105 protein-coding genes and 9 pseudogenes (1 of these 114 only partly in view) are annotated in these 115,343 nt (G+C 64.7%); 69 read left to right on the forward strand and 45 right to left on the reverse strand.

Going from position 1 to position 115,343, the window contains the following annotated elements:
• Positions 1-49: the final stretch of an AMP-binding protein gene (locus CJ177_RS33230; RefSeq protein WP_095869589.1), read on the forward strand. It extends 1,574 nt beyond the left edge of the window; 49 of the gene's 1,623 nt are visible here — the last part of the coding sequence; its start codon lies beyond the left edge, outside the window; its stop codon occupies positions 47-49.
• Between the two features lie 50 nt (positions 50-99).
• On the opposite strand, the pseudogene CJ177_RS33235 reads toward CJ177_RS33230, so the two are convergent.
• Positions 100-791 (reverse strand): annotated as a pseudogene (locus tag CJ177_RS33235) (thiamine pyrophosphate-binding protein); the annotation flags it as partial.
• A gap of 410 nt (positions 792-1,201) precedes the next feature.
• On the opposite strand from CJ177_RS33235, the gene CJ177_RS33240 reads away from it, so the two are divergent.
• The 4 genes from CJ177_RS33240 (at position 1,202) to CJ177_RS46955 (ending at position 6,082) form a co-directional block, all read left to right on the forward strand.
• Positions 1,202-1,489, forward strand: a complete 288-nt coding sequence (locus CJ177_RS33240) for a hypothetical protein (protein ID WP_133987642.1) — start codon at positions 1,202-1,204, stop codon at positions 1,487-1,489.
• A 303-nt stretch (positions 1,490-1,792) separates the two neighbouring features.
• Entirely contained in the window at positions 1,793-4,129 is a 2,337-nt protein-coding gene (locus CJ177_RS33245; RefSeq protein WP_095869972.1) for a transketolase C-terminal domain-containing protein, read from the forward strand.
• Positions 4,130-4,145: 16 nt separating this feature from the next.
• Positions 4,146-5,252, forward strand: coding sequence for a 2-oxo acid dehydrogenase subunit E2 (locus CJ177_RS33250; RefSeq protein ID WP_095869591.1), 1,107 nt, complete (start codon positions 4,146-4,148; stop codon positions 5,250-5,252).
• Between the two features lie 455 nt (positions 5,253-5,707).
• Complete coding sequence (locus tag CJ177_RS46955) at positions 5,708-6,082, forward strand: hypothetical protein (RefSeq protein WP_143548738.1); 375 nt, start codon at positions 5,708-5,710, stop codon at positions 6,080-6,082.
• Positions 6,083-6,270: 188 nt separating this feature from the next.
• Here CJ177_RS46955 and CJ177_RS48615 read toward each other — a convergent pair.
• Positions 6,271-6,459: pseudogene (locus CJ177_RS48615) on the reverse strand (transposase); the annotation flags it as partial.
• A gap of 12 nt (positions 6,460-6,471) precedes the next feature.
• Between CJ177_RS48615 and CJ177_RS49505 the strand changes: the two are divergent.
• On the forward strand, positions 6,472-7,029 hold the full coding sequence (locus CJ177_RS49505; protein ID WP_143548739.1) for an FAD-dependent oxidoreductase: 558 nt from the start codon (positions 6,472-6,474) through the stop codon (positions 7,027-7,029).
• Positions 6,978-7,088, forward strand: a pseudogene (locus tag CJ177_RS49510) (hypothetical protein); the annotation flags it as partial. The gene CJ177_RS49505 and the pseudogene CJ177_RS49510, both read left to right, overlap by 52 nt.
• Positions 7,089-7,136: 48 nt before the next feature.
• Here CJ177_RS49510 and CJ177_RS47590 read toward each other — a convergent pair.
• From CJ177_RS47590 to CJ177_RS33280, 5 genes are all read right to left on the reverse strand, one after another.
• Positions 7,137-7,286 carry a hypothetical protein gene (locus CJ177_RS47590; protein WP_179443336.1) on the reverse strand — a complete coding sequence of 50 codons (150 nt, stop codon included), beginning with the start codon at positions 7,284-7,286 and terminating at the stop codon, positions 7,137-7,139.
• A gap of 95 nt (positions 7,287-7,381) precedes the next feature.
• Complete coding sequence (locus tag CJ177_RS33265; RefSeq protein ID WP_179443342.1) at positions 7,382-8,008, reverse strand: GIY-YIG nuclease family protein; 627 nt, start codon at positions 8,006-8,008, stop codon at positions 7,382-7,384.
• 240 nt (positions 8,009-8,248) lie between these two features.
• Positions 8,249-8,491 carry a hypothetical protein gene (locus tag CJ177_RS33270; protein WP_095869594.1) on the reverse strand — a complete coding sequence of 81 codons (243 nt, stop codon included), beginning with the start codon at positions 8,489-8,491 and terminating at the stop codon, positions 8,249-8,251.
• Between the two features lie 102 nt (positions 8,492-8,593).
• Positions 8,594-9,946 (reverse strand): MFS transporter, encoded by a 1,353-nt coding sequence (locus CJ177_RS33275; RefSeq protein WP_095869595.1) that lies wholly within the window; start codon positions 9,944-9,946, stop codon positions 8,594-8,596.
• Positions 9,947-10,093: 147 nt separating this feature from the next.
• Complete coding sequence (locus tag CJ177_RS33280) at positions 10,094-10,885, reverse strand: FadR/GntR family transcriptional regulator (protein WP_095869596.1); 792 nt, start codon at positions 10,883-10,885, stop codon at positions 10,094-10,096.
• 221 nt (positions 10,886-11,106) lie between these two features.
• On the opposite strand from CJ177_RS33280, the gene CJ177_RS33285 reads away from it, so the two are divergent.
• From CJ177_RS33285 to CJ177_RS33310, 6 genes are all read left to right on the forward strand, one after another.
• Entirely contained in the window at positions 11,107-12,705 is a 1,599-nt protein-coding gene (locus tag CJ177_RS33285; RefSeq protein WP_095869597.1) for an AMP-binding protein, read from the forward strand.
• Between the two features lie 7 nt (positions 12,706-12,712).
• On the forward strand, positions 12,713-13,477 hold the full coding sequence (locus CJ177_RS33290; RefSeq protein ID WP_095869598.1) for an enoyl-CoA hydratase-related protein: 765 nt from the start codon (positions 12,713-12,715) through the stop codon (positions 13,475-13,477).
• Positions 13,474-14,712 (forward strand): acyl-CoA dehydrogenase family protein, encoded by a 1,239-nt coding sequence (locus tag CJ177_RS33295; protein WP_095869599.1) that lies wholly within the window; start codon positions 13,474-13,476, stop codon positions 14,710-14,712. The genes CJ177_RS33290 and CJ177_RS33295 overlap by 4 nt, the downstream gene beginning before the upstream one ends.
• 8 nt (positions 14,713-14,720) lie before the next feature.
• On the forward strand, positions 14,721-15,776 hold the full coding sequence (locus CJ177_RS33300) for an acyl-CoA dehydrogenase family protein (RefSeq protein WP_095869600.1): 1,056 nt from the start codon (positions 14,721-14,723) through the stop codon (positions 15,774-15,776).
• 337 nt (positions 15,777-16,113) lie between these two features.
• On the forward strand, positions 16,114-17,175 hold the full coding sequence (locus tag CJ177_RS33305) for a tyrosine-type recombinase/integrase (protein ID WP_095868553.1): 1,062 nt from the start codon (positions 16,114-16,116) through the stop codon (positions 17,173-17,175).
• On the forward strand, positions 17,172-19,115 hold the full coding sequence (locus tag CJ177_RS33310; protein ID WP_095868554.1) for a tyrosine-type recombinase/integrase: 1,944 nt from the start codon (positions 17,172-17,174) through the stop codon (positions 19,113-19,115). Before CJ177_RS33305 ends, CJ177_RS33310 begins: the two co-directional genes overlap by 4 nt.
• Before the next feature lie 356 nt (positions 19,116-19,471).
• On the opposite strand, the gene CJ177_RS47595 is transcribed toward CJ177_RS33310, so the two are convergent.
• Positions 19,472-19,621 (reverse strand): hypothetical protein, encoded by a 150-nt coding sequence (locus tag CJ177_RS47595; RefSeq protein WP_166680718.1) that lies wholly within the window; start codon positions 19,619-19,621, stop codon positions 19,472-19,474.
• A gap of 394 nt (positions 19,622-20,015) precedes the next feature.
• On the opposite strand from CJ177_RS47595, the gene CJ177_RS49515 reads away from it, so the two are divergent.
• From CJ177_RS49515 to CJ177_RS48620, 3 genes are all read left to right on the forward strand, one after another.
• On the forward strand, positions 20,016-20,312 hold the full coding sequence (locus CJ177_RS49515) for a hypothetical protein (RefSeq protein ID WP_240961165.1): 297 nt from the start codon (positions 20,016-20,018) through the stop codon (positions 20,310-20,312).
• 390 nt (positions 20,313-20,702) lie between these two features.
• A complete protein-coding gene (locus CJ177_RS33325; RefSeq protein ID WP_095869602.1) occupies positions 20,703-20,927 on the forward strand; it encodes a hypothetical protein in 225 nt (74 codons plus the stop codon).
• A 136-nt stretch (positions 20,928-21,063) separates the two neighbouring features.
• Positions 21,064-21,195 carry a hypothetical protein gene (locus tag CJ177_RS48620; protein ID WP_257014849.1) on the forward strand — a complete coding sequence of 44 codons (132 nt, stop codon included), beginning with the start codon at positions 21,064-21,066 and terminating at the stop codon, positions 21,193-21,195.
• Positions 21,196-21,212: 17 nt separating this feature from the next.
• Here CJ177_RS48620 and CJ177_RS48625 read toward each other — a convergent pair.
• Positions 21,213-21,407 (reverse strand): annotated as a pseudogene (locus tag CJ177_RS48625) (glutamate dehydrogenase); the annotation flags it as partial.
• A 194-nt stretch (positions 21,408-21,601) separates the two neighbouring features.
• Positions 21,602-22,999, reverse strand: coding sequence for an NAD-dependent malic enzyme (locus tag CJ177_RS33335; RefSeq protein WP_095869603.1), 1,398 nt, complete (start codon positions 22,997-22,999; stop codon positions 21,602-21,604).
• 509 nt (positions 23,000-23,508) lie between these two features.
• Here CJ177_RS33335 and CJ177_RS33340 point away from each other — a divergent pair.
• The 3 genes from CJ177_RS33340 (at position 23,509) to CJ177_RS33355 (ending at position 26,666) form a co-directional block, all read left to right on the forward strand.
• On the forward strand, positions 23,509-24,702 hold the full coding sequence (locus CJ177_RS33340; protein WP_095869604.1) for a hypothetical protein: 1,194 nt from the start codon (positions 23,509-23,511) through the stop codon (positions 24,700-24,702).
• Positions 24,703-25,233: 531 nt separating this feature from the next.
• Positions 25,234-25,596: a cupin domain-containing protein gene (locus CJ177_RS33345; RefSeq protein ID WP_095869605.1), complete on the forward strand. Its 363-nt coding sequence runs from the start codon at positions 25,234-25,236 to the stop codon at positions 25,594-25,596.
• A 701-nt stretch (positions 25,597-26,297) separates the two neighbouring features.
• Positions 26,298-26,666, forward strand: coding sequence for an Lsr2 family protein (locus tag CJ177_RS33355; protein WP_095869606.1), 369 nt, complete (start codon positions 26,298-26,300; stop codon positions 26,664-26,666).
• Between the two features lie 685 nt (positions 26,667-27,351).
• Here CJ177_RS33355 and CJ177_RS33360 read toward each other — a convergent pair.
• Together CJ177_RS33360 and CJ177_RS33365 are read right to left on the reverse strand one after the other, a co-directional pair.
• Positions 27,352-27,986: pseudogene (locus CJ177_RS33360) on the reverse strand (alkaline phosphatase); the annotation flags it as partial.
• 387 nt (positions 27,987-28,373) lie between these two features.
• Positions 28,374-29,045, reverse strand: coding sequence for a M23 family metallopeptidase (locus CJ177_RS33365; RefSeq protein ID WP_095869607.1), 672 nt, complete (start codon positions 29,043-29,045; stop codon positions 28,374-28,376).
• A 98-nt stretch (positions 29,046-29,143) separates the two neighbouring features.
• Between CJ177_RS33365 and CJ177_RS33370 the strand changes: the two genes are divergently transcribed.
• The 5 genes from CJ177_RS33370 to CJ177_RS33395 all read left to right on the forward strand — a co-directional run bounded on the left by CJ177_RS33370 (position 29,144) and on the right by CJ177_RS33395 (position 35,808).
• Positions 29,144-30,571, forward strand: coding sequence for an IS4 family transposase (locus tag CJ177_RS33370; protein ID WP_218835123.1), 1,428 nt, complete (start codon positions 29,144-29,146; stop codon positions 30,569-30,571).
• Between the two features lie 1,155 nt (positions 30,572-31,726).
• Complete coding sequence (locus CJ177_RS33380; RefSeq protein ID WP_095869974.1) at positions 31,727-32,785, forward strand: hypothetical protein; 1,059 nt, start codon at positions 31,727-31,729, stop codon at positions 32,783-32,785.
• A gap of 6 nt (positions 32,786-32,791) precedes the next feature.
• Positions 32,792-33,778 (forward strand): hypothetical protein, encoded by a 987-nt coding sequence (locus CJ177_RS33385; RefSeq protein WP_095869608.1) that lies wholly within the window; start codon positions 32,792-32,794, stop codon positions 33,776-33,778.
• Positions 33,779-33,860: 82 nt separating this feature from the next.
• The gene (locus tag CJ177_RS33390; RefSeq protein WP_095869609.1) at positions 33,861-35,153 is read left to right on the forward strand and encodes an adenylosuccinate synthetase; all 1,293 of its coding nucleotides are present in this window, start codon (positions 33,861-33,863) and stop codon (positions 35,151-35,153) included.
• Between the two features lie 7 nt (positions 35,154-35,160).
• A complete protein-coding gene (locus CJ177_RS33395; RefSeq protein WP_095869610.1) occupies positions 35,161-35,808 on the forward strand; it encodes an NUDIX domain-containing protein in 648 nt (215 codons plus the stop codon).
• A gap of 506 nt (positions 35,809-36,314) precedes the next feature.
• Here the strand turns inward: CJ177_RS33395 and CJ177_RS33400 are convergent.
• On the reverse strand, positions 36,315-36,569 hold the full coding sequence (locus CJ177_RS33400) for a hypothetical protein (RefSeq protein ID WP_095869611.1): 255 nt from the start codon (positions 36,567-36,569) through the stop codon (positions 36,315-36,317).
• A 410-nt stretch (positions 36,570-36,979) separates the two neighbouring features.
• Entirely contained in the window at positions 36,980-38,827 is a 1,848-nt protein-coding gene (locus CJ177_RS33405; RefSeq protein WP_179443372.1) for an RNB domain-containing ribonuclease, read from the reverse strand.
• 1,045 nt (positions 38,828-39,872) lie between these two features.
• Between CJ177_RS33405 and CJ177_RS33415 the strand changes: the two genes are divergently transcribed.
• Together CJ177_RS33415 and mihF (CJ177_RS33420) are read left to right on the forward strand one after the other, a co-directional pair.
• The gene (locus CJ177_RS33415; RefSeq protein ID WP_306453415.1) at positions 39,873-40,541 is read left to right on the forward strand and encodes a ScbR family autoregulator-binding transcription factor; all 669 of its coding nucleotides are present in this window, start codon (positions 39,873-39,875) and stop codon (positions 40,539-40,541) included.
• 1,150 nt (positions 40,542-41,691) lie between these two features.
• On the forward strand, positions 41,692-42,009 hold the full coding sequence (gene mihF / locus CJ177_RS33420; RefSeq protein ID WP_005564740.1) for an integration host factor, actinobacterial type: 318 nt from the start codon (positions 41,692-41,694) through the stop codon (positions 42,007-42,009).
• 81 nt (positions 42,010-42,090) lie between these two features.
• Here mihF (CJ177_RS33420) and CJ177_RS33425 read toward each other — a convergent pair whose 3' ends face one another.
• Positions 42,091-42,432, reverse strand: coding sequence for an Lsr2 family protein (locus tag CJ177_RS33425; RefSeq protein ID WP_005564738.1), 342 nt, complete (start codon positions 42,430-42,432; stop codon positions 42,091-42,093).
• A 650-nt stretch (positions 42,433-43,082) separates the two neighbouring features.
• On the opposite strand from CJ177_RS33425, the gene CJ177_RS33430 reads away from it, so the two are divergent.
• Entirely contained in the window at positions 43,083-43,589 is a 507-nt protein-coding gene (locus CJ177_RS33430; protein ID WP_005564736.1) for a helicase associated domain-containing protein, read from the forward strand.
• 293 nt (positions 43,590-43,882) lie between these two features.
• On the opposite strand, the gene CJ177_RS33435 is transcribed toward CJ177_RS33430, so the two are convergent.
• On the reverse strand, positions 43,883-44,992 hold the full coding sequence (locus CJ177_RS33435) for a hypothetical protein (protein ID WP_095869613.1): 1,110 nt from the start codon (positions 44,990-44,992) through the stop codon (positions 43,883-43,885).
• Positions 44,993-45,246: 254 nt separating this feature from the next.
• Positions 45,247-46,341 carry an integrase gene (locus CJ177_RS33440; protein WP_257014795.1) on the reverse strand — a complete coding sequence of 365 codons (1,095 nt, stop codon included), beginning with the start codon at positions 46,339-46,341 and terminating at the stop codon, positions 45,247-45,249.
• A gap of 1,687 nt (positions 46,342-48,028) precedes the next feature.
• Here CJ177_RS33440 and CJ177_RS33445 point away from each other — a divergent pair.
• The 3 genes from CJ177_RS33445 (at position 48,029) to CJ177_RS33455 (ending at position 50,111) form a co-directional block, all read left to right on the forward strand.
• A complete protein-coding gene (locus CJ177_RS33445) occupies positions 48,029-48,949 on the forward strand; it encodes a ParA family protein (protein ID WP_043792356.1) in 921 nt (306 codons plus the stop codon).
• Positions 48,946-49,671, forward strand: a complete 726-nt coding sequence (locus CJ177_RS33450; protein ID WP_095869615.1) for a hypothetical protein — start codon at positions 48,946-48,948, stop codon at positions 49,669-49,671. The genes CJ177_RS33445 and CJ177_RS33450 overlap by 4 nt, the downstream gene beginning before the upstream one ends.
• A gap of 203 nt (positions 49,672-49,874) precedes the next feature.
• Positions 49,875-50,111 carry a hypothetical protein gene (locus CJ177_RS33455; protein WP_095869616.1) on the forward strand — a complete coding sequence of 79 codons (237 nt, stop codon included), beginning with the start codon at positions 49,875-49,877 and terminating at the stop codon, positions 50,109-50,111.
• A gap of 233 nt (positions 50,112-50,344) precedes the next feature.
• Here CJ177_RS33455 and CJ177_RS33460 read toward each other — a convergent pair whose 3' ends face one another.
• The 5 genes from CJ177_RS33460 to CJ177_RS33480 all read right to left on the reverse strand — a co-directional run bounded on the left by CJ177_RS33460 (position 50,345) and on the right by CJ177_RS33480 (position 57,452).
• Positions 50,345-50,539: a hypothetical protein gene (locus tag CJ177_RS33460; protein WP_005571223.1), complete on the reverse strand. Its 195-nt coding sequence runs from the start codon at positions 50,537-50,539 to the stop codon at positions 50,345-50,347.
• A 73-nt stretch (positions 50,540-50,612) separates the two neighbouring features.
• A complete protein-coding gene (locus CJ177_RS33465) occupies positions 50,613-51,470 on the reverse strand; it encodes a ParA family protein (RefSeq protein WP_005571224.1) in 858 nt (285 codons plus the stop codon).
• A 115-nt stretch (positions 51,471-51,585) separates the two neighbouring features.
• Positions 51,586-53,199, reverse strand: coding sequence for a ParB/RepB/Spo0J family partition protein (locus CJ177_RS33470; protein ID WP_257014796.1), 1,614 nt, complete (start codon positions 53,197-53,199; stop codon positions 51,586-51,588).
• A 2,313-nt stretch (positions 53,200-55,512) separates the two neighbouring features.
• Positions 55,513-56,760 carry a replication protein gene (locus CJ177_RS33475; RefSeq protein ID WP_257014797.1) on the reverse strand — a complete coding sequence of 416 codons (1,248 nt, stop codon included), beginning with the start codon at positions 56,758-56,760 and terminating at the stop codon, positions 55,513-55,515.
• 464 nt (positions 56,761-57,224) lie between these two features.
• The gene (locus tag CJ177_RS33480) at positions 57,225-57,452 is read right to left on the reverse strand and encodes a hypothetical protein (protein WP_005262432.1); all 228 of its coding nucleotides are present in this window, start codon (positions 57,450-57,452) and stop codon (positions 57,225-57,227) included.
• Between the two features lie 3,926 nt (positions 57,453-61,378).
• On the opposite strand from CJ177_RS33480, the gene CJ177_RS33490 reads away from it, so the two are divergent.
• Positions 61,379-61,939, forward strand: a complete 561-nt coding sequence (locus tag CJ177_RS33490; RefSeq protein WP_095869618.1) for an adenylate kinase — start codon at positions 61,379-61,381, stop codon at positions 61,937-61,939.
• Positions 61,940-62,107: 168 nt separating this feature from the next.
• Positions 62,108-62,782 (forward strand): TetR/AcrR family transcriptional regulator, encoded by a 675-nt coding sequence (locus CJ177_RS33495; protein ID WP_095869619.1) that lies wholly within the window; start codon positions 62,108-62,110, stop codon positions 62,780-62,782.
• A 183-nt stretch (positions 62,783-62,965) separates the two neighbouring features.
• Here the strand turns inward: CJ177_RS33495 and CJ177_RS33500 are convergent, their stop codons facing one another.
• The gene (locus CJ177_RS33500; RefSeq protein WP_095869620.1) at positions 62,966-64,087 is read right to left on the reverse strand and encodes an XdhC family protein; all 1,122 of its coding nucleotides are present in this window, start codon (positions 64,085-64,087) and stop codon (positions 62,966-62,968) included.
• Between the two features lie 114 nt (positions 64,088-64,201).
• On the opposite strand from CJ177_RS33500, the gene CJ177_RS33505 reads away from it, so the two are divergent.
• Positions 64,202-64,858, forward strand: coding sequence for a TetR/AcrR family transcriptional regulator (locus CJ177_RS33505; protein ID WP_095869977.1), 657 nt, complete (start codon positions 64,202-64,204; stop codon positions 64,856-64,858).
• 40 nt (positions 64,859-64,898) lie between these two features.
• On the opposite strand, the gene CJ177_RS33510 is transcribed toward CJ177_RS33505, so the two are convergent.
• The 3 genes from CJ177_RS33510 to CJ177_RS33520 form a co-directional block, all read right to left on the reverse strand.
• Positions 64,899-66,377, reverse strand: a complete 1,479-nt coding sequence (locus CJ177_RS33510) for an NAD-dependent succinate-semialdehyde dehydrogenase (RefSeq protein WP_095869978.1) — start codon at positions 66,375-66,377, stop codon at positions 64,899-64,901.
• 8 nt (positions 66,378-66,385) lie between these two features.
• On the reverse strand, positions 66,386-67,501 hold the full coding sequence (locus CJ177_RS33515) for an alcohol dehydrogenase catalytic domain-containing protein (protein WP_095869621.1): 1,116 nt from the start codon (positions 67,499-67,501) through the stop codon (positions 66,386-66,388).
• 81 nt (positions 67,502-67,582) lie between these two features.
• Positions 67,583-69,163, reverse strand: a complete 1,581-nt coding sequence (locus tag CJ177_RS33520) for a class I adenylate-forming enzyme family protein (protein ID WP_095869622.1) — start codon at positions 69,161-69,163, stop codon at positions 67,583-67,585.
• Between the two features lie 303 nt (positions 69,164-69,466).
• On the opposite strand from CJ177_RS33520, the gene CJ177_RS33525 reads away from it, so the two are divergent.
• Both CJ177_RS33525 and CJ177_RS33530 read left to right on the forward strand, forming a co-directional pair.
• Positions 69,467-69,838: a DUF485 domain-containing protein gene (locus tag CJ177_RS33525; protein WP_061700421.1), complete on the forward strand. Its 372-nt coding sequence runs from the start codon at positions 69,467-69,469 to the stop codon at positions 69,836-69,838.
• Entirely contained in the window at positions 69,835-71,382 is a 1,548-nt protein-coding gene (locus CJ177_RS33530) for a cation acetate symporter (protein WP_095869623.1), read from the forward strand. The genes CJ177_RS33525 and CJ177_RS33530 overlap by 4 nt, the downstream gene beginning before the upstream one ends.
• Positions 71,383-71,448: 66 nt before the next feature.
• Here CJ177_RS33530 and CJ177_RS33535 read toward each other — a convergent pair whose 3' ends face one another.
• Complete coding sequence (locus tag CJ177_RS33535; protein ID WP_179443344.1) at positions 71,449-71,907, reverse strand: thioesterase family protein; 459 nt, start codon at positions 71,905-71,907, stop codon at positions 71,449-71,451.
• Between the two features lie 209 nt (positions 71,908-72,116).
• On the opposite strand from CJ177_RS33535, the gene CJ177_RS33540 reads away from it, so the two are divergent.
• From CJ177_RS33540 to CJ177_RS33585, 10 genes are read left to right on the forward strand one after another with little or no spacing between them, the layout of a single operon-like run.
• Positions 72,117-72,911 carry an SRPBCC family protein gene (locus tag CJ177_RS33540; RefSeq protein ID WP_095869624.1) on the forward strand — a complete coding sequence of 265 codons (795 nt, stop codon included), beginning with the start codon at positions 72,117-72,119 and terminating at the stop codon, positions 72,909-72,911.
• Positions 72,908-73,714: an MBL fold metallo-hydrolase gene (locus CJ177_RS33545; protein ID WP_095869625.1), complete on the forward strand. Its 807-nt coding sequence runs from the start codon at positions 72,908-72,910 to the stop codon at positions 73,712-73,714. Before CJ177_RS33540 ends, CJ177_RS33545 begins: the two co-directional genes overlap by 4 nt.
• Positions 73,715-73,717: 3 nt before the next feature.
• Positions 73,718-74,485: an SDR family NAD(P)-dependent oxidoreductase gene (locus CJ177_RS33550; RefSeq protein WP_061045244.1), complete on the forward strand. Its 768-nt coding sequence runs from the start codon at positions 73,718-73,720 to the stop codon at positions 74,483-74,485.
• Positions 74,482-76,827, forward strand: a complete 2,346-nt coding sequence (locus tag CJ177_RS33555) for a xanthine dehydrogenase family protein molybdopterin-binding subunit (protein WP_095869626.1) — start codon at positions 74,482-74,484, stop codon at positions 76,825-76,827. Before CJ177_RS33550 ends, CJ177_RS33555 begins: the two co-directional genes overlap by 4 nt.
• Positions 76,824-77,552: an enoyl-CoA hydratase gene (locus tag CJ177_RS33560; RefSeq protein ID WP_095869980.1), complete on the forward strand. Its 729-nt coding sequence runs from the start codon at positions 76,824-76,826 to the stop codon at positions 77,550-77,552. Before CJ177_RS33555 ends, CJ177_RS33560 begins: the two co-directional genes overlap by 4 nt.
• Before the next feature lie 10 nt (positions 77,553-77,562).
• A complete protein-coding gene (locus CJ177_RS33565) occupies positions 77,563-78,402 on the forward strand; it encodes a xanthine dehydrogenase family protein subunit M (RefSeq protein WP_095869627.1) in 840 nt (279 codons plus the stop codon).
• The gene (locus tag CJ177_RS33570; RefSeq protein WP_095869628.1) at positions 78,402-78,986 is read left to right on the forward strand and encodes a (2Fe-2S)-binding protein; all 585 of its coding nucleotides are present in this window, start codon (positions 78,402-78,404) and stop codon (positions 78,984-78,986) included. The genes CJ177_RS33565 and CJ177_RS33570 overlap by 1 nt, the downstream gene beginning before the upstream one ends.
• Before the next feature lie 14 nt (positions 78,987-79,000).
• Positions 79,001-79,444 (forward strand): molybdenum cofactor biosynthesis protein MoaE, encoded by a 444-nt coding sequence (locus tag CJ177_RS33575; protein WP_095869629.1) that lies wholly within the window; start codon positions 79,001-79,003, stop codon positions 79,442-79,444.
• Positions 79,441-80,496 carry a GTP 3',8-cyclase MoaA gene (gene moaA / locus CJ177_RS33580; RefSeq protein WP_095869630.1) on the forward strand — a complete coding sequence of 352 codons (1,056 nt, stop codon included), beginning with the start codon at positions 79,441-79,443 and terminating at the stop codon, positions 80,494-80,496. Before CJ177_RS33575 ends, moaA begins: the two co-directional genes overlap by 4 nt.
• Positions 80,489-80,743 carry a MoaD/ThiS family protein gene (locus CJ177_RS33585; RefSeq protein WP_095869631.1) on the forward strand — a complete coding sequence of 85 codons (255 nt, stop codon included), beginning with the start codon at positions 80,489-80,491 and terminating at the stop codon, positions 80,741-80,743. Before moaA ends, CJ177_RS33585 begins: the two co-directional genes overlap by 8 nt.
• A 98-nt stretch (positions 80,744-80,841) precedes the next feature.
• Here CJ177_RS33585 and CJ177_RS48630 read toward each other — a convergent pair whose 3' ends face one another.
• Positions 80,842-81,024, reverse strand: a complete 183-nt coding sequence (locus CJ177_RS48630; RefSeq protein WP_095869632.1) for a hypothetical protein — start codon at positions 81,022-81,024, stop codon at positions 80,842-80,844.
• An 85-nt stretch (positions 81,025-81,109) separates the two neighbouring features.
• Between CJ177_RS48630 and CJ177_RS48635 the strand changes: the two genes are divergently transcribed.
• From CJ177_RS48635 to CJ177_RS33615, 5 genes are all read left to right on the forward strand, one after another.
• A complete protein-coding gene (locus tag CJ177_RS48635; protein ID WP_257014799.1) occupies positions 81,110-81,271 on the forward strand; it encodes a recombinase family protein in 162 nt (53 codons plus the stop codon).
• 144 nt (positions 81,272-81,415) lie between these two features.
• Entirely contained in the window at positions 81,416-82,177 is a 762-nt protein-coding gene (locus CJ177_RS48640) for a hypothetical protein (protein WP_257014800.1), read from the forward strand.
• Between the two features lie 464 nt (positions 82,178-82,641).
• The gene (locus CJ177_RS33605; protein WP_143548742.1) at positions 82,642-82,947 is read left to right on the forward strand and encodes a hypothetical protein; all 306 of its coding nucleotides are present in this window, start codon (positions 82,642-82,644) and stop codon (positions 82,945-82,947) included.
• Positions 82,925-84,757, forward strand: coding sequence for a hypothetical protein (locus tag CJ177_RS33610; RefSeq protein ID WP_373560070.1), 1,833 nt, complete (start codon positions 82,925-82,927; stop codon positions 84,755-84,757). Before CJ177_RS33605 ends, CJ177_RS33610 begins: the two co-directional genes overlap by 23 nt.
• On the forward strand, positions 84,757-85,554 hold the full coding sequence (locus CJ177_RS33615; RefSeq protein WP_095869636.1) for a hypothetical protein: 798 nt from the start codon (positions 84,757-84,759) through the stop codon (positions 85,552-85,554). The genes CJ177_RS33610 and CJ177_RS33615 overlap by 1 nt, the downstream gene beginning before the upstream one ends.
• A gap of 165 nt (positions 85,555-85,719) precedes the next feature.
• On the opposite strand, the pseudogene CJ177_RS33620 reads toward CJ177_RS33615, so the two are convergent.
• Positions 85,720-87,598, reverse strand: a pseudogene (locus CJ177_RS33620) (RNB domain-containing ribonuclease).
• A gap of 264 nt (positions 87,599-87,862) precedes the next feature.
• Here CJ177_RS33620 and CJ177_RS33625 point away from each other — a divergent pair.
• The gene (locus CJ177_RS33625) at positions 87,863-88,138 is read left to right on the forward strand and encodes a response regulator transcription factor (protein ID WP_095869637.1); all 276 of its coding nucleotides are present in this window, start codon (positions 87,863-87,865) and stop codon (positions 88,136-88,138) included.
• A gap of 259 nt (positions 88,139-88,397) precedes the next feature.
• On the opposite strand, the gene CJ177_RS33630 is transcribed toward CJ177_RS33625, so the two are convergent.
• The 7 genes from CJ177_RS33630 to CJ177_RS33660 all read right to left on the reverse strand — a co-directional run bounded on the left by CJ177_RS33630 (position 88,398) and on the right by CJ177_RS33660 (position 93,548).
• Positions 88,398-89,084, reverse strand: coding sequence for a 3,4-dihydroxy-2-butanone-4-phosphate synthase (locus tag CJ177_RS33630; protein WP_095869638.1), 687 nt, complete (start codon positions 89,082-89,084; stop codon positions 88,398-88,400).
• Positions 89,085-89,137: 53 nt separating this feature from the next.
• Positions 89,138-89,470 (reverse strand): Dabb family protein, encoded by a 333-nt coding sequence (locus CJ177_RS33635; protein ID WP_095869639.1) that lies wholly within the window; start codon positions 89,468-89,470, stop codon positions 89,138-89,140.
• Complete coding sequence (locus CJ177_RS33640; protein ID WP_095869640.1) at positions 89,467-90,579, reverse strand: maleylacetate reductase; 1,113 nt, start codon at positions 90,577-90,579, stop codon at positions 89,467-89,469. Before CJ177_RS33640 ends, CJ177_RS33635 begins: the two co-directional genes overlap by 4 nt.
• Complete coding sequence (locus CJ177_RS33645; RefSeq protein WP_095869641.1) at positions 90,569-91,468, reverse strand: dioxygenase; 900 nt, start codon at positions 91,466-91,468, stop codon at positions 90,569-90,571. The genes CJ177_RS33640 and CJ177_RS33645 overlap by 11 nt, the downstream gene beginning before the upstream one ends.
• Positions 91,465-91,758: an antibiotic biosynthesis monooxygenase gene (locus CJ177_RS33650; protein ID WP_095869642.1), complete on the reverse strand. Its 294-nt coding sequence runs from the start codon at positions 91,756-91,758 to the stop codon at positions 91,465-91,467. Before CJ177_RS33650 ends, CJ177_RS33645 begins: the two co-directional genes overlap by 4 nt.
• Positions 91,759-91,803: 45 nt before the next feature.
• Positions 91,804-92,259 (reverse strand): flavin reductase family protein, encoded by a 456-nt coding sequence (locus CJ177_RS33655; RefSeq protein WP_257014801.1) that lies wholly within the window; start codon positions 92,257-92,259, stop codon positions 91,804-91,806.
• Between the two features lie 62 nt (positions 92,260-92,321).
• Entirely contained in the window at positions 92,322-93,548 is a 1,227-nt protein-coding gene (locus CJ177_RS33660) for an acyl-CoA dehydrogenase family protein (RefSeq protein ID WP_095869644.1), read from the reverse strand.
• Between the two features lie 160 nt (positions 93,549-93,708).
• Between CJ177_RS33660 and CJ177_RS33665 the strand changes: the two genes are divergently transcribed.
• The 3 genes from CJ177_RS33665 to CJ177_RS33675 all read left to right on the forward strand — a co-directional run bounded on the left by CJ177_RS33665 (position 93,709) and on the right by CJ177_RS33675 (position 96,798).
• Positions 93,709-94,809: an AraC family transcriptional regulator gene (locus CJ177_RS33665; protein WP_095869981.1), complete on the forward strand. Its 1,101-nt coding sequence runs from the start codon at positions 93,709-93,711 to the stop codon at positions 94,807-94,809.
• Between the two features lie 236 nt (positions 94,810-95,045).
• On the forward strand, positions 95,046-95,414 hold the full coding sequence (locus CJ177_RS33670) for a WhiB family transcriptional regulator (RefSeq protein WP_095869645.1): 369 nt from the start codon (positions 95,046-95,048) through the stop codon (positions 95,412-95,414).
• Between the two features lie 211 nt (positions 95,415-95,625).
• Positions 95,626-96,798, forward strand: coding sequence for an NADP-dependent malic enzyme (locus tag CJ177_RS33675; RefSeq protein ID WP_306453420.1), 1,173 nt, complete (start codon positions 95,626-95,628; stop codon positions 96,796-96,798).
• Positions 96,799-97,333: 535 nt separating this feature from the next.
• Here the strand turns inward: CJ177_RS33675 and CJ177_RS33685 are convergent.
• The 3 genes from CJ177_RS33685 to CJ177_RS33695 all read right to left on the reverse strand — a co-directional run bounded on the left by CJ177_RS33685 (position 97,334) and on the right by CJ177_RS33695 (position 99,973).
• The gene (locus CJ177_RS33685) at positions 97,334-97,774 is read right to left on the reverse strand and encodes an SRPBCC family protein (RefSeq protein WP_095869647.1); all 441 of its coding nucleotides are present in this window, start codon (positions 97,772-97,774) and stop codon (positions 97,334-97,336) included.
• 730 nt (positions 97,775-98,504) lie between these two features.
• Positions 98,505-98,984, reverse strand: a complete 480-nt coding sequence (locus tag CJ177_RS33690; RefSeq protein WP_095869648.1) for an SRPBCC family protein — start codon at positions 98,982-98,984, stop codon at positions 98,505-98,507.
• A gap of 488 nt (positions 98,985-99,472) precedes the next feature.
• The gene (locus tag CJ177_RS33695) at positions 99,473-99,973 is read right to left on the reverse strand and encodes a hypothetical protein (protein ID WP_095869649.1); all 501 of its coding nucleotides are present in this window, start codon (positions 99,971-99,973) and stop codon (positions 99,473-99,475) included.
• 218 nt (positions 99,974-100,191) lie between these two features.
• Here CJ177_RS33695 and CJ177_RS33700 point away from each other — a divergent pair, with 218 nt between their 5' ends.
• Positions 100,192-100,683 carry a serine/threonine protein kinase gene (locus CJ177_RS33700; RefSeq protein WP_306453416.1) on the forward strand — a complete coding sequence of 164 codons (492 nt, stop codon included), beginning with the start codon at positions 100,192-100,194 and terminating at the stop codon, positions 100,681-100,683.
• Positions 100,684-100,769: 86 nt separating this feature from the next.
• Here the strand turns inward: CJ177_RS33700 and CJ177_RS33705 are convergent, their stop codons facing one another.
• Positions 100,770-100,967 (reverse strand): hypothetical protein, encoded by a 198-nt coding sequence (locus CJ177_RS33705; protein ID WP_095869651.1) that lies wholly within the window; start codon positions 100,965-100,967, stop codon positions 100,770-100,772.
• Positions 100,968-101,206: 239 nt separating this feature from the next.
• On the opposite strand from CJ177_RS33705, the gene CJ177_RS33710 reads away from it, so the two are divergent.
• From CJ177_RS33710 to CJ177_RS33730, 5 genes and pseudogenes are all read left to right on the forward strand, one after another.
• The gene (locus tag CJ177_RS33710) at positions 101,207-101,449 is read left to right on the forward strand and encodes a three-helix bundle dimerization domain-containing protein (RefSeq protein ID WP_095869652.1); all 243 of its coding nucleotides are present in this window, start codon (positions 101,207-101,209) and stop codon (positions 101,447-101,449) included.
• Between the two features lie 30 nt (positions 101,450-101,479).
• A pseudogene (locus CJ177_RS33715) lies at positions 101,480-101,731 on the forward strand (penicillin-binding protein); the annotation flags it as partial.
• Positions 101,731-102,093 (forward strand): annotated as a pseudogene (locus CJ177_RS33720) (hypothetical protein); the annotation flags it as partial. The pseudogenes CJ177_RS33715 and CJ177_RS33720, both read left to right, overlap by 1 nt.
• A 243-nt stretch (positions 102,094-102,336) precedes the next feature.
• Positions 102,337-102,600, forward strand: coding sequence for a hypothetical protein (locus tag CJ177_RS33725; protein WP_009476007.1), 264 nt, complete (start codon positions 102,337-102,339; stop codon positions 102,598-102,600).
• A gap of 731 nt (positions 102,601-103,331) precedes the next feature.
• Positions 103,332-103,511: a YegP family protein gene (locus CJ177_RS33730; protein WP_072948217.1), complete on the forward strand. Its 180-nt coding sequence runs from the start codon at positions 103,332-103,334 to the stop codon at positions 103,509-103,511.
• Positions 103,512-103,559: 48 nt separating this feature from the next.
• Here CJ177_RS33730 and CJ177_RS33735 read toward each other — a convergent pair whose 3' ends face one another.
• Both CJ177_RS33735 and CJ177_RS33740 read right to left on the reverse strand, forming a co-directional pair.
• Positions 103,560-103,844, reverse strand: coding sequence for a hypothetical protein (locus CJ177_RS33735; protein ID WP_095869653.1), 285 nt, complete (start codon positions 103,842-103,844; stop codon positions 103,560-103,562).
• A gap of 281 nt (positions 103,845-104,125) precedes the next feature.
• Positions 104,126-104,494, reverse strand: a complete 369-nt coding sequence (locus CJ177_RS33740; protein ID WP_143548744.1) for a hypothetical protein — start codon at positions 104,492-104,494, stop codon at positions 104,126-104,128.
• Positions 104,495-104,742: 248 nt separating this feature from the next.
• On the opposite strand from CJ177_RS33740, the pseudogene CJ177_RS48645 reads away from it, so the two are divergent.
• Positions 104,743-105,318 (forward strand): annotated as a pseudogene (locus tag CJ177_RS48645) (IS5 family transposase); the annotation flags it as partial.
• A 344-nt stretch (positions 105,319-105,662) separates the two neighbouring features.
• Here the strand turns inward: CJ177_RS48645 and CJ177_RS33750 are convergent.
• A complete protein-coding gene (locus CJ177_RS33750) occupies positions 105,663-106,253 on the reverse strand; it encodes a GNAT family N-acetyltransferase (RefSeq protein ID WP_095869656.1) in 591 nt (196 codons plus the stop codon).
• Positions 106,250-106,858: a TetR/AcrR family transcriptional regulator gene (locus CJ177_RS33755; protein WP_095869657.1), complete on the reverse strand. Its 609-nt coding sequence runs from the start codon at positions 106,856-106,858 to the stop codon at positions 106,250-106,252. The genes CJ177_RS33750 and CJ177_RS33755 overlap by 4 nt, the downstream gene beginning before the upstream one ends.
• 56 nt (positions 106,859-106,914) lie before the next feature.
• Between CJ177_RS33755 and CJ177_RS47610 the strand changes: the two genes are divergently transcribed.
• From CJ177_RS47610 to CJ177_RS33795, 7 genes are all read left to right on the forward strand, one after another.
• Entirely contained in the window at positions 106,915-107,430 is a 516-nt protein-coding gene (locus CJ177_RS47610; RefSeq protein WP_179443337.1) for a hypothetical protein, read from the forward strand.
• A 200-nt stretch (positions 107,431-107,630) separates the two neighbouring features.
• Entirely contained in the window at positions 107,631-108,659 is a 1,029-nt protein-coding gene (locus CJ177_RS33765) for an ABC transporter substrate-binding protein (protein ID WP_257014803.1), read from the forward strand.
• Positions 108,656-109,687 carry an iron-siderophore ABC transporter substrate-binding protein gene (locus tag CJ177_RS33770; RefSeq protein ID WP_095869659.1) on the forward strand — a complete coding sequence of 344 codons (1,032 nt, stop codon included), beginning with the start codon at positions 108,656-108,658 and terminating at the stop codon, positions 109,685-109,687. Before CJ177_RS33765 ends, CJ177_RS33770 begins: the two co-directional genes overlap by 4 nt.
• A gap of 26 nt (positions 109,688-109,713) precedes the next feature.
• On the forward strand, positions 109,714-111,015 hold the full coding sequence (locus CJ177_RS33775; RefSeq protein WP_257014804.1) for an MFS transporter: 1,302 nt from the start codon (positions 109,714-109,716) through the stop codon (positions 111,013-111,015).
• A 261-nt stretch (positions 111,016-111,276) separates the two neighbouring features.
• Entirely contained in the window at positions 111,277-111,828 is a 552-nt protein-coding gene (locus CJ177_RS33785; RefSeq protein ID WP_373560071.1) for a helix-turn-helix domain-containing protein, read from the forward strand.
• A gap of 217 nt (positions 111,829-112,045) precedes the next feature.
• Complete coding sequence (locus tag CJ177_RS33790; RefSeq protein ID WP_061045254.1) at positions 112,046-112,453, forward strand: carboxymuconolactone decarboxylase family protein; 408 nt, start codon at positions 112,046-112,048, stop codon at positions 112,451-112,453.
• 59 nt (positions 112,454-112,512) lie between these two features.
• Positions 112,513-113,871, forward strand: a complete 1,359-nt coding sequence (locus CJ177_RS33795) for an MFS transporter (protein WP_095869660.1) — start codon at positions 112,513-112,515, stop codon at positions 113,869-113,871.
• A gap of 241 nt (positions 113,872-114,112) precedes the next feature.
• Here the strand turns inward: CJ177_RS33795 and mihF (CJ177_RS33800) are convergent, their stop codons facing one another.
• Entirely contained in the window at positions 114,113-114,424 is a 312-nt protein-coding gene (mihF, locus tag CJ177_RS33800) for an integration host factor, actinobacterial type (RefSeq protein ID WP_095869661.1), read from the reverse strand.
• 178 nt (positions 114,425-114,602) lie between these two features.
• On the opposite strand from mihF (CJ177_RS33800), the gene CJ177_RS33805 reads away from it, so the two are divergent.
• A complete protein-coding gene (locus tag CJ177_RS33805; protein ID WP_100229381.1) occupies positions 114,603-114,902 on the forward strand; it encodes a hypothetical protein in 300 nt (99 codons plus the stop codon).
• Positions 114,903-115,343: the final 441 nt, after the last annotated feature.

Below are 115,343 nucleotides of genomic sequence, written 5' to 3' on the forward strand. Positions count from 1 at the left end.
ACTGCGTGAGGCGGAGTGGAGTTCACTGCAAAACATGATCAACGGCTGAGATCTTCCGCGCTGTTGCACGGTCGGTGGCGCCCGGCACCGCGTGGGACATAGTTTGCGCGCGGCATCTGCCTTGATCACGCCGCCACCGTGGAGAACAGGTCTCTCGGCTTCGCCGATCATGGTGGCTGCGGCACGGATCTGTTTGGGCGACGGCACGTTAGGTGGTCGATAGCCGGGCAGGTGCTTCTCTGGTGGCCACGAGAGCGTGGTTGCAGCCTGCAGAACGTCTTTCACGATGTCGACGAGTGCCGCCCCGGGCGTCCGCTGGCGGCGATGTGGACGGCATCGGCGAGGGTGCGTGGGAAGTCGGCCGGGTCGGTGATCAGGAAGTTGTGCTTGGTGATTGGCATGGTGATGCCGCGGATGTCAGCGTCTTACAAGGCATCGGTGCCGATGAGGTCGCGGGAGACTTGGCCGGTGATCGCGACGCGGGGAACAGAGTGCATCTGTGCGTCGAGCCGGGGTCACGAGATTGGTGGCGCCGGGGCCGGAGGTGGCCATGTGGACGCCGCCGTTACCAGCGTCCTGCACATATCCTGTGGCGGCATGGCCGTCGGCTTGCTCCTGCCGGACAAGAACATGTCGGATGCGGGTCGATTCGAGCAGCGGGCCGTATACCGGCAAAATGGCTCCCCAGGGATGCCGAACACGCAGTCGACACCGAGTTCTTCGAGCCAGCGCACCACTGACTGAGCTCCGCTGCCACTTTCCGGGGAGCGTTGGGTGAGGCGGTGTGTCATGTATTGGGCTGGCAGACGGGCCAGGACGCTTACGGGAATCCACTGTGGCAATCGAAAGCGCTGGGAGCGACTCGGCGAGGCGGTAATCCGGAGTGCGACGTCGCTGCCTGTCGCGCATCCTAGAGATCTGAGGATGGTGTCGACTACGGGTCGGGAAACGCGAACGAGCATTCAGCATCAACCAAGGCGGATCCCCAATCGCTCCGTGACTACTTCAGCAGACTGCCTGCGACAGAGACTTTTCCGAGACCGTCGGTGAGCACTTTGAGCCGCCGCCGCGGTCACGGCCGTCGACGAGCTATGCCAGCGGAGAGTTCAGCCGGTAAGCGAGCTGGCGCATCGGACTTCTACCGCATTGCGGGCCGGATCCTCGACATCGATGGGGCGAGCAGGCCACCACGTGGATGAGAATGTCTGTGACACCGCTGCGTCCCGTGCACCTCGACCACCTCAGGATGCCGTCCAGCGACTCCGCGATGGGCGTCGGCTTCCGCTGCGTGACACCGGTCAGGATGAACGCGGTCAGTGGGTATCCGAGGGCGACCAGGTCCGATTCGGCGTTCGAACGGGTGAAGCACACCCTGTTTTTCGAGCTCGCCGAGCGGGCCTGCACGGTGTTTCGGGGGGACAGGCTGGCCATGTCGGCCAACGCGATGACGGTGGCCCGCGAATCCTCGGTCAGTGCCTTGAGGATCTAGGCGTCGATGGAGTCGACAGTGCTCCCGGTGGGCATATTGCCAACCCCCAACTGCACTTGTGTGGGCGATGATTCGCAGAATGCGCAAGTTCTGCGAGCGGTATTGCCGAAAGCACATGCGGATGGTGGACTGTCTCTAGTTCCGCATCCGGAACGCACCTCGCGATGGGTAGCTCGAAACGCTGTCATCGACAGGACCGGCCTCATCCAAGTCCGGCTCCCTTTGCCACACGATTTGCCTCGCTCACACCCTGAGCATGCTGATCAACGTTGGCGCCAGGATCTCACAGCAAGGACGGACATGATGAACGGCACTCGCACGATTGATCTCCACGCCCCTTCTGAACAATCACCGACCCCTGAGGTGCTCCGCGAGATCGAACGCCGGGTGCTCTGGTTGTCGACCGCGATGATCCACCACGCCAACCGGGTTCGCCCGAACCCGACGGGGTTGAAGGTGGGTGGCCATCAGGCGTCGTGTGCGTCGATGGTCTCGATCATGACGTCGTTGTGGTTCGAGCAGCTCCGGCCGGGTGACCGGGTGTCGGTGAAACCCCACGCGTCGCCGGTGCTGCACGGCATCAACTACCTGCTCGGGGAGCTGGACGAGAAGTATCTGACGACGCTGCGGGAATTCGGTGGCCTGCAGTCCTACCCGAGCCGGTCGAAAGATCCTGATCCGGTGGACTATTCGACCGGTTCGGTCGGCATCGGCGCGACGGCCCCGATCTGGGGTGCCATCGCCCGCCGCTACGTGAACACCCAGATCGGTTCTGCGGGCACGGGCCGCCAGTACTCGCTCGTCGGTGACGCCGAGTTGGACGAGGGCGCGGTGTGGGAGGCGATCCTCGACACGTCCGTGTCCGAACTCGGGGAGATCGTGTGGATCGTCGACCTGAACCGGCAGTCCCTGGACCGGGTGGTGCCGAACATCGCCGCGGGCCGGCTCGAGGCCATGTTCTCCGCCGCCGGATGGCAGGTGATCACCGTGAAATTCGGGACCCTGCTCGAGTCGCTGTTTACCCAGGCGGGCGGTGCGGCGCTGCGGACCCGGATCCTGGACATGCCCAACCCGGAGTACCAGCGGCTGCTGCGGTGCGACGCAGAGCAGGTGCGGGTGCGGCTGCCCGGGGACGGTCCCGACGCCGCTGCGATCGCATCGCTCATCGCCGGCCTCGATGACGAGACCCTGCTGCGGGCGATCCGGAACCTCGGCGGTCACGACCTCGACGCCCTCCGCGCCGCGTACGCGCAAATCGACGACACCCGCCCCACGGTGATCATCGCCTACACGATCAAGGGTCGCGGCCTGCCGACGCAGGGGCATCCGCAGAATCACTCGTCGCTGCTGACCGTCGAGCAGTACGAACAGCTCGCCGCGGAACTGGGCATGGACCCGAACAACCCCTGGGCCCGGTTCGACGCCGACAGCACCGCCGGGCGCGTCTGCGCCGCCTCCGCCGAATGGCTCACCCGTGACCCCGTCGACCTGGCCACCCCGCCCGCGGTCCCGGCCGACATCGGCCGCACCCCGACGGGGACGTCCACCACCCAGGCCGCACTGGGGCGGGTGCTGCTGGACCTGTCCCGCCAGGCCCCGGACGCGGCGAAACGGGTGGTCACCGTCAGCCCCGACGTCAGCTCCACCACCAACCTGGCGGGGTGGCTGAACAAGGTGGGGGTGTGGTCACCCAACGAGCGCCGCAACTGGTTCGACGACGACGCCGAGACGATCATGCACTGGCGGGAGAAGCCCACCGGGCAGCACATGGAACTCGGCATCGCCGAAACCAACCTGGTCGGACTGATCGGTGAGCTCGGTGCCACCTGGAGCCGGTGGGGACAACCGCTGTTCCCGATCGGGGTGATGTACGACCCGTTCGTCGAACGCGCCCTCGAACCCTGGTCGTACGGCATCTATGCGGGTGGGCAGTCGATCCTGGTCGGCACCCCGTCCGGGGTCACCCTCGCCGCGGAGGGTGGGGCGCATCAGTCGATCAAGACCCCCTCGATCGGCCTCGAGCAGCCCGGGTGTGTGAGTTACGAGCCGGCGTTCGCGATCGACGTCGAGTGGACGCTGCTCGACAGCATCTCCCGCCTGGGCCGCCCGGACGGCTCCTCGTCGTATCTGCGGCTCTCGACCCGCCCGGTCGATCAGACCCTCGCCGCCGTCCCCACCGATCCCGCCGCCCGGGAGCGTCGCCGCCGTCAGGTGGTCGCCGGCGCGTACACCCTCCGGCACAGCGACAAGCCGGCGGTCACCCTGGTCGGGATGGGGGCGATGATCACCGAAACCCTCACCGCCGCGGACCGTCTCGCAGAACAGGGCATCGCCGCCGACGTCGTGTGCGTGACCAGCCCCGGACTGTTGTTCGAGGCGGTGCAGGCCCGCCGCGGCCTCGCCGACGGCCCGTCGTGGATCCTCGACCAGGTGTTCCCCGCCGGCCGGGCCACACCGATGGTCACCGTCCTCGACGGCCACCCGCACACCCTCGCGTTCCTGACCGGGATCAACCACGTCCCCGGCGCCGCGCTCGGTGTCAGCAGATTCGGGCAGGTCGGTTCCCTCGACGACGTCTACCGCTACCACGGCATCGACACCGACAGCATCGTCCGCACCGCGCTCGACCTCGTCGACTAACCCAGGAAGACCCAGAATGACCACGACACAGACAGGCACCACAGTGGTGCTGCCGTCGCTCGGTGAGAACGTCACCGAAGCCACGATCACCCGCTGGCTCAAAACCCCAGGCGACCACATCGAGCAGGATGAACCATTGCTCGAGGTGGCCACCGACAAAGTCGACACCGAGGTCCCCTCCCCTGCCGCAGGCACCCTCCTCGAGATCATCGCCACGGAAGACGCTGTCGTCGAGGTCGGCGCGGCACTTGCCGTCCTCAGCGCACAAGGCAGTGATACCCAGGACACGCCGGCACCCGCTGCCGAGGCAACTCCCGCGCCTGCACCGACAGCCGCCACTTCTGCTCCGGCACGTGCACCTGTATCGAACCCGACTACCCCGGAGGCTGCTGCACTGTCAGCCGCGGGCGACCGGGTGGAAAAGCTGCCCCGGATTCGGCGAACCATCGCACAGCGGATGCTCGAATCTCTGCAGACATCAGCACAATTGACCACCGTCCTCGAGGTCGACGTCACCGAGATCTCCCGGCTGCGCAACCGGGAGAAGGAAGACTTCCACCGCCGGACCGGGGTGAAGCTGTCGTTCCTGCCGTTCTTCGTCGCCGCCGCGGTCGACGCGCTCGCCGAGCATCCGGTGATCAACTCCTCGCTCGACGCCGACTGCACCGAGGTGACCTACCACGGGGCAGTACACCTCGGGATGGCCGTCGACAGCGACAAGGGGCTGATGGTGCCCGTCATCCGCGACGCCGATACGTTGCCTATCCCGGAACTCGCCCGGGCTGTCGCCGACTCCGCCGCCAGTGTGCGGACCGGAACTATCCGCCCCGACGACCTCTCCGGTGGCACGTTCACAATCACCAACACCGGCAGCCGCGGGGCACTCTTCGACACCCCGATCATCAACCAACCCCAATCCGCCATCCTGGGAATCGGAGCCGTCGTCGAACGCCTCGTCCCCACCCTCGGTGACGGCGGCGCACTCCAGATCAACGTGAAGTCGATGGCGTACCTGTCACTGTCCTACGACCACCGCATCGTCGACGGCGCCGACGCCGCCCGCTACCTCGCCACCGTCCGGCAGCGGCTGGAAGACGGATTCGACCCCTCGGACCTACAGTGAACGGGCCAGCACACACCCCAGGCTCTGTGCCCGGACACGGCACCCGAGACGATCACCGACTCGTCGAATTCGCCCTACGGTGGGCCCCAACAGTTGCAGTAAACGACTACACCCTCCCCGACTTCGACGAGTACATCTTGCCGGAGTTCGGACTGCAGCCAACGATGTACTACCGCAGACTCCTCACACTCCTACTGACACCACCGTGCCCACGCTTGGACCCACCGGACCGGCAACGCATCATCACACTCTGCCAGCACAAGTTGGACGCCTCAAGACCAGCAATCCCCGATTAAGCAGAGCGAGCATCAATTCTCGCTGCCGACAACCCCAATGGGACACACCGCGGAAAACAAGAGTTGGCACGCGATCGACTAGGACCCTCAGCGTGCATCTCTGCTCGGCACGATTCTCATCACCAAGCAGGCCGAGATGCGGGCGAAAAGGAAACGATCATGTCCGAACAACCGAAATCGACTAGCCGTTCGGAAAATCCCGAACGCAGCACTCCCACCGGAAACCACACACCCTTGTCCGCAGATTCCATCACCGACCAGCTGAAAGCCTACCGCCGCCAGCGCCGCGCACGAATATCCGACGAACTACGCCGAGCGCGATACTGTCAGCTACCAAGCGAAAGCATTGATCTCATACGTTTCGCACAGGCATGGGCGCCCTACGGAAAGATGCCCACGGAAGATATTTTCGTCCGATACGGCATGACAGCGGCCCGATACTTCGAAGTTCTGGCCGACGTCATCTCGATGCCTGACTGCGACCCCCAGATTGCCACCACCCTCCGATCCATCTACTTCTCACAACGCCCATAACGGGCCGATGGGAGGACTGCCCCTAGCTCCGCTGTCAAGCAGCGACGATGGTTACTGACAGTGATTGGTCGGCGAACATGGCACGAAAGACGACGTCTGAGAGCCTGCGTTGAGAAAGCGGAGCGTCTCCAGTCCGCCGTCACTACTGGCATTGCGGCGGGCCAAGAGTAGGCGTGCATCATCTTGCAGCGGGCCTGAGTGAGCGCGATCCGGTGGATGGCTGCATTGCGCTGCCGGTTCCCGCTGCGCGAGAGACGATGTCGAGCACAGATCGACGACCACACCGGTAACGGCACGGTACCACTGTGTCGAGCGAACGCCTCCTTCGAGTGGAAGCGGTCCACGTCGGCGTTCTCACCGATGATCTTGGCCGCCGACCGTGATCGAGCATGGGCAGCGTCCCATGGCGCGTGTCCTATCCGAGGAGTGTCCCAACACTTCGCATACGCGCACGCATCCGCCGGGATCCGCCTCGTCTTCGGCGAGGCGATCGAGGGCGACAACTCCCGCGTCTGTGCCGCAATCGGCCGGAGCGGCGAACGCTACCCTTCCGACATAGTCGTGATCGGAATCGGGGTCGATCCGAACACCGAACTCGCCACAGCGGCCGACTTTCAAACCTCAACGGGATTGCGGTCGATCCCTACCTACGCACCAGCGACGCGCACAGTTGGGCCATAGGCGACTGCGCCCACTTCTCCTGCACCCACGCCGGTGCCCCGACACGGCTCGAATCAGTCCACAACGCAGTCGACCACGCCCGAGCACTGGCCCGCACACTGAGCGGCACACCCACCGAATATCACCAGGTCCCCTGGTTCTGGATTCAACAGGGGCCCATAAACTCCAGATCGTCGGCATCCCCGGCAAACAAGATGGCTCCGTTGTCCATGGCAACCCCCCGAACGGAAAGTTCTCCGTTCTCCGCTTCCGCGATGGCGCATTAACGTGCGTCGAATCGCTCAACAGCCCCGCCGTGCACATAGACTCCCGCAAGATCGTCGCGTTACCCGCGCGACCCACCCGCGAAGACATCGCGATCGAGAACTTCGACCTACGCCGCCTCGAGCTGATCATCGAAGCCCGACAGGAAACGCCCCTCGATACGGCGCTGAATCGCCAGCTTGAACGGCGCAAGCCGGCGTACGCTCCTGAATCGCAGTTTCTCAGTGAGGAACACCGTCGCGTACAAGTCCATCACCACGAATCTCCGCCACACTGTCCATATCTATGGTCTACCAGAACCTTTGACGAGAACCTTGGGTCGCAACACTTGGATGAAACCCGATCGAACCTCGATTACCGCCCGCCCACGCCGGGGTTCGGAAGGACTGGCAGATCATCTGCCCGGCGCTTCGCAGCGGCACGCGCAGCCTTCAACTGGAGATAGAAGGAGTTACGCGAGTTGCCGTCCAGGTTGAGCGGAACGTCCAAGCTCGCAATCAACCGATCCTCAAGGTCCCACGGTTCCTCATGCGCGATCCACGAGACGAGGGCGTTCTCGGCCATCCACTTCGACAGCAGCGTCTCCCCGATGTGGAAGGTATACCGCTTACCGGATCCGACACGGCGCAACTCGATCCCGACCTCGTCCGCGACCAGGCAACCGAGCGTGAGGCGGAGTGTCGACCCGGCAGCGTTACCGGTGTAGTGGGTCTTGATTCGCTTCCGGATGTTCTGCGTACTACGACCCTTGCCGTTGGTCGGCGGCTTGTACGGACTGATGCCGGTGTAGAGCAGCGTGAGCCCGTCCCGCTTCACGCACCCCGAGGTGTCGATCGCGGCCGGCAATTTGCGGAACCACCAGCCGTAGACACCAACAGTCGCTGGAACGGGGCACGGCCTGGCGAGTACCTGCTCGCGGGTGTGCGGTGAGGCAGCGAGGTAGAGCGCAGATTCATCCTGCGGGTCAACGATCGGACTCATGCGGAGGATGTTGTCATAGGGCGGCGACAGCGATCTACGGAACCGTCCACACCCCGGCACCCGGCAGCAACGTGAAGCTCGGAGTCCCGGGAATCCCGACTGAGGCGACGAGCACTCCCGGACCTGTCCGTACATACCCCCGATTCAGCATGCTTCGAGGTGCCACCTGCGTTATGCCGGTCTCCCCCGTCGAAAGGTTTCGCCACTGGATACTGCAGAAGCAATAGTTGGCGTCATCGCTTACAGCGTCATCCCCGGTTTTTCAAGGTCGGTCTGCGCGATGACCCATCCACCGACGGCCGACGACAACATGTAGGGCGGAGCAGCCGTAACACCATATGTCGGAAGAAAGAACTGCACGTCGGTTGGCGCAGCGTGCGCAGTTGACGTCACGGACAACGCGATACCGAAGGACGCGAGGACTGCGCTGGAAGCGGCGGCGATGCCGCGCACGACACGCGATGTACGCACTGCCAGGGCCATGGTTGCCCCCTTCACGTCACCCCGCCACGGTAGAGACGGACGATCCCTGTAGTAAGTGTCGCAAAGACGCAGCGATCGGAAATGTCATTCGGGTGGACGACATCAGCGACGTGCGACGGACGCAGCGGCTTCCGTGTGGGAGGCGGACTCGCGGCGGACGCCGCCGTAGGTTGCAGTTCGGATGCTGAGTAGCGTCAGCAACCCGATGAGGCACGATCCTGCGAGAAAGTATGCCGGCGACAAGGCGCTGCCGGTCCGGTCGATCAGCCAGGTGGCGATGTACGCCGCCGTTCCGCCGGTCGCGATCGTCGCCAGATTGAAGCCCAGAGCGACGCCGGTGAGCCTGACCCGAGAATTGAACAGCGACGGGAACAGTGGTGCCGTGGCGACCTGGATGAGCGGGGTGCCGAGCGCAAAGACGAAGAAGGCCACGCCCGCGACGACCAGCCCGTGACCGCCCATCAGGGACATGGCAGGGTAAGCAAGGATGCCGGATCCGATCAGTCCGGCTGCCGCAACCGGGACGCTGCCGAATCTGTCAACGAGAAGACCGGCGACCGGCATCAACAGCGCGATCAGCACGATGATGAGCGCGGTCGTCCAGGTGACCGCGGTCCGATCGAATCCGCCTTGGCGGACCAGGTGGATGCCGATGTAAGTGAGCACCATGTAGCCGGTGGCGTTCTGTGCCACGCCGAGCCCGAACACCTGCAGAACCTGCTTGGGGTGTGTGCGGATGAGTTCGGCGAACGGTGACTTCGCCAGGTCGTCCGTAGCCGCGGCATTCTCGAACTGTGCGGTGTCCTCGATGCGGGTCCGGGTCCACAGGCAGAAGAGCAGGAGGGGGACGCCCAGCAGGAACGGGATCCGCCAGCCCCAGCTCGTCATCTGCGGTTCAGTGGTGAGCGCTGACACGGTCCCGACCGCAATCGCGGCGAGCGCGAAACCACCGTTGCTGCCGAGTGCGACGAACGAGGCGCCGAGGCCCTTACGTTTTTCCCCGACGGTCTCATAGACGTACGTCAATGCTCCGCCGAGTTCACCGCCTGCTGAGAAGCCCTGCACCAGACGCGCGAGGACCAGCAGGATCGGCGCGGCGATGCCCGCGGACGCGTACGTCGGCAGGCATGCCATGAGGAGGCTGCCGACCCCCATCAGCAGCACGGAGACCAGCAGAGCGCGCTTGCGTCCGTGCCGGTCACCGAGGCGGCCGAAGAAGATGCCGCCGATGGGGCGCATGAGGTAGGCCGACGCGAAGACGGCGAGGCTGGCGAGCAGTGCGGCTGTGGGATCGTTGCCGGGGAAGAACAGTGGGCTGACGACCACGGCTAGGTAGGCGTAGACGGTGAGGTCGTAGTACTCGACGATGGTGCCGACGGCGGCGGCGAGAACGCCGCGGCGCCTAGTTTGCTCGAGGGTAGGGGTGCGCGAGGTGGAATTCGTGTGGGTCGCCACGAACGTCTCATTTCTGTGCGGAGAGTGTGGACCGAAGGTGCGCTCACCGTAGGTGGGGGTGAGTCATATCCTGCGAGCGCTTTTCACACCATAACCGCGCAGCCGCTAAATCTGTACATATTTTTCGAAAACTGCGGGATGCACCCGCTAAAGCTGCCAGTGCACGGGCTCGGAGATGATGTGTGCAAGGCGCTTACGGTAGTACTTCGCGGTGTCGTGGACGAAGGCCTCCATCGCCTCTCCTGCGGCGGAGGCATTTCGGGAGCGCATGGCATTGAGCACCAGCTGCTGCGCTTCGACGGCGGCGGTCCGGGTGATCTCAGGGTGCCGTGTGGGTTCCGCATCGCGTACCAGCAGTAGCAGCGTTTCCATGAGGATGCGCAGCACCGGGTTGCCGGACGCGGTGTAGATGGTGGTGTGGAACAGCGCGTTCTTCTCGATGAAGTTGTCGTAGTCGTCGGGCTGTGTCCGCATGCTGTCGAGCGCTGCCTGCAATTCGTCCAGTTGGCCGTCTGTAATTCGAGGTGTGGCCTGTTGCGCGACCACCGGTTCCAGGGTGAGCCGGGTGTCGATGACGTCGCTGAGATTTGCGCCTTCGAGCTGCAGGAACAGTTTCATGGTGTTGCCCAGTGATTCGAATTGCGGCCGGCACGCGACTGGGCCGCCGCCGACACCGGCCCGAATGGTGACCAGGCCCCGGCTCTCGAGTAGGCGGAGGGCTTCGCGCACAGTCGTGCGCGCCACGCCGTACTCGGCGACCATTTCCTTCTCGGTCGACAGTCGGTCACCGGCCTCGATGCCGCCCCCGAGGATCTTGTCCGCTATCTGGTTCGCGATGCGCTCGGACATTTTCGGGGCCCTGCCCGTTGCGCGATGGGCATCGTCCTTCATCATTGCGTCCCCGGTGTACTCGTCGACAGTTCGGTGCATAGCCGCCATGCGTACAAACCCTACCCAGGCCGGAGCGCGAATCGACAAACTCTGTACATATTTAGGGAAAGTGGCTAGCGTGACACCAGTCAACCCGTGGCACCCACTCAACATCCGAACGCAATAATCTCCCGGAGGTAAAGATGTGGCCGACGCGCCCACCGACGCCCGACCTTGTCCGTACCTACCGAGAGTCAGGGCACTGGCGTGATCAGCCGATCGGGCACTACTTGACACGCGCTGCGTCGCTGTTCCCCGATGCAGTGGCCGTGATCGACGGCGACACACGCCTGACCTTCGCCGACGTCGACCGCGACGCGACCACGCTCGCTGCGGCGCTGCATTCGGTCGGGATCGGTGCCGACGACGTGGTTTCGTTCCAGCTCCCCAATCGGGCCGAAGCGGTCATCATCTACCAGGCGATCATGAAGCTCGGCGCCGTCGCCAACCCCATAATCCCGATCTACCGAGGGCGCGAGCTGCGGTTCATCCTCGGGCAGGCGCAGGCGTCGGCCGTCTTCATTCCCGCGACCTACCGAGGATTCGACTACGCCGCCATGTATGACCAGCTACTCGACGACTTGCCGCACGTGAAGAAGGTCGTCGTCCTCGGCGACCGTGACGAGCGCAGCACCGACGAGCGGATGACCACATGGAAGGAGCTGCTAGGCGATGCCCCGGCTGAAGCCGCGAAGGTGGTTGCCGCACTGCAAGAGCCGGATCCGGATCAGGTCTGCCTGCTGCTGTACACCTCTGGGACGACCGCGGATCCGAAGGGCGCGCTGCACAGCCACAACACACTCGTATTCGAGAACCTCTCGATGATCGAGTTGTTCGGCCTCAACGAGAACGACGTCATCTTCAACCCCTCGCCGGTCACGCACGTGACCGGGGTGAACTGCGCCTTGACACTGCCGTTCCTGCTCGGGGCGCCGGTCGTGCTGCACGATCAGTGGGATCCAGCCGCCGCACTCGACAAGATTGCCCGCGACGACGCCAGCTTCATGATCTTCTCCACACCGTTCCTGCAAGGGCTGCTCGACGCCGCGGTCTCGGCGGGTCGCCCGACTCCGTCGATCAGGTACATCGTCTGCGGCGGCGCTGACATGCCGGACGAACTGACCCGCCGGGCCACCGATCGGCTCGGCACCGTCGTCCGAATGTACGGCGCCACCGAAGGACCGTCCGTCACAGCAGGCAATCGCTGGGACACACCGCAATTACGCACCCGAACCGACGGGCGAGTCCTCGCGCCCACCGAGGTGATCATCGTCGACCCCGCCGATCGCCCCGTCGCGCCCGGCTCCGTCGGCGAAGTCCTGTGGCGCGGCCCCGACACCTTCCTCGGGTACCTCGACTCCTCACTCAACGCCGCGGCGTTCACCGACGACGGCTTCTTCCGATCCGGTGACCTCGCACGGTTCGACGACACCGGCGCAATCCACATCGAGGGTCGAATCAAGGACATCATCAACCGCTCCGGCGAGAAGATCAGCACTCACGAAGTGGAAAACCTGCTCAGCGAGCACCCCGCCGTCAGCGAGGTCGCCGTCGTCGCCGGGCCAGATGCGACGACCGGTGAACGGGGCTGCGCCTTCGTCGTCACACACCACGCACAGGACCTCACCCTCGAAGACGTCCACGAGTTCCTGACCGGACGCGAGGTCGCCAAACAGAAAATCCCCGAGAGCGTCTTCGTGGTGGACGTTCTACCCAAGACCGCGAGCGGCAAGATCCAGAAGTTCGCGCTCCGCGACTGGACCCGCAACCGCACCAACCTCCCGCCACAGATGGTCGGCGTCAGCCTTCATGCGACGCATGAGAAGTGAGGACCACATGACCGAGCACATTCTCATCTCCCAACCCGAACCAGGGATCGCCCTTGTCGAACTCGCCCGCGGCAAGGTCAACGCAATCGACCACCAAATGTACGGCGAACTCGCCGAGACCTTCGACCGGCTATCGGACGATCCCACAGTCAACGTCGCCGTGCTCACAGGACGCGGCCACGTGTTCTGCGCGGGCAACGACCTCAACGACTTCCGCACCATGGACACGACGAGCGGTGAACTACAGATGCGCAACGTCCGCCGCGCGATGTTCAACCTCATCGACTGCTCGATCCCCGTCATCGCCGCCGTCAACGGGCCGGCACTAGGCAGCGGACTTGGCCTGACCGCATCGTGCGACCTCGTGGTGGCCTCGGAAAAGGCGACGTTCGGGCTGCCGGAAATGAACGTCGGGGTCCTGGGCGGCGGCCGCTTCACCGCCCGCATGCTGCCGCAGCAAGCAATGCGCCGACTGTTCTTCACCGCAGAAGCCGTCGACGCACACACCCTCGAGCGGTGGGGCGCGCCGATCGAGGTAGTCCCCCACGACACGCTCATGAACACCGCACTCACCCGCGCACGGTCCATTGCCTCGAAGAGCCGCTACGCACTGACCCTGGCGAAGCAATCGTTGAACGGCTGCGAGGGTATGGACCTCAAGCGCGGCTACGAACTCGAACAGACCTTCACCGTCCGGCTGTCCGAGCATCCGGACTCCAAAACTGCTGTCGAGGCACGAATGACCGCACTGACGAACGGCAAGAACCCATGAGTACCGCAACGCGCGAACTGGCAACACCGGAAGACCTGGACGCGTTCGGCGAGCGCGCCACCGCGTGGCTGTCCCAGCGACTGGACCGACATCTGCCGGCCACCGAAACCGACCTGCCAGGAAACGACGCGGAGCAGTCTTACGCCATCTTCCACAACCGCACAGAGGCCGAAGAGCGCGAACTACTCGTCCGCGGCAAGGCCTGGCAATCCGCACGCGTCGATGCCGGATTCGGCGCGATCACCTGGGGCCCCGAATGGGGCGGACCGGGCCTGACCGCCTCCCACGAACGGATCTACGTCGAGCTCGAACGTCAGTTCCGCACCCCGGAGCGGCACGAAACCATCCTCGTGACTGTGGAACTGATCGCACCGACCATCCACCTGCTCGGCACCGAGGAACACAAACAACGATTCGTGCAACCGTTCCTGCGTGCCGACGAACTGTGCTGCCAACTGTTCTCCGAACCCGGCGCCGGCTCCGACCTGGCCGCGCTCACGACCCGCGCAGTTCGCACCGACACCGGCTGGAAGATCACCGGTCAAAAGGTGTGGAGTTCGGGCGCACAATTCGCCGAATGGGGACTACTCATCGCACGGAGCGACCCCGCCGCACCCAAGCACCGCGGAATGACGGCGTTCCTGGTACCGATGGACACCCCAGGCATCGAAACCCGCCCCATCCGCCAGATGTCCGGCGGTTCCACCTTCAACGAGGTATTCCTCACCGACGTCGAACTGCCTGACTCGCTGCGTCTCGGCGACGTCGGCGACGGTTGGAACGTCGCATTGACCACCCTCGGATTCGAACGCAGCTCCAGCGGCGGAATCGTCTCCGCCGGCGGCAGCGCAGCCGACCTGATCCGGCTCGCCAGGCAACTTGGCATCACCGACGACCCCCACGTGCGTCAGACACTCGCCCAAGTCACCGTCTACGAACGCGCCACCGCTATATTCAACGCCCGGCACGCCGAGCGGGAACTCGCCGGACATGTCCCCGGAGTCGAAGGCTCGATCGCCAAGCTCGTGTGGACGCAAAATCTCAAACGCATCGGTGACGCCGCGGCCCGATTCCTCGGACCCCGCATCCTCGCCGACACGGGCACCCCGAACACCTATGCCTGGACCGAGCATCTCCTGGGCGCCCCGGGCTACCGCATCGCCGGCGGGTCCGACGAGATCCAGCGAAACATCATCGGCGAACGCGGCCTCGGGCTGCCCAGAGAACCGCGCTAGGAGCAAACATGGCCCTCGAATTGACCCAGGAACAAGAACAACTTCGCGACAGCGTCCGCGCTTACCTCACGAAGAACGCTGATACGAGACAAGCACCGTGGGAAGGGCTCACCGGCCTGGGCTTGACCGAGATCCCCTTCCCCGAGCGCTTCAGTGGAGCCGGTTGCACCCTCAAGGACACCTCGGTCGTGATGCACGAACTCGGCCGTACCATCTCCGACGCCCCCTACTTCTCGTCCGTGTGTCTTGCCGGCCTCACCCTCTCGGAATGCGCCTCGGACGCGGGCCGCGCCGCACATCTGCCCGTCATCGCAACAGGAAAATGCACCGCCACCCTAGTCGCCGGGTACCCGTACTCGGACACCCCGATTACCGCCACCCCATCCGGTGACAGCCGGCTGATTCTTCGGGGCACGCAAGAGTTCGTGGTCAATGGCGACAACGCACATGTCCTCGTCGTTGTCGCACGCGGAGAGAATGGCCTCGAGCTAGCTGTCATCGACGGCGCTGCTCCCGGCGTCGTGCGTACCCCGCTCGAGTCCCTGGACACCACCCGCCCACTGACCCGGATCGAGTTTGCCGACGCCCATGCACAGGGGGTCGGCGGCGCGAACCTGCATGCGACGCTGCTCCGCGCGCAGGCGTCAGCCCTCGTGGCGCTGGCCTCCGAACAGGTGGGCGCCGCCGAGGCGTGCCTGGAGATGTCGGTCGAGTACGCCAAGGCCCGGGAACAGTTCGGCCGACCGATAGGCTCCTTCCAATCGATCAAGCACCGACTCACCGACATGCTGGTGGCACTCGAACTGGCGCACGCCGCAGTACTGGACGCGGCAAACGCCGACGAAAAGCCAACAAACGAACTCGCCACTGCAGCGAGCATCGCGCATGTGCTGGCGTCCGACGCCTTCACCTACACCGCCGAAGAATCCATCCAAATCCACGGCGGCATCGGATTCACCTGGGAACACCCCCTACACAAGTACTTTCGGCGAGCTAAGAGCGACACACTGCTATTCGGCAGCACCGAAACGCACCACGAGGTCATTGCTGCTTCGGTGATATAGGTATTCGGGGAGTCGGTTCCTTCCAACCGGAATACCCTGCCGGAATGATTGCAGCCGATCACCACCAATGTCGGTAACGGACGCGCCCGCACACGCGAGATCGGATGGAGCGGACCACTGTCCACCCTCAGGCTGGCGATCCGGCAAGAACGTCCTCTGCACCCAGCGTGCACTGCAACCTTGAGTTCGGATTGATCTGGCGGCAGCTGGTCCAACAATCCCCGATCGGTTAACCGGCTCTCGGGCGACACGATTCTATCCGCGGCGTGAGGTCCGGGGCCGATGGCCGGATCGGGCGCATGCTGACGGTGGCGGCTCGATCGGAGAGGAGCAGGCGATGGCCGTTCGGGTGCACGCGGTGGACGACGGTTATGTGGTGGTCGGCGAGTGGGAGGGTTGCGCGGCAGCGAACGCGTTCCTCAAACATCTGGCCGGGCGTGCGTTCAGCGTGGCGACGGTGCGGGCGTATGCCTTCGATGTGCTGAACCTGGCGCGGTTCCTGATCGCCCGCGATCTCGGATTGGCGGCGGTGACGCCGGTGACCGTGTTCGAGTGGATCGACTGGCAGGGCGTGCGCCGTGATCCCCGACCCGGCGCAACGACGAGGAACGGCCGGCAGCGCACGGCGGCGGCGTCGACGATCAACCGGCGGGTCGCGGCGGTGCGGGCGTTGTTCGAGTACCTGGTGATGACCGGGGTGCGCGCCGACAACCCGGTGCCCTCACCCCGGCGGGGTCAAGGGTTACGTCCGTCGGGGCGGGGTTTGCTCGGGCATCTCGGGCCCGGCCGGCCCAGGGCCGGAGGCCGGCTGGTGCGCCAGCCGCGGTTGCTGCCCGAATCCCTCGACGCCGACGCGGTGGACGTGTTCGTCTCGTCGCTGCGCACCCATCGGGACCGGGCGATGGTGTGGGCGATGCTGCTCGGGGGTCTGCGCAGCGCCGAGGTGCGGTCGCTCCGGTTGGTGGAGGTGGATTTCGGTCGACGCCGGCTGCGGGTGCTCGGCAAGGGTTCGAAGGAGCGTGTGGTACCGGTCGATGCGGTGTTCTTCACCGAACTATCGGCCTATCTGCGCCTCGAGCGGCCACCCGGGTTGGTCACACCGGAGTGCTTCGTCGTGCTGCGGGGCCCCACCGTGGGGGCGCCGGTGACCGAGGCCGGGCTGCGATCATTGTTCCGGCGGCACCGGGACCTGTCCGGCGCGGGTCGGGTGCGTCCGCACCGGCTGCGACACACCTACGGCACCGAACTCGCCTCCGCGGGAATCGATCTGATGGTGCTGCGGGAGTTGATGGGGCACGCGTCCCCGGAGACCACCGCCGAGTACGTGCACCTGTCGATCGAGCAGCTCGCCGCCGAATACGGCGCCGCCCGGGCCAGTCTCGCCGGGGCACGGCGATGACCACGGCATGGCCGACCGTATTCGACCCGGATACGGTGCTGGCCGACTATCTCGACCACGTCGCCACCCTCGGGCTGGGAGGAAGAGCCGTCCGCGGCCGCACCCGCATCGCAACCGCATTCCTGGCCGCGCACCCGGATCTGCGGGAATGGATGGCCCGGCCTGCCTCGGACCGGCTTACCGAACTCCGCAGCACCGGGGCTTGGCCGCTGTTGTGTCACCTCATCGGGCGAGACGAGCTGCGACTGGACCTCGAGTTCGCCGCCGTCAAGAACCTCACCGGACTCGGGAGTGCCATCGAGGCCCGCGACCCGGACGGGTTCGCCGCGGCCCGGACCGCCGGACTGGCATTGGGCTGGACACCGTCGTGGGTCGAGACCGTCCTCGGCGAGTGCCTGGCGGTGCTGCTCGCCTGGCATGGCGGACTCGTCAGCGGCATCACGAACGACACCGTCGACGATTTCGATGCCGTATTGGCTGCAACACAAGCTATTCCGCCGTCGTCACGGCGGGCCTACCGCAATCGGATCGCGGGTCTGCGGCAGGTGCTGTTCGAGGCCCGCATCGTCGATATTCCACCACGGCGCCGCGTCTGGGCCCGCAGCTACGCCCAACGGTTCGCCGACGTTCCGATGGCCGACGCGATCCGCGAGACGTTGTTGCGCTATGTGACCGTCCGAGCCGCCGTGCTTCGCCCGAAATCCGTCGAATCACTGATCAACGACCTGCTGCCGTTCGCGGACTACCTCACCACACACCACCGCGACCTGACCTGTCTGCGCGAGCTGGACCGCAGTCACATCGAGGGCTTCCTCGTCTGGAACCGCACCCGCACCTGGCGTGGCCAACGCGCCGCCGCCGGCGCCGGTCGCACCATCTCGAGGGCCGTGATCCAATCGACGGTGCTGAGCCTGCGCAACTTACTCGACGATCTCACCGAATGGGGCTGGGAGCAGGCGCCGCCGCGCCGGCTGGTCTTCGCCGCCGACGTCCCCAAGCTCGACCAACCGTTGCCCCGCGCACTGGCACCCGACGTCGACGGCGCGGTGATGAACGCTGTTGCCGGGTTGGAGGATTCGTTCTCCCGCATCGGGTTGACGGCGCTCCGCGGGGCGGGGTTGCGGGTCGGGGAATTGCTCGATCTCGAGCTCGGTAGCGTCGTCGACTACGGCCCGGCCGGGACCTGGCTGAAGGTGCCGCTGGGCAAACTCGCGACCGAGCGCATGGTGCCGCTCTCGGCCGCCACCGTCGCGGCGTTGGACGAGTGGACGACCCAACGCGGCGTCTGCCGACCACTGCCGCATCCGCGCACCGGAGCGTTGACCGATTTCCTGTTCGTCGCGCACGGCCGCCGACTCGGCCAGACCCGGCTGCGCAACGGGCTGCTCGCCGCCGTCGAACGGTCCGGGTTGCGCGGCACTGGCGGCGGGCCCCTGATTGTCACCCCGCACCAGCTGCGGCATACCTGGGCCACCGAGCTCGCCAATGCCGGTATGAGCCTGCAGGCGTTGATGGCGCTGCTCGGGCACGTCACTCCTCAGATGACCCTGCGTTACGCCACCCTGGCATCGCCGACGTTGCGCGACGCCTACGACCAGGCCATGGGCAAGGTGCGCCGCCGGTTCACCCTTACCCCGGTTGGCAAGCCGATCGTTCCCGACACCGTCAGCTGGCTCGGCAGCGAGATGCTCAAAACCCGTGTTGCCCATGGCTACTGTTCTCGGCACGAAGCGGCCGGGGCCTGTCCCTATGCCAACATCTGCGAGACCTGCGACAACTTCGTCACCGGACCCGAGTTCCGCGGCGCGCTCGAGGCGCAACGCACCGACGTCCAGGCCCTCGAAGCCGATGCCTGCGACCGCGGCTGGCCCGACGAAGCTGCTCGCCACCACCGCGTTGCAGACGCCCTGACCGATCACCTCCACCGGCTCGACCGCTGACTCCAGATCGGCCAGTCTGCGATTGACCCACACGCGAAGGCCGGTTAAAGGAGAGACTCAACAAGAAGATCCGGCGGCGGACCGATGTCGTCGTCTGGATCTTCCCCGACCGCTCGTCGGTCCACGAGACGGGAAAGTCGCCGTTTTCACGTGCCTGCCCGAGCGCTTCGCCACCGGTCCACGTCGGAAGCCTAGCTGCCGTGCGGTCGGCCGACCAGGGTTGGGCTTGGAGATCAGGAGGCAGACCGCGGGCACCCACACGACAGATGCCTTGAGCTACGTCCACTCCACGGTCCCGCGGAGCGATCACTTGGCCGCCGTCCGTACTGCCTCTGCCGACGAGGACCGGCCCTCGCTCACGTGTCGCGGTCGCTGGCACGGTAGAGCCGCCAGAACCAGATCGCGCCGCCCACCAAACCGATCAACCCCGAACCGAACGACCCCACCGCCAGCAACATCGTGCCCAGCGTCACCAACGCGAGCACACACACGAGCTGAAGCAGCACACTCCTTGGCACAGCCCCGAATGTGCCGGACAACCCGCGCCCGCGCAACACCGCTGCACACCACCCCTCCGCCGCCGCCGACCCATACTGCGCGGTGTGCCCGCCCAACACCGTCACCCCAGAGTCGCCGAGCCTTCCGGCCGAGCCTGCCAGCCCATGAAGTCCACGACCAACGGGCTTCGGGGTACAGCGACGACGATGCCACGCTACATCCGCAGATGGGTCCGCCGACGGCACAGGCTAACGATTCCCAGCCCGTCCCCCTGCGCGACACGCACCTGTGCCCGCTGAGCGTCGGGAAGGTGCGCCGGTGGGGGTTCCTGGTACGAAAGCGGTCTGGGCGCAAACGCCGAATACTAACTGCCCTACCACGATCGGGGTGGAGGAGGAGTTCGTGCTGATCGACCCGGTCACCGGCCACCCGGCACTATCGAACACCGCGGTTGCGGCCGCCGCGGGTATGGGCGTGGATCTGCAACGCGAGCTGTCGCGCGCCGTGCACCGCTGTTCGCCTGTACGCACGCCACTACGCGCAACGTTCCCCGGCGAGACGGTGGGCCTGGTCCTGGTGGAGCCCGAACATGAGGACTACGACGCCTTTATGGCCCAGCAACTGAACGAGCTGTCGATCAGCGGCTCGCGGATCTGCGCCGGCCAGTCGGCCATATCCTGCGCGAACAGGTCGCAGTAGAACGGGATGCGTTCGTCGAGCACCTCGTCGGGCACCGCCACGCCGGGGTCCCATGCCTGGTTAGGAGGAACACCAGCGCGATGTTCCGGAGGCCCCCGACTGCACCGCGAGCGAGCTGATCGCCCAGGCGTTCGGCGGCGACCGGGATGAGCGTCCACCATGGCATCCCCCGGCCGGAAACGTCCGACACCAGCTCCGTGAAGGCAGCCGTGGTGCGCAGGTCGCGCGTTGATTGAATACGGCCGCAGTGGGTATGCAGGCACTGCCCCCGCGCGCCGGGTCCCACACCTGGGCCGCCGCGCACCCGGTGTCGATCGCCCGACAATCACCTCACCCGCCCCGCGACCGAGCCACGACGACACCACGTCGCGACACAGCAGGATCGATCTCATGACCACACACACGCATCTCACCACCGACCACGAGGAAATCCGTCAATGGACCCAGGCCCATCACGGCATCCCCGCCCGGGTCCCCCACACCACGGCCAACGACGTGCTCCGAATCGACCTGCACGGAGTCGACTCCGGGCTCGAACACATCTCCTGGAGGGAATGGTTTGCCGCCTTCGACCAGCAGGGCCTGGCCCTCAGCTATCCGGATCCGCACCTATAGGGCGGGATCAGCGCCTGGTTCGAACTCGTACCCCGACCCCGCACCGCGGACGACCCCCAGTAGATCGCGCGCGCCACACCCCGCCCTTTCCAGACAAACGAGAGGAATGATGAGTACCCGTCGCAGGGAGGCAGTCGTGAATGCGCCTGCCGGGTCGGTGGGCCGTTGGCCGATCGGATCTCCGGGTGCCGCCGACGAGATCTTCCGGGCCGCGTTCGCCGCCACAATCAAACTCCCGGCTCGCCGGGACGAACGTCGTCGCCGCTGAGGCAGGGTCAGGTACTCGCGCATACCGGCCTCGTACAGATGCCAGGCCGCGCCACCCCCCCTGGTGCCGATGCCCTGGATTGCCACCGTCGTGTCGGCCGGAGTCCAGCCACATGCTTTCACCGCACCGATGCAGGCCTGGGCGACTCCGTAACCGCCGATCACATCGCCCAGCAGAAAACCGCTGAGCACCGGGGCGTTCAGATACGACCGCCTCCCCCGAGCCCTCCGTCCTCCAATCTTCGCGACCCGAGGCGAAGTACCCATGACCTCACATAGAGCACCGCCCCGGCGCGACGCGCTGCAGGGACGGGTGGACGCGATGCACCATGGGCGCCGGTTCCGGCCTCGGGACATCTCGCCCGCAGCTGTGACCGCCGGGGACACGCAAAAAATGAGCGAACGGCTCACTTCTCGGACCGTGGCCCCCGCTCGGCCACCTCGCGCACCGCCGCCGCGACCGCCGGCGCGACAGTGGCATCGAACACGCTCGGCACGATGTACGTGGCATTGAGCTCGGACGGCGACACCCTGTCGGCGATCGCGCCAGCCGCGGCGATCAACATCTCGTCGGTGATGTCGACCGCGTGCGCGTCGAGCAGACCACGAAACACCCCAGGGAAGGCGAGGACGTTGTTGATCTGGTTGGGGAAATCCGACCGGCCAGTGGCCACCACCGTGGCATGTTCGCCGGCAGCGACCGGATCGACCTCCGGGACCGGATTGGCCAGCGCGAACACGATCGACTCGTCGGCCATCGCCGCGATGTCATCGCCCGTGACAATGTTCGGCGCCGAGACCCCGATGAACACGTCCGCCCCGACCAACGCGTCCCGCAGTGATCCCGTCCGAGCCTCGGGATTGGTGTGCTCGGCGATCCAGGTACGAAACTCGTCGGCGGTGTCGTCCGGGGACACGATCCCCCGACGCCCGCAGCCGATGACGTTCGTCGCACCTTGGGCGACGAGCAACCGGATGACAGCGTGCCCGGCGGCGCCGACGCCGGACACCACGATCCGAGCCCGGCCGAGCGACTTACCGACCACCCGCAGCGCGTTGGTCAAGGCGGCCAGGACCACGATCGCGGTCCCGTGCTGGTCGTCGTGGAACACCGGAATGTCGAGGATACCGCGGAGCCGAGCCTCGATCTCGAAACACCTTGGGGCGGAGATATCTTCAAGGTTTATCCCGCCGTACACCGGCGCGAGGGCCCGGACGATCTCGACGATGGCATCCGGGTCCTGGGTGTCCAGGCAGACCGGCCAGGCGTCGACACCGCCGAACCGTTTGAACAGTGCCGCCTTGCCCTCCATCACCGGGATCGACGCCGCGGCACCGATGTTACCCAGACCCAGGACCGCGGAGCCGTCGGTGACCACGGCGACGGTATTGCGTTTGATCGTCAGGCGGCGCACATCCTCGGGGTGTTCAGCGATGGCGGTACACACCCGGGCGACGCCGGGGGTGTAGGCGCGGGAGAGGTCGTCGCGGTGTGTGAGCGGAACCGTGGGGACCACCTCAAGCTTGCCGCCCAAATGCAGAAGGAAGGTGCGGTCGCTGACCTTGCCGACGATCACCCCCGGAACCTCGGCGATCGCGGTAGAGATCTGGTCGGCGTGCGCGACGTCCGAGGCATCGCAGGTGAGGTCGATGACCATGTGGTCGGGATGGCTCTCGACGACATCGAGCGCCGTCATGGCACCTTTCACCGATGCGATCGCGGCCGCCAACGTCGACGTGGTGCCAGCGCCGACCGGTGCATGGACGCGGACGGTGATCGAATAACCGGGGCTGGGACTGGGCATGTAAAGCTCCTGGATACTGAATGATGACCGGCAGGGTTCCGGCCGGATCATCGGGTGCCCGATCGGCACGCACGCACCAGGTGCTTCCGCCCGCAACACCCTTAGTCTGCGCGGCCATCGCCGATCCGGACAAGAGGACAACCATCCGGCCCCGCTCGGCGGCGATCGTTCCTCGGAGCGCCCGCACCGGCAGGGCTACGGTGTCGTAACCGAACTCGATGCCCCTGGGCTTGCAGTCGCCTACCGGCGCGATGGTGCTCACTGAAAGACGGACACACCCGGGCGCCCGCCTCGCAGATCGGCGTGCAGGACGACCCGGACTACCCGAAGCTTCGGGCACTTCCCTTTCCGGTCGAGTCCATGGCCAGGGGTCAAATGCGCATTTGTCTACGACATTGTTCGTTGCGGAGGGGGCAACACGCCCACTCCCTCGACGTCCAAAAGAAGCCAACCATCTTGGTCCTCCCATGCTCAGCACTCATACCCTGACCAGGTCTAACGTCGTGAACATGTCCACAGTGATCACCGCCCCCCTCGAAGCGCTCAAACGCATGATCCCCACCGCAGAGCCACGACACATGGCGGCGACCAGCGGCGCCCCGCTGACGATTCCGGTACCCGCCCCTGTGGATCTCGGCGCACCAATCCCCACCCTCGAGCGCATCCACACCACCCCGGGCGGACCGGGAGCGGCATTGCGCATCGCGCGGCAAGCCGCCGCCGACTTCAAACGTGAGTTCGCCGCGACCGGTACGCCCTCGCGCGTCTCCACACACGACCTGATTACGTTGCCCTACCCGACGAAATTCGGGTTGTGGCGCGCCCCGTCTTCACCGGCACCATTCCTGTTCATCACCAACCGAATGATGATCGTGCGCTGGAACGACAGCGACGGGACACAGAAGACACTCGTTTGGGAGCCCAGCGATTTCGAGCTCGACGCCAACACCCCGTATTTTGCCGCACTCCGCGATCAAACACCGGCGCCGGTACTCGCCAGAATGCTGACCGAGCACGGCACCGTTCCCGCGAACCTCGCCAGGCTAGGCATCGATCCGATCGAGGTGGACTACCTGGCCTTCGACCACCTGCACACCCAAGACGTGCGCAGATTACTCGGCACCATCAAGCCCCAGACCGACATTTCCCCCGACACCCCGGTACAGGGTTGGTTCCCCAACGCCAAGCTGGTGGTCCAGCGCCACGAGCTGGAAGCGATGAAGGACCTGCACCCGTTGCAGCGGCCTTGGTACCAGCCCGAGACCTTCATCGATCTCGACCCCGACCGCATCTTGCCCATCGATGGTGACCGACTGCTCGGCCCCGGCGTCGCCCTCATCCGCACTCCCGGCCACGCCACTGGCAACCAAACCTTGTTACTCAACACCGACACCGGCGTGTGGGGGATGTCGGAAAACGTGCTCGCCGCCGAGCTGCTGACCCCCGAACACAGCAAGTTGCCAGGCATTTCCGGCTGGGCTTCGCGGTGGGGCCAAGAACTCATCATCAACGCCAACACCATCGAGTCCACCGCACAGCAATACACCTCCTGCGTCGTCGAAAAGTCCCTCGTCGACCGATCACAGCACGACAGCCGCTTCGTGCAGTTCTTCCCCACCAGCGAACTGACCGCCAGCCCCTTCGCACCGGGCACCCACCCGACTTTCGTCCACGGAAGCCTGGAGCACGGGACGGCGGCGTGACGCCGGTCTTCATCATCGGAGGTACGGGTCCATCAGCCACCGAACTGCCCACAGGCCCAGCGGGAGCTACCGCGACACGTCGGCCCTTCGAGGCGACAAGCTTTGCAGAAGCCGGTTCCGCAACCGGATCGGTCTAGGGCTATGGCGCGGACCGGTGCGTTCGCCACCCACGGCAAACCTGCGTCGCCTTCGTGTGGTGGGCATGCCGTGCGGGAAGTCCTTGTAGGTCTTCAGGGTTCCGCTCGCGAGGAGCTTACGCACGGATGCCGATTCGGGCTCGCGGTGATTCCGTCGAACTGGGCCAACTGTTAGGGGTCCCGATGTCGAGTCCAAAAAAATTCGCCAATCGAGTTCGGGATGTGGCCTGATTTTTCATCGTTATCACCACCGCCTCCTTTGCAAATAGGCCGACCCCGCGTGCCAGCCTAGAATCGAAGAGCCAGGAAATCGCTTCAGCCCGCGGTTCCCTATTTGCCGGTCGAAGGTCCGCCGCATCTGTGGGTGCCGCCACAACGACGTGGGAGGACAACAATGTCCGGTCTCATCCGCAAGAGTCTCGATTCACCCGAGGAAACCCGCCCCTTCGAGGACGACATGGGCAAGCTCGAACTCGTCAACGTCCCGTCCGGCGCTGTAGGGAGGGCGACCTTCCAGCCCGGCTGGAAGTGGTCCAGACACGTCAAACCGATAGCCAAGACCGACAGCTGCCAGGCCGCTCACATGGGTTACGTCATCTCGGGTCGTATGAAGATCGTTATGGACGACGGGGAAGACATGGAGTTCGGGCCGGGTGATCTCATGGTCTGCCCGCCCGGACATGACGCCTGGATTCTCGGTGATGAGCCCTGCGTGGTCATCGACTGGACCGGCGTCGCCGACTACGCCAAACGGTAGACGACTGCACCGTGTCCCGCCCACTCATCGCACGCGCGCGGAAACCGCCGTAGTGGACGTTTACCCAGGTAGTACCGCCGGCGAGTGTCGCGGACCCGTCACCCTCACACCTCCCAATACGACTTCGACGGCTGTACCACCCCGGTGCATATGCTCTTGGGCACCTCGAGGTGGTGAACTACTACGGTTCCTTCGCCGCCGCACTGGTGTTCAACAACAATAGAGCGGGCGCGAAACTCGATCGAGTGAGCGCCTCCCTCGTCCGCCGCGCCTCCCTCGTCCGCCACCTGCACCGTGAATCGGACGGGGACCTGCGGTGGGATCCGTTCTTTCACCGCCGCCTTCATGACCATTGCCGAGCTGTACCGTTATCCAACAAGGCATTTCGACTTCCACGAACAGCAACTCACCCTCGGCGACTCCGAAACAATCGAATGCGAGGCACCGTATCTATGTGGGGGAATCCTGTCGCTGCCCGCCGCTGACCTGTGGACATCTAGTATTGCCCACTTGGCTGCGGCTACATCCAACACCCCGCCGTGGATTCGAGCTGACCCGCCTGGTAGATGAGGTTCTTTCCGCCAAGAATTTCCGTCCGACTTGTCATTTTCGATGCATGCGTGTCGGGCACAGCATTATGGCTGAGGCGAGCATTGTGCAATGGACGTAGAGTGGGTGCGTAAAGCGACGAAGGAGTTGGAATGGCGCGCCAAATAGTTGTCGAACACGTCGACGATATCGACGGAACTCCCATTGCGGAAGGAAAGGGCGAGACGATCGCCTTCTCCGTAAATGGAATCGACTACGAGATCGACTTATCGGCGAAGAATGCGAAGGAGTTCCACAAGAAACTCGGTCACTACGTCGGTCACGCCACAAAGGTAGGTGGCCGCAAGAATCGATCCGCAGGCACACTCACGTCGGGTGGTGAGGTCAAGCGGAAACCTGCGCGGCCGGACCGTGACCATGTGAGGGCAGTACGGGAATGGGCTCAGGAACAGGGCTATGACATCGGGGTCCGCGGGCGAATTCCCACCGAAATCGCGGAGGCATACAACGCTGCTCACTGACGACCGCCAGAAGGGATCCATTGTTATTTGAGCTCCGCGGTCGGGTGGATGGAATGGCAGACTGAGGGGCGAACGGCATTCACGGATGGCGTATCGGCGCGAGTTCCTGCACTAAATTCTGCTCCGAGACCTGCCATTCGACTCGCATGCCCAGTCTCGGAGCAACCGCGACCAATCCCCGCCCTTCCAATGAACCATTTGCCCTTAAGGAATTCACCTCGATCTCCTTCGCAGACTCTCTCCAGAATCCGACCACTCCGACCAGCGCTATCAACAAGAATCGTGATGCCTATTCAGCGATTCGGCGGCGTTGCTCTAGCGTCCACATGCCTCCACCAACACCGCCACGACCTCACCCACCACCACATCCGGCTCAATCGCACTCACCACCCAGCGCCCGGTCGGCAGGCAGAAGAATGTTCGTGGGAACATCCAGGGTGATGCACCATGCATCACCCTCCAGGCCGTGAGGGGTGATGAATCTCCAGCCCGCCGCAACTAATCCAGCAAACGATCCGCAAGTGTGGCCGCGGACCTAAGGTGACGGAAGGGTCCCGCCAGCGCAACACGCGCAACACGTCTACACAGTGGACAGACCCGCGAGCTGCGTCGGCGACGCAGTGGAGAAGATCTCGAAAACGGAGACGGTCCACCTCACCCCGATCGAGTGGGAGATTCCGGAGCTGGGCAGATCGACGGCCTCGTCGCGGTCGACTCCCATCGACATTCCCTCGCGGCCGCGCCTCCATCCGCGTTCGTAGATGCAGTCGACCACATGGACGACCAAGTCGAGGTCTTCGTCGCTCATGTGCTCGTAAGCGGTGTAGAAGCCCGAACTCCATGATTGACGGGAGGCGAACGCGAAGCGCATCCGCGTGGTGGCTTGTCCTTCAGCCGAGCGCGGGTCCGGCCCACCGGGGAGAGCGCCGACCCCGCACGGAATCGGTAGAAGTACCAGCGAGAGGCTCCAAGCCGTGGATCTCCGGGTGCACGCTGTGGGCGAGTTCGCGGGTCGCGGCAGCCGTACCGTGCGCCACCACCTGCCGGAGGCTCTCGTCGTGCGCGACTTCATATTCGACGGCCACTGGATCCCACCCATGCCGCCGCGCCCGCCGGGGCAAGCGGATCCGGCGCCAGGCGTGTCCACAGGACGACACCGTCCGCTGTCGGATCTCCCGATGCCACACCGAGCCCGGACGGGTCACCTCCTCGCCATCGCGGCGCAGGCAACCGCGCACTGCTCACCGCCGACGTACCCACCAGCGCCACTGCCGATCCAGCCAGACCAAATCGCAACAACTGCCGACGGGAGAGGGGCATACACCACGGGTATACCCAAGCTGCGATCAGCAAGCCCGGCCCGGCCGATGGGACGACCCCGAACTACGGAAGGCGATGCGACTGCTCGGCTCCAATGGAACGACACCTGAGTCCGAGAGCACCCGCGGTACGAGCCGCCGGTAAGCGCGCCTCGCGCACTTGCCTTCTCGTCACATGTGACGAGAAGGCAAGTACCCCAGGGTGTCCTGAAGGCTCTGTGCTCGCCGGCCGCGGAAGGGACTGCCCCGGATCTGGTCGACCTGACCCGTGAGGGATCCGCCCTCACGGTGAAGGATGCTCGACATGCCCGAACCGCATGCGGGACGCGGCTGCGTCCGGCCTGCCGCGCCCTGCATCGTTTGGAACTGACTACGCCAGGGCGAAGTCCTAGTCGGCCCCCCAGGTCACCGAGACGCCGCGGTCGCGCAGCCACTGGCTCGGGTTGAGCCGGTTGCCGCCTGCGTCCGACACCTCGAAGTGCAGGTGCGGACCGGTCGACTGACCACGGTTGCCGACAGTGGCTATCTGCTGACCCGCCGCGACCCGCTGGCCGACGTTGACGATGAACTCGTTGATGTGGCCGTAGACGCTGACGGCGCCATCGTCGTGGCGCACTCGCACCCACAACCCGAACCCGGAGGCCGGACCCGCGGAGATGACCTCACCGTCGGCCGCGGACTGGATCGGGGTCCCGATCGGGGCCGCGATGTCGATGCCGCCGTGGTGCGCGCCCCAGCGGGGGCCGTAGCCGGAGGACAGCGTGCCGGACACCGGCTGCACGGCGCGGACTTTGAGCGGAGCGGGGCTGCCCGGGTTGACCGGCCCGGGCACGCCGGGCGCGGGCGGTGCGGCCGGGAGGCCGGGCAACTCGATCGCGGGCAGCTGAACACCGGCGGGCAGCAGGCCCGGTGGGATCTCGAGCGGGCGGGCGGCAGCGGACGCGGCGCCGAACTGCGTGCCGCCGATCAGGATGGCACCGGTCGCCATGGCGACGGTCGCGATCTTCACGCGGCTGGTGATGGAATTTGAACGATTTGCCGTCCTGCGGTGTTTCGCCACAGTGTCTTACCTCGTCTTCGTCGGCTAGCCCCAAAGCCGTGTAGTTAACGGGGACGGCTGGCGGTCAAGAATGCGGGTCTTGGGCGTGTCGTGCGCGAATGGGTAGCGGAGCTCCGGTAGAAGAGGGCGTCCTCCAAGACATCCTCGACCCAGGAGCTCCGCTGACTACTGATTCTGTCATCACCCGTGTCGTCACCGTCGCGGGAGGCCGGTTCGCCCCGGGTCATCTCGGGGAGCTGACCCGAATCGTGGGCTTCGACATGGTCGACGCCGCATTGGCCGAGACCGGCAAGGTCCAGGCCCGGGTGCGTGATTTGCCCTCGCGGGTGGTGGTCTACCTGCTGCTGGCCGCCGGGCTGTTCGCCGAGGTGGGGTTCGGGCAGGTGTGGCAGCGGATGATCGCCGGACTCGACGGGCTCGCGGTGGCCACCCCGTCCGCCGGAGCGCTGGCCCAGGCCCGACGCCGGATCGGCCCGGCACCGTTGCGTGCCCTGTTCGACCTGCTCCGCGGCCCGGCCGCCGGCCTGGCCACGAAGGGCGTGTACTGGCGGGGGCTACTGGTTACGGCCATCGACGGCACCATGATGTGCTGCCCGGACACCGTGGCGAATTTGCAGGTCTACCACCGGGGCGGCGGGTTTCACGGCGGCACCGGGTATCCGATGGTGCGCCTTCTCGCTCTGGTGGCGTGCGGCACCCGCACCGTGATCGACGCGACGTTCGGTGCCAGCAGCGTCGGGGAGACCACCTACACCCTCGACCTACTCCGGGGGATGCGCCGCGGGATGATCGTGCTGGCCGACCGCAACTTCGCCTCGCAGGCGTTGCTCGCCGCGGTCCGCGACACCGGTGCGCACCTGCTGGTCCGGGTCAAGAACAGCCGCAACCTCCCGGTCTGCGCCCGCCTGCCCGACGGCTCCTACCTGTCCCGGATGGGCCCGGTCGAGGTCCGTGTCCTGTGCTGCGAGATCACCATCACAACCAGCGCGGGAGCTCGCAGCGAGACCTACAAGCTGGTGACCACCCTCCTCGATCCCGACTGTCCCGCAACCGAAATCGTCCGCCTCTACCACGATCGGTGGGAGATCGAGACCGCGTTCCTGGAGCTGAAATCGACGATCCTCGGTGGCCGGGTGCTGCGCGCCCGCACCCCACGCGGGGTCGAGCAGGAGATCTACGCGCTGCTCGTCACCTACCAGGCGTTGCGCGTCGCGATCACCGACGCCACCCTCGGGTGCCCCGACGTCGATCCCGACCGTGCCAGCTTCACCATCGCCCTCAACGCGGCCCGCGACCAACTCATTCACGCCGCGGGTGTCATCGAAACCACCGTCGTCGACCTCGTCGGCATCATCGGCGAACGCGTCCTCGACCACCTGATGCCCGCCCGACGATCACGAACCAACCCCCGCGTGGTCAAACGAGCGATCTCCAAGTTCGTCGCCAGCACTGCCCGCGGCCGCACCCGAGGGCCAAGTCTCAAGGCCACCATCGCCATCAACATCCTCACCGACATCGACCCTTGACAACACAACCCACGACTTAACTACACGGCTTTGCGGCTAGCCCACGCTCTTGAGATTCGTGGCCTCGGACCCCCGTCGAGAAGGAAAGTAACAAAACGATATCGACTGCGCCATCGTGACCCAATCGATACATAAATATGATCTTGCCCGAATACGCCCACGTCAGGGGCCTAGAGCGGCTATCACAGATGGTTGACGCCACCAGGATCACCGGCCCGGACACCCCATCGAGCAGAGTCTCGCAATGCCGAGAAAACTGGTGGTGACCTCGACGTTTGCAGGGCCGGCGAGTGGGTGCGGCGACCTCGCGATGACATTCCGCGACCCGGCGCGGGAAGCTTCACAGCCCGACGCAATCGGACCCGCCGCCGACTTCACCAAATGTGACGAGAACCACAGTCCATCCCGTCCAGGTGTGGCACAAAAGTCAATGACGCTCGCGTAGCGCCTGGTCAGCGGGTAGACGGACGAATCATTTGTTGGCGGCAGCTATCGGTGGCTGCGGTCGGGACCGAGGAGGCTGGTGATGCCGCGCATGGCTGCCGGCGAGGTTTGAAGTAGCGGCGCCAGGTTGTCGGGCTTGCGGTGGTGGGACTTGGCCATCAGCTCGAGCAGGCTGGCGCCGGCCCCGGGTCAGAACAGGATGCCGTCGGGCCGGCCGGGATCAACGACGAGGTGCTGGGTGTGCAGGTCTTCGGGACCCCGACCGACTGCCAAAGAGGGTCGCACCGCTGCTACCGCCGCGTGTCACTCATAGTTTGTACACACTCGGCGCCGATACTTTCATTTATCGCACTGTCTCCGCCGAAATCCCAAGTTCGCACAGGCCCGGCGGCCGGCCTTGATGCCCCACTCCCCAGCGCTGGAGTCCTATCACATCCGGGCACTGCCAGTCGGTTTGAGAACCCCGCAGGAAGACGTGACTCGGGACGCTCTGCGCGCCCACCAGAACGACCTGCGGCGATCATCACCGTTCGCCGGTAGTGCGCGAACGGGCGCACCGCACGCGGAAACGGTGTGCTTAGAGGCCTCTTACGCGTGATTTCCGGACAGTCAGAGTGCTCGCAATCGGTGAACACTCCTGCGTGCGTGGCGTGCGCTCCGTGGGGATTGCAATCTCATGTTTTAGTCGAATAGACTAAAACAATGGAAGCGATGATGGAGGCACTCGACGTCGTCGGCGCGGCAGTCGTGCCGAGCGACCTGTTCGGCCCAATCACCCACGACCCGGCGGCTCAGCGCGCTGCCCGTCGGCGGTTCCGCCGCTTGTCGGTTCTGATTCACCCGGATCGGGTTGATCCCGCGTACGCCGCTTGCGCGGCAGCGGCATTCACGCACGCGTCCGACCTTTTCCGCCGCTGGCAGCACGATGCGTCCAGCACGAATTCGGCCACGGCGATCGTGTTGGACGGCAGTCGCGGCTCCTACCGACTCGGGCCTCGGCATGCTCGCGGTTCGATCGCCGACCTGCACCATGCCACCGACAGCGGCGGCGCGGGCGTGGTGGTGAAGGTTCCCCGCAATGTCTCCTCGAACGCTCTGATCGATGCGGAACGGGCGGCGCTCACTGAGATCGCGGCGTCCGCCGAGGGCGGGAATGATTGGTTGCGCGCGTACTTCCCGCAGCTGATCGACCACCTCACCCACGCCGACCCTGTGACCGGCGCCCGGCGGCAGGTGAACGTGCTGGACTCGCTGACCACTGGATTCGTCACCCTCGCCGAGGTCCGGGCTGCGTACCCGGGCGGGCTCGATCCGCGGGATTGGGTGTGGATGCACCGGCGTCTGCTGCGGGCTCTTGCCGCCGCGCATCGCGCCGGGTGGGTGCACACCGCGGTGACCGCGGACAACGTGCTCATTCACCCTGAGCGGCATGGAGTGGTACTGGCCGGGTGGTCGTTCGCCACCCGCCCAGGCACGGTTCCGCTGGCGACGATCCCCTCTCGGCGGGATCACTATCCACCGGAAAGTTCCACCGGCTCCACCGCAACCCCGGCGTGGGATGTGTTCATGGCCCATCAGTTGATGCTGACCATGCTCGCCGATACGGCCCCGGACCGCCTGCGCGCGTTCGCATACGGCTGCATGCAACCACAACCTGGTCTGCAACCTGACGCCGTCGATCTGCTCGACGAGTTCGACGACCTGCTCGACACGGTCTACGGGCGGCGACGCTTCCGCCCGTTCACAATGCCCACCACGAAAGGACAGTGATCCACCATGGGATACGGCAAGTGGGATGACGACACCTACACCGCGGCCAAGACGTTCCGCGCCGCCCGCGGCGTCGACGACTTCGGCTACACCAGCGCCCTGTACGCACGGCCGAGAGACCAGTGGAAGGCCGATCCGACCCTGGACCCGCTGGGTGTGATCGTGCGGGAATGCCGGGATTCGGCCGGGCACCCCGAGTCGCTACCGATCGCCGTGCTCTTCGACGTCACCGGTTCGATGGGCGCGGTACCGCGGATCATGCAGGACAAGCTCGGCAAACTGCACGGACTGCTGCAGCGCAAGGGGTATGCCGACGACCCGCAGATCCTGTTCGGCGGCATCGGGGACGCCGACTCCGACCGAGTGCCCCTGCAGGTCGGTCAATTCGAGTCCGGCAACGCCATGGATGAGCAACTCCGCACCATCTTCCTCGAAGGCAACGGCGGCGGTCAGAAGTCTGAAAGCTACGAGCTGGCCGCATATTTCATGGCGCGGCACACCGCCACGGACGCGTGGGACAAACGCGGCCACAAGGGGTACCTGTTCATCATCGGCGACGAGCTGAACAAGGCCCGATTGTCGGCCCGGCACGTGCGCGCGGTGATCGGCGACGACCTCGACCGCGATGTCACCGTCGAGTCGGTGTACCGGGAACTCGAACGGCGGTGGAACGTCTACTTCGTACTGCCGAATCAGTCGGCGTACTTCCACGATCCCGAGATCGCGGAGCACTGGCAACGTCTGTTCGGGGAACGGTTCCTCAAGCTGGACGACCCGGGCGCGGTGTGCGAGCTGATTGCTCTGACGGTCGGCATGGGCGAGGACCGCATCGACCTCGGTGAGGGTCTGGCGGACCTGCGTGACGTCGGATCCGCCGCTGAAGCGGACACCGTCGGTCACGCGCTCGCCGTCCTCAGTGCGGCGCGGGCCCCCGTCGCGGCGAGTCCGCTGCCGATCGATCCGGCCGGCAGCGACGACGTGTCCTTCACCTGACACCCGTTCGGGAGGCGGGGCATTCGATTCCGCTTCGGGTGCGAGCCCCGCCTCCCGACCCCCTTCTACGACAGGAGATCCCATGACCACGGTGTTCAGTGACCACGACATCATCGTCGTCGACCTGGGCTTCGGCGACGCCGGCAAAGGCGCCACCGTCGACTGGCTCTGCGCACCGGACACCGGCCTCGACATCGCAGCCGTCGTCCGGTTCAACGGCGGCGCACAGGCCGCGCACAACGTCGTCGTCGACGGTCGCCACCACACCTTTTCCCAGTTCGGGTCCGGGACCTTCTCCGGCGTTCCCACGGTGCTGTCGAAGCATGTCCTCGTCGAACCGATCGCCCTCGCCGCCGAGGCCCGCGCCCTGGCCGCGCTGGGTGTACCGAATCCGCTCCAGTTACTGCACATCGACGCCCACGCGCTTCTGACCACCCCGATCCACGTGGCCGCCAACCGCGCCCGCGAGGACGCCCGCGGCGACGGCCGGCACGGCTCCTGCGGCAAAGGTATCGGCGAGACCGCCGCCTACGCCCTCGACCACCCGGACGCACCCACCGTCGGGGACTGCCACCGCCCAGCGGTGCTGCGCGCCAAGCTCGCCGCGATGGCCGACCACTACCGTCACCTGGTCTCCCCCAGCGTGCACCGGTGGCCCGCCCTCGACGACATGGTCATCATGTACTCCGAATTCGTGGCCGCGGTCCGGATCACCGACGACGGCGACCTCGCCGCCCTCGCAGACGCAGGGCGCCTGGTTTACGAGGGCGCACAAGGAGTGCTACTCGACGAGTGGCGCGGGTTCCACCCACACACCACCTGGTCCACCGTGGAACCGAGCAACGCGCGCACACTCTCCGCCGAGCAAGGCCGCGACAGCCACGTCCTCGGCGTCACCCGCACCTACACCACCCGGCACGGTGCAGGCCCGATGCCCACCGAGAACCCGACACTCGCTACGGTCCTACCCGAACGGCACAACGACACCGGCAGCTACCAGGGCACCTTCCGGATCGGGGACCTCGACGAGGTACTGATGCGGTACGCGACAAAGGTATGCGGCGGGGTGGACACTCTCGCCGTCACCCACCTCGACGCCGTCACCCGTGCCGCAGCGGCCGGCATTCCCCTCCGTAGCGCACGCCGGTACCCCGGCGTCGGCGACCTGCTGCCCCTCGGGCCGTGGAAGGACCTCACGCATCAACAACACCTCACCGACGTCCTGTCCGCACTCACGCCCGACACAGTCGAGTTGCCGACACATCCAGCAGACGTCGCGGCGCACCTCGCATCGCTGGTCGGCGCACCGGTGGTGCTCACCTCCGACGGTCCCAGTCGGGCCGCTCGTCGCGTCCGAGAGCCTGCTGTCGCATGATCACCGTATGGAACAGTCATCGGTCTCCGTCGACGTGGTCGCTCTCCGGTTCGGCAATCCGGAACCCGGCTCGCTGCGCTACGGCGTCGCGCCCCGCCGCTGGGAGCCGCACACCGGGCAGACGGCCCTGCCCGGCGTCCTTCTCGGCGCCGGTGAACGCCTCGAGACGGCTGCCCGCCGCGCCGTCACCACCAAGCTCGGTATCCCGGACGACGCGATCCTGGCCGTGGGACAACTCGAGGTGTTCGACGAACCCAGTCGCGACCCACGCGGGCCGACCCTGTCCATCGCCATGTGGGCCGTCATCACCGCCGACAACATCACCACGGACCCGCCCGCCGCGACGCAGTGGCGCGGCTTCGACGAACACGGCAACCTCGCCTTCGACCACGACCGCATCGTCGCGGCCGGACGCCGCATCCTCGCCACCAGCCTCCTCTGGCGGGACGCAACATTCACCCGGGCCCTCCTCGGCACAGAATTTCCCGCCACCCACGCAGTCACGGTCACCACTGCCCTCACCGGCAGCCGGCCCGATCAAGGCAATCTCAATCGCACTCTCAAGGCGATACCGGGACTCGAACGTACCGACGAGCGCGTCCGCGTGCAGGCCACCGGCCGACCGGCAGTCGTATGGCGTTGGACCACAACATAATTGACACTCTCACGGACGCCGTGCCACGTGCGCACCGAGCGGGGCTACCGTCCCTGACGTCGGTCACTGACGCGAGCATAGACGTAGCAAACGAGTCTGGTCGCAGCTGTTCGGGGTCAGGGCTCGGATTCGACACCTCATACCCTGTCACCGGGTACTGCTCGGTGTCTCGTTCGATCTTTGCCGCATGCGGTGACGCAGGTTGTAGTACCAGTCGGGATTGGTCCATATACCATCTGTGCGCCCTCGAAAGCGCCGTGTCGCACTCGTTCCCGTGAACTGTCTACTGCGACAAAATGAGCCATCGCGGAGGAGCTGGAAAATTCAGTCGAACAACGAATCTTTCTCAGGTTCGTGGGTGGGTCGGTGACGGCAGATCCCGAGGTGATTGGGAGAGCGTATGGAGGGTCGGAACGTTCCCCGTCGTGGTTCGGGATGATCTTGGGGAAGCAGCACCGACTCGCCGGTGCGACCGTTCCCGACCACCTCGTCAGTGGTGCTGCCGGCTATTCGGAGTCTGCCGTGCCGATATCGACCGTGAGGTCCTCGGTGTCGACGAAGACCAGACGGCCGTCGTCAAGGGCGACCGCCCACCTATGGACAGGTGCCCAATCGTGGCCGCGTCCAGCGGTGTCGGTCAGTTCGGCGTAGTCCTCGACGATCACGCCTGTCGCTGCCTCAGACGGCCTACGCACCAGCACCCGGGTGCCCACGCGCATCGCATCAGGTGACGCCGACTTCTTCTCGCTCTCTTCACTCATGGACTGCACCTTTCTTCGGCTGCCCCTCGGAGCATAAGCATGACCTATCCGCGCCCACCAGACGAACTCACAACCACCGGCCGATCTGTGCTCAGGCTATGTGGGTTCACACGTGCGCCCGCCGCGCAGGTGGCGAGCTGGCATGCGGCTCGCCCATGGACCGCGTTGCGGTCGGATTTCTCCGGGGCGACGCGCAGGGTAATTCGATGTTCCGCGGGTACTCCCGACCTACGCTGCACAGCGGGCTCGACGGTCCCGGTGGCAGCCAGGCCCAACGACCAGCGCTCCCCTTTCGCTGGCCGGAGGGCCGCTCGCCGCCGAGGCATCAAGAACTCGCCCCGCCCGTGGCCACGGCGGCGCCCACAAAGTCTTTATCGAAACGGACGCTGACCGGGTAGGTGAGCTTCGGTTTACCGGTGTGATCGGGCTGGAGACGTCTCGTCGAGAAGCGAATCGACAAGGTCCGCTGCCGCGGTGGTTCTTGCGAGATTCTTTGTTGTCCCGCTGCCGGTTGCTGTGTGCTCCAGGTAGCGGACTTCGCAGGTGAAAACCGGCGCGTGGGCGGCGCCCTCCATTCTCACGGCCCACTGTGGGGAGGGATGGCCGTGGTGTTCGGCATGGCTGATCACCCAGGCGATCGGGTTCTTCTGCGCTCGCTCCCGCCGTCTCGATGCCTGGCCCGAATCCAAGTCCATGGGTCCGCTGCGCGCTGATGCCGGCCGCGCCCGTACCCCTGCATGCGTGGTGCTCGGGGGCACCGGCTGCGGATCGTCCCGCAGCGGGGAGCCGACCTCCGGATGGCTCTCCCCTGCCGCGACGGCCATCGTCAGGCCCCACGCTGCGTCCTGCTCGGCTCGCTTCTTACTGCCCGCGGTGGCCCACGGCCCACAGACCTGACCCACCCGGAATCGGGCCGCGAACACCGGTGTGTGCGAGGGCCCGCGGTGATCGCCGTCGATCTCGGGCCGGTGCAGGTCCGGGTGCGCCTGCAGCCACATCGACACCACACTCGGCCCGAACTCCGGATGCGCCCGCGATGCCCAGTCGAAGACCTCGCGTCGGATCGGCGCCCAATTCTCCCCGGCTTCGAGCAACGTCACGATCGAGGTCACCGTCACGTCGTCGGTCTGCACCCGGCGGCGCACCTCGCTGACCACGTCACCGATCGGGTCACGTGCTGTTGCGGCCGTGAGCACCTTCGCCCACCGCTTCGAGTCGAGACCCTCGAGTTCGCCGGCCGCTACGACCTGCGCGGTCACCTTTCGATCGCGTGCCTTGAAGTGCGCTGCCTTCTCTTCCCGGTCCGCGGCGATCCGCCGATTGATATCGGCGGCGAGGTTGCCCAGCTGCTCCGTCGTGTACGGGGCCGGCGCGGAGTCGAGATGGGCGAAGATCACCCGCTGGGTAATCAGGTCCGACACCCTGCGCAGCGGCGACGTCGCGTGCGTGTACGCCGCCAACCGGAGACCGTGATGGCCATGCACCGTCGGTGCGTACGTGGCCGCACGATACGACGATTGCAGACGCGAACGCAGCTTCTCGAACAGCACTGGATCGGTCATCGCCACCGCAACCTCAGCCGCGAGGTCCTCGGTGCTGCCCGCCGTCACCGCGCTGCGGTGATTGCGGAACAGGACCGGAAGGTCCTCTTGCACACACCACATGGCGATCGCCTCGTTGGCTGCGATCATCAACTCCTGCACGATGACATATCCCACCGTCCGCACGTCCAGCGGGATCGGCGCGATCCCCCCTTCCTCAGTGGAGCCCCAGCCGTGCGCGAGATCGTAGAGGGCGAAGACACCGGACCTGCGACGCCCCTGGAGCAGCACCTGCGCGGCGTCATTCGCGGCTCGCACACCCTCGTGTAGCGGGTCGTCGACGGACCCGAGGATTTCGGTGATCTGCGCATGATCGACCGCAACGCACCTACCGGCCGGCACCCGCCCGCGATCGACGCTCACCCCGGACACCACCCCGTCCGCGGACAGATCTGCCAGTACCCGCAGCGTGGACCTCTCCGCTGTCTCGGTCAATGTCGCCGCCTGCTCGGTGTCGCGGCCAAGCATCGGCACCGTCCGACGGGACAGATACTTCGATTCACGGCGCAGGAATGCCGTCGCATCGGCGTCGGAACCTAGGGCCACGACGTCCGCGACCCCGGCGATGTGCACCTCCAGCTTCCAACCTGAACCGTCGGCGAGCTCGGTCACCGCGAACGCATCATCGCGATCGAGGGCCTCGGACCGATCCACCATCAACAACGGCACACCACTATTGGACACTGCGCCTCCTCAACCAGAAATCGGCAGCGACACTGCACCAGAAACCATCAGTACCAGCGACGGACATCAGTGTCGATCACCTCTTCCCTTCGACACGCCCACCGATCCAGCGGACTTGCGGCTACGCCGCCAACGCCCTGTTGAGGCAGCTTCGTCCCCGCCCACCCTGGTGTCCCCTACGCCCCTGGTGCCGGTCTCGTGCCCCTGAGTACCCGTTGCTTCCGGATCTGACGACCACCGAAACGGGGGCCGTGTTGTACGGGAGCGTCTCCAGCGTGCACGAACACGCCCGACCAGCACGAACAAGACGATCACCTCGCTCAAAAGCGTAGATCTGGTCTAACACCCGGGCCGACAACCTGACGCGAGGCGCGCCGTGTATTCGGTGAGAGTTCACGTTCGCCATGCCTGTCAGTGGACCTGCGCGGCTTGGGTACACGAATCCGCCACCCCGTCGCCAACTCCTCCGCCCGCCGGTCCGCTGGCCCCCACGGGTGGAAAATGCTGTCGCTGAATCGAAGTCGGTCATGACTGTTTTATGGACGGATCCTACGATTGTGCCCGAACCGCGAGCCGCAGTGGCATATTTCTGAGTATGCCCAGGTACCTGGTAACGCTCGATGATGGAACATCGAGTGAGAAGACATTCGAATCAGACTTTCACGCGATTAACGAGACGCACCGGCCCCATCCACCCCGGCGCGGCATCGCCCAGATCGACCGCTACGACAAGGACGGAACTCGGTTCCCTGTGTGGCCATCCTCCCCCACCAAATCCGGCTGACACGCTTCTCTCCTCGGCCTCGACGGCAGGTGGACGCCGACTGATCAAATCGCCCGTGCCGACATCTTGCCGACTTCTCGGCAACTAAGCCGACTCGCCCGGCGACGTCCCCGGGCGAGTCGGCGCCACCCGCGCACCGGAGACAGCCTTGCCGGAGAATCCCTTGCGCAGCGAAAATAGGACACTTGTCCAGTTTTACAAACTAATACCAACCTGTAGGTTTGATATGAACCAGTGGAAAATGCAGAAGGGAACGCCTTGCAGAAGCGTGCAATCGCTACGCGGCAGGCTGTAGTGGCCGCCGCAGCTGAGGTGTTTAACCGCCTGGGTTACGTGAAGGCGGGCCTACAGGAGATCATCGCCGAATCCGGGGTGACGAAGGGTTCACTGTACTTCCACTTCAGCTCGAAAGAACAGTTGGCACGGGCAGTTATCGACGAGGGCTGCGCAAACCTCGAGTCGGCATGCTCTCAACAATTCGACTCCCGCACACCAGCTCTGGAAACGTTGATCGGGATCTCGTATGTGATGATCGACCCGTCCAACAACGACGACCTCGTATTAGCCGCATTCCGCCTTCTCAACGAGATGGGCGACTTCCGGGGCACCGGGAACGTAGTCTTCGATCAATGGATCTCGACCTACCAGGCATTGGCGGCAAGGGCAGTCGAAGAAGGCGACTTCCGCGCTGACACAAATCCGGATGAGGCGGGCCGTCTGCTGCTGGAGATGGCATTCGGCACGCGTCTACTGGCAGCGGCAACCGACACACTGAGGGAACTGCCTGAGCGTATGACCACCGCGTGGAAGGTTTTCCTGCCCGGGCTAGTCGACGACGCGAAAGTCGACTACTTCTCCCAGTTCGCCGCTCGTCGGCTATCCTCCTACCTCGTGCCCTCCTAGCGAAACGCGTCACCCGGTCGACCAGGTGCGGACCCGAACCCCACCTCCGTCCACTGAAAGAGACGACGGCGCCCGACCTACCCCGGGTGCCAAATTAGGACCATCGCCCCGAGCATCTACTCGTCGAGACGCTATGGGCGGCAAAGCATCGCCATCGCCGGATGGCTGCTGTCGCAACCATGCGTTCCGACAGTTCCATACTTGTCCAACAGCGTGTTGGACAAATACTTGGGTAGGGTAACCAGCATGTCGTCGCAGTCTGCACGGTAGTTACTTGGCGGCTGCCTCGCCGCGCGATGAACGCCCTTTCCTTCAAGTCGGTGAGGCGGACGCCAGTCGATTCTCGGTGGGACGAGTTCGCGGACATTCGCGTGCAGGATGTCGTAGGTGTATTTTGGCCATCGCCAACGGAGCGGTGGCCCCGGCCAGTAGCGGACGACGTTGTTCCAGCGGCCCGTACTAGGCAGGAGCCAGATGGTCGGAGCATGCTGGTCGTAGGATCCTCTGCACCAGCCGCCGCGTCGGATTGAGGGGCGCATTTCACCCGTCGCGGGAGCCCCCAAGCTCGCCATCATCACGCTTCGACTCGGAACTACTATCTGGAAGCCCCTCCGGGTCAGGCCATTTAGCGAGTTTCACGCGGTGAAGGCAGGGGATCTTCCGCACGTACCCGTCCTTGGTGACACACCGTTCACCAATGCCTACGCGGCAGTGCGGACAGGGGATATGAGCAACGAACTCGAATGGATCCATCACTCACCTCCACGACCATTACCTCGTATGACGACTATGACCGACCATGGCGAATCATGCCGCACCGACACACACGCCACCACCGACACCATTGCGCAATCCATCCGAGCGCACGAAAGTGAGGAACCTTCGACTGCCCCTGCTAGCGCCGGCACGGATGTGGGTAGCACGCCGCCCCCGTGCTCATGCCGCCGAAGTATCGAGAAGCGGCTTTGCGACGATGACCACCCAGACGACGTATTCTTCGAATACACCGTCGGCCACATCCGTAGACGTAAGAACAGCCATCCGGAGGTCGGTCCCAACCGCTCAAGACGCGGACATGTCCGTTCCACCTGGCACGATGGCAAGGGACAGCCAGACGATCTGGCCGAACAACGCAACAAGGAGCACCATCATGGCACTGCCTGTCTTAACACCGGAACAACGCGCCGAGGCACTGGCGAAGGCCGCTGAAGCACGCAAGGCGCGTAGCGAACTCCTCTCCGCAGTGAAGGCTGGAGACCTCAGCGTCGAAGCGGTACTCACGAAGGCCGAAACAGACGAAATCGTGAAGAAGACGAAGGTCTCGGCGCTGCTCAAGGCTCTCCCCGGCGTCGGATCCGTGAAGGCCGCGAAGCTCCTCGAGGAACTGTCGATCGCCGAGACCCGTCGTATCGGCGGACTCGGAGCCAACCAGCGCCAGGCACTGATAGAAGCATCGTCCGCCTCCTGACCTTGGAACTCCCGCAGCCTCCGGCCAACTCGAAGTGAGCTGGCTGGAGGCTGTTTGTCGAATTCGCGCGAAGGCGTGGACTCAGTGAGCGGCGCTGTACGCTTCCTCGATTTGAGCGGGGATACGTCCGCGCGCGGACAGCTGATAGCCCTCCGTGGTCGCCCATTCCCGAATTTCCTTTGCCCGCTTGCGCCCCTGCGACGTTTCTACTGAAGGAGTCGACCGACGCTTCCTTCCGCCGACTCGAGTTGCGTGCTCGATGTAGTAGGTGAGAATACTGCGGAATTCCCTGGCGTTCTTGTCCTTCAGGTCGATCTCGCAGTCGACGCCGTCGACAGAGAACGCAATGGTCTCCCCGTTACCGTTCTTGATCGGAGTTCCGTCGATGTCGTCGATGCATTCGACAACAATCTTGCGCGCCACTATTCCACTCCTTCATCGTCGATAACCCGGGGAACACTACTGCGAAGTAATGTTCCCCTGCCACTCCGTGACAGCTTTCGAACAGAACACCGCTGATTCCAGCGTTGAGTAGGGCGGCGCGATCACTGCCCACTCGACATAGGTCCCGGCTCACAACTCGCATCGCACTGGAGCCGCGAAAATTCAAGCAGTCCACATCCCGCCGACGGCAGGGCCTCTGGTTCACGGGCATGCGCGCAACCATGATGCCCCACCGCCAGCTGATGCTCCTGGACCTACGCGGCCTGAACACCAACCGCGACAATGAATCCCCGATAGCCAGATGTCATATTCTCGGCGGGCGCGGACCTTCGGAGCCCGCGAGGAGCAACAACATGCGGCCATCGCGAGGATCCCTCGGATGTCCACACAGCTCAACAGGACCCCGAACTAAATGAATGCGACACTTCCAGATCCCGCTGATGCAAACGGAGGGAATGCCTTCGGCCGTCTCACTGAGGACGACTGCAAAAGGACACGATCGGGCAATCTGGTGAACAGATGCTCGCCGACAGTCCGGCGGTCGCCTCACCTCGATCTGGGTGATTTTCATGACACGCGGTCAATGTGGTTGACATCGCTGAAGAAGAAGCTATGTACTTTACAAATATATGGATTCCACAGAAGGACTGATCTCGATGCGTACTCACCGGTCCGCAGCCTCGGCGCTGGAGCTGTACTCAGCATTCCGGCAACAACATCCTCACACAGCGATACCCGAGAACTACGTAACTGAATGTGGCTTCCAGCTCGGTCGCTGGCAGTACCGCCAGCGCGTCGCGCGAATGCTCGGCACTCTTCCGGCAGAGCGCATTCACCAACTCGATTCAATCGGCTTCGTATGGAGCGAAGACGACGCCCCACTACCCGCGGTCACCCGGACAGACAGCAAGCGACGTCGAATGCTGGCCGAGATCGCCGCTTACCGTGAGCAGCATGGCAATGCACTCGTTCCCGCGAACTATGTCAACGCTGACGGCGAGCAGGTCGGTCAGTGGCTCTACCGGGCAGTGAAGAAGTGGAGAGCCGATGCGCTACCAGATGAAGAGCGTGGCCCACTCGCCGCACTTGGAGTCTCTCCCGGTCCCCGCCCGCGCGGACCGAGAACCGCAGCGTAGCCACCGATCCCGACCCAACAGTCCCTCCGCCTAACAGGCATAGAGCAGTCTCTGCATCTTCGCAGTATGCCCATTGCGGAAATCCTTAGAAATCCAGGTGCGGGAATTGTCGTACGCCATCCGCGTGCGCGGTCGGACGTTCCCATGCCGTGCAATACGTACGCCCGTATTGCACGGCGGAATCCTCACCCACCCTCAAACCTCTCGGCGAAGGACACTGTTCAGCGTTCACTCACTGGGACAGGACTGCCCTACAGGGTCTTGTTCATTCCTGGCGGTCGCACCGCCCGCGACTACGCCAGGCCCATCTGCGCGAGCAGCTCCTCAGTGCGACTTAAGATCGCGTCGGCCTTCCGATCGATATCCTCGAACGCCTCGGCGAGGTCTCCCAATGCCCGGACATCCGCATACTTCCGAGCGATAGCCGCCTCATACTGATCGGCAAGTGTGTCCGGGCCGAACGATGTGAAGTCCATCCCGTTCTCGGAGCCGTCTACACAAGACGAGGACACCTCATCTTCCACCTCGACATCGGCAAGCCTGTCCGTCGGATCGGAGCGGGTATGACTCGCCGAAGTGGCTCCCGTCAGATGCGCAGTAACGATCGCCGTGACCGACTTGCCGGACACCCCGCGGCGATCGCGGCGGAGTGCGGCGAAATGTCCCCATTGATCGAAGCTCGGCAGCAGGGGCCCGTCCTGGCCCTCCCGCAGACCCGGCAGCTTCCCGTAGGGCTCCACTGTGTCATCGGCGATTTCATGAGCACTGGCAAGACTTCGAGCGAGCACTCGGTTCGAGGGGTAGCGATCGAAGAATGCCTGAAGGCGTGCCCATCTCAGGTAGATCGCGACAGGGCAGCACTGAGGGTCGTCCGCTAATGGGTGCAGCTCCACAGCGTGTCCGGCGCCGACGGTCACGATACTCCCGTCATACGTGACGTCGCTCCGTTGAAGGTCCCCCACCTTGGTCGCGGACATCCCAACAATGCAGTTGAGCACCAGGATGAGCGCATCCCTTCGACCAAACAGTCCTTGTGGCCAACCGACAGTTGGCAGCGTCAACAACGCCTTGCGTGCGGTGCGAGAGAGATCGTCGCGTCTACCTTCACGTGCTGACAGAACTTGGCGGATCACTCGAGCAGACCCAGGCGTGGGGTACCCACTGGCGTTGTGCACCCAATTGATCGCTGCGACACGGCGCCGTTGGGTGGACTGAGCCGCCGGATGCTCGTCAAGGAAGCTCGCGAGGGCAAGGGGATCAGCGGGGAGCGCCGACGCCGCCAGCGCAGTACACCAATCAGCGAACAGAGCCCAATCGTATCGGTACTGTGCACCCTGACCCTGCCGGGGAAACAGCGCGAAAAAATTCTGCACGCCTTTGATTTCCGACTGCGCGATCGTCACAGTACGAGGCTATGCAATACGATGCCGCCGATCACGCACCCGAGCCATGTGTCCCCCAGAGAGTTCTCTTCCCGAGTCGGCCTGCTGCCCCCTCCGCACGTTCGGCCTCGTCCCCCGGGCCAGCCGCGCAACGGACGAAGAACTGCAACCGCACGCTCACCAAAGCCCCGCCCTCTGTCACCTTCGCTCCCAATAGCGAGATCGGGCCCGGAGCCCAACTCTTCTTACGCTCGCTCCCAAGACCACTCACGACACTAAGCCGTGCGGCGCAAAGATCGGCAGCGCTGCGAGTCGTTGTCCAGGCGCTCCGCAGCAGAGCCGGCCCGCAACGACTCTCCCCCTACCCTTTCGACGAACTCGTGGGAATGGCCGGCAAGGGCTGCGCGCCGCCGTATCGCGGCATGAATTGCAGCGCCCGAGAGCGCGCCCGAGTTTATGTTGCCATTCGCACGGATCGCACGGAAAACCGGTAACGCCGGATCCTGGACAACTGGCGCTGCGGAAAGGCAGACGTGGCCTTCGAACTCCTCGTGTTGGTGGAGCAACCGAATCACACCTGGACGACCGAAGCCGTCGACAGCCGAAACCACCTCGAGCCAGCGCCTGTAGGCACACGGCGCGCACATTGTGTGATCCCGCGATGACTCGACATGCTTGATCAAGCCATCGACCAGACCCCCGTGCGGACCTGGAATCTGGACGCGAAGATCCCCGTCTCCGCACTGGGCCACGTCAGCAATGGTGAGCATGGACAGCTCGCAGCGCCGAAGTACCCCCGCGAAACCCATTAATAACAGTGCGCTGTCGCGGCGCTCCCGTGCACGCTTGACCCATGTCGTCGCGTCACGACGGCTCGCATCGACAATTCCTTCGAGCTCGCCGATACGAAGTGGGTGCGCCCGTTTGGTTGGGCGGTCACCGTTCTGCTTGTATCCCCTTCGCGCGTTCGCAAGCGCGTCTTTGACACACGGCGACCGACCGGGCAGGGGCAATCCAGATGCGCGGTGCCAATAGTTGATGGACGCCACCCACCGACTCAATGTCGCAATGGAGTACATCCGATCGCCCACCTCGGACCGCGTCTCCGCGCTCTCACGCACATAGGCGGCGACAGCACGAGGATCGGTCGGCATCAATGAAATTTCACGGGGCGCACACCAACTCGCGAACCTAACCCAGTCCTGCCGGTAATTTCGTGCAGTGCTGGCAGATTGCAGCCGGTCGAGTTCGGCGACGATTCGATCGTCAACTCCCGGCAGCGACTCCGTCGCGTCACCGCCCGACGGAACGGTAGGCATGGCCTCCGCTGACGTCGAGCTTGCAGGGCGTGACACATCGTGATTGCTCACGTGCACATCATTCCAGGCGTAGCGGTCGTTTTCGTGGATCCGCCACGCCGTGCCGCGCTGGCACAGCTGCGGACGCGATGTTCTCGTTTGCCGGATGTGGTGATGCACGGTGCATCACCCCCGGTCGCGCGGCCGACTGAAGCGGACCCCGCTCCCCACACCCTCACACGACCACCCCCTGACACTTCCTTCTGACGTTGATGGAACCCGAGGCAGCTCCCCGCAACAGTCGATCGCAACTTCCATTGCTCGGATGGCGCCTATACTCTTGGAAGAGGTCCTGACCTGGGGACTCTTCCTCACATCGAGTGCTGAGCTCCTTTTAGCGTGGGTCTGATAACAGATTGCGGAAGTGACTGGACCTAGCTTCTTTTCTTCGCCGTTTCCGCAGAATACTCACCGCTCGCCGAGGGCCAGACGGCCGTAGGTCCCGCTGCTGCAAATCCACCCCGGAACCTCTTGACCAGGTATTTCGTTGCCATCGGACGTGGTGACTACGGTCAGCACGAGTTGTGCGACGGTTCCCCATTTTTGCGGGCACCGCGATAACTGGTTGGAGGCACTTCGCCGACGGCTTTGCGCTCGTTGACGATGACGTGACGAATTGCCCGACGCCCTTTTCTCGCTCCGTGTATAAAGACCCGTTTGAAGGCGTCCGTTTACCGAGACTGGGGCGGTCAATTTCTTGACAGCGGGAGAACGGCCCCTTTTGGAGTTTCGTCAAGTGACGTAACACCGGGAGGGGTGTGGCGGGTCTAATGTGGGCCGGTTCCAGGAGTGGCCCCGCCCCTAAGAGCGGATTCCAGGCGGTGCTCGGCGACACTCTTCACCGATCGCCCCGGCCAACAAGAGACTGGATTGGCGACCATGTGCATGGCCATCGGTATGGCCTTGCATATGGCCTTAGGTCAGATGTTCGTGGCAGCTAGATCCAGGAGTTGAACATGGACGCCATTCGCACTCTTGGTGGCGCAGCGAAGGAAGCCGCAGCCGGCACTCACCCCCGCTCCCCGTCCGAGTATTCAGCAACGAGAGTTATTTCCCCCTCTGAACAGGAGGTTTATGGCTACGCGCTTCACGAGAGGCGCCAGGCCACCTTCGGCTGCCGTCCGCAAGACCAGGTTCCTACCTCGCCACTCCGTGTCGGGGAACGACCCACCGTGGCACCGAATGGTCTGTGTCGAGCAGGCAGAGACCACTCCCCCACCGCGCAGATTCGGGCAACAAGAGAACTAATTTCGCCACTAGGTGAACCGTTCACGTCTGCCAATCTGAACGAACAAAATACCCTCTGAACTGCTCGTATATCTATGGCCTTAAGTATGGCCTTGGCAACGTCCTTAACAAACACCGCTGAAACCGCAGGTGACATGATCGTCACAGTCACCTTGTTTATGCCCTGTGCTACCACCACTGCAACCACCTTAACCATGCCCTGATACACCGCCCTTGAATAGGCCGTGTACACGAACATCAACCCGACCTTTCGAAAGACGGCCTATGAGGCCGCTGTCAACAACATTCACAAAGACCTTTAACAAGACCTGTTGCGCAACCTTCCCAACCACCATTGAACAGGCGTGGGTAATAGCCTTAGCAACGGCGATACTCATGACGTGTTGCACCCCCTTAGACAGGGGCGTGTCGTTGGCCATCTAGGAGACCGGCCAGCCGTACCGTGCTATGCATGTCACCAACGCAGCCCCCGCGCAGTGTGCTCATCGCCAACCAAAAGGGCGGTGTCGGCAAAAGCTCGATCGTCGCAGCGGTCGCAGGCATGGTCTCAGCCGCCGGACGCCGGGTACTCGTCGTTGACGCGGACCAGCAGGCAAACGTCACAGCCTCCGATCTTGGAGTTGAGGGAGACCGCGGGAAGGGCCTCAGCATGGCCCTTCAGTACGCGCACCCGCTCGAACCCACCCGAGAGGTCCGACCGAACCTCGATCTCATCCCCGGAGGACCGGCACTCGCGGTCATCGGCGCGATCGCGGCGACCGCTGCCCAATCAGGAATGGATCTGCGGGGCAACCTCGTGTCCACCCTCACCGAATTGCAGTCCGTCGAACACTACGACCTGATTCTGATCGACTCGGGCCCCGGAGACGCCCCACTGCTCGACGCACTGCTGGGTACCGCGCGTTACCTCCTCGTGCCGACCAAGGACGACGATGCAAGCCTGTCGGGAGTGGAGCTCCTCGCGGCCCGCTACCTTCGCGCACGGGAGAACGGTTCCCTCATCCAACTTCTCGGTGTCGTGCTCTTTGATGCGAACCCACGCGCGACAGCGCGGAACCGTGAAGTTTTCGAGCAGGTTGAGGACCTGCTCGAAGGTAGCGGCGCTGCGCCGTTCGAAACCTTCATTCGCTCTGATCGTGCAGCCGCCGTCGATCTCCGGATCCGTCACCTGACCCCCGCGGAACTGGTCGCCGCCGCCGAGGATCAACTGAAGAATCGGATCCAGCGGCTGCGCGACAAGAAGCGCCTCGGTGAGCGTTTGTGGTCCCGAGACCCGTCCGGTCTCGCGAGTGACTACCAATCCCTTACCCGAGAAGTTCTCAGCCGGTTGGCGTCGGCGGAGAAGGACGAAGTCTCCGGGGGAGTGGCGTGAGTGCACGACGCCGGAAGGCCGCTTTCGATCCCGGAGCTCTTGGAGATCTCGACGATCTGCTCCCCACACTGAGCATCGTCACCGAAACGGTCGACGAAACGACTGCCCCGCAGTCCGCACCCTCACCGGACGACCAAGAAAGCGAAGCAGCGGCCACCGTACCGGAACCGTCACCCGCAGCGTTGCCCGATCCCCCCGAGTCGGACGACGCGTCGCCAGAATTGCCGAACGCTGAATCTGAAGCCCCCCAACTGCAGTCCGAGGCTTCAAAGCCGGTCGTTGCGCCCCGTCGGAAACCCAAAACACGCAGCGACAGCAGCCCGGTGCCGATCCGGACCGCCCCTCCTGAGGTCTATCTCCCCCCGGCGGTATACACCGCACTGCGCCAACTCACGCTCGAGGAAAGACAGCGTGACCGCGCAACGGCGCGTCCCTATGGGCAAGTAGTCCTCGACGCTGTTGAGAGGCACGCCGGCGAACTTCAACGCCACTGGAGCGCCGCAGAACCTCAAGCAAGCGCTGGACTGTTCAAGCGGCGCGAGGCAGGTGCGCAACCGCGCCGCCGACGGCACAGCGAGATTCAAGCTCGTGTGCCTCTTGCCGGGATCATCGCCTCCGATACCGCCACACTCGATGCTCTTGCCGAAGAGTGGTCCGCGGGTAGCCGTAGCGCGCTGGTCGAACACGCACTCCGCCTGTATTTGGATGTCAGACCAGACTGAATAACGGCAACCGCACCAGGACACGCGCGAATCGATAATCGAACGGGGCGGGGAACCGGGGGAGGGGCGTCCAGTCGTGGAGAGAGCCATCGTCGCCTCAACAAAGTGGCGGTGGTGTCCCCAGCCCATCGGACACCACATCGCACGCGGACCCTCCGGGAAAAGGTCGTCACTGCGGACACCCGTCCCGATATGGTGACGCGGTGGCCGAAACAACGTTCTCCCGAGACACGATCGTGGGTCTGGTCGCACTCCTCACGGTCGGTCTCGCGGCACTGGCGCCCGGCCTCTCGCTGGGCTGGAAATGGGTCAGTGGCCAGGGCAGCACGTCGGTTACGGCGATCTTGTTTCTGATCCTTCTGATCTTCGGCGGCAGTGCGGCAACGGCGTACGCATGCCGTGGACTCTGGAGCCGCTTCCGTCGTCCAACACACGATTGACTGCACCGTCAGGCACGGCACGATCAACGCGGGAAGGGGACAGCCCAGTCCTATCGATCGTGGCGCCGGAACCGCGCCGCCGACCACACCGACTTGGCTCGCGACCCTCGCTTGGTAGCCCTCGCTTGCCTATGACGATCCAGCAGAGGGCTTACCGCCGCGGCGATTGCATCGACGGCTTGTCACAGGCCCTTCCGCCTGCCTCTAGAGCTCTCCACGCCACCCGCCTTGCCTCACACCGCCTTACCGGGCTCCAACGGCTCGGCGTCGGGCTGAATCGCGCGACCATCGTTGTAGGTCTCGGCAATCACTCTCAGTTGCGCTGCGAACGCCTCCTGCGTGAACTGCATAAGCGAGTACGGTCGCCCGGTCTTGCGACGCACGAGGCGTACCGCGGCCCGGGCGAGCGCGTGCAGATCATGGGGCACATTGACTGTGCTAGTCCCACGTGAAGGCCGCATGTGCCGCCCAACATCGTTCACCACAGGTGGCCTCCAGTCCCTACGCGACCACTGCCCGTTGTCCGAACAGCCCCAGCTTCTGCATGTGAGTCAGCGCAGCTCGGTAGTCGCTGGTGACCGTCTTTGCCCTGTAACCGTAGATCGGCACCGGAACATAGTTCGTGTAGGCCTCATCCACGATGCTCGCGCGACGGATCGGGGGCGTCACCCTGTCCTCGTATTCGCTCAGCAGATCGTCCATCTGCTCACGGTAAACGTCGCCGATCGGGGGGACTGCGCAGGGGACGATGGACAGCAGCGGAACGTCGACGCGGTAGGTCCGCTTGATCTTCCGCAGTTCCTGCTCCAACGCCGGGATGCCTTCGTTCTCCTTGCCGGATGGCTTCGTGCATGTGATCAGGCCCCACGATCCGTACGGCCCTTCCTCATCGACGGTTGTCGCGAGGATGCCGGCGATCACCAGAACATTCAAGGAGCCGGGGGAGTCGATCAAGGTGACGTCGACAGGATCCGCTTCCTCGAGGGCGTCACGCAGATGAAGGACACCACCGGTTACTGCGGGCAGCTCCACGATCAGCTTGTCGAGTGTGTCACGAGCGGCGGGGACGATTGTGAGGTTGGGGATCTCCTCGTACACGGGTTGGTCGGCTTCGTCGTACCCCCGCAGCACCCGCGCCGGGCGTTCGACTTCCTTGATCGAAGCGTTGCGCCGGAGGACGTCGGCCGCGGTCTTACCGGAGGCTTCCGGGTATCCGAGCCAGGTGCTTGCGTTTGCCTGACTGTCCATGTCGAGAACTCGGACGCGGTATCCGTCCTGGGCGAGCAGCGTGGCGGTCGACGTGACCGTCGTCGTTTTTCCGGCACTGCCGGACAGGGTTGCTACTGCGTAGGTAGCCACGGGAACTCCTTGCGGTTTGAAGGTTCTGAATTCGTTGGTGTCCGCTTATGGGTGATGCACGGTGCATCACCCCGCGGCGGGAGCGAACTCGGTGATGCACCGTGCATCACCGACGTCAATCGGCGAGCGACAGTGCGCGGCGCGCGGCGTCGAGGCGGGCTTCCTCCCACGCGGTCGGCTTGTAACCGGCACGCTCGGACAGCAAGTCCAAGTACGCGAGATCAGAACGGCCCCACTCCCGGGAGGAATCGGCTGCCGCGAGTTCGTAACCTGCAACCGCACATGCCCAGGCGATCTCACTGCGGCGCTTCTCGTCGCCGTTCTCGACACTCACCCGGAACTCGGTGGAGTCGAGACCTTCCAATCCAACAAATGCCTGCGCCAGCCTCCACCCCTCCTTGCTCGTCGCCAGAGCGGAGATGCCATAGGCGTATTGGTCGATAAAGTAGGTCACCAACTTCTCCCGTGACGGAACGGAGGCCGCGAGCTTCTTGCCCGCTTCTCGACGCGCCTTCGCTGCCGCCGTCCCTGCTTCCGCTTCCCGCTTCGCGGCCAACTCGTCGGCATTGCCTTCGGCTCGAGCGGGTTTGTCGACGGCGTAGTAGACAAGCGTTCCTTGCCCGGGGTCGATCGCGCCGACGACTTTGGTGCTCGCGAGATCGATATCGGACACCTCGAACAGTCGATGCTCATGGAAGCTCTCACCGAACCGCTCGCGCGGATCCACGATATCGAGTCCCGCAGCCGATGCCTGCTCTCGGGACTTCCGTTCCGTCAACACACGTTCAGCCGCGCGCGTCGGGCTCATTCCGCGATCAGCAATCAGCGTGAACGCCGCAAGCTGCTCGGAACGACGGGTATCCGAGCTTTGCGCCGGGTCTGGCTTCTTCTGCCAGCTCCGTGCAGGACCGTAGGGGAGCGCACCCGCCAAAGCGGCGCCCTCGGCGCTTCGAATCGCGTCCTCCGCAATCGCAGCCTGGACCTCGGGGGCAAGGAGTAACAGCGACAGCCGCCTGGACACCGTCGCCTGATCGACGCCCAGTTTGTCCGCGATGGCACGCTGGCCCATTCCCAACTCGGAGTACCGAGCGAACATCTGAGCCTCGGCGATCTCCGAAAGGTCCTGGCGTCCGAGATTCTCCAACGTCATGGCGTCGAGGTCGCCGTGATCGTCCATCACGGCGTCGTCAATCACCGCCGGAATCGTCGCCAGCCCGGCGGCAATGGCGGCCGCGCGGCGGCGGTGCCCGTAGATGACCACATACTCGGCATCGTCACCAAGAGCGTGAGCGAGGTCGGGCCGTTGCGCGAGGAACCCCTCCCGGGTTACAAGCAACCCGGGAACCTTGATGCCATTCGCCCTGGCGCCGTTGACCAGCTCATCCCACTTTGGGTCACCAGCCTGAGGCTTAGACCTGTCGGGGTCGTTGAACGGGTGCGGTACGGTCTGAAGCACCGGAACCTGCACCACGGTTTGGCCGTCGGCGGCAGCTAATCCAGCAAGCGCGGCCGTGATGCCGCCCGTGTTCGCATCGCCGTTCGTCTGCGTAGGTGCGCCAGAAGAGGCTGCGGCCGCGAGCTCCTCGCTATCCTCGCCGCCGGCGTACTTTCGGAACCGACTCGCAGTCTTCCTGCCTGCCGGTTTACGTGCGGCCGGCTTGCGTTTGCTCGCGGCCGGACTGGTCGATGAGCTGGTGGCCACCATTTCGGATGTCACTCCGGCGCTCATAATCCTCCATTCTCTACGCATGCTTTGCATGTATTCAGTTGGAGCGTACTGGGAACGAGCTGCCTCCATTGACATCTCCGGCGGCGTGTCGCGATCGGGTGATGCACCGTGCATCACCCGAAAGGTCCGCCCTTGGGCAAGCGCAATGTCACCACTAGCTGGCCATACGGTCAATAACGGTCCCGTAGCGCTAATGCGAGTCCAACCCGGCATTCTCTCGACGTGGGCGATTCGCTGATCCGACCCGGGTGGATCGCCACCGGGGTGAGTCCACGGGTGATGCACGGTGCATCACCCCGCGTGCTTCGCCATCGTTCGAGCGTCCTAGGTGAAGGCGGCCCTAAGCCTTACAGCACTGCGGTGATGCACGGTGCATCACCTCCACGTGACACCACGGGTGATGCACGGTGCATCACCCGTGGACGATCCATGCCCGGATCGACCACCTGACGTGAGCACGGCCATCCAGCGAGCCTCCGCCGACGCTGGTGCCTATCGTTGCCGTAGTCGACACCAAGATTCATATTTGGCGGGCCTCCAAACATCCAGCCCGTATCGCGATCGGACAGTAATGGTCAGCGGACACGACCCTGAGAGCGGGTGATCATGCCGAGTCGGCGGGGCGATCATGCTTTGCTGCAAACGTCAGAACCCAACTATTCCGCGTTCTCCTGACATGCACATCGGTGCACGCGATCGATGCAGCCCCCGATGTGGTCACCGCGACGGGGGTTGGGTCCGCCCTTCATGCATGTTCAATCTGTTGTGCAACATTTGAGCGAAAGCGCGGCAGTCAGCCAGGACGGCGTGTGCGTCGATCCAACGGCGCCGGGGCTCGCAGCGCCTGGCGCGACAGCACCGGCAGCAGGTTTGTGCCTTCCGGCAACTTCGACTGGACACGGGCGGATTGCCTGCTCGGCCAGCCCGCCCATGCCTGGAACTAGATGCAGGCGACGCGCGTGTGCCAACTACCAGGTCGGCGCTCAAACGCTACCGCCGTCCCACAGTGTCGATGCCCCCTGGGGGGTGATGCACGGTGCATCACTCCCAGGCTCAGCTCGATGGGAGTGGGCAGTCAGACACCTACACGCCGAAATTCGAACTCGAGGAAGCGGCCGACGACCAGCTGATCTCATCGCCTCGCCACCGCGTGAAGCTCCGCGCATTCGATGGCGCGGCCGCCCTCAAGAACTGGTGAGGTAGAAGACTTCGGCGGATAGCAGTCCGGTGCCCCGAATCGGCAGCGGGTTTCCTAGGTGATCGGGCCCCGATCTCCCTCGCACTGCGTGTGTCGGCAGATCGGGGCGGGGAGATACCGACACTCGCCGGAGCGGCGTCATCAGGTTCCCGACGGCGCCCTACCGGCAACTCCCGGGACGCGGAAGGTATGTGCAGGAGTGGTGAGTGGATCGGCGAGTGAATCCGTCGGCACCTTCGTGGGTGCATCGGCCGACGCACTGAAGGGGCGGGAATGAGGGTCGAGTCAACCGGCGCATCATGCCCCTGCGGCCCATCGCCGGCACATGTGGGGACAAGTCCCGGATCCTCGAAACCCCGGCGACGGTCGGAGAAACAGGGGTGTGAGCTTCTCGGCGTCCCACAGCCGAGCACCTATCCCGATGGTGCACCTCATGAACCTCGGACCGCGCCATTGACGGATACCAGCAACATCGATCGCCCGCCACTCGCGTGCGACTCCCGATCCACTTCCGCCCCGCGCCGCATCACTTAGTGCGCCTCGCATGCAGGGCACCCGCGGACGACCCACTGAAACCTGGTCAGGCACACTCTTACCCTTGCGAGCGGCACCATTGCCATTTCATTCACGCGAAAGCCCGCCGCCCCTTTTCGCTCCCCTCCACCACGGTCGGAGGCATTCTGACGTACACCGCTATCCCGCAGCGGGTTTCTACCGCAAAGTTCCACCTTTCGTCGACCTGCTGGCGAACGCGACCCTCGACGCGTTCACATATCGACATGATCCCGACCGCGTACAGAATTGCTCTGTTGCCGCACGTCGGCGAACCTTCGGAGTCGGGTCGTGCACGGACGGTGTCGCCGACAGTTGCTCAGCGAGGTAGCGGCACTACACCCGCAACCAAGCTAGCCTGCACCAACATTCGAGCTGAGATCCACTGCTCCGACCCGGTCGCGCGACATTCCTTTTACGCCCTCGTCCTCAGCCGTAGGGCTCGAATCATCACCGAAGACACTCGGGCGACCCACCCTGCGGCGCTCGATAGTCGAAGCCAGCTCCGTTGAGCTCGAACGCCCTTAACGCTGGTGCCAGGTTGGCCACCGACAAGTACCTGGTCACATCTGGGCGACCGCCTGCTGACGCCGGTTCAGCGTTGCTGCAAGCGCTTGACGGCACCGCTGACGGTACTCTGCAGACGCAATCAGGGCATCCCGGCGGCTGAGACGCGCATCGCGGTCGATAATGCGCTGACGGGCCTCCTGGGCCGCTTTTTGAGCCATCTCGGTCGGTGAGGGTTGAGTCCAATCGATGTGCGCCAGCCTCCAACGGAGAAACCCGACAGGTCGCTCGATGTGAGTCGGCCACGTCCAGCCTCGCTGCTGGGTATCCCGCGTCAGTTCAGCGGCGATGTCACGACCACGCCACCGGGTCTCATCGATGCCGGCATTCGCGAGTGCCTCGCAAATCAATCCCACATGCCCGGCCGAAGCGAAGACTGGGGCATGAACAAGCAGCTCAGCGGCTGTCCGTTGCAGTTCGATTGCCCGAGGCTGCGGCGGCGTCGTCCTAGGATTTTTCGAGTCCTCGCCCGTGCGCGTTCGCGCGCGCGTTGGTGATAACTCTCTAACAAGAGATAACAACTTAAATCCCCTAGAAGGGGATAGGGGGCCACGAGAACGCAACTGGGGATAACTCGAGAGAGCACCATCCTTGGAGCGACGAACCTTCTTCGCCAGCTTCTTCGTCACCACCTGTGCCTCGATGACGAGGGATTTCGGGGATGTCAGCGCCCACACTGACGCTGCACGACGTTGAATCCGCCCATGGTGGGATTCCGCAGCGTGAGATTCTTCAGCTGTCAAGTACCGCCCACGCACCATCTCGCAAGCTACCGAGAGGGTGTGAAGGGCCCTTCTCGCGCGTTTCACCACCGACACACTGACTCCGCTGCGGTGGGCGATCGTCTCCCTGGAGGCGCACACACGACGGCCTGTTGACCGCTCAGCGAACGAGGCCATCGTCACAGCCACGGCAAAGACGAACTCCGTGCTGACCTTGAACCATCGGCACACCCCTCGACCGGTGGGGGAATTCAACACTTCGCGGACCTGTCGCTGCCAGGCAGCGCGCCCGGTCCATGCTGGCGTCGAAGCCTGCCCGCTCGGATCTACGGGTAACGACCAGGAACGGCCTCGCTGATCGCTCTCGGCGTTGAGCCGTTCGACACGATTGACTCGCTCGACAGCGGCCGAGACCAGAGCATCCCACTCGGTGTCATCGGTAGAAGAAACCTCACCGACTGGGGCAATCGGAACATGGTTGTCGAAAAATTCGGCCGCATTCGCGGCGGATTCGGGGTGCATGACGCGCCTTTCACGCGCCCTTCACCAAGATGTTGCCGTGAGTCGCTGGCATCACCAGCGGGACATGGCTTACCCTGACAAGAGCGCACGGTATCGACACGACTGCTCGCGGGACTGCCAATCACAGGAGCGGTCGTGTTGGAACGGCCAGATATGTTCGGTGGGTCTCATCCGTAAAGGGTGGGACCCACCGACGTTTTCGCTAGTGGAGTGGGCACCTCCTCACGGCATGCCTGAACGCCGGAAGAGCCGGCGACATGAGGTCAGCGCATACGGAATCGTCACGTTGGCGCAAAAATGAGAGGTCGCGAACACCAATATCACGCCGTGTCGCGTGCGCACGACGAATCGCGCGTTCTATACTCATAGAAGGCAGACCTCCTCCCTTGCGTGGTGGTTTGTACGACGAGCGGAACCCCCGGAGCTGGCGAGCGAAGGGGGGTTTCGCCTTTTCTGGGCTCTGTTCAGCCCGTCATTGGCAACTCTTCCTGTCTGGCTTGCGCCGGAATCGCTGGCTCGTTCTCGAGTGCCAGCTGAACAAGCGCGATCATTCGATCGGTGATTGTCTTGACCCGACCATCGTCAACCGGTGCGAGAATCCGATCGGCGATCTCCGCGGGGAACTCAACCCCGATATGGCGAACGGCGACGTCGCGGGCTGGGCGCCCGCCCCGACTTTTCCGAGTTGTCATGCCTTAAATCCTGCTCTTTGGGTTTAACTAAACCGCGCAGCGACACGCCGAGTTAAATAAAACTCGAAAAGTGCCCCAGAGAGCCTCCTCTGGACACGAATCTGGCTCCGAATCGTATGCGAACGACCGCCGGCAATCAGCGAAAATATTTGATCAAGCGAAACGCAAATTGCATAGACAATCACACCACCCGAGAAACGTCACGTGATGAATCAAAATCTATGTGAGACACAGAGTTACGCCTTAGAACCGGGGTGGGGAGCGGCCACACAGAGAGCAAGCCCGTCGCAGAACCCCGTCGATCAGACCCTGTCGGATGAATAGTCAGCGTCGCTTTTCCGCACCCGGATCGAGTGCGATGGGAAGGTATTGAAATGCTTCAAGAAGTTCATCCGCACTGAGGCCGGAGCGAGCAAAATCCAGACGATAGCTGATCAATCTCGGAAAACTGCAGTTCGAGACGCTCCGGGGTATCCAACACCCTACGAATATCGATCGCCATCACTTCAGCGACACAGTCAAGGGCGGGCGGGCCTGCGCATTCGCGCACCGTCTGAACCCCGAAACCCCGCGCCCAGACGACAAGAGCGGGTGCCTCATACGCCCTGGGGCAATGCGCGCACTCACACAACCAACACCTCGGCACCGCCTGACAGGAGCAACCAGCAAAGCCCGCCGACTGCGAATAAACGACACCTCACCCGCCGCCACAAGACTCTTGAGGGGTTCGCAGGCGTTTGTACCAAAATGTGTAGACCAAGCGGGCGTATTCGGTCCGATGGGAACTGTCTCTGCAAATCCATTCTTGGTCCTACGCAGGTCACTTTTAGGGTTCCCGCGCATACCGAATGAGAACCACAGTCGCCACAAGATCGCCATCAACCAAACCAGTCGAGATGTCCGCCCAACGGGTCCGGCCCAATTACCCCGTCGCGCCGATCGATCCGCTATCGACGAACGTACTGAATCGGACTTTTTGCCGGACAGCAAGGGATGCGCATACTATGCGAAGCCAGGGAAATCCGCACTCACAACTACGGCTGGAATCAGAACATGAGATGCATCGGATTCGGAAACCTCTCAATGACTGAGCTCGCCGGCATTTCGAGAAGCAGCGCCACATCGCTGTCGGGTCTCGTGACTACCGGGTGCGGACTGCCTCAACCCCTCATGACGAACATCGTTCCAATCAACCCAGCGCTCGTGTTGAACTTGCCGTAACGGTGCACCGAGAAGCCGTGCCGCCGGGGGAGGCGTGCGAGAAACTGAGTGTGTCATTTGGTCGGAGGGGAGTGTGCGTACCGACGCTCCGGGGATTGATGAATTTCACTTCGCAACCGAGAGGTCCACTTGGTCGATACATCTAACAATCCTCCCCTCTCACTTGGACGAGCACCCGACCTCACCCGCGCAACATTCGACTCAAGGGAAGGTAGTCGCGGAAGGGCACTGCGGAAAGTCCGATCGCGTTCAGACGCATAAGGTCATGCGTCCGTATGTGAATCGTGCGAGCATCGACCAATTTGTGCACACGCAACGGATGCAGTGGAGATGTCGCGCAAGAGCATGAGATTTCACGATCCGAGGATCTGAAGCGGTGACCTCTTGGCCGCGCTGATCTGCAACCCGCGCCGTGCGATGCACGGTGCATCACGCGTGGAAACCGGTGATGCACCGTGCATCACCACAGGTCGAAGCAAGGTGAGGCCCACTCCACCTCACGGACGTTGAAAAGAAGAATCTGCCCTCGACGGCAGATGGTCGAGGGCGGAGCCACAGGGTTGCGGTCACCGCTTGGGTGCCTCCGTGTCGCACGTCCCAAGAGGCTGAGACCTCGGCACCGACGTCGCTTGCAACGCCGTGCGTCTTGGGAACGCGGAGTTGATGGCGGCCGTGCGATGGGAGCGGTGACTGTCAGCGCCTGACCGGATGCCGGGGTCGCCCGGCGTACAAACGCAACTGACACTTTCGCCTGATGTCGAGCAAGAGGGTTCGTCCATGTGGAGATCGACCGCCGTGTTGCGATCGGTCGACGCGCTGAAGGATTCCGGGTTCCGGAATCTGCCCGATCCGGATACCCGGTGGCCACTAAATCATCGGCACGAAGAGGAGCAGTCGCAGTCGTGGTGTAGTGCGCACCCACCCGACGAACTCTGGCCGCCAAAAAGGGGCGGCGATACCAGAGCAACTATGCCCAATTGGAGTTGCGGCGCGGGTGAGACGTCGCTGCGACGCTGTCGAGCCGGGCATCGGCAACACGTTCGACGACCTCCGCGACACCGTGCGTGATACCTGCCTCGGCGATGAGAATGACTGCACCGAAGGGGAATGGGAACGGTGATGCACGGTGCATCACCCGGAAGTAGGTGATGCACCGTGCATCACCCAAGGGGGGTACCTGGTGGCGATGTAGGTGACAACTACACCAGAGTCAGTGTGATTGCGGGAGCAGGCCATTGGAAGGTGCGGTCGCCTCATGGTGTTGCCCACCAACACTGGTTCGGCACGCGGGAGGCCACCCCTTGCGTAGGTACACGCGTTACTTCAATCCGAGCAAAGAGTCGTTCCACTGGGAGATGTAGTTTGGAAGCTGTTCCCGCTCGTCTTCACGTGGCTTCGGGGTCACTGTGGAGGTGCCACAGGGCGGGGCGGCGCGCTCCAAACCTTCGGTCTATCCGTACGGAAGATGAGAACAACGTGCACCCTTGATGCCTGACGCGCAGATTCGGAGAGATGACGGGCAGAATTTGTTGGTGCAAATACTGTCGTCGCCGAGAAAGTCGACTATCGGCCACCCGATTTCCCCGACCGGCGGGGTACAACGGCAGATCCGTACATGCCGCCGCTTTGCCCGAGTGATGTTCCACGGGGTGACGTTTCGAGGTCACTCCGCCGATTGAGTGCTGAGCGGGGAAGTGTCAGCCCCTCGGGGTCGTCGCGGATCGGCGGCAGAGAGTGAGCCTCATCGGTCAGGTACCACTCGTCAAGGTTTCGAGACCCTCACGAGCCGTCAATATCTCACGCCACCTTCGTGGTTACCCGTCGGTAATAGTGTCGGATCCAAAGGGGTGTGATCGAATAACCTTGTGCAGTAAGAAACTTGCAAATATTGAGACGGCTGATTAGTGCAGGACAAGTCCTACAACCGCAGGCCCGACCTTTCACCCTGGACCTAGAGGTAGCCGATTCGGCATGAGCGCAGCCGATCAATGGGTGAGTCGGGGCGTAGTCAAGGCTCGGCAAGTGCCTTCAGTACACAGACGCATAGAACGCCAAAGTTGTTGTCACCCATCGCACCCAGTGCCCGTTCCTGGTCGCTCGCTTATCGCCATCCACTTCGAGTAGCCCGGGCTGGGATCGGTATAGATGAGGACGGACTGCGAAACCCCGCCGGAGCTGGCGGACGGCGGGGCCGCTACACCGGCAGTCGACTATCGGTTGCGCAGTGCGAACCAAGTCAGCTACTAGGGTCCAGCTGACGGGCGGGCCACCGACAACCTGCACATAGGATCAGCCGGTGCGGAACAAATCGTATGGTGTCAACCACTTGTGTCCCAAAAATGTGGCCTATAACACTGGAGTTCTTGCGGTAGACGCGAAGGCTGCACCTACATACAGCGGCTGATCCGCGAGTACCGAACAGCGCGTGAGAAAGTCGGTGTCCTACCGTCGACACGCCCGACCGCGGGTGGGGTCGTCGCTGGCCTTGGACGTCCGACGAGATCTCGTTCAGGTACTCATCAGAGGGTCACGGCAGGACCGGCCGCGGACGACGGCGACATCCAGCCGCGCGGGCTGGACAATAGACGAGGTGCTAATTATCGTTAGTATGTATCGTCTCGGCCGTCGGCCTTGGTGGCGATACGCCCATCCGGTGGTGGCTCTTCAATGGCTCACCGCCATTCCCATTCACGAAGGGTCGGCTCATGCGACTTGTCCTCCTAGGCCCGCCGGGCGCCGGAAAAGGCACGCAAGCACAGTTGCTATCGGAGAGCATGGGTATACCGCACATCTCGACTGGCGATCTATTCCGGACCCACATCACCCAGAACACCTCGCTCGGCAAGGAAGCAAGTCGTTTCTTGGATGCCGGTGAACTCGTTCCGAGCGCCCTGACAATCGATATGGTCCGTGACCGCCTCGCTCAGCCGGACACCGAGAATGGATTTTTATTTGACGGGTTTCCGCGTTCGATAGCTCAGGCAGAGGCATTGGCCCACAGTCTCGACCAGCGCGGCGTGAAGCTGAACGCCGTCCTGTCCTTCGTCATTGACGAGGAGATGGTCATCGAGCGCATGCTTGCTCGAGGTCGTGCCGACGATTCCGAGGTGGTCATCCGCAACCGGTTGAACGTGTATGCCGAGGAAACAGCGCCGCTGCTCGATCACTACTCGGACCTGCTCATCGCGGTCGACGCCTCCGGCGCGGTCGATGAAGTGAATCGCCACATGCAGATGAAACTTCACGCCAAGGTCAACGCTCTCTGAGTCGAGTCGTCCGAGTTGCACATTCGACATCGCCAACGCCACCGCCGTCGTCGGACGGGCTCCGCTACGGCTTTCATGTTGTGTACGCCGAGGTTGTGCGATTGCAAGCAACGTTCAGATCGCGTGTCGGTGGGACGAGTGAAGTCGGGGACGAGAGAGATGAAGCCAATGAAACGGCACGTTGAAGGACAGTCCGCCCCTGTCCGGTCGGTCACGAAGTCTGACCTTCGCGAGGTGGCGCTAACGTTGTTTGCCGAACGTGGTTACCACGGGACGTCGTTGAAGGAAATCGCTCAAGAACTGGGGATACGGACCCCGAGCCTGTACAACCACATGGAGTCGAAGGGTTCCCTGTTGAGGGAGATCGTTCTCCAGACACTCCATCATGTGGTCGGAGATTTCGAGCGTGTGCTGGCGGAGACGAGCGACCCGGCCGACCGACTGCGGGCGGCTACCGCAGTGTATGCGTACCGGCACGCTACCCATCGGCGCGAGGCGTTGGTTGTCAATCAAGAGGCAATACATCTGGAGGAGCCTGATTGGACTGTGGCGCAGCAGACTCGGCGCCAACACGAACACGGTTTCCGTCAGTTGATTGTCGATGGACAGACGGCGGGGGTTTTCTCAGTCGAGTCTCCGAAAGTGGCGTCCTTCGCGATTCGTGAGATGTGCGTGTCGGTCGCGCGATGGTTCCGCAGCGATGGCCCATTGTCGGCAGCCGACGTCGCGGACCAGTACAGCGCGTTCGCGTTGGGCATTGTCGGTGCCGAGGGTGCAGCGCCACGCCTGTCGACTCCGTTTACACCGTCGGTTTTTGGCGGCATGCCGCTTCGGTCGGTCTGAGGATTTCGGGCACGGTTCGGAGCCGGTAGTGATCGTGGTAGGGCCCAGTTCCCGGGTGCAACGCGCCTGTGCCGTTGCATCTGTGCCGCGTTTGGTGAGCGGCAGGGCATGTCGGCATTCTTTCACGGGCTCTCCGATGACACCTTTACTCGGCCCTCACCGGGGACAAGGGTTGTTGAGCTCTCACACGTGGCGCGCGGCTGATGGCATCGCTTCGCGGATGCGAGCATGGATTGGTGACTGACTCTCACGGAGCGGATTGCCCGTCCGGCCTTCGCGAGTGGCGATAATCTCCGCGGCAATGGAAATCGCGGTTTCCGCGGGCGTTCGGCCCCCGATGTCGAGTCCAATCGGCGCGTGCAAGCGGCCGAGTTCGGTGTCACCGAGGCCGAGCCGTCGCAGGTCCCGTTCGCGGTTCAGGCAGGTCCGGCGCGATCCCATCGCGCCCACATACCCCACCTCGAGTCGCAGCGCCCGCTCGAGTAGCGGCAGGTCGAACTTCTCGTCGTGCGTGAGGACGCACAGCGCCGACCTCCTATCAAGCTGCTGGGACTGCAGATATCGGTGGGGCCAGTCGATGACTATCTCGTCCGCCTCCGGGAACCGTGCGCGGGTGGCAAACACCGGCCGAGCGTCACAGAGTGTCACGAAGTAACCCATGAGCTTTCCCACTTGAATCACCGCGCGGGCGAAGTCGATCGCTCCGAACACGATCATGCGTGGAGGCGGTGCGAAGCTGCTCACGAAGAGGCGAACGGCCGACTGGCAGTGGTCCCCGGCGCTACATTCGGCGATACCGGTGGATCCGGCGTCCAGCATCCCGGCCATCCGGATCTCGATGGCACGGTCGAGGTCGGTGTCGCCGGTGGATCCGTGGAGCACGTCACCTAAGAGCAGGTGCGTCGCGTTTGTGCTGTCGAGTGTGGTGGCGAGTGCGACGGGTGCCTGTGTGGCCACGGATTGTTGCACTTTGTCGAGCATTTGTGCGAGCGCGGGTGTCTGCGGGCTGATGAGGACCTCGATGGTGCCGCCGCATGTCAGTCCGACGGCGAAGGCGTCGTCGTCGGACACGCCGAACCGCTGGTAGGACGGCTGACCGGTCGAGATGACGTCGTGGGCGATGTCGACGACGGCTGCTTCGATGCATCCGCCCGAAATGCTGCCGACCACAGCGCCGTGTTCGGAGACGGCCATCGCGGTGCCCGGGCCGAGTGGTGCGCTGCCGAATGTCTGGACCACGGTGGCGACCGCGTAGGTGATGTTCTCGTGGTTCCAGCTCACGAGTTGGTCGAGGATTTCACGCATGTGGCACCTTCTTTCGGTGGCCTGCTGAGGTAGGCTAATTAACATTCGTTACAATGAACGTTTGTCCTGATGCGGCGGCACACGTCCGGTTCGGCGGCTGAGAAGGTGGGGATCATGACTGACTACATCGACAAGCGTTCGGCGTCCGTTCCGTCCGTCACGCGGGCGGACGTGTTCGATGCGGCATTGACGCTGTTCGCTGAACGTGGATATCACGGCACGTCGCTCAAGCAGGTGGCGGAGCGGCTCAGCATTCGGACGCCGAGTCTGTACAACCACATGGAGTCGAAGAGTTCGCTGTTGAGTGAGATCGTCCTGGGCACCCTTGACCGCGTCGTCGCGGATTTCGACCGGGTGATCGTCGAGGTCGACGATCCGGTCGAGCGGCTGCGGGTCGCCACCGAGGTGTATGCGTTGCATCATGCCACCCATCCCCGGGAAGCGTTGGTGGTCAATCAGGATTCCGCGAGTCTCGATGAGCCGGAGCGCACCTCGGCGCAGCAGATTCGCCGGGACCATGAGCGTGCGTTCCGGCAGATCATCGTCGACGGCGAGGAGGCGGGTGTCTTCGTCGTCGAGACGCCGAAGCTGGCGTCGTTCGCGATTCGGGAGATGTGTGTCAGTATCGCCCGCTGGTTTCACGAGGGTGGTGAGCTGACGGCGGAGGACGTGGCCCGGCAGTACAGCGAGTACGCCTTGAGCATGGTGGGCGCCAAACGGGCGTCGGGTAGTCGCCGAGGCCGGGCACGGAAGCCGGCCGCCGCGCGCTGACGGCTCGGTCGCGGCGACCGGCTTCGGGTGTCGCGCCTGGTCAGGCATAGGGGTCTGCGAGTCCGACGTACCGGATGTCGAGGTACTCGTCGATTCCTTCGAAGCCGCCTTCGCGGCCGAGACCCGATTGCTTGACTCCGCCGAAGGGTGCGGCGGGGTTGGACACGACGCCGACGTTGATTCCCAGCATCCCGGTCTCGAGTTCCTCGCTCATGCGGAGGGTGCGCGCGGTATCGCGGGTGTAGACGTAGGCGACGAGTCCGTATTCGGTGTTGTTGGCGATGTCGACGGCGTGCTCTTCGTCCTGGAAGGTCGTGATCGGGGCCACGGGTCCGAAGATTTCTTCGCGGAGGATGCGCGCATCGGTTGTGACGCCGGTCAGCACCGTCGGGGAGTAGAAGTAGCCGTCGCCCGGCACGGGCTGACCGCCGGTGACGATCGCGGCGCCGTGTGCGACGGCGTCCTGGACCAGGTCGTGAACCTTGGTCCGGGACTCTTCGTCGATCAGTGGGCCGAGTTGGGAGTCCGCCTCGATACCGGGTCCGACGATGAGGCGTGACATCTTGTCGGCGAGCTTGGTCGCGAACTCCTCCGCGACGGTTTCGTGCACGATGAACCGATTCGCCGCGGTGCAGGCTTCCCCCATGTTGCGCAGCTTGGCGACCATGGCGCCGTCGACAGCTGCGTCGATGTCAGCATCGGCGAACACGAGGAAGGGCGCGTTGCCGCCGAGTTCCATGGAGGTCCGCAGCACCTGCTCCGCCGAGTCCGCGAGCAGCCGCCGGCCGACTTCGGTCGATCCGGTGAACGAGAGCTTTCGCAGCCGGGGGTCGGCGATGAGCGGTCCGGTGACCGCTCCGGCGCGCGAGGTAGGAATGACGTTCAGCACGCCGGCCGGCAGCCCGACCTCTTCGAGGACCTGCGCGAACAGCAGGGTGGTCAGGGGCGTGAGCGTGGCGGGCTTGACGACCATCGTGCAGCCGGCGGCGATCGCGGGGGCGATCTTGCGGGTCGCCATGGCCAGCGGGAAGTTCCACGGGGTGATGAACAGGCAGGGGCCCACTGGCTGTTTGTGGACCAGCAGCCGGGTCTTCCCGTCGGGTGCCGCTGCGTATCGGCCTGACACGCGGGCGGCCTCTTCGGAGAACCACCGGAGGAACTCGGCGCCGTAGGTCACTTCGCCGCGCGCCTCGGCGAGCGGTTTGCCCAATTCCAGGGTCATCAGCATCGCGAAGTCGTCGGATCGGGCGATCACGGCGTCGAACGCCGCCCGCAGAAGTTCGGCACGCTCGCGGGGAGCTGTTCGTGCCCAGGCCTTCTGAGCGGTGGCCGCGGCGTCGAGGGCGGCGGCTCCGTCGGCGACGGTGGCGTCGGCGACGACGGCGAGTTCTCGACCAGTCGCCGGATCGTGCACGGGGAAGGTGTTCCCCGTGTCGGACGGGCGCCACTGCCCGCAGATGTACAGTCCGGTCGGGACCGCTTCGAGTAGCGCCTGCTGGGGTGTCTGAGTGCTCGTCAAGTGCTTCCTCACTTCTCGTCGTCGAAAATGATGACTTGCCGGATGGCGTTGCCGTCGGCGAGTTGGTCCATGGCGGCGTTGATATCCGACAGTGCGATCCGGGACGAGATCAGCTTCTCGACCGGGAGTTTCCCGTCGCGCCACAGCTGCGCGTACACCGGGATATCGCGGGCCGGTACCGCGGAGCCGAGGTAGCTGCCGATGACGGTCCGCGCGCCGGCCACTAGAGCGAGCGGCGAGATCGAGGACCGGGCGTCCGGGGCCGGAAGCCCCACGGTGACGGTGGTGCCGCCGGGAGCGGTGGCCGCGACGGCGGTCTCGAAGGCGCGCGGGTGCCCCGCAGCCTCGATGACGATCGGGGCCTGAATGTTCCGTTCCGCGACTTCTTGGGGGGTGTAGGTAGAGGAGGCGCCCAACTTCGTTGCCTGGGTGAGCTTGTCAAGATTCGAGTCGACTCCGATCACCTCACCTTGACCGAGGGACAGCGCGGTGATCAGCGCTGCCATACCGACGCCGCCGAGCCCGACGACCATGACGGCTTGCCCCGGCGCCGGGCGGCCTGCGTTGATCACCGCGCCGCCCCCGGTCAGCACGGCACATCCGAGTACGGCGGCGATCTCGGGTGGAACGTCGTCCCCGACGGGTACGACCGAATGCTGGTCGACGACGGCGTGCGTGGCGAAACCGGAGACGCCGAGGTGGTGTTTGACGTCGGTGCCGTCGCGGTGGAGGCGGATGTCGCCACCGAGGAGGGTGCCGGCAGTGTTCGCCGCGCTGCCGGGACTGCAGGGCAGTTTGCCGTCGGTTCGGCATTCGGCGCAGTCGTTGCAGCGAGGCAGGAACGCCATGACTACACGCTGACCGACCGCCAGATCCGACACACCGTCGCCGAGCTGTTCGATCCGGCCGGCCGCCTCGTGACCGAGCAGCATCGGGATCGGTCGCGACCGGTTGCCGTCGACGACCGACAGGTCGGAATGGCAGATTCCCGCCGCCTCGATACGGATGAGGACCTCACCGGGTCCCGGCGGGTCGAGTTCGAGCTCGCCGATCGAAATAGGTGTCGATTCCGCGTACGGCCGGGGACGGCCGCTCGACTCGAGAACGGCTCCGCGAATCTTCATAGTGATACTTCCCTTCTTCGGCGTCTGACAGCACAGGCTGCGACCGCACCCCGGGGAACCGGGTGCGCGGGGGACGGCGAACTACGTGGTGACGGCTGACTCCGGTCGGCGCAGCCGGTGGCGTTGAATCTTCCCCGAGCCGGTACGTGGAATCTCAGGCACCACAATGAACTCCGCCGGCACTTTGAAGTAGGACAACGCCGCAGCGCAGCGGCTTCGCAGATCGTCCTCATCGATGCCGCTCTCGTCTGCGGCGACCACGAACGCGATGGGAACCTCTCCGAGCGCGTCGTGTGGCGCTGCGACGACGGCCGCGTCGGTCACGCCCTCGCATGCGACGAGGACGTCCTCGATCTCTGCGGGATAGATGTTCTCACCGCCGCGGATGATCAGCTCCTTGATGCGCCCGCTGATGCGGATGAACCCGTTCTCGTCCCGGTGCGCCAGATCCCCGGTGTGATACCACCCATGGGACAGTACCTCCGCGGTCGCCTCCGGCAGGTTGTGGTAGCCCCGCATCACGTTGGGGCCCTGGACCCATAGCTCACCCTCGTCGCCGGGAGCAGCGTCCGTTCCGGTCGCGGGGTCGATCAGGCGAACGGTCAGCCCGGGCAGCGGCAGACCGCACGAGCCGGGAACGCGACCGGCTGTGGGCGAGTTCATCGTCACCATCGTGGAGGTTTCGGTGATGCCGTATCCATCCAGTAACGGCACGTCGGCGAATTCTTCGAACGCTTCGTTGAGCGCTGTTGCCATCAGGGCGCCGGCGGACACGCACAGGCGCAGCGAGGGGGCATCGAGGCGGGTGTCGGTCGCCGAGTCCATCAGGTACCGGAACATCGTCGGCACCCCGGGCAGGAACGTGACGCCGTCCTCGGCCAGAGCGTGCAGTACCTGGGTGGGGGAGAACTTCGGCAGGAGGTGCTCGGTGGCCCCGGTCGCGGCGACGCCCAGTACACACAGCACCAGGGCATAGGAGTGGAACAGGGGAAGTGCGGAGAGCACCACGTCGGAACTGCTCAGGCCGGCGATCGGCACCCAGCACGCGCCCACCACCCACAGGCAGCTGCGCTGGGTAAGGTGCACCCCTTTCGGCCGGCCGGTGGTGCCCGAGGTGTAAAGCATCCAGCACCAGGCATCGAGATCAGTGGAATCGGGTGCGCTGCCCGAGGGGGTCGCCGCGATCAGGTCGTCATAGAAGACCACCTTCACCCTGCCCGAATATCCGACATCGGTGGGTGCTCCGGTGACCACGACGAACTTCACGTGTGCGAGGTCCGTTCCGCCGTCGTCGATCAGAGCGAGGACGGTCGGCAGATGAGCCATGTCGGTGAGAACGGCGGCGGCGCCGGAGTCGGCGAGGATGTGGACGAATTCGTGTCTCGTCCCGCCCGGATTGGCGCAGACGGTGACGATATCGGCCCGGGGGGCGACCAGGTATCCCTCCGCCACTTCGACGCAGTTGTCCAGATACATCAGAAGCCGGCCGCCGGAGTTCAGGCCGAGGTCGCGGAGGTGACCGGCAAGGCGCGCAGTCCGAGACTCGAGCTCCGCGTACGTCACCGCTTTGTTCGGGTCGCGGAAAGCGACCTGATCCGGCCGTTCGGCGGCGTGCTTGCCCAGTAGTTGGGGGATGGGCACGATCACGTCGGTGTGCAGCACAATACCTCCATGAGAAGACTAATGATGGTTAGTTAGTGTAGCCGTCCGGGTGTTGGCCGGGAAGGGGTCGGGGAGGGTCTCGGTCGCACGAGCGGCCGGGCCTCTCTTCGGGACTTCCTGTTGCAACGCTGCCGCGGGCGGGCCGAATTGTCGCCAGCCTCCTGCCGGACCCCGGCGGTGTCGAGCCGCAGTCCCACCGCGTTCAGCTCGTCTTGACGTGAGCGCGATCACAACTACATACTAACGCATATTAGTTAGCTCATGTGACGACGCCACCTCGGCGGTCAGTTCGAGAGGAAAATCATGGAAGTAGATCACTTCACGGTCGGGCGTACCCTCAACGCGCCCATCGACCCGGACATCCAAAAGGTCGCATCCTCAACCTATTTCGCGGAACTGATCGAACGCCGGTCCCGATTCGTCCGCCTGGCCCTCGCCGGCGCGAGCCTGTGGTTCGGCGCGTTCCTCATGCTGACTGCCTACGCCCACGACTTCATGGGACATCTCGTCGCGCCCGGCGTTACCGTCGCTTATCTGCTCGGTCTGTCGCAGTTCGCGCTGGTCTGGATTGTCACCGCGGCGTACCTCCGTGCCTCGACACGCGTGTTCGTTCCCCTCGAAAAGCAAGCACTGGAAACGATCTCGGATCACTCGATGCCGGGAGGCTCCGCATGAACCTCACACGATTGATCTTCTTCGCCGCAGTGCTCGCCATCACTGTCATCGTGACGTTCTGGGCTGCTCGTCGTACGAGCACCCAGTCGGACTTCTACGCCGCCGGCCGCAGCGTCACCGGGGTCCAGAACGGATTCGCGATCTCCGGGGACCTGATGTCGGCGGCCACCTTCCTGGGCTTCACCGGACTGATTTTCCTCACCGGGTTCGACGGGTGGGTGCTGGCCACGGCCGCGATCTTCGCCTTCTTGCTGATTCTGCTGCTCTTCGCGGAGAAGATGCGCAACGCCGGCCAGTACACCATCGCCGACGTGCTCTCGTTCCGCTTCAGCAAACGTCCCGTGCGGGCCGCTACCTCGCTGGCCACGCTGGTGGTGGTCGTCTTCTACCTCATCGCGCAACTCGTCGGTGCCGGCGTGCTGATCCGGGCTCTCACCGGGATGAACTTCACCCCCGCGGTGATCATAACGGGCATCGCGATGCTGTTCTATGTCGTCTTCGGAGGGATGCTCGCCACCACTTGGGTCCAGATCATCAAGGCCGCGCTGCTGCTGATCGTCGGCGGCGCCATGTGCATCGGTGTCCTGTGGAAGTTCAACTTCAACCCCCTGAGCATGTTCGAGGCAGCGGCCGACAACCATCCCAACGGCGATGCTTACCTTGCCCCGGGCGGATCGAGCGCGAACCCGCTCAACACCCTGTCCTCGGCGGTGGCCTACGCCATCGGCACGGCCGCTCTACCGCACATCCTGATCCGGTTCTTCACCGTTCCCGATGCACGCGCCGCGCGACGTTCGGTGGGATGGGCCGTCGGGATCATCGGTGTCTTCTTCGTGATGACCTCGATCATCGGGTACGGCGCTCGCGCAATTCTGCCCGCCGGATCGGAAAAGGCCACTGCGGGAGGGAATCTGACCGCGCCGCTGCTCGCGCAGTACCTCGGTGGCGGCGAGGGCAGCTTCGGCGGTGACGTCTTCATCGCCTTGGTCAGTGCCGTTGCGTTCGCCACCATTCTCGCGGTGGTGGCGGGGTTGGTGTTGTCGGCATCGGGTGCGCTGTCTCATGACCTGTGGTTCAACGTCGTCAAGCGTCGGACTGCGACCGAACGCGAGGGTGCAGTGGTCGCCAGAATCGCCGCCGCCGGGGTCGGAGTAGTGGCGATTGCGTTGACTCTGCTGCTCGGGTCGGGAATCAATGTCGCGTTGCTCGTCGGTTTGGCGTTGTCGATCGCGGCGAGCGCGAACTTCCCGGCGCTTGCGCTGAGTCTGGGTTGGAAACGTTTCAACACTCTCGGCGCGGTGACCGGTATCGGGGCAGGCCTGGTCACCTCCGTCGTCCTGATCATCCTCGGCCCTCAGGTGTGGCCGGGGGGCGCGGAGAATGCCCCCTTCCCGCTGACCTTCCCGGTGCTGGTGTCGATTCCTGTCGGATTCCTTGGCTGCTGGATCGGGACCATGATCGGCAAGCCCGACCCCCGGCAGGGCAGTGCCTTCACCGAACTGCGGGTGCGCTCTCAGGTCGGGCTCGGCGCGGAAGAATCCTAGGTCAAGGTTTCGTGGCTGCGGCGATTGCCGTAGCCACGAAACCTTCCCGACCTGGGATCGCCGCGGTTATCCGGTGGCCGATTCGAACAGTCGCCGCAACTCGTCCGGGATCGGCACCGGGCGCCGGGTGTCACGGTCGACATAGACGTGCACCCACCGGCCCCGCGCGGCGACCGCCGCCGTCTCGGGCAGCCCGGCCGGAAAGAGTCCGAGGTCATAGGTGACGCTGGTGCGGCCCAGCCTGGCGACACGGATTCCCACCTCCAGGGCTTGCGGGAACTGCACCTGCTCGAAGTATCGGCATCCGGACTCGGCGACGACGCCCACGGATGGGGCGGCGACCGGGTCGAGTCCGGAGTGCTCGATGATCCAGCCGTTGATCGCTGCATCGAAGAGCTGGTAGTACACGGCATTGTTCAGGTGGCCGTACATGTCGTTGTCGGACCACCGTGTGGTGGCCGTGCGGCGCACCGTGAAGTCTGCCACGGTAGGACTTTCGCGTACCTCGACCGCTTCAGCGCTCATCTTCATTTCTCCTGTCATTTCGGTCCGCACGAGTTGCGGACGAGGGTGGGGGATGGATCAAAGTGTTTGCAACAAAGAATGATTGAACAGCAATCGTGCCTTTCTGGTTCGGTCGACGCAACGCCGGACGTGGGGTTCCGGTCAGGATTGACACGGTTCGACACGCTCCGTACTCTCAATACTAACGATTATTAGTTAGGATGGTTCTTGTGGAACTCACCAACACCTTCTCCGTGGACCTTCCCGTGGCCAAGACCTGGGATGCCCTCCTCGATCTCGGACGGGTGATCCCCTGCCTGCCCGGTGCTGCGGTCCTGAGTCTCGATGGCGACGAGTTCGAAGGCGCCGTCAAAATCAAGGTCGGCCCGGTCTCGGCCCAGTACAAGGGCGCCGGCCGTTTCGTCGAGAAGGACCCCGCCAACTACCGGGCCGTCATCGCGGCCGAGGGAAAGGATGTGGGTGGCCAAGGCGGCGCCAAGGCCACCATCACGGCCACCCTTTCGGAACAGGGCTCGGGCACCACCGTTCACGTGCTTACCGATCTTGCGCTCTCCGGGCGTGCGGCCGGTTTCGGGCGCGGTGTCATCGCCGACGTATCGAACAAGATTCTCGGGCAGTTCGCGAAGAACCTCGAGGCCGAAATTGTGGGTGGCGCAGCGAACGGCTCCACCGGCGCATCGCAGCGTCCCAAGACCATCGACGAGGTCGAACCGCTCGATGTCATGGGCAGCATGAGCGGCACCGTGATGAAGTACGCGTTGCCCGGCGCCGGTGTGCTGGCAGCGGTGATCGCGCTGATCGTGCTCCTCACCCGAAAGGGGCGTGGACCCGCACCGGCCGCCTTCTCACCGGCCGCGTTCGGTAGCGGTTACCCGTCGGCGGGTATCGGCCTGCCGTTGGCGATCAATCTCGTCTTTCCCACCGGCGCGCGTCCGGAGCGGCCGTTCGTCGATGCCGACCGGGTCTTCGCTCCCTACGCCGCCACCACCGAGGAGATCCGATGAAGATAGGTTCGCTGCTTCTGGAGTCCCTCGTCGACGGCGCCGGCCACGAGGACCCCCGTGAGGTCCTGTTCCGGCCGGAGATCCCAGGAGACCCCTGGGACGATCACACGGAACTGCTCACCGAGGACGGAAACCTCGAACTCTCCGTCGGCGGTTATCTGATCCGCACCGGTGATCGCAACATTCTCGTCGACGCCGGTGTCGGGACGATCGACAACGGCAAGTACCGCGGCGGACAATTCCTCGAAAGCCTGAAGTCCCACGGGCTGGATCCGGCCGACATCACCGATGTGGTCTTCACGCACCTGCACTTCGACCACGTCGGATGGGCCACCAAGAAGGGCGCCGTCGTCTTCGAGAACGCCACGTACCGCGTACACAAACTCGACTGGGAGCACTTCGTCGAAAGCCCCGGCGCCGAACCGGGCGCAGTGCGCAAGCTCAAGCCGCTCGAAAGCCGGCTCGAACTCTTCGCCGGTGACCAGACCCTCGCTCCCGGACTGGATGCCCGGCACACCCCCGGCCACACCCCGGGATCGACCACCTTCATCGTCTCAAGCGAGGGGCAGCGTGCCGCGCTGATCGGCGACCTCGCCCACACCCCAGTCGAACTCATCGAATCGCACTGGCATTTCGCCTTCGACTTCGACTCCGTCGCGGCCGCCACCGTCCGCGCCGATTTCGTCCGAGAATTCACCGACACCGACACCGACATCCTCGCCGCCCATTTCCCCGGCATGCAAGCCGGACGACTGACCACCACAGACGGTGCGACGCGCTGGGTCTACACCAAGGAGAACTGACATATGAACCTCGATCTGGCAGACAAGACCGTCCTCGTCACCGGAGCAGGCAAGGGCCTCGGCCGCGCGATCGGTATGGCCTATGCGGCCGAGGGTGCCAATGTGGCCTTCCATTACAACTCCTCGGCCCACGGCGCCGAGGAAGCCGCGAAGGAAGCCGCCGCTCTCGGCGTCCGTGCCATCGCCGTGGGCGCCGACCTCGCGGACGGGGCCGCGGTGAAAGCGGCGGTCGACGCCGTCAAGTCCGAACTCGGACCGATCGACATCCTGATCAACAACTCCGCCGTCACCCAGAGCAAGCCGTTCCTGGAAACCACAGAGGAAGACTGGGCTCCCCAAGTCGAGATCACCGTAACCGGCACGCTGCGCGTCACCCAGGCCGTGGCCCAGCAGATGGTCGACTGCAACGTCGAGGGCTCGATTGTCAACCTGATGGGCGACTCCGGCCGCGTGGGCGAATCCCGACTCCTCGTCACCGCAACCACCAGGGCGACCACGGTCGGGCTGACGAAGTCCCTGGCAAAGGAACTCGCACGCCACAAGATCCGCGCGAACGCCGTTTCGATCGCACTCGTGCAGACCGGCAGCCTCGACGCCCACACCGGCAACGCCGACGACGCCAAGATCAAGCGCATCCTCTCGGCATATCCGCTGCGCCGCTTCGGCACTCCCGACGACGTCACTCCGACGATCTTGCTGCTGTCCTCGCCGAAATCGTCCTGGACCACCGGCCAGATCGTGTCCGTCAATGGTGGGTATTCGATGCCATGACACACGATCACGCTGCAGAACCTGTCACCGGTGCAGTCGGCCGGTCAGTCCGCCGCAAGGAAGACGCCCGGCTGATCACCGGCCACGGCCGATACGTCTCCGACCTCGACCTGCCGCGGATGCGGCACGTGGCCTTCCTCCGAAGCCCCTACGGTCACGCCACCATCACCCACGTCGACGTCACCGCGGCGCAGGCCGTGCCGGGCGTGTACGGCGCGTTCGCCGGCGGAATGTCCGCATTTCGGTCGATCGCGCTGCGCGCGCAGTCCGCGCTCCCGTCCTACGTCGAGACCGCGCAACCGATCCTCGCCTGGCAGAAGGCCCGATTCGCCGGTGAGGCGGTGGCAGCGGTCGTCGCGGAAAGCCGCTACGTCGCGGAGGATGCGATCGAACGGATCGACATCGACTACGACCAGCTTCCCGCCACGGTGGTGGCCTGGAAACCGCCCGTGGTGCCGGTCCATGTTGAGGCACCTGACAATGTCCTGCTCGAGCGGAAGTTCGATGCCGGGGACGTCGAGGCCGCGTTCGCGCGGTCGCATGTCGTCGTCGAACGCGAACTCACCACGAACCGGCATGCCGGAAACCCGATGGAATGCCGTGCGGGAGTGGCCTTGTGGGATCCGGTCGACGACAAGCTCACCTTCTGGTCGGGAACACAGATTCCGCATCTGGTGCGGAACATGCTCGCCGAACTGCTCGGCCTGGCCGAGTCCAATGTGCGTGTCATCGCCCCCGACGTCGGCGGCGGGTTCGGCACCAAGGCCGTGCTCTACCCGGAGGATCTCGCACTGTGCGTGATGGCCCGCGAAATGCGGGGATACCCGCTCAAGTGGGTAGAGGACCGGGCTGAGCATCTGCAGGCTGCCGCTCACGCCCGCGACCACCGGTATCTCGTCAAAGCTGGTTTCGCGGAGGACGGAACGCTGCTTGCCCTCGACGCGGACGTCACCTGCAACGTCGGCGCCTACTCGGTGTATCCCTGGACCGCGGGTATCGAACCGCTGATGGCCGGTGGTCTGCTGCCCGGACCGTACCGGCTCGACAACTACCGCTGTGTGACCCGCGGTGTCACCACCAACACCTCCTACGCGGGGCCGTACCGGGGTGTGGCCCGGCCCGCGACGGTGTTCGCGATGGAATCTTTGCTGACCGCAGCCGCCGACGAATTGGGCATGACCGACCTCGAGATCAGACGGAAGAACCTCGTCACCCCGGAGGAGATCCCGTACCGCATGCCGAGTCGGCTCGTCGACGACTCCGGCTGGTACGGGGCATGTTTAGACAAGTGCGTCAACGCGATCGGCTACGAGGATTTCCTTGCCGAACAACAACGCCGGCGTGAGACGGGCGAGAATCCGATCGGCATCGGATTCGCCTGCTATAACGAACTCACCGGCCTCGGTCGTGCCGCGGCGGCCGGCCCGCGGATGCCGTTTCGCACCGGCCACGACGCGTGCACCGTGCGCGTCGATCCCGACGGCAAGGTGACCGTGCTCAGCGGTGTCACCACTCAGGGACAGGGGTCGGAGACCACGATCGCGCAGATCGTCGCCGACGCGGTAGGCGTTCCCTACGACGATGTCAACGTGCGGATCGGCGACACCAACGAATCACTGTGGGGTTTCGGCGCCTTCTCCTCACGTCAGGCGGTCATCGGTGGCGGTGCCGCGCACCGAACGGGGGAGGCAGTCAAAGTCAAGGTGCTCAAACTCGCCGCCGCCCTCCATGAAGTCGACGAGGCGGACCTCGACTGCAGGGACGGCGAAATCTGGGGCCCGGACGACACTAAACCCTTGGCCACGCTCGCGGAGCTGGCACGGATCGCCTACCTGGAGTCGAACAAGCTCCCCGAAGGAATCGAACCCGGCCTGCAGGCCACCCGATTCTTCGATCCGATCCGCGGTGCGTTCGCGGCGGGCGCCCAGGCGGCCACCATCGAGATCGACCGCAAGACCGGCGATCTGACAATCCTCAAATGGGTCTGCACCGAGGATGCCGGCCGGGTGATCAACCCGATGGTCGTGGAAGGGCAGATCGTCGGGTCCATCGCGCAGGGCATCGGCGGCGCCCTGTACGAACACCTCGTCTACGACGACGCGGGCAACCTGTCGACCGGCACGCTGATGGACTACCTGATGCCGACCAGTCATGAGGTGCCGGAGATGATCATCGAGCACATCTCCGTTCCGGCGGACAATCCTCTCGGGGTACGCGGTGTCGGCGAGGGCGGCACGCTCGGGCCCAATGCAGTGCTCGCCGGTGCGGTGCATAACGCGCTCGGGATCGAGATTCATCATCTCCCGATCACACCGGCCACCCTGTGGGAGGCGCTGCGATGATCACCCTCACCGAGCACGGCGACGTTGCGGAGATCACCCTCGATCGTCACGATAAGCGCAACGCCCTCGACATCGCTCATCTGCACGATCTCACCGCCGCGGTCGACGGATGTGTCACGGCGGGGCGGCGGGTACTGGTCATCACCGGCGCCGGCAGCGCATTCAGTGCAGGCGCGGACTTCGGCGGCGTCTACGGCGACGGCTTCCGCACCGCCCTCTACACCGCACTGCACGCGATCACCGCAGCACCGATCCCGGTAGTCGCCGCCGTCAACGGGCCCGCGATCGGCGCTGGCACACAACTGGCCATCGCGTGCGATCTGCGCATTGCTGCACCCGGCGCGAAGTTCGCGATCCCGACGGCCCGCAACGGCCTGGCCGTCGACCCGTGGACGATCCGCCGGCTCGCGACACTGGCCGGGGGAGCGACCGCCCGCGCGGTGTTGCTCGCCTGCGACACCCTCGACGCACCCGCTGCCCTCGCCCGTGGTCTCGCGGACCGCATCGGCACGCTCGACGAGGCCCGGGCACTCGCGCACGAGATCGCCACGTATGCCCCGCTCTCGCTGATGTATTCCAAGCATGCGGTGCAGGCGCTGACCGAACCCGACAGCTGGGACGAGCGGCTCGACGCCGAGTTCGATCAGTGCTGGGCGAGCGCGGACTTCGCCGAGAGCCAGCGCGCCCGTGCCGAGAACCGTCTGCCGAAATTCGTGGGAAAGTGAGGATGCACTTATGAAGGCTGCACCATTCGACTACAGCCGTCCCTCCAGCATTGCCGAGGCAGTCAAGACCCTGGAATTCGCGGACGGCGACGGCAAGGTCCTGGCCGGGGGTCAGAGTCTCGTGCCAGTGCTGGCGATGCGCCTCGGGCGTCCGACGATCCTGGTCGATATCAACCGAGTGCCCGGACTCGACACGATCGAGAAGATCGACGACACCACCGTGCGAGTAGGTGCCCTGGTTCGGCACTCGATGCTGATTGAGCAGACCCATCTGCCCTTGCTGTCGGAGGCGGCGAAGTGGATCGGGCACAGCGCCATCCGCACCCGGGGCACCACCGGAGGCAGCATCGCCCACGCCGATCCCTCCGCGGAACTCCCGGTCGTGGCGAGCGCGTTGGGCGCACTCGTCCACATTCACGGACCCGGCGGTAAACGCACACTCTCGGTGGACGACCTCTTCGTCGGTCCCCTCGAGACGTCCTTGGACGAGAGCGAGATCGTCACCGCCGTCGACTTCCCGGTCCCGGAGCGGTCCGGATTCGCCGAATTCGCCCGCCGGCACGGCGACTTCGGTCTTGTCACTGTCGTCGTAGCCGAAGTCGGAGGGGCTGTGCGGATCGCCATCGGCGGTGTCGGCGCCGTACCCATCCGCCCCCACGCCGCCGAAGAAATCCTCGCGGACGGGCCCACAACCGACGAGAAGATCGCCGAAGCCGCACGCCTCGCTGCGACCGCAATCACGGCAGCGTCAGATCTTCACGCATCAGCCGACTACCGAGTCGCAATGACCGAGGAGTTCACACTCCGCGCACTGAACCAAGCGATAGGAAACAAGGCAGGAGTGAACTGATGCGAATCGAACTCACCGTCAACGGAGAACGCGCCGCCATCGACATCGAGCCCCGCAAGACCCTCGCAGATGCACTGCGCGAAGATCTCGGGCTGACCGGCACCCACCTCGGATGCGAGCACGGCGTCTGCGGAGCCTGCACCATCCTGGTCGACGGCGGGCCCGTGCGAGCATGCCTGATGTTCGCCGTCCAAGCCGATGGATCGTCCATCACGACGGTCGAAGGGATGGCCGCCGACGACGGTACCCTGCACCCCTTGCAGCGGGCCTTCTGCGACCGACACGGGTTGCAGTGCGGGTTCTGCACCCCCGGAATGCTCATGTCAGCACTCGACCTCCTACACCGGGAAGTCGAGCCCACCCGGGAGCGGATCCGCGAAGAAATGTCGGGCAACATCTGCCGATGCACCGGATACATCGGAATCGTCGACGCTGTCGAGGAGGCTGCGGCGGAAATCAACCGCATCGGCACCGAGCCCGCACACGAATGTCCTGTCCACGAGCACGAAAACTCCTCAACAGAGCGGACATCCGGAACACAGGCGGAAGTCGCCTCCGGCCCAGAGCCCTCCTTCCCAGGATGACGAGGAGAAACGGCATGACAGAAGTACTCGCCCGCATCACCACGGAACCGATCGATCCCGTCGCGGTCAACGCCGCGGTCGCCGGCCCGGCGAACGGCGCCACGGTCCTGTTCACCGGCGTCGTGCGAAACACGGACAACGGCCAGCTAGTTACCGGCCTCGAGTACCGATTTCACCCCGACGCCGCACGATTTCTACGCGACTGCTGCGAAGGTGTCGCACAGCAGTTCGGTCTCTCCGTCGCCGCGGTACACCGTATCGGCACGCTCCGGGTGGGTGATCTTGCACTAGTGACAGCCGTCGCAGCCCCGCACCGAGCCGACGCCTTCACCGTCTCCACACTGCTAGTCGATCGGATCAAGGTCTGTGTTCCGATCTGGAAACACCAATCCTTCGCCGATGGCACCATCGAGTGGGTCGGGGCACCGGCTTCCAACCTCGAAGCGCCGGCCAAGTGACATCGGTCGGCCTGGGTTTCCCAACGATTCGCAGTCGTGGTGTTCAACCAGGGCGCCCACCACATCCGGACCTGATCGACGAATACGGCCGAGTCGCACGCGACCTGAGGGTTTCGATAACCGAGAAATGCACGTTGCGATGCACTTATTGCATGCCCCAAGAGGGGTTACCCCCGATCGAGTCGCATGCTTTGCTGACTGCATCGGAGATCGTTCGACTCGTCGACATCGCGGTCCGCCACCTCGGGATACGAGAAGTGCGATTCACCGGCGGTGAACCACTCGTACGCCGCGATCTCGAGAAGATCATCGCGGGTTGCCGCAAACTGCATCCGAAACTGCCACTGGCGATGACAACGAACGCGATCGGACTCGACAGACGCGCAGAAGGCCTCGCCAACGCCGGACTCGATCGAGTGAACATTTCGCTGGACACAATCGACCGCGATGTGTTCATCAAACTCACCCGACGGGACCGCCTGCCATCCGTCCTCGCCGTCATCCGCGCGGCCCGACTCCACGGGTTCACACCTGTCAAAGTCAACGCGGTACTCAACGCCGATACCCTCGCCACAGCAGAGGACCTGCTGCAGTGGTGCCTGAACGAGAACGTGCATTTGCGTTTCATCGAGCAGATGCCGCTCGACGCGGACCGCACCTGGAACCGTGCCGACGCGGTCACCGCAGACGACCTCCTCGGTGTCCTCCGGCGACGCTTCCGGTTGGCCCCTCATGGCCGGATCGATTCTTCGGCCCCTGCTGAGGAATGGGCTGTCGACGGTGGCCCTGCTCGGGTCGGCATCATCGCCTCGGTCACCCGCGCTTTCTGCGGGGATTGTGATAGGACTAGACTCACCGCGGAAGGCATGATCCGACCGTGTCTGTTCAGCGACACCGAGACCGATCTCCGGTCCGCCCTGCGTGCCGGCGTCAGCGACAAAGAACTTGCACAGTCATGGCGTGATGCGATGTGGCGCAAGCCGTTCGGACATGAAATCGGAAACGCCGGATTCACACCACCCGTGAGAAGCATGGGAGCGATCGGTGGCTGATAATCAAGTACTCATCCGTTATTTCGCCGCCGCTGCGGACATCATCGGGCGAGACGAAGAAACGATCATTTTCACTGGTGCACCATCACTCGGCGATCTGCACGAGCAACTTCTGCAGGAGTACGGCCAAAGAATCGCCCAACTACTGTCGGTATCGGCCTTTCTCGTCGGGGGAGAACTCACCCGCGATCCGACCCACCCGATTTCAGGGAACGTGGATGTACTGCCACCGTTCGCCGGCGGATAGTTCACATCTCGCGATAACTAAGCGAACGAGCCCATTTCTCCAGTCCTTCCCACGGGTCGAGAATTGCTGTTTTCCAACACCTGTCCTGACCCCCAAAATCACTGGATTAAGAGCGTCGACAATCCGTGTCGAGAAACTATGTCGAAAAACCAGATCGAGGTATTTGCCGACACATGCTGATCGGCGACGCGCGGGTCTCCGGCGCAGGCCAGAACCTCGACCACCAGGTCGATGCACTGCGGCGCGCTGGTGTGACCGCCGAGAATATCCATACTGACCATGACGGCGGCACGAAAGGCTCATGGCCCCAACTCGATCTGGTGCTGCAGCCGCTCCGCGGGGACGACCTCCTGGTGATCACTCGTAATGGACCGGCTCGGACGGTCGATGCTGCACCTGATCACGATCGGTGCCGACCTGCGCGACCGCGGCACCGGTCTGAAGGTCCTCGAGCAGGGCATCGACATCGCCACCGCCGAGGGAGGCGCCATTCGGTATGCCGTCGGCCCTGGCCGAGTACCAGCGTGAGCTGATCGTGGCCAACACGCGCGACGGACTCGCCGCCCCCCGCGCCCCGCGGCCGAAGTGTGTCCGGCCCTCGAAGCTCAGTTCTGATCAGATCGAACTCGCTCAACGCCTGTACGACGCAGGGGATCCGCCCAGATTGCCGATATGCTGAAAGTGCCGCGCACCACGGTCTATGGGCATCTGAACAAACGCGTGGACATCGCGCTGGTCACGCAGGAGATCCTGATCGCCGATCCACCCACCTGCATCTGTGCCCACGTCTCGAACGTGCCTGACCTGCGGGCACGAGCCCACCACTCGCGTGCTTATGCCCTGTCGTGCTCGTGGCACCCGCCGCGCGCCGACGACAGCGCGAGGCAGGATGAGGCTATGTGTGGCGGAGTTCTCTATGGCAACTGTTGCGGTGAGCCCATCGCCTGGGCACGTGTCGGCGAACTCGTCATCGGGCAGGAGTGGACCGCGCACGGCCACGTAGCGATTACTGGGCGTCGGAGCCCCGCGGAAGCGGTACGCAAATACGGCCCAGTCACAGAGGTGGTGCTTGGCCGGGGCGGCGGCTTCAAGTCGGTCACGTACGGTGCCACGAAGTTCTTGTCCCGGTTCGTGGACCCACGGGGCACCGGGTTGTATGACGACGCTGTGGTCGTTGCTGACGGGCCGGCCAGGGAAGGCTACGAGTGTCCGGTCTGCGGGGCTGGGCCCGGTGCGCAATGCGTGAACACGAAGGGGCAGCCCCGTGCGACGCACGGGAAACGGTCTGAGCGGCGCAGCCGCTGGGAGATTGAGCGGGCGCAGGAATCGGACCGGATCGCACGTGAAGAAGCAGAAGCCGCCGAACAGTGGAAACGCGATATGGCTACCCCACCCGTCGTCGGCGCAGTAATCGAGATCAAGCGGTGGAAGTGAGCCGCGGCCCCGGCGTGGGAGTGGGTTCCTGATGTCCCCGACGCGACTATTCAGCGAACCTATGCCAACCACACGGTGGGAGGTACCGCCGAGAGCGGCGAGCATATTTTCCTGGCGCGTAACGAGTTCACCGGTGATTGGCACGAAATCTGCGGCCAGCCGACATCGATGCGTTTGCCCTGCAAGAACGGCGGCAACGGAGTGCAATTCCGGGTCCGGCACAAGGCGGGACAACACCTACGCGAGGACACGCCGTGGGATTGACGCGTCGTTCGACGTCGAGCGTGGTCAGGCGATAGGCAACGCGCAATCCGACCGATGCCCAGGGTTTAGAGGCCAGCATGCAAACTTACGTGCAAACCCGCGAGTAATACCGCGTGCGTTCTTGCGCGTATCGACTAGTATGAACTGCGGCGGGCCGGGTACACGCACGGCGGCCAAGCGGAGCGGGCAAAGGAGTGCGTATGGCGCAGGTCGGAAAACGTGGAGGCAGCTCTTCGCGGCCGCACAACGATGCCCGCGTGCCGGGACGCGGTCCCGTCGTGACGGCTTCCACCGAGGCGTTGACGTCGAAGCTAGAACCCCGCAAGGGTCCGGTGAAGGTGCAGCTGAATACGTGGGTGTTGGCCTCGACTGAGGCCCGGTTGAAGTGGCTTGTGGCAAACCGAAAGTTCACGGTCACCAGCGTCGTGGACGTTGCCCTGCAGGAGTTGCTCGACCGCTACGACGTACCGTCGGCAGATCCCGATGGCCAGATCAGAGAGCAATAAGGTGAGCGGTGGACCCGAGCAGTTTGCCCTGTTCGAATTGTCCTCGTCGACTGCACCTCTCGCTCCGCAATCGCCTGAGCATCCCGGCGACGACAAAAGCGATGACCCGGGAGAACCTCTCGCTGAATCGGCGACTGTGGCATCGGCCGGGCCGGACGAGCCGGAGCCTGACGAGCCCACCGCTGACGACACGACAACACCACCCGCACCGGTGTGGGAGTCGCTGCCGGTCGGTGCCGAGGCGGACGAGCATGCGTTGATCGTGACCGCCGCGGGAACGTACACACCGTCCGGGCGGGAGTTGACCGGTCCGGTCGATTCGGTAGAGAAGCTCGACAAACTGGTTCGCTGGGCTTCCTTGAAGCCGTTGGGTGCGCCGCCGCAGGTGTGGATCGTCGGCCAGGGCGCGTGCGAGGCGTTGGGGTGGGTGATCGACCCGGGCAACGAAGAGGACTTCGACGACATGGAGGCGCTGCGCACCCGCGCCGCGTCCGAATTGACCGCGGTCCTGCAGGCCGCCCTCACCCCGATGCTCAGCGCTGGGTGGGAGTTGCGCGGCGATCCGGGACATGTGGTGCACCTGTCCCGCAGCATCGGCAAGTTCACCTCCATGGTCGATGTGGTGATCGAACCGTACGTGTGGACGTACTGGAACAAGGACTTCGGCTGGAACAACCGGGTCGGTGAGATGGGCATTCTCGGCTCACCGACGGCCGGAACGTATCTCCCCGACGACGACCTGCCGGCCGCGCGTGAACTCGGCCGACGGTTGGCGTGGTCCGCGAAACACCTCGGCGTACTGCCCGGGCCGACACCGGCCCGAACCGGCGCCGCGATCCTCGACAAGATCAAGCGCGAACGCACCCGATCGGGGAAGGGCATTGTGGTGGCGACCGCCGGCCCGGTACCACCACTCGATGGTGCTCCCCGCAAGGAGCTCGAACCCGCGGTCGGCTGGGTCCGAGTGCCCGACGCGGAGGATCTCGACGGGGTAAGCCGGTTGGTGTCCATCGACCAACGGGCCGCCTACCTGGCGTCGGCCGGGATGCTCGAATTCGGCTACGGGCAACCCACACATCTGACCGGTGGGGCGGCGGCCGCGGCGGCGGTGGGGGACAAGGGTGCCCCGTTCGGGCTGTGGCGGATCACCCTGCCCGCGGGGCAGACACTGTCGCTGCCCGAGAAGCTGCCGCCCCCGCACCCGCACATGCGGGCGGACCAGCCGGTGCAGACGTGGGTCACCTCGGTCAGCCTCGACGGGTTGTGCTCACCGGTCGCGGATGGGGGGATCGGCGCCGACCTCGACGACCTCGACATCACCGAGGCCTGGGTCTACCCGCAGCAGGGCCGCGTACTGGACAAGTGGGCGAAGATCCTCCGCGAGGCCCGCAAGAGCGCTGTGGACACCGAGGACGCCGCAATGAAGAGCTTCATCGGCTCCTGCTACAAGGGCTACATCGGGCGGATGGTCAACCCGGACATGTGGACTGCCAAGCAGATGCAACACCACCACCAACCGCTGTGGCGGGCGGCGATCATCGCGCACTGCCGGTGGCGCGGCCGGCGGGTGGCGATGCGGATCGCCCGCGAGCACGGCCACTGGCCGGTCCGCACCATCACCGACTCCTGGGTGTACCTGCTGCCTGGCGGTGAGGACATCGCCGACCCGAGCGACGCTTTGGGGAAGATGTCGGTGGAGAAGGACGCACTGCTCACCGACACGCTTGTGTCTGACCTGGCGTCGGCGGAGGACGTGCACGATGTGAAACTGGCGATCAAGGCGGCATTCGCCGAGGAAGACGAGGACTGATGGCCCTGCATCTTCCCAAGCCCCGCACCACGAAGCCGCCGCAGCAGGCGGTCGGTCTCGATGGCCTCAAGGTTTCCGTCGCCAGCGCCGCGACCAGCGGTGTGGAGAAGTCGAAGCAGGTCAAAAGCGGGGGACTCGCGGGTTTAACCAGCAAGGTCTCGGTGAAACAGTTGCGTAAGGAACTCGGCAACGAGGGCCTGCGGCAGGCCGCAATCGATGCCGGCCGCACACCGCCGTCCGCCCGCACGTTGCGCCGGTGGGCGCAACAAGGCCGCATCCCCCACCCGGATGTCCTCGAGCGTGCGCAACGCCGTGCCGCGATCGAACGCCTCGGCGGCATCGACGCTGTGGCCACCAAGATCGGCCGATCCCGCTCCGCGGTCTCCCGATACCGGTCCGGTGAAACGAACGAGCTGCGCGCCGACGCCAGCAAGAAACTCAAGAACGTCAAAGCCGAGGACATCATGAAACGCGCCGGCGTACTGCGGCCCGACGGAACACCCAAAAAGGCGGTCATCCGCGTCAAGGGCGGCGTCATGGTCCGCAACGGCGCCGACGAGGGCTACGACTACCGCATCCGCACCCTGGACTTCGCGAACTCCGACACCCCGTTCACCAGTGAAGAGTCCCGCGAACTCGCCGCCGCACTGGCAGGCGACGATCACGCCCGCGTCGTCGCGTTGCTCGAGCGGCACGCCACCCTCGACTACCCCGAAAACAAAGGCTTCGACACCTACAGCGACCAGTTCGGATTCCACTTCGACCACATCGACTCCGTCCACATCGACTGGATCTGATCTCAGCCGGACCGAACCACGGGCGGACAAGTCGTTTCCGCAAGTCAGCATCGTGGAACCGGTGCTACCCCGGAGGCGCTTCTATCTTGTCTAGCACTCCTCGCAATGCCGGAAGCTCGGTGGGGTCGGATAGCAGGAACCCCTTCGGGCAGACACCCGTCGTCTTCAGCGCTGTCTAAAAAGTGTCTCGATGAGCGCGGTGGCCGATGCGGTCTTCGCCGCGGTTTTCGTGGTCGTGGTGGCGGTGGCGGTGTGGCCGGCGAGCGCACGGTGGCGGTGAACCGAGGTGCGTGCGCGGGCCCCTCCGTGCAGAAGTTCCACTCAGGTGGGGGCTGGTTGTTGTTCTGGGCGAGACTCATCAGCCAAGCGGTCGGGTTGGACAGTGCCTTGGACTTCTTTGCCCCGTCCAGGTTCAGCGCGGCCGTAGTCGTCGTTCGGTGTGGGGCACCGGAGGCGGCGAGGCCGGAAATCATCGGCGCCGGTGGGGAAGTCGTGGGTTGCGGAGATACCTGGGTGGTGGGCCATTCCGGGTCCGCGCGGGGTGGTCGGTGCAGGTCAGCTGCGCGCGTACTGCCGCCCAGATAGCGGACTGTTCAGCCGGTTTCTTCGCGGCCGCCGTGGCCCACGGTCCGCGAATGTTCAGGTGGGTAGCGCGGGCGGCGAACAGTGGGTTGTGGTCGGCACCGTTGCGCCGGATCTCCACGTCGGTGGGGGGTTGGTCGGGGTGGGCTTGCCGCCACACCGACACCACGCTGGGGCCCATCTCCGGATGGGTGTCGGCGAGGGTGTCCAGGACACGGAGCTGGATCGGAAGCCAGGTCGGGTCGGCGGCGTCGATCAGGACCGCGACGTCCGGGGCGGTCATCAGGTCGGCGTCGACACGGCGGGCGAGCTCGGCGGTGAGTTCGGCCCGAAGTGGTCCAGTGGCTTCGGCTTTGAGGACCTTGTGGAATCGTCGACTGTCGAGGGCGGTGAGATCGGCGGTGGTCGCCTGTTCGGCGACGATGCGTTGGTCGGCGTGCTTGAAGTGATTCTTCTTCGCTTCCCGGGCGGCGCGGTTGCGCCGGTTCAAATCGGCGCCGAGGGCAGCCAACTGATCCGGGGTGTAGGGGGCGGGGGAGTGGTCGAGGTGGGCGAAGATGATCCGCTGGTTCATCAGGTCTGCCACCCGTCGCAGCGGTGAGGTGATGTGGGTGTAGGCGCTCAACCGTAATCCGTAGTGGCCGTGGACCGTCGGATCGTAGGTCGCGGCCCGCAGCGTCGACAGCAGGCGGCCACGCAGCTTCGCGAACAGGTCCGGGTCCCCGGCCGCGGCGGCGATCTCATGCATCAGCTCATCGGTGCTGCCGGCGACCGGGTTGGGCCGGTGATTGCGGAACAGGATCGGCAACCCCCGCTCGACGCACCACAGCGCCACCGCCTCGTTGGTCGCGATCATCAGCTCCTGCACGATGACGTAGGCGACGGTCCGCAGTTCGGCGGCGATCGCCACGATGGCCCCGTCCTCATTCGCTGCCCAGCCGCGGGTGAGGTCGTAGAACGCAAGCGCGCCGCCGTCGCGCCGGGCGGTCAGCAGAGTCTGCGCGGCAGCATCCGCCGCGGCCAACTGGGGGTGCAGCGGATGTGCCGGGTCAGACACGATGCCAGGCACCTCGGCGTGATCAACCGCCACACACCGACCCGCCGCAACCTGTCCACGCCCGACGGTGACGTCGACCAACAGCCCGTCGGTGGTGATAGTGCCGGTAACCCGCAGACTGGTCCGCACGGATTCGGCGGTCAGGGTGGCAGCCTGTTCCGCCGTTTCGCCGAGCATCGGAATGGTGCGGCTGCGCAGGTACCGGGTCTCCGCCCGCAGGAACGCCTGCTCGTCGGCGACCGACCCCAGTTCCACGACGTCGGCCACGCCGGCGACATGAACCTCCACCGCCCACCCGCGGCCACCGGGGAGGGGGATGACGGAGAAGGCGTCGTCCCGGTCCCGCGCAGACACCGAGTCGATCATCAGCAGCGTCGACAGGTCGGTCGTTGTCGGTGATGTCATGGTCGCCGCACCCCCTTGTTTCTACGCAGGTCCGACGATAACCAATCTCCACACCCGCCGTCAGCGACGCGCCTGGTGAAAATCACCTACCAGTTCTTAAACCGGCTCCGGGCACGACTTGTGTTCAAGCGGTGAACAACGGATAAAACGGATACTCCTCGGTGTCGCGAGCCTGCGTGTCGACCCATCCGGCTGGTGTTCGGCCTCGAATCACACGGTGTGCGTCCAGCGGCAAGCGCTGCGGCTCGAGAAGGTGAGATCGGTATGACTTCTGTTCCTGGCTCCACGCCCGACCCTGGTGAGGAACCGCAACGGCGGCCCACGCTGACGCCGCGCGAGCTGGAGATCCTCCGTCTGTGGCTGCGGAGTGAATCGAAGACTGTTGCCGCCTCCGACCTGGGAATCAGTTTGGGCACGATCAACACCCACCTGATTCGGATCCGGGCGAAGTACGCTGCCGCCGGCCGCCCCGTGGCCGACAAATCCGGGTTGTTGATCCGGGCGCTGCAGGACGGGCTGGTCTGCCTGGCCGAGCTCTGACGCCGTTGCCTCTGCATGCCCACGCCGCGCGAGCGTCGCGAAGGTGCGGCTTGTCGAAGTTGTTCGGTGCGGCCTGGGGTGCGGCTGGGGAATGTGGGATGGCCCCTGGTTGTCGCGTGGACGGCTGGCGTGCATGGTGATGCGGGCTTCGGGTCTCAGGGTGCCCGGGTTCGCCGGGTGCGGTCTGGTCTGTGAGACGTGCTGCCCGGGTATTCTCGTGGGCGACGATTCCACGGCGTCGATGCCGCCAGCGCGGTTGCTACATGCCCCTGTCGAACAGGGTGGGGCGTGTCCGGCGCTGGACGTCGGAGGGGCCTGCGGTCGACGTCGCGCCGACATGCAGCGGCAATCGGTGGGCGAGAGCGAAACTCGTCGCTTCATGTTCATCGGCCATCGCGGCGGGATGGCGTTCACTGACGAGGTCGGTGAAGACCAGCCCGCCGTGTCCGGCTGCGTTCAGGTGTAGGGCCAGTCGTGGGACGGCACGCTCACCACTGTAGCCGGGGTCGACAGCGACGACGACAAGGTGGCCGGGCCGAACCAGATCCTCGGGAACGGTCCGTTCATCGGCCAGCACCCGCGCCGTTCGCGCCCGGTCGGCCGCCGAGATCCCGGTGGTCACTCCCTGCACGGCGTCGATACCGATGCATTGCCGATACCCGTCGCTCGACGGGTGCGATGGCAGCGGGGGTGTCACGGGAATGAGCAGACGGTCGCAGTCCGGGGAGGGGAGTGCGAGCTGGAGAAATCCCGACGAGTGGCGGATGGCGAAGGCTGTCTGCGCGATGCTCGCGGACTGTGCGGCGTAACCCAGTCGCGCCCGTTCCCCGTCCCAGAGGACGACCGTCTCTCCCCGTGCCAGCGCATGTTCCACCGGTATCGATACGGCGGTTCGGTGCCCGCGGGAACCCGCGGCGGTTATGGGTGCCTCGAAGTCAATGGTCATGATGCTCCGAACAGGGGAAGATAGGAAACGGTGGTCGCCTCAGCGGTTTTGGATCAGTTGAACGCGATCTGGGTCGAGCTCCGGATACGCGCCACAGGTGCGATGAGCTCGGCGATGATGGCTTGGTGCTTCTCGTCGACGGCGTACGCCTTGTAGCTGGTGCTGTTGTCGAAGAGCGCGACGATCCCGAAATCGACAGGGTTCTCCTGAAGCGCGAGATCGGTTCCGGCGCGGTAAAACAGCAGTCCGGGCGCGGTGGTTGCGTACTTGTTCAGTGCTTCGGCGACGCGGTTGCCGTGGTCACCGTCCACGTCGTCGTTCCAGGTGATGTGCACGCTGTGGAGGACGGTCTCCGAGGACGCAGTGGCGGACGGGAAATCGTTCACGAGGGCTCCTTGCTCAGGACGTGGTCGGGTGCGGTGGCTGTGGTCGAGGGATGTGGCTGCCGGCCTGCCCATGCCCGCTCGAGAAGGATGTCGACATCGGTCTCGTTGACAGGTCGAGGATTGTGATAGGGGTTGGCAGTTACTTGGCGTGTCACCTCGGCGATGTCGTCCTTGTCGAATCCGAGGTCGGCCAAGGAGAGGGGCATCGGCAAGGACTGCTGGAGGTGCCACAGCGCAGTCCACGGATCGCCGTCACCGAAGACACCGGTCAAGGTGGCGACCATATCGGGGGCGAAGGGGGCGTTGAAAGCCAACACGTGGGGGAGCACAATCGCGTGGCTCTGCGCGTGAGGAAGGTTGAAGCTGCCGCCGAGAACGTGACACAGCTTGTGGTGCAACGACATAGTGGTAGCCCCCAGCACCGCTCCACAGAGCCAGGCTCCGTAGAGCGCGTCCCCCCTGGCCCCGAGGTCGTCGGGGCGGTCGACTAGGCGGGGCAGTGCGGCGGCCAGTGCCCGGGCGCCTTCACGTGCCATCATCGACACGATGGGGGACCGATCCGGGGCGTACAGGCCTTCCACGGCGTGTGCGATCGCATTCATCCCGCTGGTGACTGAGACGGAGACCGGAAGGTCGGTGGTCAGGGCCGGGTCGTAGACGACCGCGCGGGGAAGGACCGCGTGATCCCGGCCGGTGCGTTTGACCCGATTTTCGGTGATCCCCCATACCGGGGTCATCTCCGAGCCGGCATAGGTGGTGGGTACGGCGATGATCGGTGCACCGGTCCTCAGCGCCAATGCCTTGGCCAACCCGATCGCCGATCCGCCTCCGACCGCGAGGTACCCGTCGCACCCGAGGTTTCGACTGTGCTGCTCACACGTGTCGACGACCCCGGCCGGAACGTGCATCACGGCCTCCGCCATCACATCGACGACGGCAGTGCCCACCGTCTGTGCGACCCTGTGCGCCAACGGAGCCCGGTCGGGAGTGCAGATGACCACTACCCGACCGATCCCCAGCTGCCGCACCTGGTCGCGAAGCGGATGGAGCCCTTGTCCGAACGCCACCCGCATCGGGAGAGCGGCATAGGTGAATGGGTCAGTGGACATCCGTGGCCCCGTCCTGATCGGGGGCGAGAATCAAATCGACTGTCGCCATGGCAGACCCGACGGCGACACCGTACTGCCGCGCCTGGTCTGCGTCGACGGTGCCCAGGTCCCCGACGAGGGAGGGCTTGACCGCGAACACGGCGTCCGAATCGAGGTAGGGGCTACCGGGCAGGAAGATGTGCGTCGTCAGCGGTTGGTACCGGTCGGATTGGGCGATGAAGTGGATGTGCGCGGGCCGGTACGGATGGCGGTCGGTCGCTTTCAGCAATGCGCCCACCGGACCGTCGGTCGGAATCGGGTAGTGGCTCGGCGGAACGGTGCGAAACCAGAAACGTCCCTGCTCATCGGTGATGAACAACCCGCGCCCGTTACCAGCCGGCTGGGTTTCCGGTTGTTGGACGTCGTAGAAGCCCTCCTCGTTGCATTGCCACACATCCACGGTGGCGTGCGGGAGAGCCTGTCCGTCGGTGCCCCGCACGGTTCCGGTGACCAGCAGGTGATGCGGACTTCCGACCTCGTCGATGCTCTCGCCGAGTTCCCGGGTGGGGGAGACGGTCATGTGGAACGGACCGAGCACAGTGCTGTCGGTAGCCCCCGGCGCATGCTGATCGTTGATGGTCTCGACGAGCATCGAGACGCCGAGGACATCGGAGAGCAGGACGAACTCCTGCCGGACCGGGTCGCACTTGTGCCCGACAGCGGTCAGGAATTCGATCGCCGCTTCCCACTCGGGAAGGGAGGGTTCGATCTCCCGGACGAAATCGTGCAGGTGACGCACCAGGGACGTCAGGATGGTCTTGGTCCGGGCATCTGGTGTGCCATCGAAGGACCGGATGACCTCGTCGGTGAGACGTCGGACTTCGATGCCGCCAGTTCGGGTCGAGGTCATACCACGGTCTCCTCGAAGTGGACGACGTAGGGAGTCTCCGTGAAGAAGTCCCCGATGGCCGCCGCGAGCAACTTCCCGTTGGTGGAGGACGCGAACACCACAGTGTGGTCCTCGACCGAGTCCCAACCCACTCGCAGAAGATAGTGGCCGGAATGGTCGATGCTGCGCACGAGCTCGACCGTCTTGCCGCCGTTGGCGTCGAGGAGATACTTCTTCGCCCAGGCAAAGGTCTCCTCGAAGTCGGTGCGCTTGTCGGTATCGATTGTGATGTGGGCGTGTTCGTAGATCATGGCTGCTCCGTAGAGATCGTGGAGGAGGACGCACTCGGCGTGAACTCAGGCACTGACGAGGTGATCGAGGTTGAGGAAGGAGCCTTGGTGGAACACCAACGGCAGCTCTTCGCGAAGAACATGCAGTTTCTGCACCTGGCCGACAACCTGGAGATGGTCACCGAGAGGACGGGTCGAGTGCTTGGAGCACTCGAGGACCACCGACGCCTCGGCGAGGACGGGGTCACCGTCGTCGGAGGCGGTCCAATCGACGCCAGCGAAGCGGTCGGCACCCTTACTGGAGAAGGACCGGCAGCACTCGCCCTGGCCGTGACCGAGAATGTTGATGGCGAAGGTGTCCGAGTTCGCCATCAGCGGCCAGGTGGTCGACTGGTGGTCGACGAAGAAGGTCACCAGTGCCGGGTCGAGCGATACCGAGGCGAACGAGCCGACCGTCAAACCGACCGGGCGGCCTCCAACGGTGGTGGTCACAATGGCCACCGACGTAGGTACGTGCTTCATGGACCGACGGAACGTCGTCGGATCAACCTTGGTGGCGGGTCGAGCAGTGTGGTGGTTCACGGTTACACATCCATGGTGAGTGCGTCGTCGGCGCCGATGAGCAGGCGCCCATAGACCTCTTTGCCGACCTCGGGAGTGACATAGGCGTGCCGCCCGGCGATCTCGGCGTCGCGCCAAATCCGGTTGAAAACATTGGCGTCGGCGAACGAACCGGCCCCGTTGGTGGTCATCAGGATGTCGATTCCCTCCTTGACCAGTTCCGCCATGATGCCGGTGTTGTTCCGGATCCGCCCGCGGGTGATCAGGTCGGGGAGCTCCCCACGCGCGGCGGCATTGTCGATATCGGCCGTGGCCTGCTGCATGAGCAGTTCGGCGAGATTGAACTTCGTCGCGGCCGCTGCCACCCCCAGCTGATGCGTCGGCGAGTTCTTCGCCGCCGAGTACTTGGTGTAAGCCACCATCTTGTTCGGCAGCTTCTCCAAGGTCAGCTCCATCGCATGCCGGGCCAACCCAAGCTGCGCACCCACCAAGATCAACGCTGCGACCGGGATGAACGCCATATTCGAGTTGCGCTCGACGCTCTTGTGCGGGGTGTCGAACTGCGCCTCCCGCATCGCAACGAAACGCTGAATCCGGTGATCGGGGACGAAGTGGTTCTCCACGACGATGGTGTCGCTGCCCGAACCCTTCATCCCGGCCACAAACCAGGTCGGCTTGATCGTCCACGCCTCACTCGGAATGAGCGCGAGTGCCCGTGGATCCTCGCCCTCCTCGACATCGAGTGCGATACCGAGGGTGCCCCAGTCCGCGGCGAACGATCCGGAGGAATACGGCCACTGGCCGCTGACGATGTAGCCGCCCTCGACCCGCTGGGCCTTGCTGCCAGGAGTGAAGATGCCACAGCACTTGGCATCCGGGTTCGCCCCGAACACCTCGTCCTGCGCCTGCTGGGAGAACGTGGTCCCGAACCAGGTGCACACGTTCAGCAAGGCGACCGCCCACGCGGTCGAGCCGTCCCCCTTCGCGACCTCGGCGATGGTCTCCATCGCTGTCCGCAGGTTCTCCTCGTAACCGCCGTAGCGGCGCGGGACGAACAGCTTGAACAGGCCCTCCGCCTCGAGTGCGGCAATCACCTCAGGCGCGGCGCGGCGTTCGGCGGATCCCTGCTCGGCGTACACGCGGATCATCGGAATGAGCGCGGTCGCCTTGGCGACGACCTCCCAGTTCGGCCGCGACGCATCGGCGTCGGTGATCGCGTGGGAGGCTGGGGGTTCGAGCGTCTGAGTCATGATGATCTCCTCTACACTGATGCATATACGTGACCGGCGCCACTGTGGAATCGACGGTAGTAATGGTCCAAGAGCCACGAAATCCGCTTTACGCGATCGGATATCCGCTACCGGAAACGACGACGGCCGAAAACATGCCCAACGACGCAAGAGGGTGACGATGACAGGCACCGCACGAAATCGGGGCGCCGAGGACCCGTCCGCTCAGTTCGCGTTGTCGCCCCGGATCAACTCGACCCTCCGTTGTGTCACCGAAGACATCGACGAATTCCGCCAGAATCTGAACAGCGTGTTCTACCCGGCCGAGGTCAACCTGGTCGGTGACCGAGTGCGGACAGCTCCCGCGGAGCTGTCTGCGGTGCGGCTGAACCACCTCACCATCGGACGCGCCCGGTTCGGGAACGAGGCCCGGGTTGATCCCGGTGACCTGGGCACTTACCACGTCAACGTCCCAGTCACCGGTGAAGTGGTCTCGTGGTGCGGCGACCAACAGACCATCGCCACACCCCGACACGCGGCGGTCTTCACCCCGAACCAGCACACCATCCTTCCGCTCTGGCAGGCCGACGCCACCCAGATCTGCATCAAGATCGACCGGGCCGGCCTCGAAGGCGAATTGGCGCACATACTCGGCCGGCCGATCGACAGGCACATCCGCTTCGACCTCGACATGGATTTGACCAGCCCAGCCGGAGCGCGCTGGCTCTCGACGCTGAAAATCCTCCTCGATACGCTCGACGACCCGACCAACACACCTCATCCGGGGCTGATGTCCCAGATCGAGTACCTCGAGAGGGCGCTGATCTCGGGCCTGCTCGTGCAGCAGCCTCACTCGATGACCTCACAGGTCTACGCACCCACGGAGGCGAGTAATCCTCGAGCGATACAGAAGGTCCTCGACCACATCGAGTCGTTCCCCGGTTCTCAGTACACCATCGGCGACCTCGCCGTCATCGCAGGAGTCGGAGCACGCCAACTGCAGAACCTCTTCCAGGAGCAGTTCGGGATGTCCCCGACCACCTACATCAGGCAAATACGTCTCGAGGGGGTGCAAAGGGAACTTCAGCAAGGCGACGACACCACCAAGGTCGGTGACGTGGCATTCAGCTGGGGATTCAACCACCTGGGTCGGTTCGCCCAACACTACGAGCGCAAGTTCGGGGAGACCCCCTCCCAGACGTTGAGAACAGCGCTCGCCTCGTCATCCCCCACCCGCAACGCTAACGCCACCGTCATCAGCTCGATGCGATCGATCCGATAGTTGGACCGGCCTCGGCGATGTAAGCCGACTCGTCGAACACGAACACGAACACGCCTCGACGATTGCGCTTGGCGGACAATGCACTTCGCGGAATAGATTTCCCCCTGTGCTCGGCGGCGTCTACGGTCGAATCGGATCTGGTGCTCGGCACTTGCGACCTCGCGTCACGCGAACGGCGAATTGCACTCCGCGCCTGTGCAACAACCATTTCCATCGATCGCGATTCGGCACCGGGAATGTTTCCAGCAATCGTATGCCAGCAACGGAGGTGGTCTGTGGAACCATCGCAAGGCCTAGCAGCACTTTCGCCGATCCTCGAGGCGTGGGAATGGCAAAGGCACGCCCGCTGTAGATCGATGGATACCGATCTCTTCTTCTCCTACGATGGCGAAGGCCGCGGCGTCAGGGCCCGCAGAGAGCGAGCCGCGAAGCAGATCTGCCATCAGTGCCCCGTCCAGCACGAATGCCGCAACCATGCAATCGCCGTCGGTGAAAGTGGTGTCTGGAGCGGTACCTCGGAGACTGACCGTCGCACGCCATCGTATTCGAATACGGTGCAGCACAGTATCTCTGTATCAAATAGGACCTTCCCCATGGTCGTCTGATCGACACGGTGCCCAACCCGCTGACGGGGGAGGGCTCACCACCAGCCCGGTCGACACACCCTCAACTCGTCCGCGAGCGGCAGGGATGGCGGTTCGATTTCCCCGCCGAAGACCCAATCCCGGATCGGCAAATCATTGGTTCCGCGTGGCTTCGCGCGGACAACAGAAGGACTATGTAGTGATCACAACAGAGGCTCTTAACCAGGTCGAGCTGACCGACGAGGAGATCTTCGCCGGCCACATCGGGGGGAAGCTCTCGGTTGAGACCACGACCGCCCTCGATACGCAGCGCGCCCTGTCCATCGCCTACACGCCCGGCGTCGCGCAGGTCTCCCGCGCCATCGCCGCCGACGAAACCCTCGCCGACCGGTACACCTGGACCAGCCGCCTGGTGGTCGTCGTCTCCGACGGCTCCGCGGTACTCGGTCTCGGGGACATCGGCCCCCGGGCCTCGCTTCCCGTGATGGAGGGCAAGTCCGCCCTGTTCAAAAACTTCGCGGGCCTGAACTCGATCCCGCTGGTCCTCGACACCAAGGACCCCGACGAGATCGTCGAAACCCTGATCCGGCTGCGCCCGAGCTTCGGGGCGGTCAACTTGGAGGACATCTCCGCGCCGCGCTGCTTCGAAATCGAACAGCGCGTCATCGAGGCCCTGGACTGCCCGGTCATGCACGACGACCAGCACGGCACCGCCATCGTCGTCCTGGCCGCCCTCAAGGGTGCGGTCACAGTCCAGGACCGCGACATCCACCAGCTGCGGGTCGTCATCTCCGGTGCCGGCGCCGCCGGTGTCGCCTGCGCGAACATCCTGCTCGCCGCCGGGATCGCCGATGTCACGGTCCTCGACTCGAAGGGCATCGTCTCCGCCGACCGCAAGGACCTGAACGCGGTCAAGGTCGATCTGGCCGCACGCACCAACCCCGCCGGCCGCCGCGGCGGCACCGCCGAAGCCCTCAATGGGGCGGATGTGTTCCTCGGGGTGTCCGCGGGCACCGTGCCGGAGGAGCTGATCGCGACCATGGCGGAGGGTTCGATCGTGTTCGCGTTGTCGAACCCGGACCCGGAGATCCACCCGGACATCGCCCGCAAGCATGCGGCGATCGTGGCCACCGGGCGCTCGGATTTCCCGAACCAGATCAACAATGTGCTGGCCTTCCCCGGGGTGTTCCGGGGTGCGCTCGATGCCGGTGCCCGCCGGATCACCGAAGGTATGAAGCTCGCCGCCGCCGAGGGCATCCCCGTGGCTGTATCGGGCGCTTCGGTGCGCCGACCGGTCAACGCTCCATCAGCGGTTACGAAGCCAGATAGTCACGTGTACGGCAAACGGGGACCAGGTGATCGATTGGCCCGCAACCGGACATGTCGGGGACTGGGCAACCGGTAACCAGCTAGCCTGCGCAAATGAGGTTCTTGGTCGGCTGCTCCTACGTCAGCGTGGTGTGCGCCTTACTGATCGGAGTGTGGGTGCTTCCCCAGCTGTTGACGAAGGGACACATCGATGTCGGCGGTTCCCCTGCCTTCGAGCCGTTGTTCATCTATCCAGGGCTGGTTGGGTTTGTCGTCTGCAACATGGCTGCTGTGACATCGTTGATCCTGTTTGGACGCCGGAGGCTGGCATCGGTCGGTCAACGCCTCATCGCGGCTGGCCAGGTGTTTACAGTCACGTTGTTCGCCGCCTGCATTGCGTCGCTGTGGCTGCCATCGGCGACCGGGTGGGAGCTACTCGCCCTACCCGGGGCATTGCTAATCGGTCAGACCGCGGTGGGGGCCGGCTTGGTCTTTTCGAGATCGCTGACGCGAACCTGCTGAACCTGCTGCCGCGACTGACCTGACCGGTTGAGGATCGGGTAGCGGTTATCGATTGATGAGCGGACTACCCCTGCGCTCGCCTCCACGATTCCCGTATCGGGATCCGCAGACTAATCTGCATTGGCTTCGAGAAGGACCTTGAGATTGTGCAGGTTCGCGGCGAATTCTCGGCGGAGGCTCGCAGCGACCAGCGGGTCACCGAGTTTGAAGAGGCCTTTCTGCTCCATCTGCATGTGGCACGTCATTCGGGTTCCCTCGGCGGTCGTATCGATCAGATACTCCGCTTCGAAACGACTCGGTCCCGAAGCCCCAATGAAGGTGATCTTCGTGTTCGGCTCATAGTGGACGTACTCGTTCGTCAGCTCGAGCTTCCGTCCCATGAATTTGCGAACAACAACATGCTTGGTACCCACCCCCGGCGGTCCTTCGGTAACGCGGCGCACCTCCGACAGTCCCTCTTGCCATCGGGGAGCGTTGGTCTGGTCCGCGACAAAAGTGAACACCTCGTCGATCGGACGCGCGATAACGATGCTGTCCTCAACTTCGATCATGACGGCCTCCTATCCGACCTCGCACCGCTGCGACATCGATCGGGTGTGAGTGAGTAATACTGACCCAGTATCTCCGCCATGTCCCCGCTGGAGGAGTCTCTGTGAGGCGTCGACGCTGGCGGCAAAAAGGAGTACCGAAGCAGTGGTCCCCGCCACGCTCCTCAGCGGGACTTCAGGACGACGAGTTGCCAGGCGGTAGCGCACGCCCGCTTGGAAAAGTAAGTTCAGACATTTGGGAGTTACCTACGGAGAGTCTGGCGTCAGGACCGGGAGACGCGGAAGTCCCAGATGCCCAACCCTGAGCAGCAGCATCCGCATCCTTCGCCATTTCCCACATCCCCTCATCGAAGGTGTTGCAACGACCGATAGAGGGCGGGGGCGTTAAGTGGTACATCGCTAATACCGATCATGGCCGTCCAGAGCACAGGTCAGCGCGTTCGTCCTCGGTCCACGTGCGGCGGGTGACGACCCTCGGTCGAAGGGGGAGCCGACCGAGGGTCTCGCCGCCCGTGGACAGCGTGCGGATGGGGTACCCCGAACCGGGCGCACTATGCACCCCGCGGCGATGCTCACCTCAGAGCGGGGCAGGGTCTTAGATCGAATGCGTTCGACTCAGTCGCCGACCGGTGGCAATGCTGAGCTGATTTCTGGATCCTGCCATCGTTCCCACACCACTTTCACACCATCGCGGCACAACATCCACACATCACCCTTACGGCGGTGAGAGCGATCAGGACTCGTCGGGAAGTGCGTCGTCGGGCCGGTCGACGTTCCCGCGCCAGGCACCGGTTTCGGTGCCGCGCGCTTCGATGAACTCCTTGAACTTAGACATGTCGGCCTTCACCCGATGGGTCAGGACACCAAGCTTGTCGGCGACGTTCTCCACCACACCGTCCGGATCGATATCCATCTGAGCAGTAACCCGGGTGTGAGTGTCGTCGAGTCGATGAAAGGTGACGACCCCGGCATGCTCAGGGCCGACATCGGACTTCCACGCCACCCGCTCATCGGGGTGCTGCTCCGTAATCGTGGCGTTGAATTCTCTTCTCTGCCCGGCAATGTCCAACACCCAATGGGTGGTGGTCGAATCGATCTGCCGAACCTCCTTCACCCCCTCCATGAACTGAGGAAACGACTCGAACTGAGTCCATTGGTCATAGGCCACGCGGATCGGGACGCCGACGTCGACTGCTTCGGTGATTGTGCTCATGACTCGACGCTTACCCGCCCACCACCCCCCGCAAGCAGACACCCACCGGTGGCCCGACCCGACAGTGGCCTCCAATGCCGCGCCCAGACGATGCGGGACCGCGATCGCCCATCATCACCACCGCATCGGCCACGAGTCCCCGACCGGGCGGGAGATCGTGCGCGCCACCTTGTCCGGGTCTGCATGCCTGGATCTCGATCGACCCGAAGCGCATACGGGTATCAGCTCATCGAGCGTGTCCGGGATCCGTCGTCGGGTGCCCACAGTCCAGTTTCCGACATAACTACGACGGCAGGCTTGCCCTCAAGTCTAGGAAAACCTCTGTGGGAGACCGATTTCTGGGGTTTCCCGGTCGTGTCGGCGGGTGTCTTTCGCGTCGAAGTAATCGCCGCCCTTGCGTTTGACGTCGTCGGTACCTCAGGCCGGCTCGGCCCCTACGCGTCAGGGTGGAATTCGATCCTTGAGTTTTCGGCGCGTAGACGTTGTCGTCACGGCGTCGTCCGGGACGGCTTCTTCGGTGCTGTTCCGCGCTGCGTCCCGGACTTCGCTGCGGTCCGGCGCTTCGGCGCTGCCTTCGAGGCCGCCGGCACCGGTGCTGTTTCCGGCGTACGTGCCAGTGCTGTGGTTGGGGAAGCCGGCCCCTCCGTGGCAGTGGCCGGCGCATCAGCACCCGCTGTCGTGGCGCCGGTACCGGGCTTGTTCTGCGGCGATGTGCGGGGTTTGAGTTGCTCGAGGACCAGCGCGGTCCCGCCGACCGCGGCCACGATCGGCCACTGCACCACACCGGTCGCCGCGACCGCACCCATCGTCAACACGGCCGCCGGGGTCGAATGACTACCGCGCCGCGCCCCTTCCGAAGCTCCGGTGGCCGCGCCCTTCATGCTGCCGACCAGGCCGCCGACCGCGGCTCCGCCGATAGCGCCGAGGGTGGCCGTCGCGGCCTCACCGGCCCCGGTTGCCACTCGTGCCGCACCGCTCACCAGATTCATGACCGTCTCACCACATTCCCCATCGCCCGAAGATCGGCGTACCCGATCCGGACCGGGAGTACCCCAACCGTCGCCGCCTGAACAGGACACCCGAGCATGGATATGCGGCCACACCGGCGGTGCAAGCCTGGATGCACCCCTTCATGAGTCGGCAGCCGCCTTCAGGGGTGTGGCGTTGCCACCGCAGGGTGCGTCGGGCACCATCGAAGATCATGCGCATGCGGAGGTGGCCCGAGAACCCGGCACCGGCCTGCGGTGGCACCGAGGTGCATGACCACCGTCTCCTGGCCACCGGTCACCACTTGACGCTTCATCTGAACCGAGTCGTCGCGTACGACACCGGCCTCGCCGTGCACCTGGCGTTGACCGCCGCCGCCGACCCGGCCCGGCGGGCCCGCCACCAGACTCGTCCGTTGACCGACCCGCAGGACCTGTCCGCACGGTGGTCCTATCTCGACGTGTGGCTCGACGTGATCGACCATCTCGTGGTCGCCGACCCCTATCGTGCTCGCCCCGATGTGCACGCTGCGGCCGCGGGAAGGTGCACGTATCGCACCGAACCCCAGTACTGGATCCCCACCGAGTCTGACGTGGCTGTCCGGGCGATCACTCTCACCGCCGAATGGCGCGAGATCGGGCTGGAGCCCACGCTCGCCACCGTTGCCCTCGTCCGCCCCGTCAATCCACGACGCACGCCGTCGCGATTCTGATCAGGTCCGCTCACCGCGCGCGAGTACTCGCCGACTCGAGAGCGGCGGGAAACCGGAACGCCAGCCGATCCACCAGACTGTGCACCTCATACAGTTGCCCGCGCAGCATTTTGCGCGTCGGCCCGCAGCCTCTGCCCCTCACCGTGATCGACGGTGTCCGCCGCCCGTGCCTGCGCCTCGGCGGTGTCGATGCGGCCGCTCAAGACGTCGATTTCGGCGAGCAGCACACCGAGAAACATCTCTGCCTGGGCAACATCGGGATCAGCATGGTCGTACGGTGTCATCGGGGGTCTCTCTACGCGGCGCAACAGTCCGTGGCCAGTACGGCCCAAGGCGGCGAAGACCACGCCCCGCGGCGGCCGGGCGCGCCTAGCGTGCGCCCCGCGGCCACCCTGGTCAACCCACACGAGCTGCCGCAGGCCACAGGCCGCGGGTGCGGCCGTTGCGCCTCGCTGGATGTTTCACCTGGTGGGAGCGTGGAAAGAGGTTCCCGACCCTGGCCTGGGGGAGAACAATCGTTGTCATGGACGTCACCGAACAACAGCACATCGACGCCGTCCGCTCCCGCCTGTACCAGCGGTACCCCGACCTGGACCCCACCACGGTCGACTGCATGATCTATGCCGCTCACCACCGATTCGACGGATGCCGGATCCGGGACTTCGTCCCGCTGCTGGTCGAACGCGCCGCCGTCCGTGCCCTCGACAACCCCCCACCCACCACACGACCGGAATTCCGGAACGCGGTGACCGCTCCCGCCCTGTGAAGCATCCTAAATTCCTCTGAGGCGTCCCAGTCGAATTCCACAATCGGCCGGAATATCGCCGCCTCCCACAGCGTCGACGACGGAAAAGCCGTTGTGGACCCGGGTTTCTGGTTCTTCTCGCGCAGTTGCAACCCGACCGGATCGTTGATTTCCAGCGTGCGGGATCAGGTGCGCTACGCGCGCTTCCACCTCGGCGACGGCACGACACCCAAGGGAGATCGGTTGATGAGCAAAGACTCGCTCATCGCCATGCGTTCCAATCCAGGCGTCGGCGGCACGCTTCACTCGAGCGCGGCATCGAGCCGCTCGAGGTGAAGCCGGACGTGTGCTGGCAGCTGCCGATCCGGCGCACCCAGGAATGGGTGGAGCGACCCGACGGCGAGCAGGTCCTGAAGACGACGATCAGCGAGTACGACCGCCGCGGCTGGGGTGAGGGCGGCGCGGACCTGGACTGGTACTGCTCCGGCTCGCCGGACGCGCAGGTCGGCGCGAAGGCGGTGTGGCAGTCGTATGCGCCGGAGCTGACCGAGTTGCTCGGTGAGGCCGCGTATCGAGAGCTGGCGCGGCTGTGTAAGCGGCGGCAAGGCCTCGGCCTGGTCGCTGTGCACCCGGCGACCGCGGTCGCCGGGAAGAAGTCTCGGTAGCGGAGTGGCGGTCCCTGAACGTCGACCCCGGTGACAGCGTTATGGGTGTCTACGGCGCTCGAGGCGGTACTGAGGTAATGAGCTGGTGCTCGTCGAGCGGTGTGAGCCACCGTTGGCGGAGACGCGAGCACCGGAGTGCGGTCGGTTCGTCGTCGATTGCTAGGCCTGGCGGCGTCGAGCATGAGGTTTCGTCGGCGAGGTGCTTATGATCCGGGCGTGTAGCCGACCGGAAGGCGCAGACCGATGCCCGAGAAGAAGGATCACAGTCCGAGACCCGAACCTGGTCCGCTCGGCGCGGGCGCGCGGGTGCTGGTGCGCCGGCCGTCCGAATCGGCGCAGACCGGTCGGATCGTCGAGGACTACGCCGAGCTGACCGACACCGAGGAGCGTGGGCACGCCTGGGCTCCGGTGCATCGGTGGGCTGTCGCCCTCGACGACGGTCGCCTGGTCTTCGCCGACACCGACGACCTCACTGCCGACCCGAGCACGCCAGGATCCGCCGGGTAGACCGACCCTGGGCGGTGGAAAAACCACTCAGGGGCCGCGCCCCCGAGGGGCGACCGGGCTGCAGGGTTCTCCCCAGGGTGGCGGGACTGACCAGGTGTAGTACTGATCCGCCTCCTGCCACACTTAGCCCAGGAGGGCGACGGAGGAGTTCGTCGCTGGTCCCGGGCATATCGGGCGCCGGATGCGTGCACCCTGACACCGCCTGGGGATGGGTGTCGGCTTGTCGGTCGAGCGCCGAATGGGCGGGCCACGGTCGCGACGGCGGCGACTGTCTCGTGAGTGACACCGTCGGCCGGAAGTCGCGGGCCCGGGGACATCGGTGGCAGTCGTGTGGCGGCGTGGGTTGTGTTGGGGGACAGCCAAGCGCAGCCCCCGCCAACGATGAATATCAGCTGGCAGGGGCGCTACACGGTCAACCTGCACGTAGTGACGAGCGGCGCATGAGTGATCTTCGTGAGCCACGGTGGAGAAGTCCAGGGATTGTGATCCACACCATCACACTATTTTCGAACTCGTTGAGGAGGTGGCCCAATCTCCCACTGCGGTGCTTTCTGCCCCGGACACGGTAAAGACCAAGGTCGAACACATCGACTGACCTGCGAAGATGACACGCCCCGGGAAGGGGTCACGCGCGTCGCCGTAAAGGCGGTTCCGCCGCCAATGAGGGTTTGTTGGGCCTACCGTGAGGGGGCGGGTCTGCAACCGGCGTGGGCTCACGCGGAGGAGGGGCGATGACTGCGAAGTTCGAGCTTTTCAAGGACGCGGCCGGCAAGTTCCGGTTTCACCTGAAGGCAGCCAACGGCGAGATCATCGCAGCCAGCCAGGGGTACACCTCTAAGGCGGCGGCCCAGAACGGGATTGCGTCGATCAAGGACAATGCAGCCTCCGCTCCCACCGAGGATTTGACCTGACCCGAGGTGTGGCCAGCGGGGGTGGAAGGTATGCGGCTTCGGACGACGTCAGGGAGTGACGTCCTCCACTGTCTCAATGATCTGCGCGCGGGGGTCGTGCATCATCGCTTTGCCCGGGCCGGCCCAGAGGGTGTGTAGCTTCTCGAGCAGTCCTTCGGCCTGCTCCGCGGTCTCGAACTCGAGGTCGATGGTCACGAAAGCGGGGTCGCGGACGGATCGTCCGACGCGGTAGCGCTGAACGCCCGAGCCCTTGCGGTCCACCGGATCGTCGTCGAAGAGTTTCTTCCACGCGTCGAAGTCGCTGACCGAATGTTCCACGCGAAGTACTGGCATGATGGTCCCTTCTTACGTCTTCATTCAGTCTTCGCCGGAACGGTCGGCGCTGTCGAGGGGTTTGGCCCGGTGCCGGACGTTGCGCGCGGGATCGGTGGAGATCTATGCGCCGCGAACTGCCGTCGAATTGCGCTGGAACGTAACCGCGGGGGTCCGTCATGCAGTTCCGTGCGGAGTGTCTGGGCGAGACTGCCACTGCCGAAGTTCGTCGTGGATCATGGGCGAACACCTTGACTATGTCGGTGCGGGTGTCTGTGTTGTCGCCTCAGGCCCTGTCACGTTCAGCCAGCCACCCGACCCCACGCGCTGGGTATCTCCGCTCCGTCCGCGCAGTCGAAGACGGCCGGTTGTCCGCGCGCGTCGGCATGCTCGAGCGCCTCATCGAGGTCCTCGTACCAGTCGACGATGTCGAACCATCGCCGCGGACCGACTTCACGGACGAGCACATACTGACCGGGCCGGAGTAGTCGGCGCTCGGTCGCGGTGTTCAGGAATGCGGTCGTGAGGACCTCGACATCTTCGTCGAGTGCGGCGTCGTGGACGAGCTGTCCTGTCGGGACCAGGTAGCCGAACGGGGGACGGAAATCGACGGCGCGCATAGCACCGTCACCTCCGACCCAGCCGGGCTGTTGATGGGGGGCGCTGGTCATCGTTCGTCTCCTCCGTCGCCCCCTGCCTGCAATTGTCCGCATGCAGTCTGTGAGGATTCTGTGAGTTCTGGACATACAGGACTGGCCGCGACCATTCCGCTCGTGATTCGCTGCTACCCGGCGAACACACCTCAAGGCCGCGGATCGGTCCGGTCCGCCTGTCCGTTCTTCACGCCTCTCCCGCCGCCGTGGGTGGCCCCGGCAGCACCGGGGGATTTCGACGATCAGGTTGTTGCCTACACCGACGTATCGCCGCCGAGAGCGTGCGTGCCCACCAGCACGCGGCGGGCGCTCCACCTGCCAGACCCACAGGGGGTGAGTCGAATTACACGATTGCAGGCGAGCCCACCGATCACGCACTGGGACGTTCCCGAGGCGGGTGGACCACGAAGATCCACGCCCTCGTCGACGGCGCCTGCGCTCCGGTCGCGATGTTGCTGACCGCCGGGCAGGTCGGCGACAACCCCAGCTGGCGCCGCTGCTCGAGCTCTACCCGAATCGGCACGGTGGCACCATGCGGTTGCTCGCGGACAAGGTGTACTCCCATCCCTCGACTCGGAAACTACTGCGGAACAACCACATCTCGCACACGATCCCGGAACGATCCGATCAGATCGCACGACGGAAGGAGAAGGGGCTCCCGAGGTGGGCGACCCCCGGCCTTCGATGCCGTGCTCTACCGACACCGCAACACCGTCGAGCGTGGCTTCAACCGACTCAAGCACTGGCGCGGTGTCGCAACCCGCTACGACAAGTACGCCATCACCTACCTCGGCGGCGTACTCCTCGCCTCCACAATTACAACCCACCGACTGCGCAATTAGAAGACAGAACCTAGACGTTCATCGAAGCCGTTTGTAGGTTCCGCGGAGCGATGGGCACGCATCCAGTCTCGTCCCGTGTGACACGAATCCTGGAAAGTGACACGCGTGTGACATGAACGTTGGAAAGTGACAAGGCCCAGTGAGGTCAGGCACGCACAGGGCAACGGCGATCCCTAAATGGGCTGTCGCTATTATGGATCCGCATCACGTTGTTCATAGTTTGCCGGTTCGACGAATCCGGAGCTCGTCATCTCCGCCGGCATCACGCGGGGATCTGATCACTCCCAATCGAGGCCAGTGTGAGAACTTCGCGGTGATTGATCAGCGATCGTGCGGGCGCAGGTCTACGCCCGTGTGAGGCGGAGCGAGAGGTAGTGGCTGAAGCCGGCGCGACGCGCGAAGCGGACGGGACGCCGCCGGTATTCGGTGAATCCGAATTTGCGGTAGAGGCCGAGCGCGGGTGCGTTGGTGTCCTTGATGTCGCGCAGGATGAACTCGTCGTAGCTGGGAAGATCGACGATGTACTGCATCAGTGCGATTCCCAATCCCCGCCGCTGGTGGGTGGGGGCGGTCGTGACGAAGCCGATCTCGGCCAGACCGTCCCGTGCCTGCTCGGGCGCACCGAGGAACTGCGAGCGCACCACCAGGTAGCTGATGGTCCCGTGCAGGATCCCGAGATGGCGACGGAACTCCGGCAGCCGCGGTGCGAAGCACTCCTGATCACCGGAGGTGACCGACGCGATGGCCGCGGGCTGACCTTCGGCCAGGGCCACGACGAAACGGTCCAGAAGGAGCATGTGCTCGAACGCGGCGGTCAGCTGCTCCGGGTCGGAGGAGAAGAAAGCGAAGTCCTCGGCGAAGCCGCGGACCAGCACCTCGGTAATCTGCCTGCGATAGTCCTCGCCGAGCTCGTCACCACGCTTGTTCACGATCATCTCGTCCGTCCTTCCGTGAGCAGTCTGAGCACGACATCGACGTCCGGGTCCGTGAACTCGGCGCCGAGACCGACCCGAAGCGAGGTGAGACCGCCGAGCATCGCGAAGTAGCAGGTCGTGAGCTGAGCCGGCTCACCGTCACCGAACTCGCCGACCGTTTGGCCTCGACGAATCAGATCCTCGACGGCGCGCCACATCGAGCGGTGGGCGTCGAGGACTCGGGCGGTCTCGACGGCCGGAACACCTTCAGTCACAGCCTGATTGATAACGACCAGGAACTCTGCGGCACCATCGTCGGCGATGAGATCGGACAGGTAGTGAGCGGTGAATCCGCGGATCATCTCGGCCGGACACCCAGGGCCGGACAGTTCGTCCGTCAGGGCGATGAGACCGGTCAGCGCCTGGTCCAGCAGCTCGCCGTATACCGCGTCTTTGGTCGGATAGTGACGGTAGATCGTGCCGATGCTGACACCGGCTTCGAGCGCGATGTCACGGATGGCCGATGCGGCGTACCCGTGACGGGCGAAGACGCGCACGGCCGCGGTCTGCACCGTGCTCCGTGTTGCCGCGGTCAGGGCGGCGTTCTGCTCGGCGGTGCGTGCCACGCTTCCTCCATCAATGTAATGAACAAATGTTCATTTTATCAGAAGAAGGCGGAAGAGTGAACAGAGTGTTCCCACCACTGCTGCCGAACCGGGTCGGCAGCAGCGGTACCGGCGCGATCGAGTCTGGTGGTCACGAGGGCCCCTTCACGTCGCGGAGGCAGGCGGCGACCTTCTCGAGGCCGTCGACGGCACGAATCGGGTTCATCTCGGCCGTGCAGGGCGATGTACCGCTGGTTCCGCACGGCGTCGAGATTCTGTGTCACGGGATCGGATTCGAGGAAGGCGACCTTGTCGGCCAGCAGGTCTCCGGAGAAACGGTTGCGCAGCAGGTCACCGAGGACGAGGACGTCCGGGTTTCGTTCCACGACGGTTTCCCAACCGGCCGCCGCCCAATCGTCGGTGAGAAGCGCAACCTCGCCAGCCCGCTTGCCGACGTCCGTGGCCCGGCCGGGCGCATCCGCGCGGTCGCCGCCGCCATCCGTACCGGACTCGCGCGGGGCGACGATCCCGACCGCATCGAAGAGCGGATCCGGTGTGCCGAAGCGGCCGGACTTTCCCTGACATTGTGGTAGCGCCAATCCACACCAGCAATATTTTGGAGAATCGTAATAGTTGTCAGGCGATGAAGAATTCGCTCAGGCCCGTCGTGCTTGAGGCTCGGTGATAGGCGATTCAGCTGCGGACGGCGGGGACGGTTCCGAAGGGGGACAGTCTCGCTCTACAACAGCTCCCGATTATGGTTAGGGTAACCAAAGTTGAGAGGACCCTTCCTATGTCTCCCACGTTGAGCCGCCGCGCCATGCTGTCGATTAGCTTCGCGACCCTTGCCGGGATAGCTGTGGCCGGATGCAGCGGCGCCGACGCCTCTGACAGCGAGGCCGGTGACGGCACCGCGGGTCACGCCGAACCAGGCGCCTTCCCGGTCACCATCGAGCACAAGTTCGGGTCCACAACCGTTACTCAGGCCCCGACCCGCATCGCGGCGGTGGGTATCGGCGACGCCGACGTGCTCCTCTCTCTCGGGCTGACCCCCGTGCTGGTGCCGGTGTGGAAGGGTTCGACGGACGACGGCATCGGAGTGTGGGCCGATCCGAGCGTTCACGGTGACGTACCCGTCGCCCTCGCCGACGCCACCACGAAGTTCGACATCGAGACCGTCGCGGCGTCCAACCCGGACCTGATCATCGCGGTCAACAACGCGATCGACGAGAGCATCTATCAGCAACTGAGTGCGATCGCGCCGACGGTGTTGCACGCCGCCGACCAGACGGACTGGGTGCTGCCCTGGCAGGAGGTCACCACCCGGATCGGCTCGGCGGTCGGACTTCCGGCGCAGGCGAAGCAGGAAGTACACGATATCGAGAGCCTCATCGTCCGCACCCGCGACGCGAACCCACAGTTCGCGGGCAAGACGGCCGCGCTCGTCATTCGCTGGAGCGACGGGAATCTGCGCGCATTCAGCCCGGCCGCCGCCCGGGCGCAACTGCTGACCCAGCTGGGTTTCGACACGCCTCCGGCGTTGAAGGGACGGTTCGAGAACAAGCTCAACGTCGAGATCTCGGCCGAGAACTACGATCTGCTCGAATGTGACTACCTCCTGTTCGACAACTACGAGAAGGTACGAGGCGACATGGAGTCCCAGCCCGCGTTCACGAATCTGAGTGTGGTCCGAGATGGTGGTCTGATCAGTTTGGACCCGATCGTCAGCGACGCGGTGTCGATGCCGAACCCGCTCACGATTCCCTTCGTCCTGGAGGAGTTCGTCGCCAAGATCAACGAGACCCCGGCCGCGCGGCGATGATCCGCATCAGGGCCGCGGGAATCGCCGCTGTCGCAGCATTCGCACTCGTGCTCGGCGGGTGTTCGAGCGCCCCGGACTCCGAATCGCCGACAACCAACACGGTTGCACCACCCACGCCCACCGGTGACTTCGTCGCCCCACGAGCAGTTCCCGAGGGGATGGGCAGCGGAAAGCCGGACGGCGAATTCCCGCGCACCGTGACCCACTTCCAGGGCGAGACCACCCTCGACGCCGAGCCCCAGAAGGTGGTCGTGATCTCCACCGGCCAGGCGGATGCGTTGCTCTCCCTCGGTGTCGTCCCCGCCGGGTCGACGAGAGGCGACGGCGCCGAACTGATCCCGCCGTACCTCCTCGCCGCGTACCCGCAGTACCGGTCCGGCCTCGACCGCATCGTCGACGCCGGCGGCCGATTCACCCCCAACTACGAGGCGATCGCGAATCTCGCCCCCGATCTCATCCTGATGAACACCGCAGGCAAGGACGCCGATAGGCTCTTCGCGCAGCTGTCGGCCATCGCACCGACGGTCGCGACACAGGGGACCGGCGTGTACTGGAAACAGGACTTCCTCCTCGCCGCCGATGCGGTCGGACGGACGGAACAGGCGCAGTCCCTGCTCGACACCTTCCACACGGACGCGGCAGCGGTCGGGGCGTCGCTCGGCTCGGAGCCCACGGTGTCGTTCACTCGCCAGAACGGAAACAGGATGCGCATCTTCGGGATTCCGTCGTTCACCGGAAGCATCGCGCAGGATGCGGGTCTCGCACGCCCTGCCTCCCAGGAGTTCGACGAGACGTCCCGGGACATCAGCGAGGAAGAACTGACCGTCGCCGACGCAGAGTGGATCTTCTACGGCGTTCAGGGCGGCGATTCGTCGACGCTGACGAAGGCGCCGCTGTGGCCGGAGCTTCAGGCGGTCCGGGCGGGTCGGGCGATCCCGGTCGACGACGACGTGTTCTACCTCAACACGGGTCCGACGGCTGCGAGGCAGGTTCTGACCTTCCTGAAGGACACCGTGCGGCAGAGGTGATTCCGGTCCCGGCTAGGGTGACGGCTGTGCTGCGTGCCCGCCCGCTGAGCGCTCTCGCTCGCTCGCTTCGACTGGCCCGCGTCCTTCCGGCGCCTGTTCGCCTGATCCTCGTGTCGATGGTCCTGTTCAATGTGGGTTTCTACCTGGTGGTGCCGTTTCTTGCGGTTCACATGTCGGAGGATCTGGGCCTGGCGAGTTGGGCGGTGGGACTCGTACTGGGTCTTCGCACGTTCAGTCAGCAGGGTTTGTTCTTCCTCGGAGGAAGTCTCGCCGACCGCTTCGGTGTGCGGCCGCTGGTGTTGCTGGGGATCGCGTTGCGGGTGGCCGGCTTCCTGGTGCTCGGTGTGGCGACGACGTTCGCGGCAATGATCGCCGGGGTGCTTCTGGTCGGGCTGGCGGCAGCCCTGTTCGCGCCCGCGGTCGAGGCCGCGGATGCGGCGTTCGGCCGGCAGTTGGAGCAGGACGGGGTGCTCCGCCGAACCGAACTGTTCGCGCTCGAGCAGATGTGCAGCCGCCTCGGAACGGTCGTCGGTCCGGCCCTCGGTGCCGTGCTCCTGGTGGTGCCGTTCGTGTGGACCGCGGTCGCGGCGGCCGTCCTGTTCACGGGACTGTGGGTGGCATTCGCGATCTGGCTCCCCGCCGAGGTGTCCACATCGCACCAGCCGTCTGCCGGCGCGCCCGGCAGCCTGCGGCAGGTGTGGCGGACGGTCCTGACCAATCGCGCCTTCCTCGTGTTCGCGGCATTGTGCGGAGCCCAGTTGGCGGCGTACAACCAGCTGTATCTGATGCTGCCGGAACAACTCGAGCGGGGCGTCGGATCGCAGGCGGCACTCGGCTGGTTCTTCACGGGCGCGGCGCTTCTCGTGATCTTCGGGCAGTCCCCGGCAGTCGCGGTCGCGAACCGGCTAGGCCACCGCACGTCCACCGTGGCCGGAATGGGAGTGGTAGCCGCATCGTTCCTCGCCCCGGTCCTCACCGTGCTGTGGGCGCCGGGTTCCGCGGTGACACAACTCGCGGGGCTGATCGTCTGGGTCGGCCTGCTGCACCTGGGACAGATGCTGATGGTGCCGCCGATGCGGGACACGATCGCGATCCTGGCAGATGAACGCAACCTCGGGGCCCACTTCGGGATGCTCAATACACTCGGCGGTGTGCTGACCCTCCTCGCCGCGCTGGGAGTCGGGAGGATCTACGACCTCGTCGACGACGGCGCGGCCGGGCTCGCGACACCCTGGTGGGTTCTCGCCGTGGCGGTGGCGGCCGCGGCGGCCGGATTGTGGTGGTGGACCGGCCGAACCAGCATGACTCGTCGTCCGGCCGTGAGCTGATCCGACTGGCCGGTCCAGGATGTGAGGAACACTGAGCGGGGTGAGTACGTCCCTGGCGATCCCGGTGTCGGACTGGCTGTGCTGTGCACCGTGATGGTCGTGTGTGCGGCGGCGGTCTACCGCTTCACCCACCTCGGTAGCCCACTGGTCGTGTCCGGTGCGGCGATTCTAGACGAAGCCAAGCCATGGGCATCGGCTCGGCTAGGTGAACTCACTCAGAAGTGATCGGCGGGTGTCGTGTAGTGAGCAACGTGACGCTCGATGTCGAACGGTTCCCACTCGGGATCGCAGAAGGCCGCCGCATTCGAACACGAACGACCCGCCGACGACAGCACTCACCGCCGCATCTTCGACGCACCCCTGACCTTTGGCGGCGACTACTCCGGGATCGTCACCTACACAAGCGATCTTGATCAGGTGAACCGAGTCTCCGATCCGCTGCTGCGCAGCTACACGCAGCAGTTTCTCGATGACCTGGCGGCGCCGGAGGAGCCCACCCTCACGGTCCGGGTCCGTGAACTCGTCGAACTCCTGCTGCCGACCGGCCGCTGCTCGGTCGAGCAGGTAGCCCGGAGCCTCGGTGTGGACCGGCGCACGGTACACCGACACCTGACCAAGTCGAACCTGACCTTCACCGGGGTCGTCGACGCGACCCGCGCCGAACTCGCCCGGCGCATGGTGACGGGCCGGCGCCACACGTTCACCGAGATCTCCGAGATGCTGGCGTTCTCCGCACCCAGTAGCTTCTCCCGCTGGTTCCATCAGCAGTTCGGCATGAGCCCGCGCGAATGGCGCAAGCGCACGGGGGGCTGACCGATCGCCCGGGCCGGTGTGCGAACGAACGGTTCAAGGCCGCCGGGAACCTGAACGGTCCGTTCACGCGGAAGCCTGTCCCGAAATGTACAGAATGACGTCCCGGAGGGTTAATTACCCGGAGCGCGCCGGAGCTAACGTGATGCGCACCACATCCGCTGTGAAGGACAGCCTGCATCGCACCCCATTTGCCCCTTCTCTGTGAAACGAGTGCCGCGTGCCGACGAATCCCGACCCGATCCCCACGCCGACCCTCGACGCCATGCGTCGTGACGGCAACTGGAACCCCCTGTGGAACACCCTGTCTGACTGGGATCCGGAGTGGACCGAGCAATTCATGGCGATGAACGCCACCCCGGTCCGACGCGGGGTCTTCACTCCCGAGTTCGTCGAACTCCTCAGCATCGCGATCGACGCCGCCGCGACCCACATGTACGCACCCGGCGTGCGACGGCACATCCGGATGGCCCTCGAACTCGGTGTCTCCCGCGAGGAGATCCTCACCGTTCTGCAGATGGTCAGCGTCCTGGGTATCCATGCCTGCAACCTCGGCGTCCCCATCCTCGAGGAGGAACTCGACGCTCACGAACGTCGCCAGATCGCCGCGCCGCGCATTGCCCCCTGATCCCCGACGTCCGCACAATCACCCCCCCACTTCGGTCCAGTCGCCCCCCAGGAGCCCCAATGGGACTGTCCACCACCACCGATCAGCCGGCCGAACCCGCCGTCGACCCCCAGTTCACCGGGACCGCCGCCGAGCGACCCGCGACCCGCCGACGGATCTACCCGTGGCTCGTGTTCGCGCTCACCTTCGCCTTGCTGCTGTCCGACTACATGTCCCGCCAGGTGCTCAGCGCAGTCTTCCCGTTCCTGAAAGCCGAATGGGCCCTGTCCGATTCCCAGCTGGCCTCGCTCACGAGCATCGTCGCCCTGATGGTCGGCCTGCTCACCTTCCCGCTGTCGCTGCTCGCCGACCGTTGGGGCCGGGTGCGGTCGCTGATCCTGATGGCGGTGCTCTGGAGCATCGCCACCCTGTTCTGCGCGGTGGCGGCCAACTACGAGCAGCTGCTCGCCGCCCGCTTCCTCGTCGGGGTCGGCGAGGCCGCCTACGGCAGCGTCGGTATCGCGGTGATGCTCAGCGTCTTCGCGCCCCGCGTCCACTCCACTCTCAGTGGTGCGTTCATGGCCGGCGGCTCATTCGGTTCGGTCGTCGGCGTCTCACTCGGCGGAGTCATCGCTGTGTACCTGAGCTGGCGGTGGTCGTTCGCGGCGATGGCGGTGCTCGGCCTGATCCTCGTCGCCATGTTCCGGGCCGTGGTCACCGAACGCCGGCTGGCCGCGCACGCGGTCGACCAGGACGCCGCGCCGGTCGCTCGCCCCGACAGCCGCCCAATCCGGGTTCCGGTCTCGACGCTGTTCACCAACCCTGCCGTCTGGTGCGCGTACCTCGGCGGCGGACTGCAGATTTTCACCTCCGCCGTGCTGCTCGCCTGGGCCCCCAGCTTCTTCAACCGCTACTACGGCATGGCTCCGGACAAGGCCGGCGTGATCGCCTCGGTCTTCGTGCTGCTGATCGGCACCGGCATGGTGGTGTGCGGCATGATCACCGACCGCGTCAGCCGCCGCAACCCGGCCGGGAAGTGGTCCAGCGCCATCGCGTTCTGCGTCATCTCGCTGGCCGCCCTCGGCATCGGACTGCAATTGGAGACCGGTGCGGCGCAGCTGACCCTGATCGGCATCGGCGCCTTCTTCTCCGCCGGCTCCTCCGGTCCCACCGCGGCGATGGTGGCCAGCCTGACGCACCAGTCGGTGCGGGCCTCCGCACTCGGCAGCCTCACCGTCGCTAACAACATCCTGGGACTGGCCACCGGACCGTTCGTCATCGGCATCCTCGCGGACCATCGTGGCCTGCTCGGTGCACTGCAACTGGCCCCGCTGGTGTACCTGCCGGCGATCGTGGCACTGTTCGTCGGGAGGCGGATGTACGCGGCCGGCCTCGCGAAGCTCGCGGCGCAGAGTGCCGCCGCAGCAGCCAAGGCCTGACCCGCGGCCGCCCAGCTCGCCGGTCACGCCGAAATCTTCACCAAGGCGATCCGCCGCTGAAAGCAAACAGCAACAGGCTGCCACACACCAATCTGCGGAACCCCGCAGATCAGGACCGGGAACGAGTCACCGGTCTGGGTAGTGAGTGGCGACCTGTTGCTCGTCGCGATCGTCACAGTAGATCGCCCCACCGACAAAAGCGCCGAAACACAGGCGTCGGCGGCCGACCACCACGAGCAAGTCAGGCGATGATGCCCAGAAGCGCATGACGCTGATTCGTCCCGAGACCGCCGATCCTCCGGGTCTCAGCGATCGACAGATCCTCCAGGATCTGCGCCGCCCTCACCGGACCGACACCGGGAAGCGCCTTCACCAAAGCCGAAACCTTGGTCTTCTTCGCAACCTCGTCGGTCTCCGCCTTCGCGAGCACATCGGAGACCGTGAGCTCACCGGCCTTGACCGCGGCGAGAAGCTCCCCGCGCGCCTTCCGGGCCACAGCGGCCTTCTCCAATGCTTCAGCGCGCTGCTCGGGCGTCAAAACGGGCAATGCCATCAAGGGGCTCCTTACTGCTCTGACCGGCCTAGATCAGCCAGCCTCGGATGGGGATCGCGCCATTCGCGTAGGCGCCGACGTAGGACGACGCCAGCGGTCGGCGCTTCCCTCACCAACCGCTGGCGGCACAATCAAGAGTAACACTAGAGTCGAATATATGTTCGAACGATGGAAAGCCGTGTACGACCCGAAACCGTGGCGGGAAGTGCGCCCACCGCGGCCGGTGACCATCGACGTCTCTGCCGCAATGGCACACCACGGTGGCCGCGCCGCGAACGACCTTCCCCTCCGCGTCCGCGCCGAGGGACTCGACCTCGACGTCCAAGTCCCCGGGATGCTCCATGCCTGGGCACGCACCTCCCGCGGCGAATGGCTCGCATCCTGTACCTTCACCATCCCCACCGGCAACAAGCTGGGAAGTCTCGAGGTCACCCACTGGTGCCCCGCAGCGGCCGTCAGCGCCGCCGACCAGGACTGACCCCTCCACCGCGTTCCTACCGCCCGGCGATGGTCATTTCCTGATGTACCCGTGGCCCGATGTGCTGGAACCGGATCCAGTGAGAAGCCCGCGACCGGTGCCTCATTGCCGACAGCCGCAGACTGCGGGAAGCAATGACCCCCCCGCCACCACTCACCAGTCATCGAGTGTGCAACCCAGGTATGCCGCACTGGTCGAAGCAACCGGTGGCCGGTGGCCGGCCACGTGAATCCGAATCGACCGCCTCCCGGCTCGACTCGACATCGACGGCAGCGCAGTGAATGTGGCAGGAATGGTCCACTCGATGATCGCGACTGGCGTTCGTACATGCTCGGCATCGAGTCCCTGGCAACGCGAAGATGGCGTCAGGTGTTACTTGGGATGCGAAATGCCTCCATCTCGCCGTCCGAAAGATCAGGCGACCTCGGGACGCAGCCGTCC

The organism is Rhodococcus sp. ACPA1 (assembly GCF_002300195.1).
GTDB lineage: Bacteria > Actinomycetota > Actinomycetes > Mycobacteriales > Mycobacteriaceae > Rhodococcus_F > Rhodococcus_F opacus.

What these genes read in the sequence shown, in the direction of transcription:
- CJ177_RS33515 (WP_095869621.1), bottom strand. Translation starts at nt 67,501, where the DNA reads ATGAAGATTCGCGGAGCCGTTCTCGAGTCGAGCGGCCGTCCCCGGCCG.
- CJ177_RS33645 (WP_095869641.1), bottom strand. Translation starts at nt 91,468, where the DNA reads ATGACCTCGACCCGAACTGGCGGCATCGAAGTCCGACGTCTCACCGAC.
- CJ177_RS33530 (WP_095869623.1), top strand. Translation starts at nt 69,835, where the DNA reads ATGAACCTCACACGATTGATCTTCTTCGCCGCAGTGCTCGCCATCACT.
- CJ177_RS33335 (WP_095869603.1), bottom strand. Translation starts at nt 22,999, where the DNA reads ATGCCCAGTCCCAGCCCCGGTTATTCGATCACCGTCCGCGTCCATGCA.
- CJ177_RS33750 (WP_095869656.1), bottom strand. Translation starts at nt 106,253, where the DNA reads ATGATCGTGAACAAGCGTGGTGACGAGCTCGGCGAGGACTATCGCAGG.
- CJ177_RS33430 (WP_005564736.1), top strand. Translation starts at nt 43,083, where the DNA reads ATGGATTCCACAGAAGGACTGATCTCGATGCGTACTCACCGGTCCGCA.
- CJ177_RS33325 (WP_095869602.1), top strand. Translation starts at nt 20,703, where the DNA reads ATGACCACACACACGCATCTCACCACCGACCACGAGGAAATCCGTCAA.
- CJ177_RS33555 (WP_095869626.1), top strand. Translation starts at nt 74,482, where the DNA reads ATGACACACGATCACGCTGCAGAACCTGTCACCGGTGCAGTCGGCCGG.
- CJ177_RS33575 (WP_095869629.1), top strand. Translation starts at nt 79,001, where the DNA reads ATGACAGAAGTACTCGCCCGCATCACCACGGAACCGATCGATCCCGTC.
- CJ177_RS33265 (WP_179443342.1), bottom strand. Translation starts at nt 8,008, where the DNA reads ATGAGTCCGATCGTTGACCCGCAGGATGAATCTGCGCTCTACCTCGCT.
- CJ177_RS33615 (WP_095869636.1), top strand. Translation starts at nt 84,757, where the DNA reads ATGGCCCTGCATCTTCCCAAGCCCCGCACCACGAAGCCGCCGCAGCAG.
- mihF (WP_095869661.1), bottom strand. Translation starts at nt 114,424, where the DNA reads ATGGCATTGCCCGTTTTGACGCCCGAGCAGCGCGCTGAAGCATTGGAG.
- CJ177_RS33245 (WP_095869972.1), top strand. Translation starts at nt 1,793, where the DNA reads ATGAACGGCACTCGCACGATTGATCTCCACGCCCCTTCTGAACAATCA.
- CJ177_RS33390 (WP_095869609.1), top strand. Translation starts at nt 33,861, where the DNA reads ATGACCACGGTGTTCAGTGACCACGACATCATCGTCGTCGACCTGGGC.
- CJ177_RS33570 (WP_095869628.1), top strand. Translation starts at nt 78,402, where the DNA reads ATGCGAATCGAACTCACCGTCAACGGAGAACGCGCCGCCATCGACATC.
- CJ177_RS33660 (WP_095869644.1), bottom strand. Translation starts at nt 93,548, where the DNA reads ATGACTCAGACGCTCGAACCCCCAGCCTCCCACGCGATCACCGACGCC.
- CJ177_RS48635 (WP_257014799.1), top strand. Translation starts at nt 81,110, where the DNA reads ATGGACCGGCTCGGACGGTCGATGCTGCACCTGATCACGATCGGTGCC.
- CJ177_RS33490 (WP_095869618.1), top strand. Translation starts at nt 61,379, where the DNA reads ATGCGACTTGTCCTCCTAGGCCCGCCGGGCGCCGGAAAAGGCACGCAA.
- CJ177_RS33730 (WP_072948217.1), top strand. Translation starts at nt 103,332, where the DNA reads ATGACTGCGAAGTTCGAGCTTTTCAAGGACGCGGCCGGCAAGTTCCGG.
- CJ177_RS48630 (WP_095869632.1), bottom strand. Translation starts at nt 81,024, where the DNA reads ATGGTCAGTATGGATATTCTCGGCGGTCACACCAGCGCGCCGCAGTGC.
- CJ177_RS33475 (WP_257014797.1), bottom strand. Translation starts at nt 56,760, where the DNA reads ATGCACCCCGAATCCGCCGCGAATGCGGCCGAATTTTTCGACAACCAT.
- CJ177_RS33605 (WP_143548742.1), top strand. Translation starts at nt 82,642, where the DNA reads ATGGCGCAGGTCGGAAAACGTGGAGGCAGCTCTTCGCGGCCGCACAAC.
- CJ177_RS33765 (WP_257014803.1), top strand. Translation starts at nt 107,631, where the DNA reads ATGTCTCCCACGTTGAGCCGCCGCGCCATGCTGTCGATTAGCTTCGCG.
- CJ177_RS33240 (WP_133987642.1), top strand. Translation starts at nt 1,202, where the DNA reads ATGTCTGTGACACCGCTGCGTCCCGTGCACCTCGACCACCTCAGGATG.
- CJ177_RS33250 (WP_095869591.1), top strand. Translation starts at nt 4,146, where the DNA reads ATGACCACGACACAGACAGGCACCACAGTGGTGCTGCCGTCGCTCGGT.
- CJ177_RS33385 (WP_095869608.1), top strand. Translation starts at nt 32,792, where the DNA reads ATGGGATACGGCAAGTGGGATGACGACACCTACACCGCGGCCAAGACG.
- CJ177_RS46955 (WP_143548738.1), top strand. Translation starts at nt 5,708, where the DNA reads ATGTCCGAACAACCGAAATCGACTAGCCGTTCGGAAAATCCCGAACGC.
- CJ177_RS33300 (WP_095869600.1), top strand. Translation starts at nt 14,721, where the DNA reads ATGGCCCTCGAATTGACCCAGGAACAAGAACAACTTCGCGACAGCGTC.
- CJ177_RS33500 (WP_095869620.1), bottom strand. Translation starts at nt 64,087, where the DNA reads ATGCGTGAAATCCTCGACCAACTCGTGAGCTGGAACCACGAGAACATC.
- CJ177_RS33305 (WP_095868553.1), top strand. Translation starts at nt 16,114, where the DNA reads ATGGCCGTTCGGGTGCACGCGGTGGACGACGGTTATGTGGTGGTCGGC.
- CJ177_RS33535 (WP_179443344.1), bottom strand. Translation starts at nt 71,907, where the DNA reads ATGAGCGCTGAAGCGGTCGAGGTACGCGAAAGTCCTACCGTGGCAGAC.
- CJ177_RS33725 (WP_009476007.1), top strand. Translation starts at nt 102,337, where the DNA reads ATGCCCGAGAAGAAGGATCACAGTCCGAGACCCGAACCTGGTCCGCTC.
- CJ177_RS33625 (WP_095869637.1), top strand. Translation starts at nt 87,863, where the DNA reads ATGACTTCTGTTCCTGGCTCCACGCCCGACCCTGGTGAGGAACCGCAA.
- CJ177_RS33770 (WP_095869659.1), top strand. Translation starts at nt 108,656, where the DNA reads ATGATCCGCATCAGGGCCGCGGGAATCGCCGCTGTCGCAGCATTCGCA.
- CJ177_RS49505 (WP_143548739.1), top strand. Translation starts at nt 6,472, where the DNA reads ATGGGCAGCGTCCCATGGCGCGTGTCCTATCCGAGGAGTGTCCCAACA.
- CJ177_RS33380 (WP_095869974.1), top strand. Translation starts at nt 31,727, where the DNA reads ATGATGGAGGCACTCGACGTCGTCGGCGCGGCAGTCGTGCCGAGCGAC.
- CJ177_RS33565 (WP_095869627.1), top strand. Translation starts at nt 77,563, where the DNA reads ATGAAGGCTGCACCATTCGACTACAGCCGTCCCTCCAGCATTGCCGAG.
- CJ177_RS33370 (WP_218835123.1), top strand. Translation starts at nt 29,144, where the DNA reads ATGGGTAGCGGAGCTCCGGTAGAAGAGGGCGTCCTCCAAGACATCCTC.
- CJ177_RS33310 (WP_095868554.1), top strand. Translation starts at nt 17,172, where the DNA reads ATGACCACGGCATGGCCGACCGTATTCGACCCGGATACGGTGCTGGCC.
- CJ177_RS33525 (WP_061700421.1), top strand. Translation starts at nt 69,467, where the DNA reads ATGGAAGTAGATCACTTCACGGTCGGGCGTACCCTCAACGCGCCCATC.
- CJ177_RS33470 (WP_257014796.1), bottom strand. Translation starts at nt 53,199, where the DNA reads ATGAGCGCCGGAGTGACATCCGAAATGGTGGCCACCAGCTCATCGACC.
- CJ177_RS48640 (WP_257014800.1), top strand. Translation starts at nt 81,416, where the DNA reads ATGCTGAAAGTGCCGCGCACCACGGTCTATGGGCATCTGAACAAACGC.
- mihF (WP_005564740.1), top strand. Translation starts at nt 41,692, where the DNA reads ATGGCACTGCCTGTCTTAACACCGGAACAACGCGCCGAGGCACTGGCG.
- CJ177_RS33700 (WP_306453416.1), top strand. Translation starts at nt 100,192, where the DNA reads ATGCGGAGGTGGCCCGAGAACCCGGCACCGGCCTGCGGTGGCACCGAG.
- CJ177_RS33495 (WP_095869619.1), top strand. Translation starts at nt 62,108, where the DNA reads ATGAAACGGCACGTTGAAGGACAGTCCGCCCCTGTCCGGTCGGTCACG.
- CJ177_RS33560 (WP_095869980.1), top strand. Translation starts at nt 76,824, where the DNA reads ATGATCACCCTCACCGAGCACGGCGACGTTGCGGAGATCACCCTCGAT.
- CJ177_RS33405 (WP_179443372.1), bottom strand. Translation starts at nt 38,827, where the DNA reads ATGGTGGATCGGTCCGAGGCCCTCGATCGCGATGATGCGTTCGCGGTG.
- CJ177_RS33340 (WP_095869604.1), top strand. Translation starts at nt 23,509, where the DNA reads ATGTCCACAGTGATCACCGCCCCCCTCGAAGCGCTCAAACGCATGATC.
- CJ177_RS33665 (WP_095869981.1), top strand. Translation starts at nt 93,709, where the DNA reads ATGACAGGCACCGCACGAAATCGGGGCGCCGAGGACCCGTCCGCTCAG.
- CJ177_RS33505 (WP_095869977.1), top strand. Translation starts at nt 64,202, where the DNA reads ATGACTGACTACATCGACAAGCGTTCGGCGTCCGTTCCGTCCGTCACG.
- CJ177_RS33295 (WP_095869599.1), top strand. Translation starts at nt 13,474, where the DNA reads ATGAGTACCGCAACGCGCGAACTGGCAACACCGGAAGACCTGGACGCG.
- CJ177_RS33710 (WP_095869652.1), top strand. Translation starts at nt 101,207, where the DNA reads ATGGACGTCACCGAACAACAGCACATCGACGCCGTCCGCTCCCGCCTG.
- CJ177_RS33650 (WP_095869642.1), bottom strand. Translation starts at nt 91,758, where the DNA reads ATGATCTACGAACACGCCCACATCACAATCGATACCGACAAGCGCACC.
- CJ177_RS33610 (WP_373560070.1), top strand. Translation starts at nt 82,925, where the DNA reads ATGGCCAGATCAGAGAGCAATAAGGTGAGCGGTGGACCCGAGCAGTTT.
- CJ177_RS33690 (WP_095869648.1), bottom strand. Translation starts at nt 98,984, where the DNA reads ATGAGCACAATCACCGAAGCAGTCGACGTCGGCGTCCCGATCCGCGTG.
- CJ177_RS33630 (WP_095869638.1), bottom strand. Translation starts at nt 89,084, where the DNA reads ATGACCATTGACTTCGAGGCACCCATAACCGCCGCGGGTTCCCGCGGG.
- CJ177_RS33395 (WP_095869610.1), top strand. Translation starts at nt 35,161, where the DNA reads ATGGAACAGTCATCGGTCTCCGTCGACGTGGTCGCTCTCCGGTTCGGC.
- CJ177_RS33280 (WP_095869596.1), bottom strand. Translation starts at nt 10,885, where the DNA reads ATGGCGGCTATGCACCGAACTGTCGACGAGTACACCGGGGACGCAATG.
- CJ177_RS33480 (WP_005262432.1), bottom strand. Translation starts at nt 57,452, where the DNA reads ATGACAACTCGGAAAAGTCGGGGCGGGCGCCCAGCCCGCGACGTCGCC.
- CJ177_RS33445 (WP_043792356.1), top strand. Translation starts at nt 48,029, where the DNA reads ATGTCACCAACGCAGCCCCCGCGCAGTGTGCTCATCGCCAACCAAAAG.
- CJ177_RS33705 (WP_095869651.1), bottom strand. Translation starts at nt 100,967, where the DNA reads ATGACACCGTACGACCATGCTGATCCCGATGTTGCCCAGGCAGAGATG.
- CJ177_RS33640 (WP_095869640.1), bottom strand. Translation starts at nt 90,579, where the DNA reads ATGTCCACTGACCCATTCACCTATGCCGCTCTCCCGATGCGGGTGGCG.
- CJ177_RS33345 (WP_095869605.1), top strand. Translation starts at nt 25,234, where the DNA reads ATGTCCGGTCTCATCCGCAAGAGTCTCGATTCACCCGAGGAAACCCGC.
- CJ177_RS33695 (WP_095869649.1), bottom strand. Translation starts at nt 99,973, where the DNA reads ATGAATCTGGTGAGCGGTGCGGCACGAGTGGCAACCGGGGCCGGTGAG.
- CJ177_RS33670 (WP_095869645.1), top strand. Translation starts at nt 95,046, where the DNA reads ATGTTTCCAGCAATCGTATGCCAGCAACGGAGGTGGTCTGTGGAACCA.
- CJ177_RS33735 (WP_095869653.1), bottom strand. Translation starts at nt 103,844, where the DNA reads ATGCCAGTACTTCGCGTGGAACATTCGGTCAGCGACTTCGACGCGTGG.
- CJ177_RS33740 (WP_143548744.1), bottom strand. Translation starts at nt 104,494, where the DNA reads ATGACCAGCGCCCCCCATCAACAGCCCGGCTGGGTCGGAGGTGACGGT.
- CJ177_RS33545 (WP_095869625.1), top strand. Translation starts at nt 72,908, where the DNA reads ATGAAGATAGGTTCGCTGCTTCTGGAGTCCCTCGTCGACGGCGCCGGC.
- CJ177_RS33795 (WP_095869660.1), top strand. Translation starts at nt 112,513, where the DNA reads ATGGGACTGTCCACCACCACCGATCAGCCGGCCGAACCCGCCGTCGAC.
- CJ177_RS33685 (WP_095869647.1), bottom strand. Translation starts at nt 97,774, where the DNA reads ATGATCGAAGTTGAGGACAGCATCGTTATCGCGCGTCCGATCGACGAG.
- CJ177_RS33270 (WP_095869594.1), bottom strand. Translation starts at nt 8,491, where the DNA reads ATGGCCCTGGCAGTGCGTACATCGCGTGTCGTGCGCGGCATCGCCGCC.
- CJ177_RS33785 (WP_373560071.1), top strand. Translation starts at nt 111,277, where the DNA reads ATGTCGAACGGTTCCCACTCGGGATCGCAGAAGGCCGCCGCATTCGAA.
- CJ177_RS33355 (WP_095869606.1), top strand. Translation starts at nt 26,298, where the DNA reads ATGGCGCGCCAAATAGTTGTCGAACACGTCGACGATATCGACGGAACT.
- CJ177_RS33290 (WP_095869598.1), top strand. Translation starts at nt 12,713, where the DNA reads ATGACCGAGCACATTCTCATCTCCCAACCCGAACCAGGGATCGCCCTT.
- CJ177_RS33400 (WP_095869611.1), bottom strand. Translation starts at nt 36,569, where the DNA reads ATGAGTGAAGAGAGCGAGAAGAAGTCGGCGTCACCTGATGCGATGCGC.
- CJ177_RS33655 (WP_257014801.1), bottom strand. Translation starts at nt 92,259, where the DNA reads ATGAAGCACGTACCTACGTCGGTGGCCATTGTGACCACCACCGTTGGA.
- CJ177_RS33550 (WP_061045244.1), top strand. Translation starts at nt 73,718, where the DNA reads ATGAACCTCGATCTGGCAGACAAGACCGTCCTCGTCACCGGAGCAGGC.